General features: G+C 69.9%; 106 protein-coding genes and 1 pseudogene (1 of these 107 running past the window's edge). 57 read left to right on the top strand and 50 right to left on the bottom strand.

The window, feature by feature from the left end:
* From QM782_RS15485 to QM782_RS15465, 5 genes are all read left to right on the top strand, one after another.
* Window positions 1-344 carry the 3' portion of a hypothetical protein gene (locus tag QM782_RS15485; RefSeq protein ID WP_415203798.1) on the top strand. The gene continues 343 nt to the left of window position 1, outside the view, so 344 of the gene's 687 nt are visible here — the last part of the coding sequence; the start codon falls outside the window, past its left edge; its stop codon occupies window positions 342-344.
* A gap of 78 nt (window positions 345-422) precedes the next feature.
* Window positions 423-1,193, top strand: a complete 771-nt coding sequence (locus QM782_RS15480; RefSeq protein WP_415203797.1) for a methyltransferase domain-containing protein — start codon at window positions 423-425, stop codon at window positions 1,191-1,193.
* Between the two features lie 146 nt (window positions 1,194-1,339).
* Window positions 1,340-2,611, top strand: coding sequence for a hypothetical protein (locus QM782_RS15475; protein ID WP_415203796.1), 1,272 nt, complete (start codon window positions 1,340-1,342; stop codon window positions 2,609-2,611).
* 218 nt (window positions 2,612-2,829) lie between these two features.
* A complete protein-coding gene (locus QM782_RS15470; RefSeq protein ID WP_415203795.1) occupies window positions 2,830-3,216 on the top strand; it encodes a HEPN domain-containing protein in 387 nt (128 codons plus the stop codon).
* 56 nt (window positions 3,217-3,272) lie between these two features.
* Window positions 3,273-3,683 (top strand): hypothetical protein, encoded by a 411-nt coding sequence (locus tag QM782_RS15465; RefSeq protein WP_415203794.1) that lies wholly within the window; start codon window positions 3,273-3,275, stop codon window positions 3,681-3,683.
* 314 nt (window positions 3,684-3,997) lie between these two features.
* Here the strand turns inward: QM782_RS15465 and QM782_RS15460 are convergent, their stop codons facing one another.
* Both QM782_RS15460 and QM782_RS15455 read right to left on the bottom strand, forming a co-directional pair.
* Window positions 3,998-4,819, bottom strand: a complete 822-nt coding sequence (locus QM782_RS15460; protein WP_415203793.1) for a DUF938 domain-containing protein — start codon at window positions 4,817-4,819, stop codon at window positions 3,998-4,000.
* Window positions 4,816-5,769 carry a LysR substrate-binding domain-containing protein gene (locus QM782_RS15455; RefSeq protein WP_415203792.1) on the bottom strand — a complete coding sequence of 318 codons (954 nt, stop codon included), beginning with the start codon at window positions 5,767-5,769 and terminating at the stop codon, window positions 4,816-4,818. Before QM782_RS15455 ends, QM782_RS15460 begins: the two co-directional genes overlap by 4 nt.
* 108 nt (window positions 5,770-5,877) lie before the next feature.
* Here QM782_RS15455 and QM782_RS15450 point away from each other — a divergent pair, with 108 nt between their 5' ends.
* The 5 genes from QM782_RS15450 (at window position 5,878) to QM782_RS15430 (ending at window position 9,977) form a co-directional block, all read left to right on the top strand.
* Window positions 5,878-6,966, top strand: coding sequence for a tartrate dehydrogenase (locus QM782_RS15450; protein ID WP_415203791.1), 1,089 nt, complete (start codon window positions 5,878-5,880; stop codon window positions 6,964-6,966).
* Between the two features lie 125 nt (window positions 6,967-7,091).
* Window positions 7,092-8,048 (top strand): tripartite tricarboxylate transporter substrate binding protein, encoded by a 957-nt coding sequence (locus QM782_RS15445; RefSeq protein ID WP_415203790.1) that lies wholly within the window; start codon window positions 7,092-7,094, stop codon window positions 8,046-8,048.
* Between the two features lie 128 nt (window positions 8,049-8,176).
* Window positions 8,177-8,734 carry a cytochrome b gene (locus QM782_RS15440; protein WP_415203789.1) on the top strand — a complete coding sequence of 186 codons (558 nt, stop codon included), beginning with the start codon at window positions 8,177-8,179 and terminating at the stop codon, window positions 8,732-8,734.
* Window positions 8,735-8,754: 20 nt separating this feature from the next.
* The gene (locus QM782_RS15435; protein WP_415203788.1) at window positions 8,755-9,330 is read left to right on the top strand and encodes a YceI family protein; all 576 of its coding nucleotides are present in this window, start codon (window positions 8,755-8,757) and stop codon (window positions 9,328-9,330) included.
* Between the two features lie 71 nt (window positions 9,331-9,401).
* A complete protein-coding gene (locus tag QM782_RS15430; RefSeq protein ID WP_415203787.1) occupies window positions 9,402-9,977 on the top strand; it encodes a YceI family protein in 576 nt (191 codons plus the stop codon).
* A 46-nt stretch (window positions 9,978-10,023) separates the two neighbouring features.
* On the opposite strand, the gene QM782_RS15425 is transcribed toward QM782_RS15430, so the two are convergent.
* The gene (locus QM782_RS15425) at window positions 10,024-10,623 is read right to left on the bottom strand and encodes an isochorismatase family protein (RefSeq protein ID WP_415203786.1); all 600 of its coding nucleotides are present in this window, start codon (window positions 10,621-10,623) and stop codon (window positions 10,024-10,026) included.
* A 31-nt stretch (window positions 10,624-10,654) separates the two neighbouring features.
* Window positions 10,655-11,794, bottom strand: a complete 1,140-nt coding sequence (locus tag QM782_RS15420; protein ID WP_415203785.1) for a PQQ-dependent sugar dehydrogenase — start codon at window positions 11,792-11,794, stop codon at window positions 10,655-10,657.
* 221 nt (window positions 11,795-12,015) lie between these two features.
* Between QM782_RS15420 and QM782_RS15415 the strand changes: the two genes are divergently transcribed.
* Window positions 12,016-12,609: a C40 family peptidase gene (locus QM782_RS15415; protein WP_415203784.1), complete on the top strand. Its 594-nt coding sequence runs from the start codon at window positions 12,016-12,018 to the stop codon at window positions 12,607-12,609.
* Between the two features lie 40 nt (window positions 12,610-12,649).
* Here the strand turns inward: QM782_RS15415 and QM782_RS15410 are convergent, their stop codons facing one another.
* The 17 genes from QM782_RS15410 to QM782_RS15330 form a co-directional block, all read right to left on the bottom strand.
* Complete coding sequence (locus QM782_RS15410) at window positions 12,650-14,101, bottom strand: aldehyde dehydrogenase family protein (RefSeq protein ID WP_415203783.1); 1,452 nt, start codon at window positions 14,099-14,101, stop codon at window positions 12,650-12,652.
* Between the two features lie 26 nt (window positions 14,102-14,127).
* Window positions 14,128-15,126, bottom strand: a complete 999-nt coding sequence (locus QM782_RS15405; RefSeq protein ID WP_415203782.1) for a TRAP transporter substrate-binding protein — start codon at window positions 15,124-15,126, stop codon at window positions 14,128-14,130.
* Between the two features lie 104 nt (window positions 15,127-15,230).
* Window positions 15,231-16,199: a 2-hydroxyacid dehydrogenase gene (locus QM782_RS15400; protein ID WP_415203781.1), complete on the bottom strand. Its 969-nt coding sequence runs from the start codon at window positions 16,197-16,199 to the stop codon at window positions 15,231-15,233.
* Between the two features lie 18 nt (window positions 16,200-16,217).
* On the bottom strand, window positions 16,218-17,945 hold the full coding sequence (locus tag QM782_RS15395; protein ID WP_415203780.1) for an IlvD/Edd family dehydratase: 1,728 nt from the start codon (window positions 17,943-17,945) through the stop codon (window positions 16,218-16,220).
* Entirely contained in the window at window positions 17,942-18,916 is a 975-nt protein-coding gene (locus QM782_RS15390) for a tripartite tricarboxylate transporter substrate binding protein (protein ID WP_415203779.1), read from the bottom strand. The genes QM782_RS15395 and QM782_RS15390 overlap by 4 nt, the downstream gene beginning before the upstream one ends.
* A gap of 91 nt (window positions 18,917-19,007) precedes the next feature.
* On the bottom strand, window positions 19,008-20,033 hold the full coding sequence (locus QM782_RS15385; RefSeq protein ID WP_415203778.1) for an amidohydrolase family protein: 1,026 nt from the start codon (window positions 20,031-20,033) through the stop codon (window positions 19,008-19,010).
* Entirely contained in the window at window positions 20,030-20,932 is a 903-nt protein-coding gene (locus QM782_RS15380; RefSeq protein ID WP_415203777.1) for an amidohydrolase family protein, read from the bottom strand. Before QM782_RS15380 ends, QM782_RS15385 begins: the two co-directional genes overlap by 4 nt.
* Before the next feature lie 5 nt (window positions 20,933-20,937).
* Entirely contained in the window at window positions 20,938-21,921 is a 984-nt protein-coding gene (locus tag QM782_RS15375) for a TRAP transporter substrate-binding protein (RefSeq protein WP_415203776.1), read from the bottom strand.
* 85 nt (window positions 21,922-22,006) lie between these two features.
* Complete coding sequence (locus QM782_RS15370; protein ID WP_415203775.1) at window positions 22,007-22,957, bottom strand: YncE family protein; 951 nt, start codon at window positions 22,955-22,957, stop codon at window positions 22,007-22,009.
* 18 nt (window positions 22,958-22,975) lie between these two features.
* On the bottom strand, window positions 22,976-24,253 hold the full coding sequence (locus QM782_RS15365; RefSeq protein WP_415203774.1) for a TRAP transporter large permease subunit: 1,278 nt from the start codon (window positions 24,251-24,253) through the stop codon (window positions 22,976-22,978).
* 13 nt (window positions 24,254-24,266) lie between these two features.
* The gene (locus tag QM782_RS15360; protein ID WP_415203773.1) at window positions 24,267-24,767 is read right to left on the bottom strand and encodes a TRAP transporter small permease; all 501 of its coding nucleotides are present in this window, start codon (window positions 24,765-24,767) and stop codon (window positions 24,267-24,269) included.
* Window positions 24,768-24,786: 19 nt separating this feature from the next.
* A complete protein-coding gene (locus QM782_RS15355) occupies window positions 24,787-25,770 on the bottom strand; it encodes a TRAP transporter substrate-binding protein (protein WP_415203772.1) in 984 nt (327 codons plus the stop codon).
* 115 nt (window positions 25,771-25,885) lie between these two features.
* Window positions 25,886-26,815 carry a dihydrodipicolinate synthase family protein gene (locus tag QM782_RS15350; RefSeq protein ID WP_415203771.1) on the bottom strand — a complete coding sequence of 310 codons (930 nt, stop codon included), beginning with the start codon at window positions 26,813-26,815 and terminating at the stop codon, window positions 25,886-25,888.
* A gap of 17 nt (window positions 26,816-26,832) precedes the next feature.
* Window positions 26,833-28,005: an L-rhamnonate dehydratase gene (locus tag QM782_RS15345; RefSeq protein ID WP_415203770.1), complete on the bottom strand. Its 1,173-nt coding sequence runs from the start codon at window positions 28,003-28,005 to the stop codon at window positions 26,833-26,835.
* Window positions 28,006-28,037: 32 nt separating this feature from the next.
* The gene (locus QM782_RS15340; RefSeq protein WP_415203769.1) at window positions 28,038-29,039 is read right to left on the bottom strand and encodes a TRAP transporter substrate-binding protein; all 1,002 of its coding nucleotides are present in this window, start codon (window positions 29,037-29,039) and stop codon (window positions 28,038-28,040) included.
* A 26-nt stretch (window positions 29,040-29,065) separates the two neighbouring features.
* Window positions 29,066-30,103 (bottom strand): 4-hydroxythreonine-4-phosphate dehydrogenase PdxA, encoded by a 1,038-nt coding sequence (locus QM782_RS15335; protein ID WP_415203768.1) that lies wholly within the window; start codon window positions 30,101-30,103, stop codon window positions 29,066-29,068.
* A 5-nt stretch (window positions 30,104-30,108) separates the two neighbouring features.
* Window positions 30,109-31,077, bottom strand: a complete 969-nt coding sequence (locus tag QM782_RS15330; protein ID WP_415203767.1) for a Bug family tripartite tricarboxylate transporter substrate binding protein — start codon at window positions 31,075-31,077, stop codon at window positions 30,109-30,111.
* A gap of 105 nt (window positions 31,078-31,182) precedes the next feature.
* On the opposite strand from QM782_RS15330, the gene QM782_RS15325 reads away from it, so the two are divergent.
* Window positions 31,183-32,121, top strand: a complete 939-nt coding sequence (locus QM782_RS15325; protein ID WP_415203766.1) for a LysR family transcriptional regulator — start codon at window positions 31,183-31,185, stop codon at window positions 32,119-32,121.
* Window positions 32,122-32,201: 80 nt separating this feature from the next.
* On the opposite strand, the gene QM782_RS15320 is transcribed toward QM782_RS15325, so the two are convergent.
* From QM782_RS15320 to cysS, 4 genes are read right to left on the bottom strand one after another with little or no spacing between them, the layout of a single operon-like run.
* On the bottom strand, window positions 32,202-32,744 hold the full coding sequence (locus QM782_RS15320; RefSeq protein WP_415203765.1) for a methylated-DNA--[protein]-cysteine S-methyltransferase: 543 nt from the start codon (window positions 32,742-32,744) through the stop codon (window positions 32,202-32,204).
* Between the two features lie 27 nt (window positions 32,745-32,771).
* Entirely contained in the window at window positions 32,772-33,746 is a 975-nt protein-coding gene (locus QM782_RS15315) for an acetyl-CoA carboxylase carboxyltransferase subunit alpha (RefSeq protein ID WP_415203764.1), read from the bottom strand.
* Window positions 33,747-33,765: 19 nt separating this feature from the next.
* Window positions 33,766-34,431 carry a DNA-3-methyladenine glycosylase family protein gene (locus tag QM782_RS15310; protein ID WP_415203763.1) on the bottom strand — a complete coding sequence of 222 codons (666 nt, stop codon included), beginning with the start codon at window positions 34,429-34,431 and terminating at the stop codon, window positions 33,766-33,768.
* Between the two features lie 45 nt (window positions 34,432-34,476).
* The gene (gene cysS, locus QM782_RS15305) at window positions 34,477-35,877 is read right to left on the bottom strand and encodes a cysteine--tRNA ligase (RefSeq protein WP_415203762.1); all 1,401 of its coding nucleotides are present in this window, start codon (window positions 35,875-35,877) and stop codon (window positions 34,477-34,479) included.
* Window positions 35,878-36,057: 180 nt separating this feature from the next.
* Here cysS and QM782_RS15300 point away from each other — a divergent pair, with 180 nt between their 5' ends.
* The 5 genes from QM782_RS15300 (at window position 36,058) to QM782_RS15280 (ending at window position 39,532) form a co-directional block, all read left to right on the top strand.
* Window positions 36,058-36,621 carry a tetratricopeptide repeat protein gene (locus QM782_RS15300; protein WP_415203761.1) on the top strand — a complete coding sequence of 188 codons (564 nt, stop codon included), beginning with the start codon at window positions 36,058-36,060 and terminating at the stop codon, window positions 36,619-36,621.
* A 62-nt stretch (window positions 36,622-36,683) separates the two neighbouring features.
* Window positions 36,684-37,367 carry a peptidylprolyl isomerase gene (locus tag QM782_RS15295; RefSeq protein WP_415203760.1) on the top strand — a complete coding sequence of 228 codons (684 nt, stop codon included), beginning with the start codon at window positions 36,684-36,686 and terminating at the stop codon, window positions 37,365-37,367.
* A 1-nt stretch (window position 37,368) separates the two neighbouring features.
* Window positions 37,369-37,875 (top strand): peptidylprolyl isomerase, encoded by a 507-nt coding sequence (locus tag QM782_RS15290; protein ID WP_415203759.1) that lies wholly within the window; start codon window positions 37,369-37,371, stop codon window positions 37,873-37,875.
* Window positions 37,875-38,687, top strand: coding sequence for a UDP-2,3-diacylglucosamine diphosphatase (locus QM782_RS15285; RefSeq protein ID WP_415203758.1), 813 nt, complete (start codon window positions 37,875-37,877; stop codon window positions 38,685-38,687). Before QM782_RS15290 ends, QM782_RS15285 begins: the two co-directional genes overlap by 1 nt.
* Complete coding sequence (locus tag QM782_RS15280) at window positions 38,684-39,532, top strand: zinc-dependent peptidase (RefSeq protein WP_415203757.1); 849 nt, start codon at window positions 38,684-38,686, stop codon at window positions 39,530-39,532. The genes QM782_RS15285 and QM782_RS15280 overlap by 4 nt, the downstream gene beginning before the upstream one ends.
* Here the strand turns inward: QM782_RS15280 and QM782_RS15275 are convergent.
* Window positions 39,518-40,399 carry a LysR family transcriptional regulator gene (locus tag QM782_RS15275; protein ID WP_415203756.1) on the bottom strand — a complete coding sequence of 294 codons (882 nt, stop codon included), beginning with the start codon at window positions 40,397-40,399 and terminating at the stop codon, window positions 39,518-39,520. The two genes, QM782_RS15280 and QM782_RS15275, sit on opposite strands and share 15 nt — an antisense overlap.
* A 365-nt stretch (window positions 40,400-40,764) precedes the next feature.
* On the opposite strand from QM782_RS15275, the gene QM782_RS15270 reads away from it, so the two are divergent.
* Window positions 40,765-40,992, top strand: a complete 228-nt coding sequence (locus tag QM782_RS15270; protein WP_415203755.1) for a hypothetical protein — start codon at window positions 40,765-40,767, stop codon at window positions 40,990-40,992.
* Here the strand turns inward: QM782_RS15270 and QM782_RS15265 are convergent, their stop codons facing one another.
* Window positions 40,993-42,261, bottom strand: a complete 1,269-nt coding sequence (locus tag QM782_RS15265) for a branched-chain amino acid ABC transporter substrate-binding protein (RefSeq protein WP_415203754.1) — start codon at window positions 42,259-42,261, stop codon at window positions 40,993-40,995.
* Between the two features lie 99 nt (window positions 42,262-42,360).
* On the opposite strand from QM782_RS15265, the gene QM782_RS15260 reads away from it, so the two are divergent.
* On the top strand, window positions 42,361-42,747 hold the full coding sequence (locus QM782_RS15260) for an Hsp20/alpha crystallin family protein (protein WP_415203753.1): 387 nt from the start codon (window positions 42,361-42,363) through the stop codon (window positions 42,745-42,747).
* A 27-nt stretch (window positions 42,748-42,774) separates the two neighbouring features.
* Here the strand turns inward: QM782_RS15260 and tsaD are convergent, their stop codons facing one another.
* The gene (gene tsaD / locus QM782_RS15255) at window positions 42,775-43,806 is read right to left on the bottom strand and encodes a tRNA (adenosine(37)-N6)-threonylcarbamoyltransferase complex transferase subunit TsaD (protein ID WP_415203752.1); all 1,032 of its coding nucleotides are present in this window, start codon (window positions 43,804-43,806) and stop codon (window positions 42,775-42,777) included.
* A gap of 68 nt (window positions 43,807-43,874) precedes the next feature.
* Here tsaD and QM782_RS15250 point away from each other — a divergent pair, with 68 nt between their 5' ends.
* The 9 genes and pseudogenes from QM782_RS15250 (at window position 43,875) to cobA (ending at window position 55,474) form a co-directional block, all read left to right on the top strand.
* A complete protein-coding gene (locus QM782_RS15250) occupies window positions 43,875-45,086 on the top strand; it encodes a nitrate- and nitrite sensing domain-containing protein (protein ID WP_415203751.1) in 1,212 nt (403 codons plus the stop codon).
* Between the two features lie 317 nt (window positions 45,087-45,403).
* Window positions 45,404-46,660 carry a CmpA/NrtA family ABC transporter substrate-binding protein gene (locus QM782_RS15245; protein WP_415203750.1) on the top strand — a complete coding sequence of 419 codons (1,257 nt, stop codon included), beginning with the start codon at window positions 45,404-45,406 and terminating at the stop codon, window positions 46,658-46,660.
* Between the two features lie 11 nt (window positions 46,661-46,671).
* Window positions 46,672-47,595: a nitrate ABC transporter permease gene (ntrB, locus tag QM782_RS15240; protein WP_415203749.1), complete on the top strand. Its 924-nt coding sequence runs from the start codon at window positions 46,672-46,674 to the stop codon at window positions 47,593-47,595.
* The gene (locus QM782_RS15235; RefSeq protein ID WP_415205657.1) at window positions 47,589-48,395 is read left to right on the top strand and encodes an ABC transporter ATP-binding protein; all 807 of its coding nucleotides are present in this window, start codon (window positions 47,589-47,591) and stop codon (window positions 48,393-48,395) included. Before ntrB ends, QM782_RS15235 begins: the two co-directional genes overlap by 7 nt.
* Before the next feature lie 11 nt (window positions 48,396-48,406).
* The gene (locus QM782_RS15230) at window positions 48,407-49,282 is read left to right on the top strand and encodes a GAF domain-containing protein (RefSeq protein ID WP_415203748.1); all 876 of its coding nucleotides are present in this window, start codon (window positions 48,407-48,409) and stop codon (window positions 49,280-49,282) included.
* A gap of 25 nt (window positions 49,283-49,307) precedes the next feature.
* A pseudogene (locus QM782_RS15225) lies at window positions 49,308-50,681 on the top strand (FAD-dependent oxidoreductase); the annotation flags it as partial.
* Window positions 50,682-50,872: 191 nt separating this feature from the next.
* Window positions 50,873-53,677, top strand: coding sequence for a molybdopterin-dependent oxidoreductase (locus QM782_RS15220; RefSeq protein ID WP_415203747.1), 2,805 nt, complete (start codon window positions 50,873-50,875; stop codon window positions 53,675-53,677).
* Between the two features lie 70 nt (window positions 53,678-53,747).
* Entirely contained in the window at window positions 53,748-54,656 is a 909-nt protein-coding gene (gene ybiB / locus QM782_RS15215; RefSeq protein ID WP_415203746.1) for a DNA-binding protein YbiB, read from the top strand.
* Window positions 54,657-54,658: 2 nt separating this feature from the next.
* The gene (cobA, locus tag QM782_RS15210) at window positions 54,659-55,474 is read left to right on the top strand and encodes a uroporphyrinogen-III C-methyltransferase (RefSeq protein WP_415205656.1); all 816 of its coding nucleotides are present in this window, start codon (window positions 54,659-54,661) and stop codon (window positions 55,472-55,474) included.
* 25 nt (window positions 55,475-55,499) lie between these two features.
* On the opposite strand, the gene QM782_RS15205 is transcribed toward cobA, so the two are convergent.
* The 4 genes from QM782_RS15205 to QM782_RS15190 all read right to left on the bottom strand — a co-directional run bounded on the left by QM782_RS15205 (window position 55,500) and on the right by QM782_RS15190 (window position 58,434).
* Window positions 55,500-56,069: a hypothetical protein gene (locus QM782_RS15205; RefSeq protein ID WP_415203745.1), complete on the bottom strand. Its 570-nt coding sequence runs from the start codon at window positions 56,067-56,069 to the stop codon at window positions 55,500-55,502.
* Window positions 56,070-56,201: 132 nt separating this feature from the next.
* A complete protein-coding gene (locus QM782_RS15200) occupies window positions 56,202-57,251 on the bottom strand; it encodes a nucleotidyltransferase family protein (protein WP_415203744.1) in 1,050 nt (349 codons plus the stop codon).
* The gene (locus QM782_RS15195) at window positions 57,248-58,150 is read right to left on the bottom strand and encodes an HprK-related kinase A (RefSeq protein WP_415203743.1); all 903 of its coding nucleotides are present in this window, start codon (window positions 58,148-58,150) and stop codon (window positions 57,248-57,250) included. Before QM782_RS15195 ends, QM782_RS15200 begins: the two co-directional genes overlap by 4 nt.
* On the bottom strand, window positions 58,147-58,434 hold the full coding sequence (locus tag QM782_RS15190; RefSeq protein ID WP_415203742.1) for an HPr-rel-A system PqqD family peptide chaperone: 288 nt from the start codon (window positions 58,432-58,434) through the stop codon (window positions 58,147-58,149). Before QM782_RS15190 ends, QM782_RS15195 begins: the two co-directional genes overlap by 4 nt.
* 21 nt (window positions 58,435-58,455) lie before the next feature.
* Here QM782_RS15190 and QM782_RS15185 point away from each other — a divergent pair, with 21 nt between their 5' ends.
* From QM782_RS15185 to QM782_RS15170, 4 genes are all read left to right on the top strand, one after another.
* Window positions 58,456-59,664, top strand: a complete 1,209-nt coding sequence (locus QM782_RS15185) for an NAD(P)/FAD-dependent oxidoreductase (RefSeq protein ID WP_415203741.1) — start codon at window positions 58,456-58,458, stop codon at window positions 59,662-59,664.
* Between the two features lie 119 nt (window positions 59,665-59,783).
* Window positions 59,784-59,996, top strand: coding sequence for a 30S ribosomal protein S21 (rpsU, locus tag QM782_RS15180; RefSeq protein WP_415203740.1), 213 nt, complete (start codon window positions 59,784-59,786; stop codon window positions 59,994-59,996).
* A gap of 89 nt (window positions 59,997-60,085) precedes the next feature.
* Entirely contained in the window at window positions 60,086-60,550 is a 465-nt protein-coding gene (locus tag QM782_RS15175; protein ID WP_415203739.1) for a GatB/YqeY domain-containing protein, read from the top strand.
* Window positions 60,551-60,633: 83 nt separating this feature from the next.
* Complete coding sequence (locus tag QM782_RS15170; RefSeq protein WP_415203738.1) at window positions 60,634-62,082, top strand: DUF6600 domain-containing protein; 1,449 nt, start codon at window positions 60,634-60,636, stop codon at window positions 62,080-62,082.
* A gap of 6 nt (window positions 62,083-62,088) precedes the next feature.
* Here QM782_RS15170 and pmbA read toward each other — a convergent pair whose 3' ends face one another.
* Window positions 62,089-63,465, bottom strand: coding sequence for a metalloprotease PmbA (pmbA, locus tag QM782_RS15165; protein ID WP_415203737.1), 1,377 nt, complete (start codon window positions 63,463-63,465; stop codon window positions 62,089-62,091).
* A 74-nt stretch (window positions 63,466-63,539) separates the two neighbouring features.
* On the opposite strand from pmbA, the gene yjgA reads away from it, so the two are divergent.
* Window positions 63,540-64,178, top strand: coding sequence for a ribosome biogenesis factor YjgA (gene yjgA / locus QM782_RS15160; RefSeq protein ID WP_415203736.1), 639 nt, complete (start codon window positions 63,540-63,542; stop codon window positions 64,176-64,178).
* Window positions 64,150-64,758 carry a molybdopterin adenylyltransferase gene (gene mog, locus QM782_RS15155; RefSeq protein WP_415203735.1) on the top strand — a complete coding sequence of 203 codons (609 nt, stop codon included), beginning with the start codon at window positions 64,150-64,152 and terminating at the stop codon, window positions 64,756-64,758. The genes yjgA and mog overlap by 29 nt, the downstream gene beginning before the upstream one ends.
* A gap of 18 nt (window positions 64,759-64,776) precedes the next feature.
* Here mog and cysE read toward each other — a convergent pair whose 3' ends face one another.
* The gene (gene cysE / locus QM782_RS15150) at window positions 64,777-65,550 is read right to left on the bottom strand and encodes a serine O-acetyltransferase (RefSeq protein WP_415205655.1); all 774 of its coding nucleotides are present in this window, start codon (window positions 65,548-65,550) and stop codon (window positions 64,777-64,779) included.
* Between the two features lie 12 nt (window positions 65,551-65,562).
* Window positions 65,563-66,303 (bottom strand): RNA methyltransferase, encoded by a 741-nt coding sequence (locus tag QM782_RS15145; RefSeq protein WP_415203734.1) that lies wholly within the window; start codon window positions 66,301-66,303, stop codon window positions 65,563-65,565.
* Window positions 66,304-66,390: 87 nt separating this feature from the next.
* Here QM782_RS15145 and QM782_RS15140 point away from each other — a divergent pair, with 87 nt between their 5' ends.
* Complete coding sequence (locus tag QM782_RS15140; RefSeq protein ID WP_415203733.1) at window positions 66,391-67,335, top strand: inositol monophosphatase family protein; 945 nt, start codon at window positions 66,391-66,393, stop codon at window positions 67,333-67,335.
* Window positions 67,336-67,341: 6 nt separating this feature from the next.
* Here QM782_RS15140 and QM782_RS15135 read toward each other — a convergent pair whose 3' ends face one another.
* The gene (locus tag QM782_RS15135; protein WP_415203732.1) at window positions 67,342-68,658 is read right to left on the bottom strand and encodes a glycerate kinase type-2 family protein; all 1,317 of its coding nucleotides are present in this window, start codon (window positions 68,656-68,658) and stop codon (window positions 67,342-67,344) included.
* A 75-nt stretch (window positions 68,659-68,733) separates the two neighbouring features.
* Between QM782_RS15135 and QM782_RS15130 the strand changes: the two genes are divergently transcribed.
* Window positions 68,734-70,134, top strand: a complete 1,401-nt coding sequence (locus tag QM782_RS15130) for an 8-oxoguanine deaminase (RefSeq protein ID WP_415203731.1) — start codon at window positions 68,734-68,736, stop codon at window positions 70,132-70,134.
* A gap of 18 nt (window positions 70,135-70,152) precedes the next feature.
* Here QM782_RS15130 and QM782_RS15125 read toward each other — a convergent pair whose 3' ends face one another.
* Entirely contained in the window at window positions 70,153-71,358 is a 1,206-nt protein-coding gene (locus QM782_RS15125; RefSeq protein ID WP_415203730.1) for a urate hydroxylase PuuD, read from the bottom strand.
* Between the two features lie 87 nt (window positions 71,359-71,445).
* Here QM782_RS15125 and QM782_RS15120 point away from each other — a divergent pair, with 87 nt between their 5' ends.
* From QM782_RS15120 to ggt, 3 genes are all read left to right on the top strand, one after another.
* Complete coding sequence (locus tag QM782_RS15120) at window positions 71,446-71,946, top strand: hypothetical protein (protein ID WP_415203729.1); 501 nt, start codon at window positions 71,446-71,448, stop codon at window positions 71,944-71,946.
* 75 nt (window positions 71,947-72,021) lie between these two features.
* Window positions 72,022-72,696, top strand: coding sequence for a GntR family transcriptional regulator (locus tag QM782_RS15115; protein WP_415203728.1), 675 nt, complete (start codon window positions 72,022-72,024; stop codon window positions 72,694-72,696).
* An 83-nt stretch (window positions 72,697-72,779) separates the two neighbouring features.
* Complete coding sequence (ggt, locus tag QM782_RS15110; RefSeq protein ID WP_415203727.1) at window positions 72,780-74,597, top strand: gamma-glutamyltransferase; 1,818 nt, start codon at window positions 72,780-72,782, stop codon at window positions 74,595-74,597.
* Between the two features lie 79 nt (window positions 74,598-74,676).
* Here the strand turns inward: ggt and QM782_RS15105 are convergent, their stop codons facing one another.
* Complete coding sequence (locus QM782_RS15105) at window positions 74,677-75,744, bottom strand: LacI family DNA-binding transcriptional regulator (protein WP_415203726.1); 1,068 nt, start codon at window positions 75,742-75,744, stop codon at window positions 74,677-74,679.
* 150 nt (window positions 75,745-75,894) lie between these two features.
* On the opposite strand from QM782_RS15105, the gene QM782_RS15100 reads away from it, so the two are divergent.
* From QM782_RS15100 to QM782_RS15090, 3 genes are read left to right on the top strand one after another with little or no spacing between them, the layout of a single operon-like run.
* Window positions 75,895-76,794 carry a dihydrodipicolinate synthase family protein gene (locus tag QM782_RS15100; RefSeq protein ID WP_415203725.1) on the top strand — a complete coding sequence of 300 codons (900 nt, stop codon included), beginning with the start codon at window positions 75,895-75,897 and terminating at the stop codon, window positions 76,792-76,794.
* A gap of 48 nt (window positions 76,795-76,842) precedes the next feature.
* Window positions 76,843-77,838, top strand: coding sequence for a Bug family tripartite tricarboxylate transporter substrate binding protein (locus QM782_RS15095; RefSeq protein ID WP_415203724.1), 996 nt, complete (start codon window positions 76,843-76,845; stop codon window positions 77,836-77,838).
* A gap of 8 nt (window positions 77,839-77,846) precedes the next feature.
* Window positions 77,847-79,298, top strand: coding sequence for an FAD-binding oxidoreductase (locus QM782_RS15090; RefSeq protein WP_415203723.1), 1,452 nt, complete (start codon window positions 77,847-77,849; stop codon window positions 79,296-79,298).
* 170 nt (window positions 79,299-79,468) lie between these two features.
* Here the strand turns inward: QM782_RS15090 and guaD are convergent, their stop codons facing one another.
* From guaD to xdhC, 6 genes are all read right to left on the bottom strand, one after another.
* Window positions 79,469-80,743 carry a guanine deaminase gene (gene guaD, locus QM782_RS15085; RefSeq protein WP_415203722.1) on the bottom strand — a complete coding sequence of 425 codons (1,275 nt, stop codon included), beginning with the start codon at window positions 80,741-80,743 and terminating at the stop codon, window positions 79,469-79,471.
* Between the two features lie 4 nt (window positions 80,744-80,747).
* The gene (locus QM782_RS15080) at window positions 80,748-82,049 is read right to left on the bottom strand and encodes an NCS2 family permease (protein ID WP_415203721.1); all 1,302 of its coding nucleotides are present in this window, start codon (window positions 82,047-82,049) and stop codon (window positions 80,748-80,750) included.
* Window positions 82,050-82,083: 34 nt separating this feature from the next.
* Complete coding sequence (locus QM782_RS15075) at window positions 82,084-83,073, bottom strand: LysR family transcriptional regulator (protein WP_415203720.1); 990 nt, start codon at window positions 83,071-83,073, stop codon at window positions 82,084-82,086.
* A gap of 9 nt (window positions 83,074-83,082) precedes the next feature.
* A complete protein-coding gene (xdhB, locus tag QM782_RS15070) occupies window positions 83,083-85,512 on the bottom strand; it encodes a xanthine dehydrogenase molybdopterin binding subunit (protein ID WP_415203719.1) in 2,430 nt (809 codons plus the stop codon).
* Between the two features lie 14 nt (window positions 85,513-85,526).
* Window positions 85,527-87,050 carry a xanthine dehydrogenase small subunit gene (gene xdhA / locus QM782_RS15065; protein ID WP_415203718.1) on the bottom strand — a complete coding sequence of 508 codons (1,524 nt, stop codon included), beginning with the start codon at window positions 87,048-87,050 and terminating at the stop codon, window positions 85,527-85,529.
* 152 nt (window positions 87,051-87,202) lie between these two features.
* Entirely contained in the window at window positions 87,203-88,036 is an 834-nt protein-coding gene (xdhC, locus tag QM782_RS15060; protein WP_415203717.1) for a xanthine dehydrogenase accessory protein XdhC, read from the bottom strand.
* Window positions 88,037-88,179: 143 nt separating this feature from the next.
* Between xdhC and QM782_RS15055 the strand changes: the two genes are divergently transcribed.
* The 7 genes from QM782_RS15055 to QM782_RS15025 all read left to right on the top strand — a co-directional run bounded on the left by QM782_RS15055 (window position 88,180) and on the right by QM782_RS15025 (window position 98,059).
* The gene (locus tag QM782_RS15055; RefSeq protein WP_415203716.1) at window positions 88,180-90,480 is read left to right on the top strand and encodes an NADP-dependent malic enzyme; all 2,301 of its coding nucleotides are present in this window, start codon (window positions 88,180-88,182) and stop codon (window positions 90,478-90,480) included.
* Between the two features lie 168 nt (window positions 90,481-90,648).
* The gene (locus QM782_RS15050; RefSeq protein WP_415203715.1) at window positions 90,649-91,683 is read left to right on the top strand and encodes an ABC transporter substrate-binding protein; all 1,035 of its coding nucleotides are present in this window, start codon (window positions 90,649-90,651) and stop codon (window positions 91,681-91,683) included.
* Window positions 91,683-92,522, top strand: a complete 840-nt coding sequence (locus QM782_RS15045; RefSeq protein ID WP_415203714.1) for an ABC transporter ATP-binding protein — start codon at window positions 91,683-91,685, stop codon at window positions 92,520-92,522. The genes QM782_RS15050 and QM782_RS15045 overlap by 1 nt, the downstream gene beginning before the upstream one ends.
* Complete coding sequence (locus QM782_RS15040; protein WP_415203713.1) at window positions 92,519-93,286, top strand: ABC transporter permease; 768 nt, start codon at window positions 92,519-92,521, stop codon at window positions 93,284-93,286. Before QM782_RS15045 ends, QM782_RS15040 begins: the two co-directional genes overlap by 4 nt.
* Window positions 93,287-93,382: 96 nt before the next feature.
* Window positions 93,383-94,480: an alpha/beta hydrolase fold domain-containing protein gene (locus QM782_RS15035; protein ID WP_415203712.1), complete on the top strand. Its 1,098-nt coding sequence runs from the start codon at window positions 93,383-93,385 to the stop codon at window positions 94,478-94,480.
* A gap of 21 nt (window positions 94,481-94,501) precedes the next feature.
* A complete protein-coding gene (locus tag QM782_RS15030) occupies window positions 94,502-95,029 on the top strand; it encodes a nucleoside deaminase (protein WP_415203711.1) in 528 nt (175 codons plus the stop codon).
* A 366-nt stretch (window positions 95,030-95,395) separates the two neighbouring features.
* Window positions 95,396-98,059, top strand: coding sequence for a M6 family metalloprotease domain-containing protein (locus QM782_RS15025; RefSeq protein WP_415203710.1), 2,664 nt, complete (start codon window positions 95,396-95,398; stop codon window positions 98,057-98,059).
* A 103-nt stretch (window positions 98,060-98,162) separates the two neighbouring features.
* Here the strand turns inward: QM782_RS15025 and QM782_RS15020 are convergent, their stop codons facing one another.
* The 3 genes from QM782_RS15020 to QM782_RS15010 are packed head-to-tail and all read right to left on the bottom strand — an operon-like array spanning window position 98,163 to window position 100,785.
* The gene (locus QM782_RS15020; RefSeq protein ID WP_415203709.1) at window positions 98,163-98,549 is read right to left on the bottom strand and encodes a VOC family protein; all 387 of its coding nucleotides are present in this window, start codon (window positions 98,547-98,549) and stop codon (window positions 98,163-98,165) included.
* Window positions 98,550-98,585: 36 nt separating this feature from the next.
* A complete protein-coding gene (locus tag QM782_RS15015; protein WP_415203708.1) occupies window positions 98,586-99,296 on the bottom strand; it encodes a helix-turn-helix transcriptional regulator in 711 nt (236 codons plus the stop codon).
* A gap of 52 nt (window positions 99,297-99,348) precedes the next feature.
* Window positions 99,349-100,785, bottom strand: a complete 1,437-nt coding sequence (locus QM782_RS15010; RefSeq protein WP_415203707.1) for a phospholipase D-like domain-containing protein — start codon at window positions 100,783-100,785, stop codon at window positions 99,349-99,351.
* Window positions 100,786-100,874: 89 nt separating this feature from the next.
* Here QM782_RS15010 and QM782_RS15005 point away from each other — a divergent pair, with 89 nt between their 5' ends.
* The 8 genes from QM782_RS15005 to QM782_RS14970 all read left to right on the top strand — a co-directional run bounded on the left by QM782_RS15005 (window position 100,875) and on the right by QM782_RS14970 (window position 110,335).
* Entirely contained in the window at window positions 100,875-101,195 is a 321-nt protein-coding gene (locus tag QM782_RS15005) for a hypothetical protein (RefSeq protein ID WP_415203706.1), read from the top strand.
* Between the two features lie 119 nt (window positions 101,196-101,314).
* The gene (locus QM782_RS15000; RefSeq protein WP_415203705.1) at window positions 101,315-102,913 is read left to right on the top strand and encodes a glucan biosynthesis protein; all 1,599 of its coding nucleotides are present in this window, start codon (window positions 101,315-101,317) and stop codon (window positions 102,911-102,913) included.
* 148 nt (window positions 102,914-103,061) lie between these two features.
* Entirely contained in the window at window positions 103,062-103,892 is an 831-nt protein-coding gene (locus tag QM782_RS14995) for an urease accessory protein UreD (RefSeq protein ID WP_415203704.1), read from the top strand.
* 85 nt (window positions 103,893-103,977) lie between these two features.
* Window positions 103,978-105,426: a TolC family protein gene (locus QM782_RS14990; RefSeq protein WP_415203703.1), complete on the top strand. Its 1,449-nt coding sequence runs from the start codon at window positions 103,978-103,980 to the stop codon at window positions 105,424-105,426.
* A 4-nt stretch (window positions 105,427-105,430) separates the two neighbouring features.
* Entirely contained in the window at window positions 105,431-106,435 is a 1,005-nt protein-coding gene (locus QM782_RS14985; RefSeq protein ID WP_415203702.1) for an HlyD family secretion protein, read from the top strand.
* A gap of 374 nt (window positions 106,436-106,809) precedes the next feature.
* Window positions 106,810-107,985: an ABC transporter permease gene (locus QM782_RS14980; protein WP_415203701.1), complete on the top strand. Its 1,176-nt coding sequence runs from the start codon at window positions 106,810-106,812 to the stop codon at window positions 107,983-107,985.
* Window positions 107,982-109,118, top strand: coding sequence for an ABC transporter permease (locus QM782_RS14975; RefSeq protein ID WP_415203700.1), 1,137 nt, complete (start codon window positions 107,982-107,984; stop codon window positions 109,116-109,118). The genes QM782_RS14980 and QM782_RS14975 overlap by 4 nt, the downstream gene beginning before the upstream one ends.
* Before the next feature lie 26 nt (window positions 109,119-109,144).
* A complete protein-coding gene (locus tag QM782_RS14970; protein WP_415203699.1) occupies window positions 109,145-110,335 on the top strand; it encodes a GGDEF domain-containing protein in 1,191 nt (396 codons plus the stop codon).
* Between the two features lie 129 nt (window positions 110,336-110,464).
* On the opposite strand, the gene QM782_RS14965 is transcribed toward QM782_RS14970, so the two are convergent.
* The 3 genes from QM782_RS14965 to QM782_RS14955 form a co-directional block, all read right to left on the bottom strand.
* Window positions 110,465-110,962 (bottom strand): hypothetical protein, encoded by a 498-nt coding sequence (locus QM782_RS14965; protein WP_415203698.1) that lies wholly within the window; start codon window positions 110,960-110,962, stop codon window positions 110,465-110,467.
* Window positions 110,963-111,029: 67 nt separating this feature from the next.
* Window positions 111,030-111,425: a hypothetical protein gene (locus tag QM782_RS14960; protein ID WP_415203697.1), complete on the bottom strand. Its 396-nt coding sequence runs from the start codon at window positions 111,423-111,425 to the stop codon at window positions 111,030-111,032.
* A gap of 70 nt (window positions 111,426-111,495) precedes the next feature.
* Window positions 111,496-112,095, bottom strand: a complete 600-nt coding sequence (locus QM782_RS14955; protein ID WP_415203696.1) for a DUF998 domain-containing protein — start codon at window positions 112,093-112,095, stop codon at window positions 111,496-111,498.
* Window positions 112,096-112,223 lie beyond the last annotated feature (128 nt).

Here is a 112,223-nt window from a genome sequence, read left to right as displayed (position 1 = left end):
ATGACTGGCAGTCAGACGCAGGTTCGTTCGAGGCAATTTACGCATACATACAACTCAAAGAAATCTTAGGAATTCGTGGCGGCTGCACTCTAGAGCAAGTAGCACGCGTTCATTCGTTCAAGAAATCAAACAATGACTACTACAATCGGATCATTAGGGAGCTAAAACGACAAGTCTGCCTCTTGTCGCTCAGTGGTAACGGCTTCGGCGGACTCCACCACAACCTTTTCCTTGCCTGCGCCCTGATTTTCAATGCTTCACCGATGTCTCATGGAGACACAGATCAAGAACACCTTGATTACTTTCTTGACTTAATTCGCAAAGGACATATCGGTTTTGAATGAGAGCAATCGCGCATTGGCTAACAATTCATTCAAGCCGACGCCGCTTCGCGGCGCGGCTTAAGTCAGGTGTTAGGCATCATGAGCCACCTCCCTTCGACAGCCGCGGAGTTTTACGACAAGCTTGCGCCGTTCTATCACCTTCTGTATGGGGACTGGGACGGCGCGATTAACAGACAGGGCAAGGCACTTAGGCGGTTGCTTGGCGAATGCGGGGTTTCAGCGGGCGAACCCGTACTCGACGCAGCATGTGGCATAGGGACTCAGACGATTGGCCTCGCCGTGTCCGGGTATGCCGTCACGGCTTCGGACATCTCACAAGGCGCGGTCGAGCGGTTGCGCAGCGAACTGGCGACTCGCGGCATTCCAGCCATTGCACGCGTAGATGATCTTCGAACCTTGAGTCAAACTCAGTCTTGCTCAATGTCTGCAGTGCTGGCCTGCGACAACAGTGTCCCGCACCTGCTTTCGGACGAAGAGATTCAGAACGCTTTCGCGAGTTGCTACCGTTGTTTGCGACCGGGGGGCGTCGCTATTTTCTCCGTACGTGACTATGCAACAATGCCTCGCGTTAACCCGGATGTCCGACCGTATGGTATGCGGTACGAAGCTGGTCATCGGTTCCTGGCCGTTCAGGTCTGGGAATGGGATGGCGATCAGTATGACCTGCGTATCTACTTGACATCCGAGGCACCTGATGGTGCTTGCACAACCCAGGTTCTTCGGAGCCGCTACTACGCCGTACCAATCGACAGGCTGCTTGTGCTCCTGGAGCAAGCCGGTTTCGTCGATGCATATCGCCTTGACGACGTGCTATTTCAACCGGTACTCATCGCGCGACGGACCGTATGAGGCCTAACTTTACGTTGCAACGGACACTTGACCCGTCCACGCGCCCGCCGCCGCGGTCGCGCGGCCGCGTCAAGTGCCGCTGAACTTAGACGTTGGGCATCAATTGAAGCCCGGTGGCAGAATTTTGCGTTCAGTAGGCATCTGATATGAGAACTGGCGGAAGACAGCAGAGTCAGCTTCCACGTCGCCAAAAAGGCAGCAAGACGCTTCGCTACATCGATCCGGTAAAGGTGAAACGCCTTCTCGGTGATGTCTTCCCTGCGGATCTTCTAGCCAAGCTAATTGATGTTGACCTTGTGGCGCTGAATAACGAAGCCGTTATTCGCATGGGTGGCGGGGGCGTAAAGCCAAAGTATCTATCGGACGAATACGAAAGCGTGGTGCTTGGCGTTGTTGATGAAATGGAAAAGTACAATCGCAAGTTGATCGCAAATCCTGAATTGATGAGAGAGCGCTCGTTTTATCCCGCTCCTTTCGACGTAACAATTCGGTGCGGGTCCGAGCAAGACATGCCTCGATTTCACGAAGGATGGAGCACGCAGACCTCTCTGGAATCAACAGTTCATGTCTATAACCTCGGTGAATGCAAGTGCAAAACATGCTACAGACCTCCAGAACAGCATCGGGCCGTCTTGCATCTCTACAAAGCCATATTCAAAGGCCACGTATGGAGGATCTCAGTTCCTATTCAGTACCTCATGAAGGGATTTCCACTGAAACCAAATGGTCACATGGGGTACTACCACAGCTTCGTCGTTCAGCACCCAGATTCCTATTTGCGTGAATGGCAAGCCCAAAGCGGTACTTTCGAGGGAGTCCCGGAGGAGCCACGATACGACTATGTTGGGATTACCTCACGTAGTTGGTTGGTGAGGATGAGGGAGCATTTGCGCGGCATTGAATCCGGCGAAAACAAAACATTCTATAACGCTTGGAGGCATTTCGCTAAGGATGATCGTGTCGATTTCATGTCTGAGCTGATCGTCGCCAACCAATCTTACGACGACATCATGGCGTGGGAGGAAGCCAGAGTGGATGCCGAGACGGAGGCCGGTCGGGCACTCAATATGATCCCCGGTGGTTTCAAAGGAATTCGTGAACTGCACAAGCTTGGTTTCCTTCACAAGGAACGGCCCACGTTGAAAGAGCGCAGAACTGCCATTGAGGCAGCCGAGCGCGCTAATCCTCGGAAGGGGGTGCCCAATCTCCTTCTAGCAGAGTTATGGAAAGACGACAGCTATGCTGCGAAAGTCATTTGCGGAGCTGATGGCCGTCTGTCCGTAGACCAGGTTCGGACGGCTCGTGATCTCAATCGGATGGGGATGCCTGTGGAAAAAATTGCAGAGAAAATCGGCGCCCTCAATGCGCCCCAGGTCCAGAGGCTTCTTGATGGCCAAACGTACTCGCGTATCCACTGAACCCTTTTGCCTTGGAGAAGTTGATGCCCAACAAGGCGCTGCAGTGGACGTTTGACCCGCCGCCGATTTTTGCTACCGAAAAAACCGTCGTCGCCTCAAACGCCACTGAGCTTGGGCGTTGAGCCGCACATGAAGATGACACGTTATTCAGCCCTAGATATTGCGATCTCGCTTGAAAGAGCGGCGAACAGCCTGCTTAGAGCCCCCCTGCCGGCACCTTGCCATCGGAGCAAATTGGACTGATTAGCCATGACTCACTCGGAAGAACTTGCGGAATAGTAATCCTTAGCTCGTTGAGCATTGAGGTGGCATTGAAGTCTCTCCTTGAGAAGCATGGAAAAAAGCCTCCCAAAACTCACGACCACATTCAACTATACGACCTGGTCCCCGCAGACACGCAAGAGATGCTTCAAGACAGGTTTGAGGTTACAGCCATCACGCAAAATCCAATTGGTCCAACTAATATCAGGAGTATTCTAGAGTCCACGCGTCAATCCTTCGAGCATTGGCGATACATTCACGAATCACCTCGCCTTTCAAAGATCGACCTCCTATCTGTATTCATAGCCGCCAAAGTTATTGCAGCCGAATCAGGAAGCGTCTAATTATTAGATTATGGATTCTCCACCTCATAGAGAATAATCTTCGATTGGATTCAGGCATGACAGACGACCGGACAACCAAGGCAATCATATTCGCACTAATTGCCGGATTCATATGGATTCTTTGGATAGGCCACCAGCGATCAGTTGACGCCCGACAAGAATATGAAAGAAATCAGGAAAAAGAACGGTTAGAACGCCTAGCCTGTGATCGCGGCGAGTATTGCAGCAATTTCGAGGCGTGGAGAAGATCATCTGGGAATTATTATCCAGTGAAACTGCCCACAGGAGAATATTATTTCTATGGCAGCAAATGTATAGATAAATGTGAAGGCCATGTGGCCGGTTACGAGTGGGCTATAGCCAACGAAATCATCAGCTATAACAGATGCTCAACCGACAGCCAATCATTCAATGATGGATGCGAAACAGGTGTAATTAGTAATCGAGTTGACCATGGACTTGATTGACGCCGCGGATTATTTTACGGATTCCTGTCGAGCAATAGCTTCATTTGCTCCGCGCGTGCGGCCCAATCGGATAAACAACGGCTTCTATCCGTCGCCCCCACACCACCCACCATGCGGGTCCGCAGTGGGCGGTTCAACAAGTCGGCACGCTCGACGAAGTTTCTCTCTTTCTCTTTGCCGTATAGCCCTGGGCCTTGCACCACAGGTCTTTCACGCTGAGCAAGCCTTGCTCCTTTAACCACGCGTTGGATACCGCCTGCTGGATGACCGGAGTCCTCCAGAGTTCGACACCAAATTGAGTAAGCCCTTGATCTTTATAGAACTGACTTTTCGGCCGCCACTACAGGGAACCTCTCATAACCCTTGATTCGTGATATGCGCCTCGGCGCAATGGCCTCTAATTTAAATAGGCGCTCGTGCAGAGGGCGCGAGCCCGCACCAACACGCAGCGCTTTACCACCAATCTGAACCGCCCCGGGTTCGCCAGGGCGGTTCACCAAACCCCGCGCGAACACCAGCATCAAATTGTTCGCCGGCATCGCCACCCGCTCCACCAGCCGCAGCCCGGCCGCTTCGGCCTCGGCCTCCACGTCCTCCCGCGCCCGCACGCCCCAGGCCGGGTCGCGGCGGCGCAGGTCGGCGTCGAAATCCAGGTTGCCCTGCGCCGTCGGCACGCCCTGCTCCAGGTACGGGCCGTAGGTGATGAGCACGCCGCGCGGCGCGAGGTGGCGCGCCGCGCCGCGCATCAGGCCGCCGCAGACGGCCCAGGGCGCGATGTGCAGCAGGTTGGCGCAGTAGATCGCGTCCAGGCTGGCGGGCGCCAGTTCCGGGCCGGTGACGGGCCAGCGCGGCGCGCTGGCGTCCAGCAGCACCGGCGGCGCCACGTTCGCCACCGCCAACTGCGCGCACCAGGCGGCGATCGAGCCGAAGGCGGCGTCGGTCACGTCGCTCGACTGCCAGTGCCAGCCGGGCAGCGCGGCGGCGAAGAAGGCCACGTGCTGGCCGGTGCCGCTGGCGATCTCCAGCGCCGCGCCGCGCGCCGGCAGCACGCGCTGCAGCACTTCCAGGATGGGTTGCCGGTTGCGTTCGGAGGCCGGGCTGCGCAGCGCCGTGCCGGGCCGGTGGGCGGCGTTCATGCGGCCTCCTTGCCGCGGGCCGGTGCCGCGCCGGCGGCGCCCTGCCGCGCGAACGAGGCGGTCAGGTAGTCCACGAAGGCGCGCACCCGCGCCGTCAGCTGGTGGCGCTGCGGGTACACGGCGTAGATGTCGGCGTCGGGCGTGTCGTACTGGGGCAGCACCCGCACCAGGCGGCCGTTGCGCAGGTGGCGCGCGATGTCCCATTCGGCGCGCATCAGGATGCCGTGGCCGTCGAGCGCCCAGTTGACGGCGATCTCGCCGTCGTTGGTGGCCAGGTTGCCGCGGGTCTTGACGGCCTCGACGGTGGCGTTGCGGCCCTTGCCGCTGGCCAGGCGCCAGACGCCGTAGGCCTCCTCGCCCTGGCGGATGCCGATGCAGTTGTGCCGCGTCAGGTCGTGCGGCACCTTGGGCGTGCCGTGGCGCGCCAGGTAGGCGGGGGCGGCGCACAGCAGCCGCCGGTTGGCGCCGATGTTGCGCGCGACGACGCGGCTGTCCGGCGGCGCGCCGAAGCGCACGCAAACGTCGAACAGGTCTTCGGTCAGCGCCGGCGGGCTGACCGACAGCTGCAGTTGCACCTGCACCGCGGGGTGCTGCCGGATGAAGCGGGAGATCAGCGGCGCCACGTGGCTGCGGCCGAAGCCCAGCGTCGCGTTGACGCGCAGCAGGCCCTGCGGCGTGGCCTTGGCCTGGCCCAGCAGCTCGCCCATGCCGTCGATCTCGGCCAGGATGCGGCGCGCGTGCGCCAGGTACAGCTCGCCCTCGGGCGTCAAGCCCATGCGGCGCGTGGAGCGGCTGACCAGCAGCACGCCCAGCCGCGCCTCCATCTGCGCCAGCCGCTTGCTGACCGCCGGCAGCGTGACGCCCAGCTCGCGCGCGGCGGCCGACAGGCTGGCCGAGCCGGCCAGCGTGGAGAAGAAGCCCAGGTCCGCGGGCTGGATCGCAGTGCCCATGATTGTTGAATCCAGGTGAAGGATGGCTTCACTCTAGCGCCGATCCGACACCGGCACCCGCTCCTACAGTCCGTCCATCCCGCCACCCCCCATCCAGGAGACAGACCCATGAAGACGTACAGGATCGCCACCATTCCCGGCGACGGCATCGGCAAGGAGGTCGTGCCCGCCGGCCGCGAGGTGCTGCAGGCGCTGGCCGATGCCGGCAGCGGCTTTCGCTTCGAGTTCGAGGACTTCGGCTGGGGCGGCGACTGGTTCCGCGCCCACGGCGAGATGATGCCCGCCGACGGGCTGGGCGCGCTGAAGGACAAGGACGCGATCCTGTTCGGCTCCGCGGGCGATCCGCACATCCCGGACCACGTCACGCTGTGGGGCCTGCGGCTGAAGATCTGCCAGGGCTTCGACCAGTACGCCAACGTGCGGCCCACGCGCATCCTGCCGGGCATCGACGCGCCGCTCAAGCGCTGCGGGCCCGAGGACCTGAACTGGGTGATCGTGCGCGAGAACTCCGAGGGCGAGTACTCCGGCGTCGGCGGCCGCGTGCACCAGGGCCACCCGATCGAGGCCGCGACCGACGTGTCGATCATGACCCGCGTGGGCGTGCAGCGCATCCTGCGCTTCGCCTTCCAGTTGGCGCAGAGCCGCCCGCGCAAGCAGCTGACGGTCGTCACCAAGAGCAATGCGCAGCGCCACGCGATGGTGATGTGGGACCAGATCGCCGGCGAGGTGGCGGCCGAGTTCCCGGACGTGGCCTGGGACAAGGAGCTGGTGGACGCGATGACCGCGCGCATGGTCAACAAGCCCGCCACGCTGGACACCATCGTCGCCACCAACCTGCATGCCGACATCCTGTCGGACCTGGCGGCCGCGCTGGCCGGCAGCCTGGGCATCGCGCCGACCGGCAACATCGACCCGGAGCGCCGCTACCCCTCGATGTTCGAGCCCATCCACGGCTCGGCCTTCGACATCATGGGCCAGGGCCTGGCCAACCCGGTCGGCACCTTCTGGTCCGTCGTGATGCTGCTGGAGCACCTGGGCGAGCACGCCGCCGCCCGCCGCGTGATGGCCGCCATCGAGCAGGTCACCGCCGATCCCGGGCTGCACACCCGCGACCTGGGCGGCACGGCCACCACGGCCGAGGTCACCCGGGCCATCTGCGGCCTGCTGGCCGCCGGCGCCGGCCGCAAGGCCGCCTGATCGCCTAGACCGCCCGCGGGGCCGGCCGCCCCGCTGCCTGAAACCGTCGGGGCGCCCACGCCCGCACGCAGCAGCCGCTGGCGGCTGCCGGGCGAACGCGCGCCTGCCATTTCCCGGAGACATGCATGAAGAAGACCCTGACCGCCCTCGCGCTCGTCGCCGCCGCCACGCTGGCCGCCGCGCAGGCCTTTCCCGCCAGGCCGATCACGCTGATCGTGCCCTTCCCGCCCGGCGGCAGCTCGGACGCGCTGGCCCGTGCGCTGACCACGCCGCTGTCGCAGGTGCTGGGCCAGCCCGTGATCGTCGAGAGCCGACCCGGCGCCGGCGCGACCATCGGCGCCGACTTCGTCGCCAAGTCCAGGGCCGACGGCTACACGCTGCTGATGGGCGCGGTGCACCACGCGATCGCCACCAGCGTCTACCGCAAGCTGCCCTACGACTTCGAGAAGAGCTTCGCGCCGGTCACCACCGTGGCCCTGGTGCCCAACGTGGTCACGGTCAATGCCAGCTCGCCGGCCCGCGACGTGCAGGGCCTGATCGCGCTGGCCAAGGCCGCGCCGGACAAGCTGGCCTACGGCTCCAACGGCAACGGCACGGTGCAGCACCTGATCGGCACGCAGTTCGCCACGCAGGCCGGCGTGGCGCTGGTGCACGTGCCCTACAAGGGCAGCGCGCCGCTGACGACCGACCTGCTGGGCGGGCAGATCGACCTGTCGTTCGACACGCTGACGCCGCTGGTGCAGCACATCAGGGCCGGCAAGCTGCGCGCGCTGGCGGTGACGACCGCCAGGCGATCGAGCACGCTGCCGGACGTGCCCACGCTGGCCGAGGCGGGCCTGCCGGGCTTCGACCAGGGCACCTGGTTCGGCATCCTGGCGCCGGCCGGCACGCCGGCGGAGGTCGTCGCGCGGCTCAACGCCGAGATGGTCCGGATCATCCGCTCGCCCGACTTCGGCAAGCGCATGGAGGAGATCGGCGCCGAGACCGTGGGCGACACCCCGGCGCAGATGGCCGCGCGCATCCGCGACGACACGGCCCGTTACGCGCGGCTGGTGAAGGAGGCCCGCGTCGCGGTCGAGTGAATCCGCAGGCCGCGTAGGGATTCATGCGGTTTGAATCCCCAGGACAATTCCACTGAAACTCCGCGCCGCCAGGCGCCCCTAGGATCGGGCCCATCCCAGCACGCAGCCGCCCAGCTGCCCGATCCGACATGCCTGCCTCCCCCGCCCCGCGCTACGGCGCCACCGCCATCACCCTGCACTGGCTGCTGGCGCTGGCGCTGGTGGGCATCTTCGCGGTCGGGCTGTACATGACCGGCCTGCCGTTCTCGCCGCAGCGGCTCAAGCTGTACAACTGGCACAAGTGGGCCGGCGTGGCGATCCTGGCGCTGTCGCTGCTGCGGCTGCTGTGGCGCGCCACGCACCGCCCGCCGGCGCTGCCGGCGCGCATCCTGGCGGCGATGCCGCGCTGGCAGCGCATCGCGCACCACGGCACGCACCACCTGCTGTACCTGCTGTTCCTCGCCGTGCCGCTGCTCGGCTGGGCCTACAGCTCGGCGGCGGGCTTTCCGATCGTGTTCCTCGGCCTGCTGCCGCTGCCGGACTTCGTGCCCGCGGACCCCGCGCTGGCCGAGGCGCTGAAGCCCTGGCATGCCGCCAGCGCCTACGCGCTGGCGGCGCTGGCGGCGCTGCACGTGGCCGCCGCGCTGAAGCACCAGTGGGTGGACCGCGACGGCCTGCTGCTGCGCATGCTGCCGGGGCGGGGCTGATGTTTTCCAAGGGAGTCTTGATGCAGAAGAAGTTTTCGACGGCCTTCGGCGCGGCGCTGCTGGCCACGACCACCGTGCTGGCCCTGCCGGCCGCGGCCCAGCAGAAGCTCGTGCCCGAGCAAAGCGAGATCGCGTTCGTCAGCCGGCAGATGGGCGTGCCCGTGGAGGGCCGGTTCCGCAAGTTCGACGCGCAGGTCGCGTTCGATCCGGCCCGGCCGGCGGCGAGCAAGGTGGCCTTCACGGTGGACATGGGCAGCGTCTCGCTGAGCCCCGAGGCCAACGCCGAGCTGCCCAAGCCGGTGTGGTTCGACGTGCCGAAGTTCCCGCAGGCGACCTTCCAGTCCAGCGCGGTCAAGGCACTGGGCGGCGGCAAGTTCGAGGTCGCCGGCAAGCTGGCGATCAAGGGCGTCCAGCAGGACGTGGTGGTGCCCATGGCGCTGGCGCAGAACGGCGCGAGCACCGTGGCCACCGGCCAGTTCACGATCAAGCGGCTGGCCTTCAAGGTCGGCGAGAACGAATGGGCCGACACCTCGATGGTGGCCGACGACGTGCAGGTCCGGCTCAGGCTCACGCTGGCCGGCGTGCCCAAGCTCTGAGACGCAGTGCGAACCAACCGCTCGCACCTTCCGACGCCTTTCCCTTTTTCAACCCAACCGGAGATTCCTGGATGCAACGTTCCGCCCTGACCGCCCTGGCCGCGGCCCTGCTGGCCGCCGGCAGCGCCCACGCGCAGAGCGCCACCTACGCCATCGATCCCACGCACACCTTCGCGACCTTCGAGATCGACCACTTCGGCGCCGCCGTGAACCGCGGCCGCTTCGAGAAGAAGGAAGGCCGGATCACGCTGGACAAGGCGGCCCGCACCGGCAAGGCGGAGATCACGTTCCAGATCGCGTCGCTCACCACCGGCGTCGCGCCGTTCGACAAGCACCTGCAGAGCGCGGAGATCTTCGACGCGGCGCAGTTCCCGACCGCCACCTTCGTCGGCGACCGGTTCGCCTGGAACGGCGACAAGGTCACCGAGGTGGCCGGCGTGCTGACGATCAAGGGCAAGAGCCAGCCCGTGACCTTCAAGGCCCGGCAGTTCAACTGCTACGAGAGCCCGATGCTCAAGCGCGAGGTCTGCGGCGGCGATTTCGAGGCCACGATCGACCGTTCGGCCTTCGGCGTGGACTACGGGCTGGCCTACGGCTTCCCGAAGAACGTGCGCATCGTGGCGCAGATCGAGGCGGTCAGGCAGTAGCAGGCGGCCCCGCCCCGCAGCACGAAGGGGCCGCGCGGCCCCTTCTTCATTTGATCAGCGCCTGCACCGCCTTGAACTGCGGGTGCTCGGCCGTCTCCAGCCACTCGAACAGCACCATCTCGGTGGTCACGAGCTCGGCGCCGGCGCCGGCCAGGCGGTCGAAGGCGGCGTCGCGGTTGCGCTCGGTGCGCGAGCCGCAGGCGTCGGTCACGACCCAGACCTCCATCTCCTCGCCCAGCAGGTCCAGCGCGGTCTGCAGCAGGCAGACGTGCGCCTCGCAGCCGGCGATGACGATGCTGGGCGGCTCGGGCGCCGCGGCGGGCTTCTGCAAGTGCTTGGGCAGGCTGCGCGCATTGCCGGCCGGCCGCGCCGCGGGCGGGCGCAGCCACTCGGCCAGCCCTTCGGGCACGGCGCTGAAGTGCATCTTGGCCAAGGTGCGCTTGCACAGCGCGCGCAGCGCAGGCAGGTTGGGGCCGAGCCGGGACGGGTTCTGCTCCGTGCCCCAGACCGGCACCTCCAGCAGCTGCGCCGCCTGCGCCAGCCGCAGCGCGTTGGCGGCCACCTCGGCATGGCCGGCGATGGCCGGCATCAGCTTTTCCTGGTAGTCCACCAGCACGAGTTGCGAGGCGGCGGCTTGCAGCAGCATGAGAAACCTTTCGATCGAAGCAAAGCGCCGATTACACCTCAGGCACGAGCCGCAGCAGCCGGCCGTCGCTGGCGTCGGTCAGCAGGTACAACAGCCCGTCGGGGCCCTGGCGCACGTCGCGGATGCGCTCGCCCAGGTCTTCCAGCAGCGGCTGCTCGCGCAGCAGCCGGCCGTCGGGCCCGAACTCCAGCCGGTGCAGCCGGCTGAACTTCAGCGAACCGACGAACAGGCTGCCCTGCCAGGCCGCGCCGTAGCGGCCGCTGGTCAGGAAGGCCATGCCCGAGGGCGCGATCGACGGCACCCAGTAGTGCAGCGGCTGCTCCATGCCGGGCTGCTCGGTGATGCCGTCGCCGACCCTGGTGCCGCTGTAGTTGACGCCGTAGGTGATCACCGGCCAGCCGTAGTTGCGCCCGGGCTGCGGCAGGTTGATCTCGTCGCCGCCGCGCGGGCCGTGCTCGTGCGTCCACAGCCGGCCGTCCGGCGCCAGCGTGGCGCCCTGCAGGTTGCGGTGGCCGTAGCTCCAGATCTCGGGCAGCGCGCCGGCGCGGGCCGCGAAGGGGTTGTCGCGCGGGACCGTGCCGTCCTTGCCGACGCGCACGATCTTGCCGTGGTGGTTGTCCAGCGTCTGCGCGTCGGCGGCGCGCGAGGAGCGCTCGCCCAGCGTCAGGAACAGCGTGCCGTCGGGCTGGCCGCCGACCATGCGTTCGACGATGCGGCAGCCGAAGTGCAGGCTGCTCGCGTACTTGGGCCGCTGGCTGAAGAGCACGCGCAGGTCGGTCAGCCGCGTGCGGTCCTCCGACAGCCGCGCACGCGCCAGCGCCGTGCTGTTGCCGCGGCCGTCCGCCGCGGGCTCGGCGTAGCAGAAGTAGAGGGTGCGGTTGCCGGCGAAGCCGCTGTCCAGCGCCACGTCGAGCAGGCCGCCCTGCCCGCCGGCCGCGATGGCGGGCAGGCCCTCCAGCGGCGGGCCGACGCGGCCGTCGGCCTCGACCACGCGCATGCGGCCCGGCCGCTCGGTGACGAGGAAGCGGCCCTCGGGCAGGAAGGCCAGCCCCCAGGGATGCTGCAGGCCGCGGGCCACGGCCTCGGCCCGCACCGGCACGGGCTGCGCCCAGGCAGCGGACAGCGCCAAGCAGGCGGCGAGGCAGGCGAGACGAAGCAGGGGCAGCGGCATCGGGACTCCTCCGGTGGGCGATCCACGCGATCGCGGTGCGTGGATTATTTGGAGGATTCGCGCACCCCGCGGCGACAACCATGCATGGCCCAAGGCCACCTCCGGCCAGGGAGCCGATCCCATTTGTTACAAAAAACCGCAAGGAGTTGATTCTGGATCAATGACTTACAATCTGCCCTTCACTTGACGCCGCAACAGCGCCGGCGCTACCCTCCCCGCCCATGCCTCGTTGGACCGCCGTCTTCACCCTCGCCTGCTGTTTCGCCGCCTCGGCCCACGCCGCGCCTCCCGCCTCTGCCTCCGTTGACGCCATGCCCGACGACATGGAGCGCGTGCTGGTGGAGCGCGGCCTGATCCGGCAGACCCTGGGCCACATCGGGCAGGTCGGCCAGAGCGTGCGCGAGGGCACTTCCGGGCTGGTGGTCACGGCGCTGGGCTTCCTCGGCGTGCCCTACCGCTTCGGCGGCGAATCGGCCGACAGCGGCTTCGACTGCAGCGGCTTCGTGCGCGCCGTCTACTCGCAGACCGTGGGCCTGGTGCTGCCGCGCCGCGCCGACGAACAGGCCGCCGCCACCGACGAGATCGACAAAAGCGACCTGCAGCCCGGCGACCTGGTGTTCTTCAACACCATGCGCCGCACGTTCAGCCACGTGGGCATCTACGTGGGCGACGGCAAGTTCGTCCACGCCCCCCGCACCGGCGCCAGGGTGCGCGTGGAGAACCTGGACAGCAGCTACTGGCGGCTGCGCTTCAACGGCGCCCGCCGCGTCGAGGCCGGCGCCACGGCGCTGACTGGCCTGCGCGCGCCCCACTGACCCCACGCCGCGCGCTGCGCGGCGCCGGCAGCGTGCTCACTCAGGCCAGCGTATAGGCCGTCTTGACGGTGGTGAAGAACTCCTGGGCGTAGCGGCCCTGCTCGCGCGGGCCGTAGCTGGAGCCCTTGCGCCCGCCGAAGGGCACGTGGTAGTCCACCCCGGCCGTGGGCAGGTTGACCATCACCATGCCGGCCTGCGCATGGCGCTTGAAGTGCGTGGCGTACTTCAGGCTGGTGGTGGCGATGCCCGCGGACAGGCCGAACTCGGTGTCGTTGGCCACGGCCAGCGCCTCCTCGTAGTCCTGCACCCGGATCACGCTGGCCACCGGGCCGAAGATCTCCTCGCGGTTGATGCGCATGGCCGGCGTGGTGTCGGCGAACAGCGCCGGCGCCATGAAATAGCCCTCGTGCCCGCTGCCGGTGTGGCAGGCCACGCGGTCGCCGCCGCTGACCAGCCGCGCGCCCTCGGAGCGGCCGATCTCGACATACGACAGGTCCTGCTCCAGCTGCGCCTGGCTGACCACCGGGCCCATGTCGGTGCCGGCGGCCAGCGCGGCGCCGACCTTGATCGCTGCGATCCGCTGCTTGAGCGCCTCGACGAACGCGGGGTAGATCTTGTCGGTGACGATCAGGCGGCTCGATGCCGTGCAGCGCTGGCCGGTGGAATAGAAGCAGCTCTGCGCGCTCAGTTCGACGGCTTGCGCCAGGTCGGCGTCGTCCAGCACCACCTGCGGGTTCTTGCCGCCCATCTCCAGCTGCACCTTCTTGCCGGCGGCCACGCAGGCCGCCGCGATGCCCCGGCCCACGCCCACCGAGCCGGTGAAGCTGATGGCCGCCACGCCGGGGTGGTGCACCAGCGCGTCGCCGATCACGCGGCCGCGGCCCATCACCAGGTTGAACACTCCGGCCGGGATGCCCGAGCGGTGGATGATGTCCGCCAGCGCCCAGGCGCAGCCGGGCACCAGGTCGGCGGGCTTGAGCACCACGCAGTTGCCGAAGGCCAGGGCCGGGGCGATCTTCCAGGCCGGGATCGCGATCGGGAAGTTCCACGGCGTGATCAGGCCGACCACGCCGATGGGCTCGCGCGTGATCTCCACGCCGATGCCCGGGCGCACCGAGGGCAGCGTCTCGCCGGCCAGGCGCAGGCACTCGCCGGCGAAGAACTTGAAGATCTGGCCGGCGCGGGCGGCCTCGCCGATGGCCTCGGCGCGCACCTTGCCCTCCTCGCGGGCCAGCAGCTCGCCCAGCTCCTCCTTGCGCGCCAGGATCTCCGAGCCGATCCTGTCGAGCGCATCGGAGCGGGCCTGGATGCCCGAGGTGCTCCAGGCCGGGAACGCGGCGGCGGCGGCCGCCACGGCGGCCTCTACGTCGGCGGCATCGCCCTGCGCGTACTCGCCGACCACGTCGGCCAGGTCGCTGGGGTTGAGGTTGGGCGCGTAGGCCTGGCCGGGGGTCCAGTGGCCGGCGATGAGGTTGTCGTGTTTGGATGTCATGGCAATGGGTGGTGAGGTGAAAGGAATCAACGCTTGCGGGCCTGGTCGATGGCGGCGAAGAAATCGTGCACGGTGTCCTCGCCGATGCCCGCCGTGTACTTGGCGATCACCGGCTGCAGCTTCTCGCGCATGCGCGCGCGCTCCTGCAGCGAGACGTCGTTGATCTGCATGCCCAGCCGCGTCAGCTCGCCGCGCAACTGGGCGTTGAGCTCGCGGCTGGTCCGGCGCTCGTAGGCCGTGGCCTCGGCAGCCGCGTCCTGGATGGCCTGGCGGTCGGCCGCGGAGAGCTTGTCCCAGAATTTCTTGGAGACGAGCAAGGTCAGCGCGTCGTAGGCGTGGCCCGTGGTCGAGAGGTACTTCTGCACGTCGTAGAACTTCTGCGCATGGACCACCGTGTACGGGTTCTCCTGCGCATCCACGGCCCGCGACTCCAGCGCCGTGAACAGCTCGGTCACGGGCATGGGCACGGCGTTGGCGCCCAGGCCGCCGAACATGTCGATGTACAGGTTGTTCTGCATGGTGCGGACCTTCAGGCCCGCGATGTCCTCGGCATGCACGATCGGGCGCTTGCTGTTGGTCACGTTGCGAAAGCCGTTCTCCCAGAACGCCAGGCCGACCAGGCCACGCGCGGGCAGCTTGGCCAGCAGCTTCTGGCCGAACGGACCGTCGAGCACGGCATCGGCCTCCTGCTCGCTGGCGAACGAGAACGGCAGGCCGATCACGCCGAAGTCCTTCACCAGGCCGGCCAGCGTGGCGGTGGACGGGGCGGTGAACTCCTGCGTGCCGCCCTGCAGCGCGGCCTGCATCTGCATGTCGCTGCCGAGCTGGCCGGCCGAGTACACGGCCACCTTGATGCGGCCCTGGCTCCTGGCCTCCACCAGTTCGGCGAACTTGCGTGCGCCCAGCGTCTGCGGGTGGCTCTCCGGCAGGCTGGTGCCGAAGCGGGCCTTGATCTGCTGTGCCCCGGCCAGCGCGCTGGCGGCCAGGGTGATGGCCAGCACGGCCAGTTTCCAGGTCTTTCTCATGCGGTCTCCTTACAAGCGGTAGAGAGCGGTGGCGCTGCCGCGCAGCAGGGCCAGGCGCCGGTCGGCGGAAAAAGAGTCGGTGGCGCGGGCGATCCCGGGGGCATTCATGGGCGTGGCTCCTGCGGGGCGGAGAGGGAAGGACGGCATTCAGGCACCGGCGTGGGCAGGGGCCGGCCTGCAAAGTGCGCGGCGAGGTTGGCCAGCGTGAGATCGGCCATGGCCTGGCGCACCTCCAGGCAGGCGCTGCCGATGTGCGGCGTGAGCACCACGTTGTCCATGGCACGCAGCGCGGCGGGAACCTGGGGCTCGTTCTCGAACACGTCGAGCGCGGCGCCCGCGATGGTGCCGGTCTGCAGGGCCTGGATCAGCGCGGCCTCATCGACCACCGAGCCGCGCGCCACGTTGACCAGGCAGCCCTGCGGGCCCAGCGCGGCCAGCACCTGGGCGTCGATGAGCCCGCGCGTGCCCGCGCCGCCAGGCGTGATGGCGACCAGATAGTCGCTTTGCGCCGCCAGCAGCGCGGCGCTGGGCAGGTAGCGGTAGGGCAGGCCGGGCCTGGCGCTGCGCGCGGTGTAGGCGATCTGCATGCCAAAGGCCGCGGCCCGGTGCGCGATGGCCTGGCCGATCTGCCCCATGCCGACCAGGCCCAGGCGCGCGCCCGAGACCTTGCGCCCCAGCGGCAGCGGGCCGGCGGCCCAGTGCCCGGCGCGCACGAAGCGGTCGGCACGCGGCACCTGGTGGGCCCAGGCCAGCATCAGCCCCAGGGCCAGGTCGGCGACGTAGTCGTTGAGCACGCCCGGCGTGTGCGTGACGGCGATGCCGCGCTCGCGCGCGGCGGCCACGTCGATGCCGTCATAGCCCACGCCCATGACGGCAATGGCTTCGAGCGCGGGCAGCTGCCGCATCAGTTCGGCCGAGACCCTGGATTCGCCGGTGGCGGCGATGGCGCGCAGGCGCGGCGCCGCCTGCCGCCAGGCTTCGGTGTCAGCGCGGTGCACGGCGTAGGCCGCGCACAGCGGCTCCAGCAGCAGGGGCCTGACCTCGGGCATGGCGAGCACTTCGATGGGGGACATGGCAAGCCTTCCAGCGGATCAATGCGAATGCCGCGGCACGGCAGCGCCCCGGCAGCCGACCAGGAAGTCGAAATCGCAGCCTTCGTCGGCCTGCAGCACATGCTCGACGTAGAGCTTGCGGTAGCCGCTGGCGTCGGCCGGATCGGCGGTCTGCGCGGCCTGCCAGGCCTGCAGGCGCTCCTGCAGCTCCTCGTCGGCGATGTCCAGGTGCAGCCGCCCTGCGGAGCAGTCGAGCTCGATCCAGTCGCCCTCGCGCACCACGGCCAGCGGGCCGCCGGCGCGGGCCTCGGGCGCCACGTGCAGCACCACGGTGCCATAGGCCGTGCCGCTCATGCGCGCGTCGGAGAGGCGCACCATGTCGGTCACGCCCTGGGCCAGCAGCTTGGGCGGCAGGCCCATGTTGCCGACCTCGGCCATGCCCGGATAGCCGCGCGGGCCGCAGTTCTTGAGCACCAGCACCGAATCGGCCGTGACGTCCAGCCCGGGGTCGGCGATGCGCGCCTTGTAGTCTTCCAGGTGCTCGAACACCACGGCGCGGCCCCGGTGGCGCAGCAGGCCGGGCGTGGCGGCCGAGGGCTTGAGCACCGCGCCGCGCGGCGCCAGGTTGCCGCGCAGGATGCAGATGCCGCCATCGGCCACCAGCGGGGCGGACAGCGGCCGGATCACCTCGTCGTCGAGCATGGGCGCATCCCTGACGTTGTCCCACAGGCTGCGGCCGTTGGCCGTCAGTGCGCCGGGATGGGGCAGCAGGCCGGCCTCGCCCAGGCGCCGCAGCACGGCCGGCAGGCCGCCGGCGTAGTAGAAGTCTTCCATCAAGAAGCGGCCCGAGGGCATCAGGTCCACCAGCGTGGGCGTGCCGCGGCCCAGGCGCGTCCAGTCTTCGAGCGCGAGATCGACGCCGATGCGCCCGGCGATGGCCTTGAGGTGGATCACGGCATTGGTCGAGCCGCCGATGGCTGCGTTGGCGCGGATGGCGTTCTCGAAGGCCTCGCGCGTCAGCAGCCTGGACAGGCGCAGGTCCTCGCGCACCATCTCGACGATGCGCATGCCGGACAGGTGCGCGAGCACGTAGCGGCGCGCATCGACGGCGGGAATCGCCGCGTTGTGCGGCAGGCTCACGCCCAGCGACTCGGCCATGCAGGCCATGGTCGAGGCCGTGCCCATGGTGTTGCAGGTGCCGGCCGAGCGCGACATGCCGGCTTCGGCCGACATGAACTCGTGCAGCGAGATGGTGCCGGCCTTGACCTGCTCGGACAGCTGCCAGACCGCGGTGCCCGAGCCGATGTCGCGGCCCTGGTGCTTGCCGTTGAGCATGGGGCCGCCGGTCACCGCGATGGCCGGCAGGTCGCAGCTGGCCGCGCCCATCAGCAGCGCCGGCGTGGTCTTGTCGCAGCCCACCAGCAGCACCACGCCGTCGATGGGGTTGCCGCGGATGGCCTCCTCCACGTCGATGCTGGCCAGGTTGCGCGTGAACATGGCCGTGGGGCGCAGGTTGGACTCGCCGTTCGAGAACACGGGGAACTCGACCGGAAAACCGCCGGCCTCGAAGACGCCGCGCTTGACGTGATCCGCCAGCTTGCGCAGGTGGGCGTTGCAGGGCGTCAGCTCCGACCAGGTGTTGCAGATGCCGATGATGGGCTTGCCCTGGAATTCATGCTCGGGAATGCCCTGGTTCTTCATCCAGCTGCGGTACATGAAGCCGTTCTTGTCCACGGTGCCGAACCATTCGGCGGAGCGCAGCTTCATTTCTGGATCACCAGCTTGGACAGCACTTTCTTCAGGGACTCGCGGTCGCGCTCGATCGAGGCCTTGAAGGCATCCCCGTCGAGATAGGCCTCGCCCAGGTTGGCCTTCACGAGCGCGTCCTTGAAGGCCGGGTCGGCGGCTGTCTTGCGCGCGGCGTCGCGCAGGCTGTCCACCACGGCGCCCGGCGTGCCCTTGGGCACGGCCAGGCCGCGCCAGACGCCGATGGACAGGTCGATGTTGCGCTCCTTGAGCGTGGGCACGCTGGCGAAGGGCGCGGGCAGGCGCTGGTCGGCCATCACGGCCAGCGTGCGCAGTTTGCCGTTCTGCACGTGCGCCATGACTTCGCCGGGACTCACGGTGATGGCCTCGACGTGTCCGCCCAGCAGGCTCTGGATGGCCGGCGCGGCGCCCTGGAACGGCACGTGGTTGAGCTGCGTGCCGGTGCGGTCCTCGAACGCGGCGGCGGCCACGTGCCAGATGTCGCCCACCCCGCCGTTCCCGACCTGCATGGCGCCGGGGCGCTTCCTGGCGTCGGCGATGAATTCCTCGACCGTCTTCCAGGGCGCGTCGGCGCGCACCGTGATGGCCGAAGGGTCGTAGTTGAGCTGCGCGACAGGGGTGAAGTCGTCGCTGGTGAGCTTCATCAGGCCCAGCGCGGGCAGGATCACCAGGTTGACGCTGACCACGCCCACCTTGTAGCCGTCGGGCTTGGCGTTGGCGGCATCCGCGAAGCCGATGGCGCTGGAGGCGCCGGGCTTGTTGATGACGATGAAGGGCTGCGCGAAGTACTTGCGCGCCGTGTCGGCGAAGGAGCGCGCCATCACGTCGGTGCCGCCGCCCGCCGTGGCGGCCACCACCAGTTCGACCGCGCGGTTGGGGTAGTCGGCCGCCGAGGCCGAGGCGGCGGCCAGCGACAGGGCGGCCAGGGCGAAGGTGCGCCGGGCGCAGGCGGGGATGCGGAAGGGGGTCATGTCGTCTCCTGTCGAAGGTGTCGGCGTCTTTGGCCGTGGTGCAGAAACCGTTGGCCTGCTGAAGCTTTTCTCGCGCATGCGCACGTGCTCCTCACAGGCGGTACACGCCGGCGGCGTTGTCGCAGAACAGGGCCAGGCGCTGGTCGGCGGGCAGGGCCGCGGTGATCTGCTTGAAGCCCGCGAAGATGTCGTCCAGGCTGGCCACCAGCGCGTCGACCGGGTGGTTGCTGGCGAACATGCAGCGCTGCCAGCCGAAGATGCGGATCGCATCGTTGACGACCGGCGCCTGCAGCGCGGGCGTCCAGCGCCGGCCGGCCACGCCCAGGCCCGAGATCTTGAGGAATACGTTGGGCGCGCGCGCCAGCGTTTCCATGGCGCCGCGCCAGGCGGCCAGCGAGGCGTCGTCGCGCTCGGCCGGCAGGCCGGTGTGGTTGACGACGATGCGGGTGCGCGGGAAGTCGCGCGCCAGCTCGGCCGCCTCGCCGAAATGCCACCAGGGCGCCTGCAGCTCGAACATCAGGCCCGCCGCCTCCAGCCGCGCGTAGCCGGCGCGCCAGCGCGCGCAGCGCATCGAGCCGGGTTCCGCGTAGCCGGCGTGGTGCTCGGCGCGCGGCAGGCTGCGCGGCTTGTGGCGCACGCTGCGCACCAGCGGCAGCCGGGCGTAGGCGGCCAGCTGTTCGTCCAGCACCTCGCCGCGGTCCAGCCAGGCCTGCGCCGCAAGCGCATGGGGCTTGCCGGTCTCCCGGGCCAGCGCCTGCACCCAGTGCGCCTCGCCGGTCGGGTCGCGCGGGTCCCACTCGCCTTCCATCAGCACGTGGCGCAGCACGCGGTGCGCGCCTTGCGTGGCCTGGTAGTCGGCGGGCAGGAAGTTGCGGCAGATGGCGCTGTAGTCGCCGTAGCGGAACGGGATCAGCGGCCGCTGCTGCAGCCACGGGTGCGGGTTGCGTTCCACGTCCCAGAAGTGGTGGTGCGCGTCGACGATGGGCAGCAGGCGATCGTCCTGCGTGGCCAGGAATTCGGCGCGCGCCGCCTGCAGGTCGCCGCCGGTGTCCATGGGCGCACCCTCGTCCGGACGGGCTGCCGTGCGAGCGCCTTCGGGCGGCCGGGCAGCGCTCATGGCGCGATGCGGTAGAAGCGCAGCGCGTTGTCGGCCAGCACGGCGCGCTGCTGTTCGGGCGCGAGGTGGGCCGTCATCCGCAGCATGGCGGCCACCAGTTCGCGGTAGCCGATGCGCAGCCCGGCCACGGGGAAGTTGCTGGCGAACATGCAGCGCTGCCAGCCGAAGATGGCCAGGGTCTCGCGCACGATGACGGCGTTGTCGGCCTCGTTCCAGGGCTGGTCGCGCAGGCCGAACTCGGACAGCTTCACGTGCACGTTGGGCTCGCGCGCCAGCCGCTCCATGCCGGCCCGCCAGCGCGCCAGGCCCTCGGGGCTGCGGTCCCAGGCGAAGCCGTGGTGGTTCAGCACGATGGCGAGCCTGGGGAACATGGCCGCGACCTCGGCGGCTTCCGCCAGGTGCCAGGCGGGCACGCGCAGGTCCCAGCTCAGGCCCAACTCGGGCAGCAGGGCCAGGCCGCGCAGCCAGCACTCGTCCTGCATGGTGCCGGGCTCGCCGTGCACCGACTGGCCGGGCGCGGACGCGGTGACGGGCTTGCTGCGGATGCCACGCACCAGCGGATAACGCAGGTGCTCGCGCAGCCGCTCCTCGGTCTCGGGCCGGTCGAGCCAGGCATGGGCCACCACGGCGTTGGGAAAGCCGTGCTGCGCATGCTGCGCGTGCAGCCACGCGGTCTCGGCCACCTGCTCGCCGCGGTCGCGCTCGGCCTCCACGTGCACGGTGGCGACCACGTTGCAGCCCTCGCTGGCCGCGCGGTAGTGCGCGGGCAGGAAGTCCTGGCACAGCGCGCGGTAGTCGCCGAGGAAGAACTTCCCGGCGTCGTACTCCTGCTGCAGCCAGGGGTAGCGGCCCTGCGAGAGATCCCACAGGTGGTGGTGGGCGTCGACGATGGGCAGCATGCCGCTCACCTGGTCTGCTGGATCGCGTCGATCAGTTGCGGGCCGTACTTCTCGACGAACATCTGCTTGATGGGCTCGGCCACCAGCTTGCGGAAGGGTTCGAGGTCGATGTTCTCTTCCACCTGCATGCCGTTGGCACGCAGGAAGGCGATGTCGGCGGCCTCGTTCTTCTTGATCAGGTCGCGCTGGTAGGCGCCCGCGGCCAGGGCGGCGTCGACCAGGGCCTGCTGCTGCTCGGGCTTGAGGCCGTCGAACTTCTTCTTGTTCATCACCACGGGCATGGCGGTGTAGGCATGGCGCGTGAGCGACATGTACTTCTGCACCTCGTAGAACTTGTTGTTGCGCACGATGTTGACGGGGTTCTCCTGCCCGTCCACGGCCTTGCTCTCCAGCGCGCCGAACACCTCGGCCAGCGGCATGGGCGTGGGCGCGGCGCCCATCAGCTGGAACGCCTTGATGTGCGCCGGGTTGGGCGTGGTGCGGACCTTCAGGCCCTTCACGTCGTCCGGCGTGCGCACCGGGTGCTTGGAGTTGGTCAGGCTGCGGAAGCCCACCTCCCAATAGGCCAGCCCCTTCATGCCGTGGGTGCCCAGCTCGTCCAGCAGGCCGCGGCCGATCGGGCCGTCGAGCACCTTGTAGGCCTGCTCGGTGCTGGTGAACATGTAGGGCAGGTCCAGCACGTTCAGGCGGCCGACCATGCCGGTGTAGTACGGCGTGCCCGACGTGGTGAGGTCGATGGTGCCGCCGCGCACGCCGGCGATGGCGGTGTTGTCGTTGCCCAGCGTGCTGGAGCCGTAGACCTGCACCTCGATCGCGCCGTTGGTGCGGGTCTTGACCTGCTTGGCGAACTCCAGCGCCGCCAGGTGCTGCGTCTCGGCCTCGGCGCCGGAGTGCGCCAGGCGCAGCTTGATCTGGGCCAGCGCGGGCTGGGCCAGCAGCATGGCCGCGCCGGCGGCCAGCAGGGTCTTGACGAACAGCTGTCTTTTCATCGCCGGGCCGCCCCGAGATGAAAAGCGCCCCTCCTGGGGAGCAGCGGCTGCACGCGGTGCGCAAGCGTGGGGGCAATTTTTCATGTCAGTCTCCTTGGTGAATCCACAGGTAGGACGAGTCGGGTTCGCGCAGCGTGGCGATCTCCTGCTCGAAGGCGAAGGTGTCGAGGTTCAGGCGCCGCACCTTCTCGTCCTGGAACGAGATGTAGGCGGCCCGCGCCTGGGGATGGAACGACAGCGCCAGCGGGTTGGCCGGCAGTTCCACGCAGCGCTGCTCCACCAGGTCCAGGCCGAAGATGGACAGGCTCTGCTCGCCCGAGTTGGTGGTGAGCAGGCGGTCCTGGCCGTCGGCATGCCGGTAGCGGTAGACGCGGTTCGGGTCGCGCCGCGTCTTGCCCGAGGCCACCACCGCCATGCGCTCCGTGTCGATGGCGACCAGGGTGTCGTCGCCGCGGTTGGCCACGTACAGCAGCGACTCGTCGGCCGACAGCACGTTGCCTTCGGGCACCGGGCCGGGCAGCACGGCGACGGGCGCGAACGTGGGATCGTTGGGCTTGATCTTGGTGACGGTGTTGGACAGCAGGTTCAGCGCGTAGGCCGTCTCGGCATCGCGCGTCAGCGCGAACAGGTGCGTCTTGTAGCCGCCCGAGGGCACGGCCAGGTCGGGCACCTGGCGCGCCAGCGGGTCGGAAAAGCGCAGCAGCACGTTGTGGCCTTCGGACATGGCGAACAGCCGCCCCTGGCCGTCCACCGCCAGGCCGTGCGGGCGGTAGAACGGCCACAGGTTCAGCGTCTTGACGTGCTCGCGGCGCTCGAGGTCGATCACGAACACCGAGTGCCCGCCCGGGTCGCCGAGGTGGCTGGCGGTCTCGATGCCGTAGTGGCCGACGTAGGCGAGCTTGCGCACCGGATCGACGACGAACTCGTGCGGGAAGTTGGGCACCACGATGTGCTTTTCGGCACGGCCGCTGGCGGCGTCGTAGAAGCTGAAGGTGTGGGCGCATTTCTGCACCAGCAGCAGGGTTTCACGGGACATGGGAGGCACTCTTTCTGACTAGCGGAACCAGCTGGCTGGCACGGTGATGAGCTGCGGGAACAGCACGAACAGGAACATCAGGATGGTCTGTGCCAGCAGGAACGGCCAGACGCCCTTGATCACGTCGTCGAGCTTGAGCTTGGCCACGCCGGCCACCACGTTCAGCACCGTGCCGACCGGCGGCGTGAGCAGGCCGATGGCGTTGCACATGATGAACATGACGCCGAAGTAGATCGGGTCGATGCCCGCCTGCTTGACCACCGGCATCAGGATCGGCGTGAGGATCAGCACCGTGGGCATCAGGTCCAGCGCCGTGCCCACCACGAACACCAGCACCATGATCATGGCCATCAGCAGGGTCTTGTTGTCCAGGAAGGGCTCGAGCAGCGCCGTGGTCTGCGTCGGGATGTCGGCGATGGTGATGAGCCATGCCGACACCAGCGCGGCGGCGACGAGGAACATGATCGAGCTCGAGGTCTTGGCCGCCAGCAGCACGAGTTGCGGGATGTCGCGCAGCTTGAGTTCGCGGTACACGAACAGGCCGGCCGCCAGCGCGTAGACCACCGCCACCACCGCCGCCTCGGTCGGCGTGAACACGCCGAACTTCATGCCGCCGATGATGACGAAGGGCAGCACCAGCGCCCAGACGCCGTCGAACAGGGCGCGGCCCAGCTCGCGGGCGCTGAACTTGCGGCCGGAGGTGATGTCTTCCTTCTTCGCGCACAGCCACCAGGTGAAGACCAGCGCCATCGCCATCATGATCCCGGGGAAGATGCCGGCCATGAACAGCTTGGTGATCGACAGCTGCGCCGCCACGCCGAACACCACGATGGGGATCGACGGCGGCACCACCGGCGCGATGATCCCGCCCGCGGCGATCAGGCCCGACGCGCGCGGCACGTTGTAGCCGGCCTTGCGCATCATCGGGATGAGCAGCGCCGCCACGGCCGCCGTGTCGGCCACGGCCGAGCCGGAGATGCTGGCCACGATCAGGCAGGCCAGGATGGCGACGTAGCCCAGGCCGCCCCGCACGTGGCCGACCAGCGCCTCGGCCACCGAGACGATGCGCCGCGACAGGCCACCGGCATTCATCAGCTCGCCGGCGAGCATGAAGAAGGGCACGGCCATCAGCGGATAGTTGTTCACGCCTTCTAGCAGGTTCTGCGCGAGGATCTGCGTGTCGAAGGTGTCGAGGTGGATCATCAGCGCCACGCCGCAGACCAGCAGCGAGAACGCGATGGGGACGCCGAGCGCCATGGCGCCGAGCAGCGCGACGAGGAAGATCGCAATGGTCATGGTGCGTCGCTCCCTATTCGCCCGCGCTGACGTTGTGGGCCACGAGCTCGTCGGCCGGCATGCGGCCCGTCACCTGGCGCCACAGCGAATGCAGGAGCACGAGCGACATGCCCACGCTGCAGACCAGCAGGCTGATGAAGATCAGGCCCAGCGGCACGCCGGTGACCGGCGCGGCGTTGTCCATGCCGATCACCACCTGCTCCCAGGTGCCGTGCGCCAGCAGCACGCAGCAGGCCAGGGTGATGGCATCGGCCAGGAAGCGGCAGATGCGCTGGCCGGTCTCGCCCAGGCGGTCGATCAGGCTGGTCATGCCCAGGTGGCCGTTGTCCTTCATCACCACCAGCGCGCCGATCAGCGTCACCCACATGAAGAGGAAGCGCGAGACTTCCTCGGAGAACACGATGCCGTCATTGAAGAAATAGCGCAGCACGACGTTGGCGAACACCAGCAGCACCATGGTGCTGAGCATGACGATCAGCAGCCATTCGGCGGCGCGCGTGACCAGGTTTTTCATGGCCTGACTCCTTGGGGGTTCACTTGACCGCGTCCACGGCGACCAGCAGCTCGGGGCCGTTCTTGGCGACGAACGCCTGGCGCAGCGGCTCGCCGACGATCGCGCGGAACGGCGCGGGGTCGAAGGTCTCGACCACGGCCATGCCGTGCTTGCGCAGCTCGGCGATGATCCCGGCCTCGTTCTTCTGGTTGGCCTGGCGCTGGAACAGCTTGGCGTCCTGGGCGGCGCTCAGCAGGGCCTGCTGCTGCTCGGGCTTGAGCGCGTCGAACTTCTTCTTGTTCATCACCACCGGCATGGCGGTGAACGCGTGGCGGCTCATGGTCAGGTGCTTCTGCACTTCGTAGAACTTGGCCGCGTAGGTGATGTCCACGGGGTGTTCCTGCGCATCGACCGCGCCCGATTCCAGCGCGCCGTACAGCTCGCCCAACGGCATCGGAACCGGGTTGGAGCCCAGCAGCTTCCAGGCCTGGATGTGCATGGGGTTGGGCGTGGTGCGGATCTTCAGGCCCTTCACGTCCTCGGGCTTGTGCACCGCGCGGTTCTTGGTGGTGATGGAGCGAAAGCCCACCTCCCAGTACGCGAGCTGCCTGAGGTTGTGCGACTCCAGTTCCTTCGCCAGGCGCTGGCCCACCTCGCCGTCCACCGTGGCATAGGCGTGGGCGGGATCCCGGAACAGGAACGGGATGTCCAGCACGTCGAGCTTGGAGGTGAGGCCCGAGAAGTTGCCGCTGCCGGCCATCATGATGTCGATGGTGCCGCCGCGCACGGCGCCCAGCACGGTGGAGTCGTTGCCCAGCTGGCTGCCGGGGTAGACCGCCACCTCCAGCGTGCCCTTGCTGCGCTCTTTCACGAGCTTGGCGAACTCCAGCGCCGCGAGGTGCTGCGACGCGGTTTCGGGGCCGGCGTGGGCGAAGCGCAGCTTGGTGGCTTGTGCCTGGGCGAGCGCGCTGGCACCGAGGGCCAGGGCTGCCAGGGCGAATTTGACGAACGTGTTGCGCTGCATGTGTGTCTCCGGAATCTGTAGTGGTTGTGGGATGTGGGAAATGGTTGCCGGCGCTCTGGCAGGGAAGGAACGGAGCGCGCCGGGAACTCCTGGTCTGGATCGCTTCGCCGGTGTCTTACCGCCCCCAGCGCAGCACCAGCGGATCGAGCCGGCGCGCGATGTCGATCAACTCGCGGCGCGTCTCCGGACGCATGGCGGGCCAGGGCGCGCGCGGCGCCTCGCAGGCGATCACGCCGCCCTCCTTCATCAGCGTCTTGGCGGCCAGGAAGCCGGCCTGCCGGTTCTCGTGGTTGATCAGCGGCAGCCAGCGCTGGTAGCGGGCGAAGGCCTCGTCCTTGTCGCCCGCGCGGTGCGCCTCGATGATGGGACGGATGCCGTCGGCGAAGCCGCCGCCGGTCATCGCGCCGGTCGCCCCCGCCTCCAGGTCGGCCAGCAGCGTGATGGCTTCCTCGCCGTCCCACGGGCCTTCGATGGCTTCGCCGCCCAGCGCGATCAGGTCGCGCAGTTTGTTGGCGGCGCCCGCCGTTTCCATCTTGAAGTAGCTGACCTGCTCGACCTCCTTGGCCATCCGGGCCAGGAAGGCGGGCGACAGCGGCGTGCCGGCGGCCGGCGCGTCCTGCACCATGATCGGGATGTCGATCGCGTCCGAGACGCCCTGGTAGAAGGCCTGGACCTGCGCCTCGCCGAAGCGGAAGGTCGCGCCGTGGTAGGGCGGCATGACCATGACCATGGCCGCGCCCATGTCCTGCGCGCGGCGGCTGCGCGCGGCGCAGACGGCGGTGCTGGTGTGGGTGGTGGTCACGATCACCGGCACGCGGCCGGCCACGTGCTCCAGCGCCAGGCGGGTCAGGATCTCGCGCTCCTCGTCCGCGAGCAGGAACTGCTCCGAGAAGTTGGCGAGCAGGCACAGGCCGTCGACGCCCGAATCGATCATGAAGTCCAGGCAGCGCTTCTGGCTGGCGAGGTCGAGCGTGCCGTCCTCGTGGAACGTGGTCGGCACCACCGGGAAGATCCCGCGGAAGCGGGGATTGGACAAGCCGTGCATGGGTGCTGCTCCGCCGCTCATTCGATGATGTCGAACTGGTCCAGGAACTCGGTCTTGAGCGTCAGGCCCAGGCCGGGCTTGTCGTCGTCGAGCTGCAGGAAGCCGCGCTCGGCCACCGGCTCGCCGTCGAAGATGTAATAGAACAGCTCGTTGCCGACCTCGACGTCGAACATCGGGAAGTACTCGGCCATCGGCGAGGCCAGCGTGCTCATGGTCAGGTGGTAGTTGTGCATCTGGCCGGCGTGCGGGATCACCGGCACGCTGTAGGCTTCGCACAACGCGTTGATCTTGTGCGCCGCGGTGATGCCGCCCACGCGGTTGGTGTCGTACTGCACCACGCTCACGGCCTTGCGTTCGAGCAGCTGCTTGAAGCCGTACAGGCTGAACTCGTGCTCGCCGCCGGAGATCGGGATGGTGGTGAAGGCGTTCAGCTCGGCGTAGCCGTCGATGTCGTCGGCGATCACCGGCTCCTCGACCCAGCGCGGCTGGAACTTTTCCAGCTTGGGCAGCATGCGCTTGGCGTACTCCACGTTCCAGCCCATGTAGCACTCCAGCATCAGGTCGCAGTCGTAGCCGATGACCTCGCGCACCGCCTCCACGGCCATGAGGTTCTGCTTGACGCCTTCGGTGCCGTGCGCCGGGCCGTAGCCGAAGCGCGACTTGAACATCGTGAAGCCCTGGTCGAGAAACTTCTGCGCCTCCTCCTGCATCTCCTTCAGGTCCGTGCGGTAGAGCTTGGAGTAGTAGCAGGGGATCTTCTCCTTGGTACGCCCGCCCAGCAGCTTGAACACCGGCTTGTTGACGCTCTTGCCGAGGATGTCCCAGATCGCCAGGTCGACCGCCGAGATCGCGGCCATGGTCACGCCCTTGCGGCCCCAGGCGTGCGTGGAGCGGTACATGCGCTGCCACAGGTATTCGTAGTCCCACGGGTCCTGGCCGATCACCAGCGGCGCCAGGTACTCGTCGATGATGGCCTTGGCGATCTTCGGCGCCAGCGCCACGTTGCCCAGGCCGACGATGCCGTCGTCGGTCTCGATCTCCACCACGGTCCACGAATGGAAGCGGAAGGTGCTCATGGTCTCGGTCTTGGAATAGACGAGGTCCATGGCGTTGGAGCAGAAGTTGCCCTGGGGCGGAACGGTCTTGCCCTTCCACTGGAATACGCGGGCGCGGACGGATTTGATCTTCATGATGCGGTCTCCTGGAAAGTCGGGTATGGGAGTTACTTGGCGGCACGCAGCCGGGCCAGCTCCTGCTGGGCCTGGGCCACGAGTTCGGGGCCGATCTCGGCGGTGTAGCGGTCGGTGACGGGCTTGAGCTTGTCGCGCATCTTCTGCACCTCGGCGGGTGCGAGCGGCGTGACGGTCATGCCTTCCTTCTTGAGCTTGTCGGTCAGCTCGGCCGTCATGCGGCGGCTCAGGCTGCGCTGCCAGTCGCGCGCCTCGACGCAGCTGGCGCGCAGCGCCTCGCGCTCGGGCGCGGCGAGCTTGTCCCAGGTGTTCCGGGCGAACAGCACGACGTACGGCGCGTAGGCGTGGTTGGTCAGCGTGACGTACTTCTGGACCTCGTAGAACTTGTTGGAATGGATGATGGCGATCGGGTTTTCCTCGGCGTCGATCGCGTGGCTCTCCATGGCGGTGTAGAGCTCGGTGAAGGGCATGGGAATCGCATTCGTGCCCAGCGCCTTGAACGCGTCGATGTAGACCGGGTTCTGCATGACGCGCAGCTTCAGCCCCGACATGTCGGCCAGGGACTTGACCTCGCGCTTGCTGTTGGTGACCTGGCGGAAGCCGTTTTCCCAATAGCACAGGCCGACCATGCCCTTGGGCTGGGCCAGCTCCAGCAGCCGGGTGCCGACCGGGCCGTCGAGCAGCGCATCGGCCTCCTTGTCGCTCTGCAGCAGGAACGGCAGGTCGAACAGCAGGTATTCCTTGATCAGCGTGGCCACCGGCGCGGTGGAGGTGATGACCAGGTCCTGCACGCCGCCGCGCACGGCGGCGACCATCTGCGCCTCGGAGCCGAGCTGCGTGGCCGCGTAGACCTTCATGCCCAGCTTGCCGCCGGATTTCTGCTCGAGGATCTTTGCGAACTGCAGCGCGCCCTGGCCCAGCGGATGCTCCTCGGCGATGCCGTGGCCCAGGCGCAGCGTCCTGGTCTGCGCCAGTGCGCCGGTGGCGAGGCAGGCAGCAGCCATCGCCGCCGCAACGATGCGGGCGAGTTTCATGGTGTGTCTCCTGGTGTCGGGTGGCGTCAGGCGGCCGCGCGGTGGGCGGCCCCCATCCGGCAGGCGATCAAGAAGGCCTGCCAGGTGGCTTCGACATTGGCCCGGCCCTGCCCCGCGATGTCGTAGGCGGTGCCGTGGGCCGGCGTGGTGATCGGGATCGGCAGCCCGCCCTGCACCGTGACGCCGCGCGAGAAGCCCAGCAGCTTGATCGCGATCTGGCCCTGGTCGTGGTACATGGTCACGATCGCCTGGTACTCGCCGGCCTGGGCCTTGAGGAAGATGGTGTCGGCCGGGAACGGGCCGTGGAACGGTGCCTCGGTCGGCCACTGGCGCGCCTGCAGCGCGCGCACCGTGGGCTCGATGACCTCCACCTCCTCGCGCCCGCACAGACCGCCGTCGCCGCCGTGCGGATTGAACGCCGCGACCGCGACCTTGGGCTGCGCGACGCCGTTGGCCAGCAGCGAGCGGTAGATCAGCTCCGCCGCCTGCGTGATGCGCTCGGCCGTGATGTAGCCGGCGGCATCCTTGGTCGGCACGTGCGAGGAGATGCGCGAGGTCCACAGGTCGCCCAGCGTGTTGAACTCGCAGAAGTAGCCGGTCACGCCCAGGTAGGAGGCGAAGTGGTGCAGCTCGTCCTCGTGCTGCATGCCGCCCAGCTTCATGGCCTGCTTGTTCAGCGGCGCGAAGCAGATCGCATCGACGTGGCCGGCCAGCGTGGCGTCCATGCACTGGTCGAGCACCTTCAGCACCGAGCGCCCGCCGGCGGGTTCGGCCTTGCCCCGGTGGACGGCGGCCGGATCGATGCTGTCGACCGCGAGGAAGGCGGGCCGCGTGGTGTCGGCGCGGCCGCGCACCTCGGCCAGCGCCTGCACCGGCGCGGTGGGTACCTGCAGGCCGGCGATGCGCTGGCCCTCCTCCCACAGCCAGCGGTCGCCGACCAGCACGACGTTGGCGCGGGCACAGGCTTCGGGCTTGGACAGCAGCTTGGCGATCAGTTCGGCGCCGATGCCGGCGGGGTCGCCGAGGGTGACGGCGACGACGGGAAGGTTCTGGGTGGCGTTCATGGGGCTCACTCGATCCGGATGTTGTTCTTCTTGATGATGTCGCCGAAGCGCTTGTATTCGGCCGCATGCATCTGCGCGAACTGGGCCTGCGTCATGGGCGTGATCTCGGCGCCGATGGCGTCCAGGCGCGTCCTGGTCTCCGGCATCGCCAGCACCTGGTTGACCGCATCGTGCACCTTGTCCTGCACCGCCTTGGGCGTGCTGGCCGGCATGTAGATGCCGTACCAGGCGCTCATCTCCACGCCGGGCATGCCGGCCTCCTGCATCGTCGGCACATTGGGCAGCTGCGGGTTGCGCTTGGCAGCCGTCACCGCCAGCGCGCGCACCTTGCCGTTCTTGATCTGGCCGATGACCGAAGGCAGGGTGTCGAAGCTCAGCTGCACCTGGCCGCCGATCAGGTCGACCAGCGCGGGGCCGCTGCCCTTGTAGGGCACGTGGGTGATGTCGACCTTGGCCACGTCCTTGAACATCTCGGCGGCGATGTGCTGCGTGCTGCCAGCGCCGCTGGTGGCGTAGTTGAGCTTGCCCGGCTCCTGCTTGGCCAGCGCGACGAGCTGCGACACGTTCTCGGCGGGCACGCCGTTGCTGACCACCAGCACATTGGGCACGGCGCCGACGAACACGACCGGCACCAGGTCGCGGTTGCTGTCGTAGCCGAGCTTGATCAGGTGCGGCGCGATCGCATGCGCCGTGGACACGCCCATCACCATGGTGTGGCCGTCGGTGGACTTGGCGGTGGCGTCGGCGGCCAGCGTGTTGGACACGCCGGGCCTGTTCTCCACCACCACGGGCTGCTGGAGCATCGGGCCGAGCCGGTCGGCCACGGCGCGGGCCATGGCGTCGGTACCGCCGCCGGGGGCCGAGCCGACCAGGATCCGCACCGCCCGCGTGGGCCATTCATCGGCCTGCGCGCCGCCGGCGGCCAGCAGGCCCAGCAAGGCGGCGCCCAGCGCCGCTTTCAACTTCCATCGCATCTCGTCTCCTCTTTCGGTCCCGATGTGGGTGGCGGGATCGTAGGAACCCGATTGATGCCCGTAAACTGAAAGTAATTGATGCAATGATTACCCAGGGTGATCAGCATGGGCTCCATCGACCGACAAGACAACACACCCCAACTGCTGAACCGCCTGCGCATGCGCCAGATGGCGCTGATGCTGGCCATCGACGAGCGGCGCACGCTGCGCGCCGCCGCCGAGCAGCTCGGGCTGACGCAGCCGGCGGCGACCAAGATGCTGCACGAGCTGGAGCATGCGCTGGGCATGCCCCTGTTCGACCGGGCCGGACGCAACCTCGTGCTCAACGCGGCCGGCGAATGCGTCACGGCGTACTTCCGCAGCATCCGCGGCAGCGTGGAGTCGATGAACCGCGAGCTGTCCGAGCTGCGCCTGGGCAGCGCCGGCAAGCTCGCGGTGGGCAGCATCATGGCCGCGTCGCCGGGCCGGCTCACGCAGGCGCTGCTGGCCCTGAAGCAGGCGCTGCCGCTGCTCGCGATCGAGATCGCCGTGGACACCAGCGACCGCCTGCTGGCCCAGCTGAACGAGGGCGTGCTCGAGGTCGTGGTCGGGCGGCTGGCCGGCAACGCCGCGACCCAATGCGTGTTCCAGCAGCTGGAAGAGGAGCCGCTGTCCATCGTGGTCGCCAGCGACCATCCGCTCGTCGGCCGGCGCCAGGTGGCGTTCGACGCGCTGCTCGACTACCCGTGGGTCCTGCAGCCACCGGGCAGCCCGATGCGCGACGTGGTCGAACGCGAGTTCCGCGAGCACCACCGCGCCCTGCCGCGCGGGCTGATCGAGACCGGATCGTTCCTGACCAGCATCAACCTGGTGCGCCGTTCGCAGCTCGTGTCCGTCGTGCCGGAGGCCGTCGCGCGCTCGCCGGGCCAGCGCAGCGTGCTGCACGTCGTGCCCTATCGCCTGCGCCACCGGCTGGAAGCCTACGGCAGCCTGGTGCGCAGGGACCGGCCACTCAGCAAGCCGGCGCAGCAGTTCCTGTCATTGCTGCACGCGGGATCTGCCTGACACCGCGTGCCACGGTTAAGCCCGGCCTGCGGCGCCGCACTCGCCCGTCGCGCAAACGCACGGCCGGCGGCAGCACGGAATCAGCTGTCGAACAACCCCGGCTCGCCGAAGCTCGCACGCTCGATCAGCAGCATGCGCAGCTTGGTGTCCACGCCGCCGGGCGCCGAGAAGCCGCCCGAGCGCGCACCGGCCGCGAGGATGCGGTGGCAGGGCACGATGGGCGCGAACGGGTTGGCGCCCAGCGCCTGGCCGACCGCGCGCGCGGCACCGGGCTCGCCGATGTCGGCGGCCAGCTCGCCGTAGGTGATCGTGCGGCCCGGCGGGATCGCGCGGGCGCGCGCGTAGACACGCTGGTGGAACGGCGCGATGCCCGCCATGTCGAGCACGATGTCCTGCAGGTCGTCGCGCACGCCGGCGAGCAGCGCGCCCGTGCGTTCGGCTGCGGCACGCACCGCGGCCGGCGGCGGCGCGGGCTCGGCACCGGGCAGGCGCTGGCGCAGCCGCGCCAGCAGGCGCGCATCGTTCAGGTCCGGCAGTTGCACGGAGGCGATGCCGCGCGCGGACCAGCCGATGCCGATGCGTCCGATCGCGGTGTCGAACAGGTACAGCCCGGTGGCAGCCATCGCGATGCGCGCCCGGGCCGCCGGCCGCTATTTCTCGGCCTTGGTGTCGTTGAAGCGGCCGTAGCTCTGCAGCCGCTCGTAGCGCCGGTCCAGCAGCTCGCGCACCTTCAGGTCGCTGACCTGGCGGTAGGCGTCGTTCAGGCCGCGCTTGAGGAAGGCCGCCATCTGCTTGTGGTCGCGGTGCGCGCCGCCCACCGGTTCGTTGACGATCTTGTCGATCAGGCCCAGGGCCTTCAGGCGATGCGCGGTGATGCCCAGCGCGTCGGCCGCGTCCTGCGCCTTGTCGGCGGTCTTCCAGAGGATGGAGGCGCAGCCCTCGGGGCTGATGACCGAGTAGATCGAGTACTGCAGCATCAGCACCTGGTCGGCCACGGCGATCGCCAGCGCGCCGCCGGAACCGCCCTCGCCGATGATGGTCGTGATGATCGGTACCTCGAGCTGCGCCATCTCGTAGATGTTGCGGCCGATCGCCTCGGACTGGCCGCGCTCCTCGGCGTCGATGCCGGGGTAGGCGCCGGGCGTGTCGACGAAGGTGAACACCGGCAGCCTGAACTTCTCGGCCGTCTTCATCAGCCGCAGCGCCTTGCGGTAGCCCTCGGGCTTGGTCATGCCGAAGTTGCGCGCGGCGCGCTCCTTGGTGTCGCGGCCCTTCTGGTGGCCCAGCACCATGCAGGCATGGCCGTTGAAGCGGGCCAGGCCGCCGACGATGGACAGGTCGTCGGCGAAATGCCGGTCGCCGTGCAGCTCGACGAAGTCCGTGAAGATCTCGTTCACGTAGTCCAGCGTGTAGGGCCGCTCGGCGTGGCGCGCGATCTTGGTGATCTGCCACGGCGTCAGCACGCTGTAGATGTCCTTGGTCAGCTGCAGGCTCTTCTTGCCGAGCTGGCCGATTTCTTCGGAGATGTCGACCGCGGATTCGGTCTGGACGTAGCGCAGCTCTTCGATCTTGGCTTCGAGGTCCGCGATGGGTTGCTCGAAGTCGAGGAAGGTTCGTTTGGCCAAGATGGCGCTCCTTCTGTATTCAGTAGCCGACCGGCAGCGGGTCGAGCGACCGCCAAATATACCAAGTGGCCACGCTGCAGAACGGCGCCCAGGCGGCCGCGACCTCGCGCAGGTCGCTGCGACTGACGGGGTCGCCGGAGAAGTAGTTCTGGCTCACGCCGTTCACCAGTCCGACGTCGTCCAGCGGCAGCACGTTCGGCCGCATCAGGTGGAAGATCAGGAACATCTCGGCGGTCCAGCGGCCGATGCCGCGGATCGCGACCAGCTCGGCGATGATGGCCTCGTCGTCCATCGCGTGCCAGTCGCGCACGTGCAGCGCACCGGACTCGAAATGCAGCGCCAGGTCGACCAGGTACTCGACCTTGCGCGCCGACAGGCCGGCCGCGCGCATGTCGTCGACCTTGAGCTTGAGCACGCTGTCCGGCGTCATCGCGCTCGGCAGCAGTGCGAAGCGGTCCCACACGGACTGCGCGGCCTTGACCGAGATCTGCTGGCCCACGATGCTGCGCGCCAGCGTGACGAAGGCGTCGCCGCGCGTCTCCAGGCAGGCATCGCCGAACTGCGGGATCAGCCGCTTCATGACGCGGTCCTTGCGCACGAGGTGGCGGCACGCGTCCTGCCAGTAGTGCGGCGTGTAGACCTGCACCACCGGCATGCTCACGGTCTTGCGTGCCCTAGCCGCCATGGGAATCCCCCGCCGCGCCGTGGCGCGGCGCCGGCAACGCGTGGATCACTGCGCAGCCTCCCAGGTCGTGCCGGCCGGCGTGTCCTTCAGCACCACGCCCTGCTCCAGCAGGGCCTGGCGGATGCGGTCGGCCTCGGCGAAGTCCTTCGCGGCCTTGGCAGCGGCGCGCGCGGCAATCCGCTCGGCGATGGCATCCGGAGCCAGCGCGGCACCCGCGCCGGCATCGGCGGCCGGCCGCCAGCGCTTGAAGGCCAGCGGATCGCCCTGCAGCAGGCCCAGCGTACCGGCCAGCGCCTTCAGCAGGCCGGCCGTCTGCGCCGACTGCGTGCGGTTGACCTCGGCCGCGAGGTCGAACAGCACGGCCACCGCCTCGGGGGTGCCGAAGTCCTCGTCCATCGCGGCCTTGAAGCGGGCGGCCTGCGGCTGCGCCCAGTCGATCGCCACGTCGGCCGGCGCGACCGCCTCCAGCGCGGTGTACAGGCGGCGCAGCGCGGCGCGGGCGTCGTCCAAGTGCACGTCGCTGTAGTTCAGCGGGCTGCGGTAGTGCGTACGCACGATGAAGAAGCGCAGCGTCTCGGCGTCGTACTTCTGCAGGACTTCGCGGACCGTGAAGAAGTTGCCCAGGGACTTGGACATCTTCTCGTTGTCGATGTTCACGAAGCCGTTGTGCATCCAGAAGCGCGCCAGCGGCACGCCGTTGGCGCCTTCGCTCTGCGCGATCTCGTTCTCGTGGTGCGGGAACTGCAGGTCGGCGCCGCCGCCGTGGATGTCGAAGGTGTCGCCCAGCAGCGCGCAGCTCATCGCCGAGCACTCGATGTGCCAGCCCGGGCGGCCCGGGCCGTAGTCGCTGGCCCAGCGGGTGTCGGCCGGCTCCTCGGGCTTGGCGGATTTCCACAGCACGAAATCGAGCGGGTCGTCCTTGCCGTCCTGCACCGCCACGCGCTCGCCGGCGTGCAGCTCGTCGAGCGACTTGCCGGACAGCTTGCCGTAGCCGGGGAACTTGCGCACCGCGTAGTTCACGTCGCCGCCCGCGGCGCGGTAGGCCAGGCCCTTGGCCTCGAGCTTGCGCACGATGTCCAGCATCTGCGGCACGTAGTCGGTGGCCCGCGGGTCGTGCGTGGGGCGCTCGATGCCCAGCGCGTCGAAGTCGCGGTACATCTCGGCGATCATGCGGTCCGTCAGCGCGCGCACGGTCTCGCCGTTCTGCACGGCGCGGCGGATGATCTTGTCCTCGATGTCGGTGATGTTGCGCACGAACACCACCTCGTAGCCCGACGCACGCAGCCAGCGCCGCACCACGTCGAAGGCCACGTTGGCGCGCGCGTGCCCCACATGGCACAGGTCGTAGACCGTGATGCCGCAGACGTACATGCGCACACGGCCCGGCTCGATCGGGGAAAAGTCGTCCAACGCACGCGTCAGCGTGTTGTAGATGCGCAAGCTCATGGAATTCGGGAATAGGCAGGATCGTTCGTCACCATCCTGAACGATGCGGCCGTTGCAGGCCAGTCGACCATCGATCGCGAGGGCGGCGCGGCAGCGGAACTGCAGACCCCCTCGGCTAGAATCGGCGGCATTCTATAGCCGCAGGCGCAGGCTGTCTGCATGGTTCCCGCAAGAGGTTTTATGAAGCGAACGCTGTACCGGATCCTGCCCCTGGCACGCCTGCTGGCCCTGGCCGGCGCGGTGCTGGCCGGCGCGGGCGCGCTGGCCCAGGTCGATCCGTACGGCGAGGTGAACCGGCTGGTCCGCGCCGGCAAGCTGCCCGAAGCGCAGGGCAAGGCCGACCAGTACCTGGCCGACAAGCCGCACGATCCGCAGATGCGCTTTCTCGTCAGCACGATCCAGTCGGCCTCCGGCAAGCCCGAGGCCGCCATCGAGACGCTGACGGCGCTGACGCAGGAATTCCCGGAACTGCCCGAGCCCTACAACAACCTGGCCGTGCTCTACGCGGGCCAGAGCCAGTACGAGAAGGCGCGCGCAGCGCTGGAGATGGCGGTGCGGCTGAACCCGAACTACGCCACGGCCTATGAGAATCTGGGCGACGTCTATGCCAAGCTCGCCAGCCAGGCCTATGGCCGGTCGCTGCAGATCGAAGCCGGCAACACGCAAGCCGAGCAGAAGATCTCGGCGCTCAACAGCATGCTGGCGCCGCGCGCAGGCGCGGGCCGGCAGGCCCCCGGCAAGTAGCACGGCAGGCTCCGGCGCTCGCCGGCCGCCCGCCTCCGCCTCCCATCGACCTTTCGCTCACGATGACTGTCCATCGCATCGCGGTGTCGCGCCGCACCCTCGTCCTGGCCACCACGCTGGCCTGTGCGCCACTGCTGCACGCCGCGCAGCCGCCGCGCGTGCTGTTCAAGACCAGCGCCGGCGACTTCACGATCGAGGTGTATCCGGACGCGGCGCCCAAGACCGTCGCCAACTTCCTGCAGTACGTGCGCGACGGCCACTACGACGGGACGCTGTTCCACCGCGTGATCCCGACCTTCATGGTCCAGGGCGGCGGCTACGATGCCAATTACAAAGAGAAGCCCACGCGCGCGCCGGTCGAGCACGAAGGCCGCGCGGCGCTGGCGAAGCACGGCCTGCGCAACGTGGTCGGCACGGTGGCGATGGCGCGCACCAACGACCCGGATTCGGCCACCTCGCAGTTCTTCATCAACGTCGCCGACAACCCGTTCCTGGACCCGGTGCCCATCCCCGACGGCGACCCCGTGCCGCAGTTCGACTACCAGGGCCACAGCTACCGCAACGTGCCCCGCGCGCAACTGCTGGCCACGCCTCAGCTGTACGGCTACACCGTGTTCGGCAAGGTCGTCGCCGGAATGGACGTGGTACAAAAGATCAAGGCGGGCCCCACCGGCGCCGGCGGGCCGTTCCGCACCGACGTGCCTCGCACGCCCATCCTCATCCAATCCGCAACCCTGGTGAAATGACATGACCCAACCCAAAGTCGAACTGCACATCGCCAAGCTCGGCGTCATCACGCTGGAACTCGATGCCGAGAAGGCGCCCAAGTCCACCGAGAACTTCCTCGCCTACGTGAAGAAGGGCCACTACGACAACACCATCTTCCACCGCGTGATCCCGGGCTTCATGGTCCAGGGCGGCGGCTTCGAGCCGGGCATGAAGCAAAAGGGCACGGACGCGCCGATCGCCAACGAAGCCAACAACGGCCTGAAGAACGCGCAGTACACGATCGCGATGGCGCGCACGAACGACCCGCACTCGGCCACCGCCCAGTTCTTCATCAACGTGGTCGACAACGCCTTCCTGAACCACACGGCGCCTTCGGCCCAGGGCTGGGGCTACACCGTGTTCGGCAAAGTCGTCGACGGCGCCGACGTGGTGGACAAGATCAAGGGCGTCAAGACCGGCCGCAAGGGCTTCCACGACGACGTGCCGGTGGAAGACGTCGTGATCGAGAAGGCCGTCGCGCTCTGATGTCCCCAGCGCCGGCCCTGCCCGAGTTCGCCGAACTGGCGGCGCCGCCCGGCTGGCGCGCGGTCGACCTGCTGTCGGACGTGCATCTGCGCCCCGAGGAGCCGGCCACCTTCGCCGCCTGGGAACAGGCCGTCACCCACAGCGACGCCGATGCGCTGTTCATCCTGGGCGACCTGTTCGAGGTCTGGGTCGGCGACGACGCGCTGGACCCGGCCGTCGGGGACGACAGCCCGCTCGGCCAGTTCGAACGGCGCTGCGCCGAGGTGCTGCGCGGCGCAACAGCCCGGCGGCCCGTGTACTTCATGCATGGCAACCGCGACTTCCTGTTCGGACCGCGGGGCCTGCAGGCCACCGGCATGCAGTTGCTGCACGACCCCACGGTGCTGCTGTTCGCCGGCACGCGCTGGCTGCTGACCCATGGCGATGCGTTGTGCCTGGACGACGTGGCCTACCAGCAGTTCCGGCGCCAGGTGCACGACCCGGCCTGGCAGCGGGCATCTCTCCAGCATCCACTGGCGCTACGGCGCCAGATGGCGCGGCAGATCCGCCAGGCCAGCGAACAGCGCAAGGACCAGGGCCTGGGCTACGCGGACGTCGACGCGCAGGCCGCCCGCGCCTGGCTGCAGGCCGCCGGCAGCGCCACGCTGATCCACGGCCATACCCACATGCCGGCCGAGCACGACCTGGGCGACGGCATGCGGCGCCTCGTCATGACGGACTGGGAAGCCGAGGCACGGCCGCCGCGGCTGGAGATCCTGCGGCTGAGCACTGCGGCAGGACCGCAGCGCATTTCCGTTCCCGCTGTGGCATGAGCTCGGGCTGGCGGCGCCTGCTCCGCTGGGGCTCGGCGCCGCGCCCGGTCCCTGATGCGCTCTGGGAGGCCACGCTCGCCGACTACGGTTTTCTGCGCGAACTGACCGCGACCGAGCAACGGCGCCTGCGCGAGCTCACCGGCAGTTTCCTCGACGAGAAGGAATTCCACGGCGCCGGCGGACTGCAGATCACGGACGCGATGGCCGTGGCGATCGCGGCCCAGGCCTGCCTGCCGTTGCTGCATCTGACGACCCGGCCCGACGGCCGGCCGCTGGGCCGCGGTTCCTCACCCCTGGTCTGGTACCGGGATTTCGTCGGCATCGTGGTGCAGCCGGACGAAGTCGTCGCCCGGCGCGAAGTCATGGACGATGCCGGTGTGGTCCACGCCTACGACGAGATCCTGAGCGGCGAGGCGATGGAACGGGGCCCCGTCATGCTGAGCTGGCGAGCCGTGGCATCCGCCGGCGAAAGCGCAGGCGTCGGGTACAACGTCGTGGTCCACGAATTCGCCCACAAGCTGGACATGGCGGACGGCGCACCCGATGGCTGCCCGCCCCTGCCCGTGGGCTTCATGGGCACCACCGATGCGCGCGACGCGCGTACGCGCTGGATGCGCACCTGGCAGGACGCCCATGCCGCGTTCTGCGACCAGGTGGTCATCGCCGAACGCTTCGGCGGCGCCATGCCCTGGCTCGATGCCTACGGCACCCACAGCCTGGAAGAATTCTTCGCCGTGGCCTGCGAAGCCTATTTCGTGAACCGCCGCCGGTTCAGCGCCGAATGGCCGGCACTGCTGCCGCTGCTCGACGCCTTCTTTCAGCCGGACCGGTCACTGGCTCCATAGCGGCGTCGGGCCGAGCCGCGCCGCCAGGAAATCCAGCAAGGTCCTGAGGCTGGCCGGCTGGTGGCGGCGCGAAATATAGAACGCGTAGACACCGAGTGCGTCGGCCTGCCATTCCGGCAGGACACCGACGAGTTCCCCGCGGCGGATCAACGGCGCCACCACATAGTTGGGCAGCACGGCCAGCCCCCCGCCGGCGCGCACGGCCTCGACCAGACTCATGGTGTCGTTGGCGCTGAAATTCCCGGCCACCTGGACCAGCCGTTCCTCGCCCTGGCGCGAAAAGCTCCATTGGCTCTTCTCGACACGGGAATAGGACAGGCAGTTGCGCTGGGCAAGATCCTCGGGCGTCTTGGGTGCGCCGTTGCGCTCCAGATAGGACGGTGCGCAGCACAGAATGGACCGGCAACTGCTCAGCTTCCTGGCGATCAGCGCGGGATCCAGTTCGTTGGTCATCCGGATCGCCACATCGATGCGCTCCTCGACCAGGTTCAGGTTCAGATCGCTCAGCACCAGATCGACCCGGGTGCGCGGGTACTTGGCCAGGTAATCGACGAGGATGGACGAGAGATAGGTCTGGCCGAAAGCGGGATTGCACAGCACGCGGATCTGGCCATGCGGCTCGGTATCGCGCTGCCCGACCACCTGTTCCACATCGTTCACGAGTTCGAGCAACTGGCGGCTGCGCACGACACAGGCTTCGCCAGCCTCGGTCAGCGACAGCCGGCGCGTCGAGCGTTGCAACAAACGTGCACCCAACCAGCGTTCGAGTTCGCCGATATGCCGGGTCACCATCGCCCGGGACATGCCCAGCGTGTTGGCCGCTGCAGTGAAACTGCCGCGCGTCACCACCTCACTGAACACTCGCATTGCGGAAATTCGGTCCATCGCCCACCTGTTGGAAACAAATCGCTCGTCAGTTAGCGAAGATCGATTCGCTAACAGAGCAAGCAAATCTTAAGAGGGGAGCCCAAAATCAGTACACAAAAAAATCACATATATAAATGGATACATCCAACACACTGAAAACATCGATCAATCATCATTGTCAATTGTATGCAATGAGTCTTGGTGCGCGAATTCTGTGAATCAATTCACATCGATCATGCGGATGGAGCGAGGCGCGCACGGTGCATATGCAAGAAACACGGAAAGCTTGGCGAACCACGAAGCGTCGCCGTCAACGTTCCGCTCACCGCGCCCGTTGGCCCCGGCAAGATTCACAGGAGTCCCACATGTACCGATCCGCCCTCGCCGCAACTTTCCTGGCCCTGGCCGCGCTGGCAACTGCCACCCCCGCCCTCGCCGCGGCCGACACGACGACCAAGAAGAAGGCCGCGGCGGCACCGAAGTTCATTCCCAGCAGCTCGCAAGAGAGCCCCCGGGAACGCGAGCGCCGCCTGCTGCGCGAATGCAAGGGCCGGCCGAACGCCGGCGCCTGCGCCGGCTACGCAAGCTACTAGCTAGGGGCGCGCCATCCGGCAGCTGCTGGGCATCTCCGCCTGCGCGGCCGTGACCTGCCGGATCACCCGGAAGCCGTAGCCCGAGCCCTCCACATCGAAGCGCACACCGGGCGCACCCTGCCGGTCCATGACGCCGACGACCAGCGGCTGCTGGAACTGGTGGTCGCTCGCGCGCATGCGGCCCTGCTGCCCGTACAGCGTGACGTCCGCCCGCTCCAGCGCCTGCGCCACCGGCACGGCTTCCACGCGGGCGGCCGTCTCGACGGCCTGCGCCAGCGCCTCGACCATCAACTGCATGCGCATGTGCACGTAGTCGTCGGCCGGCTTGGGATAGCGCGTACGGAAGGCCTGGTAGAACGTCTCGCTCTGCGTCCCGGGCAGGTTGGGCAGCCAGTCGGCCACCGCGACCACCTTGCCGATGCCAGCGTCACCGATCGCCGCCGGCGCACCCAGCGCATTGCCGTAGAACGTGTAGAACTTGCCGTCGAAACCCGCTTCGCGCGCCGCCTTGACCAGTAGCGTGAGATCGTTGCCCCAGTTGCCGGTGATGACCGCACTGGCGCCGCTGGCCTTGATCTTGGCCGCATAAGGCAGGAAATCCTTGATCCGCCCCATGGGATGCAGTTCGTCGCCGGCGATCGACACGTCGGGCCGCTGCGCCTGCAGCTGGCGGCGCGCCTCGCGCAGCACGGCCCGGCCGAAGCTGTAATCCTGGCCCAGCAGGTAGACGCTGCGCACGCCCGCATCCTCGCGCAGCACCTGCATCAACGCGGCCATGCGCATGTCCGCATGCGCATCGAAGCGGAAGTGCCAGAAGCTGCACAGCTCGTTGGTCAGGATGGGATCGACGGCCGAGTAGTTCAGGTACAGCGCGCGACGCTCGGGCACGCGCTCGTTGTGCTTGTTCAGCGCATCCAGCAGCGCCGCCGCGATCGCGGAACTGTTGCCCTGGGTCACGAAGCGCACGCCATCGTCGATGGCCGAGCGCAGCGCGCTCAAGGCCTCCTCGGTCTGCCCCTTGCTGTCGTAGCGCACGATCTCCAGCGGCCGCGCGCCCCCCGGCAGGCGCACGCCGCCGCGCGCATTGACACGCTCGGCGGCCCAGACCAGGTTGCGGAACACTGCCTCGCCGGTGTTGGCGAACGGGCCGCTCAAGGTCTCGATCATCGCCACGCGGATCGGCGCCGCCTGCGCCAGGGCCCGCCCGAAGGCGCCAGCAGATAGCGCCGCGGCGGCCGTTTTCAAGACCCTTCTACGCACCGGCTCCATCAAAAAAACCTCTTGAAAATCAAAGCGCTGCACGCAGATTGGAGGCATGCGGCGCTCATGGTGAGAGCCGCGCAGTGTATCGACAGAAGGAAGTCCGCCATGTTCTTTGCCCCCGTCCTGCGCCAGGCCAACTACGGCCCTGCCCTGCGTTCGATCGACCGCAGCTTCGAGCGCTTCGTCAACGACCTCGCCTACGTGCGCGCCAGCGGCACCAAGGGCCACAGCTTCAGCCAGGACGACAGCGCCTGGACGCTGTCCATCGACGTCCCCGGCGTCGCCAAGGACCAGCTGACCATCGGCATCGAAGGCGCCGTGGTGCGCATCGAGAGCACCGACGCGTCCGCGCGCAAGGTCAAGGCCGCCTACGAGTTGCCGCAGGAGATCGACGCCGCCGCGAGCAGCGCCACGCTGGAGAACGGCGTGCTGACGCTCAAGCTGGCCAAGAAGCAGCCGGTCAGCAACGTCACGCCGCTGGCGATCCAGTAACTCGCGCGCCGCACCCGCTCGGCGCCCTCACGGCGAGGCGTCGAGCGGCCAGCGCGGCCGCACGTCGAACGCATAGCGCCGTTCGGCCTGCTGCACGCCGGCCTGGATGCGCATGGCCGCCGCCATCGCGATCATGGCGCCGTTGTCCGTGCACAGTTCCAGCTCCGGGTAGTGCACCCGCACCCCTCTTCGCGCGCAGGCAGCGTCGAGCTGCGCACGCAGCGCCCGGTTGGCACCCACGCCGCCGGCCACCACCAGCCGCCGTAGGCCGCTCTGTTCGAGCGCCGCGAGCGACTTGCGCACCAGCACCTCCACGATGGCCGCCTGGGTCGCGGCCGCCAGGTCCGCGGCGCGTGCCGGTAGCTGTTCGCCGAGTTTTTTCGCCTGCGTCAGCACAGCGGTCTTCAGGCCGGCGAACGAGAAGTCGAGATCGCCGCTGTGCAGCAGCGGCCGCGGCAGCGTGAAGGCCTTGGCATCGCCCTGCTCGGCCAGCCGCGCCAGCGCCGGCCCGCCGGGATAGCCCAGGCCCAGCAGCTTGGCCGACTTGTCGAAGGCCTCGCCGGCCGCGTCGTCGATGGTCTCGCCCAGCATGGCGTAGCGGCCCACGCCGTCCACCCGCATCAGCTGGGTATGGCCGCCCGACACCAGCAGCACCACGAACGGGAATGCGGGCGGGTCGGCCCCCATGAAGGGCGACAGCAGATGCCCTTCCAGGTGATGCACCCCCAGCACCGGCCGCTCCAGCGCGGCGGCCAGCGCGCAGGCCACGCCGGCGCCGACCAGCAGCGCACCGGCGAGGCCGGGACCGCGCGTGTAGGCGACCACGTCGACCGCGCCCAGCGTGCGCCCGGCCTGGGCCAGCACCGCCTCAGTCAACGGCAGCACGCGGCGGATATGGTCGCGGCTGGCCAGCTCCGGCACCACGCCCCCGTAGTCCGCATGCATGCGGACCTGGCTGTGCAGCGCATGCGCGAGCAGGCGCGGCAGCGCGCCGCCGGCCCACTCCACCAGGGCCACGCCGGTTTCATCGCAGGAAGATTCGAATCCCAGAACGAGCATGGGTGCCAGTGTATGCAGTGCGCGGCGCCACGCGGCACGCTTGTTGCTGGATGCCCTGTGCCCCGACGATGAAATCCGATCTCCATTTCCTCATTGCCGCACGCGAATGCGAGATCGGCGAACTCGAGCAGCTCGCGCTGGGTGGCGAGCTGGTCCGGCTGATCGCGCGCCTGGTGCACGCGCTGCAGCGCGAGCGCGGCCTGACCAACATGTTCCTGGGCTCGCACGGCACCCGCTTCGCCGAGCAGCGCGCCAGCCAATGCCTGCAGTGCGATGCGGCGGCGCAGGCGCTGCGCGCGCATTTCGACGCGATGGACACCTCGGCGGTCCATCCGGTGCGCAACGGCGCGCGCCTGTTCAGCCGCATCGCCGGCGTGCTGCATGGGCTGGACGCGCTGCCCGCGCTGCGGCGCGACGCCGCTGCCCAGGCCATCGACGTACCGGCGGCCAACGCTGCCTTCGTCCGGCTGATCGCCGGCCTGCTGCAGGTCGTGTTCGAAGCGGCCGACAGCGCCACCGACCCGGACGTCTCGCGCGCGCTGGTGGCCTTGTTCAACCTGATGCAGGGCAAGGAGTTCGCCGGCCAGGAGCGCGCCTTCGGCGGTGCCTGCTTCGCCCAGGGGCACATGGACGCGGGCCGGCAGCAGCAGTGGCTCGACCTGATCGAGTCGCAGGAGCGCTGCTTCCGCATCGCGCTCGACTTCGCCGGGCCGGCCGTGCAGGCCACCTGGCAAGCCGCCGCCGGGGCCCGCACGCAGGCCGAGCTGGAGCGGCTGCGCCGCATCGGCTGCGCGCTGCGCGCCGACGGGCAACTCGACCCGGAGCTGGCCCTGGTCTGGTTCGAGTGCTGCAGCCAGCGCATCGATGCGCTGCGCGAAGTCGAGGAACTGCTGGCCGGCGAACTGCTGCGCCTGTGCGCCGCGCGGATCGACACGGCCAGGGCCGAACTGCGCGACCACGAGGCGATCCGCGACGCGCTGGTCCGCGCCGCCGGCACGCCGTCGGCGAACCCGCCCTACGGCCCGCAGCTGGAGCGCTCGATCATGGCGCTGGTGCAGGAACAGTCGCGCCGGCTGCAGCAGATGGCCGACGAACTGGAAACGGTGCGCGCATCGCTGAACGAGCGCAAGATCATCGAGCGCGCCAAAGGCCTGCTGATGGCCTCGCGCAAGCTCAGCGAGGCCGACGCCCACAAGATGATGCGCCGGACCGCGATGAACCAGAACCGCAAGCTGCTGGACGTCGCCCAGTCGATGCTGGCGCTGTCGGACTACCTCTGACCGGACCGTTCCGGCCAGCGGCCGGAAGCTTGCTGCATCGCACAATTCTTGTGCCCGTGCACCACGATCGCTCCCGCAGCAGCGCCCATGGGCCGGCGTGCAGGGCGCCACCCCCTCGATCCGCCGCCGATCCGGGCACGACGGCTGGCATGGGACCTGCATGGAGCTGTCCGCGAGCAGAGCCAACGGCGGCTCCTGTTCCCCGGCTTCCAGCCCCATGGACAACGGCGTCCATCCCTCGTCTGCGCAGGTGCGCGGGTGCGGGATGGACGCCGTTTCGTTTTCCGCCCCGCTTGTCGATCCCAGGAGTTCGCCCCATGACCCTTCCAGCCTCCCCTCGCCCCGCGCCGGCGCGCCGGGACTTCCTCCGCCGGGCCGGCGCCGCCGGCGCGACGGCGCTGCTCGGCGACCTGGCCGCGCGCGGCGCCTGGGCCGCCGGCTCGGACGCGCCCGAGCGCAAGGAGGTCAGGATCGGCTTCATCCCGCTGACCGACTGCGCCAGCGTGGTCATGGCTTCGGTGCTGGGCATCGACCAGAAGTACGGCGTCAAGATCATCCCCAGCAAGGAGGCCAGCTGGCCCGCGGTGCGCGACAAGCTGCTCAACGGCGAGAACCAGTTCAGCCACATCCTGTACGGCCAGTTGCTCGGCCTGCACGTGGGCATCGGCGGCAACAAGACCGCCATGGCCAGCCTGATGACGCTGAACCGCAACGGCCAGGCCATCACGCTGTCGAAGAAGCTGGCCGACCGAGGCGCCACCGACGGCGCGACGCTGGCCAAACTCATGGCCACGGAGAAGCGCGAATACACCTTCGCGCAGACCTTTCCGACCGGCACGCACGCGATGTGGCTGTACTACTGGCTGGCAGCCCACGGCGTGCACCCGCTGCAGGGCGCCAAGATCATCACCGTGCCGCCGCCGCAGATGGTGGCCAACATGCGCGTGGGCAACATGGACGGCTTCTGCGTCGGCGAACCCTGGGGCCAGCGCGCCATCATGGACGGCGTCGGCATCACCGCCACCACCACGCAGGCGATCTGGAAGAACCATCCCGAGAAGGTGCTGGGCACCACCGCCGCCTTCGCCGCCGCCAACCCGAACACCTGCCGCGCCGTCGCGGCCGCGATCCTGGAAGCCGGCCGCTGGATCGACGCCTCGCTGTCCAACAAGCAGAAGATGGCCGAGACCATCGCCGCGCGCTCGTACGTGAACACCGACAAGGCCGCCATCGTCGACCGCATCCTGGGCCGCTACGACAACGGCCTGGGCAAGAGCTGGGACGACCCCGACCACATGAAGTTCTACGACGAGGGCCAGGCCACCTACCCCTACCTGTCCGACGCGATGTGGTTCCTGACGCAGCACAAGCGCTGGGGCCTGCTGAACGCGCACCCTGACTACCTGGGCGTGGCGCGCGAGGTCAACCGCATCGACCTGTACAGGCAGGCCGCGGCAGCCTCGAAGACACCGCTGCCCTCCAGCAACCTGCGCAGCAGCAAGCTGGTCGACGGCGTGGTCTGGGACGGCAAGGATCCGGCCAGGTACGCCGACGGCTTCGCCATCAAGGCCTGAGGAGAACGACCATGGTATCTGCCGTCTTCCATGGCCCGCTGGAGGCCGCCACCGCGGCCCGCGCGGCCGCCGAGCCCAGCCGCGACCTGACCGCGCCCGCCAGCGCCGCGGCCGTGCCGGCCCCGCCCGCCGCCACCCGCAGGCGCGCCATCGACTGGCGCGGCCTGTGGCTGCGCGTGCTGCCGCCGGTGCTGGGCATGGGCTTTCTGGTGCTGGTCTGGGAATTGGTGGCGCACTTCAGCGGCAACAGCTTCCCGCGCCCGCTGGAGACCTGGCAGCAGGCGGTCGAGGTCTTCAGCGACCCGTTCTACCGCACCGGCCCGAACGACCAGGGCGTGGGCTGGAACGTGCTGGCCTCGCTGCAGCGCGTGGGCCTGGGCTTCGGCCTGGCGGCGCTGGTCGGCATTCCGTTGGGCTTCCTGATCGGGCGCTTCGCCTTCCTGTCGCGCATGTTCAACCCGCTGATCAGCCTGCTGCGCCCGGTCTCGCCGCTGGCCTGGCTGCCGATCGGCCTGCTGATCTTCAAGGGCGCCAACCCAGCCGCGATCTGGACCATCTTCATCTGCTCGATCTGGCCCATGGTCATCAACACCGCCGTCGGCGTGCAACGTGTGCCGCAGGACTACATGAACGTGGCGCGCGTGCTGAACCTGTCCGAATGGAAGATCGCCACCAAGATCCTGCTGCCGGCCGTGCTGCCCTACATGCTGACCGGCGTGCGCCTGGCCGTCGGCACGGCCTGGCTGGTGATCGTGGCGGCCGAGATGCTGACCGGCGGCGTGGGCATCGGCTTCTGGGTCTGGGACGAGTGGAACAACCTGAACGTCAAGAACATCCTCATCGCCATCTTCGTGATCGGCATCGTCGGGCTGCTGCTCGAACTCGCGCTGGTCAAGCTGGCCTCGGCCTTCACCTTCGAGGAGGTCCAATCGTGAACGATCCGAAGTACATCGACATCCAGGGCGTCGAGCAGCGCTTCAAGACCGCGCGCGGCCCGTTCACCGCGCTGCGCGACATCCGCCTGACGGTGGCCAAGGGCGAGTTCGTCGCGCTGATCGGCCACTCGGGCTGCGGCAAGTCCACGCTGCTGAACCTGATCGCCGGCCTGACCCGCCCGACCCAGGGCGTGCTGCTGTGCGCGGACAAGGAGATCGCCGGCCCCGGCCCGGAGCGCGCCGTGGTGTTCCAGAACCATTCGCTGCTGCCCTGGCTGACCTGCTTCGAGAACATCCACCTGGGCGTGGAGCGGGTGTTCGGCGACCGCGAGACCAGAAGCCAGCTGCGCCAGCGCACCGACGCCGCGCTGGCCCTGGTCGGCCTGGCGCATGCCGCCCACAAGCGGCCCGGCGAGATCTCCGGCGGCATGAAGCAGCGCGTGGGCATCGCGCGTGCGCTGGCCATGGAACCCAAGGTGCTGCTGATGGACGAGCCCTTCGGCGCGCTGGACGCGCTGACGCGCGCCAAGCTGCAGGACGAGCTGCTGGCCATCGTGCAGAAGACCCGCAGCACCGTGGTCATGGTCACGCACGACGTCGACGAGGCCGTGCTGCTGTCCGACAAGATCGTGATGATGACCAACGGCCCGGCCGCCACCATCGGCGAGGTGCTGACGGTGAACCTGCCGCGCCCGCGCCGGCGCGTGGAACTGGCCGAGGACCGCCACTACGTGATGTACCGCAAGGCGGTGATCGACTTCCTCTACACGCGGCAGGCCCACGTCGAGAAGGCCGCCTGAAGGAAACGGCCATGCAGAAGAACACCTTCATCCGCGCGATCGAGTACTGGCGGCCCAGCGCCGACGGCACGCTGCTCGAGTTCGGCGGCGGGCTGTTCGGCGGTGCCACGTGCCTGCAGGCCGCCACCGAGCAGCTGTGCTTCGGCCGCGGCGAGGGCCTGCCCGGCCAGGCCTGGGAACAGGGCCGCCCGATCGTGCTCAAGGACCTGGAGCACTCCTACTTCCGGCGCGGCGCGGCGGCACGCGCCGAGGGCCTGAGCTGCGGCATCGCGCTGCCGGTGTTCGCCGGCGCGCAGCTGCGCGCCGTGGCCGTGCTGTTCTGCGGCGACGACGCGGCCCATGCCGGCGCCATCGAACTGTGGGCCAACCGGCCCGGGGACTCGGCCGACCTGACGCTGGTCGACGGCTACTACGGCACCACCGGCGACACCTTCGAATTCATCTCGCGCGCCACCGCGTTCCGCCGCGGCACCGGCCTGCCCGGCCTGGCCTGGCAGGCGCAGCGCCCGGTGTTCCTGCCCGACCTGGGCAAGGGCTCGGGCTTTCTGCGCGCCGACAGCGCGGTCAAGGTCGGCATCAACCGCGGCTTCGCGATGCCGGCCTCGTCCACCGACGGCGCGGACTACGTCGTGGCCTTCCTGTCGGCGCTGGACACGCCGATCGCGCGCGGCGTGGCGGTCTGGGAAGCCGCCGCGGCCGGCCCGCAGTGCCGCTTCGCGTTCTCCGAAGCCGAGGGCGTGCGCGACGCCGCGGCGCCCACGCTGCTTGCCGACGCCTGCGTGGCCGAGGCGCTGCGCACCGGCCAACCCGGCGTGGCCGGCAACGCCATCGCGCTGCCGGTCGCCCCGCAGGGGCACCTGACCTCGGTCCTGCACCTGGTCTTCTAGACCCCTCACCGCAGCGGAGAACCCCATGCAGAAGAGAAAACTGGTCCTGGTGGGCAACGGCATGGCCGGCGTGCGCGGGGTGGAAGAACTGATCAAGCTGGCGCCCGAGCTGTACGAGATCACGGTGTTCGGCACCGAGCCGCACCCCAACTACAACCGCATCCTGCTGTCGCCGGTGCTGGCCGGCGAGCAGACCGTCGAGCAGATCGTGCTGAACAGCTGGGAGTGGTATGCGGAGCACGGGATCACGCTGCACGCCGGCTGCACCGTCACGGCGGTCGACCGCGTGCGGCGCGTCGTGCACGCCGAGCGGCCGGACGGGACGGTGGTCGAGGCCGGCTACGACCGGCTGCTGCTGGCCACCGGGTCCAACCCCTTCATCCTGCCGGTGCCCGGCAAGGGCCTGCGGGGCGTGGTCGCCTACCGCGACATCGCCGACACCAACGCGATGATCGAGGCCGCCAGAACGCACCGGCACGCGGTCGTCATCGGCGGCGGCCTGCTCGGCCTGGAAGCGGCCAACGGCCTGGTGCTGCGCGGCATGGACGTGACCGTGGTGCACGTGAACGCCTGGCTGCTGGAGCGCCAGCTGGACGACGTGGCCGCCGGCATGCTGCGCAAGTCGCTGGAGCAGCGCGGCCTGCGCTTCCTGCTGAACACCCAGACGCAGGAACTGGTCGGCGATGCGCAGGGGCGCGTGCAGCGCGTGCGCTTCAAGGACGGCAGCGAAGTGCCCGCCGACCTCGTCGTGATGGCCGTGGGCATCCGCCCCAACATCGCGCTGGCGCAGCAGATGCGCCTGCACTGCGAACGCGCCGTCGTGGTCAACGACACCATGCAGACCGTGACCGACCCGCGCATCTACGCCGTCGGCGAATGCGCGCAGCACCGCGGCATCGCCTACGGCCTGGTGGCGCCGCTGTTCGAGCAGGGCAAGGTCGCGGCCAACCACCTGGCGCAGTTCGGCATCGGCCGCTACCAGGGCTCGCAGACCTCCACCAAGCTCAAGGTCACCGGCATCGACCTGTTCTCCGCCGGCGACTTCATGGGCGGCGGCGGCGCCGAGGAGATCGTCATGAGCGATCCGTTCGGCGGCGTCTACAAGAAGCTGGTGATCCGCGACGACAAGCTGGTCGGCGCCTGCCTGTACGGCGACACCGTGGACGGCAGCTGGTACTTCCGGCTGCTGCGCGAGGGCCGCAGCATCGCCGGCATCCGCGACCAGTTGATGTTCGGCGAGTCCAACATCGGCCACGCCGAGCACACCGAGCACACCGAGCACACCGAGCACGATAGCGCCGCCGCCGCGGCCGACGACGCCGAGGTCCGCGGCTGCAACGGCGTGTCCAAGAGCACCGGCTGCACGGCGATCCAGGACAAGGGCCTGTTCACGCTGGACCTGATCAGCACCTGGCCCCGGGAAGCCAGGGACGCCCCGCAGAACCGCTGCATCACCGCGCTGAACGCCGTGCAGACCGCGGCACGCTCCACCGGCCCCTGCTGCGATGCCGCCGCCGACACGGCGGATCGCGGTGCGGGCATCGGAGACACCGCCGCAGGGGCCAGGCCTTCCCAGGCGCGGCATCCGGCATGAGCGACGCACCGCGCGAGACACGCTCCACCTGCCCCTACTGCGGCGTGGGCTGCGGCGTGATCATCGAGACCCAGGGCGCGCAGATCACCGGCGTGCGCGGCGACCCCGAGCACCCGGCCAACTTCGGCCGGCTGTGCACCAAGGGCTCCACGCTGCACCTGACGGCCAGCGCCGAGGTCACGCGCCAGGCGCGGCTGCTGCAGCCGATGCGGCGGCCGACGCGCGGCGCAGCGGCCGAAGCCGTCGCCTGGGACGATGCGCTGGACTTCGCCGCCGACCGCTTCGCGCAGGTCATCGGCGAGCACGGGCCGGACGCGGTCGGCTTCTACCTGTCCGGCCAGCTGCTGACCGAGGACTACTACGTCTTCAACAAGCTGGCCAAGGGCCTGGTCGGCACCAACAACCTGGACACCAACTCGCGCCTGTGCATGAGCAGCGCCGTGGCCGGCTACAAGCAGACGCTGGGGGCCGACGCGCCGCCGGCCTGCTACGAGGACTTCGGCCACGCCGACTGCCTGTTCATCGCCGGCAGCAACACGGCCTGGGCCCATCCGATCCTGTTCCGCCGCATCGAGGACGCCAAGCGCGCCAACCCGGCCCTGCGGATCGTCGTCGTCGACCCGCGCCGTACCGACACCTGCGAGATCGCCGACCTGCACCTGGCGCTGGCGCCCGGCACCGACGTGATGCTGTTCCACGGCATGCTGCACCTGATGCTGCGGCAGGGCTGGACGCGGCCGGACTACATCGCCGCCCACACCGCGGGCTTCGAGGCGCTGAAGGCCGTGGTGCGCGACTGCACGCCGGACCAGGTGGCCCGGGTCTGCGGCATCGCGCCGGACGACCTGCTGCAGGCCGCCCGGCTGTTCGCGACCTCCGGCGCCACGCTGAGCCTGTACTGCATGGGGCTGAACCAGTCGTCCAGCGGCACGGCCAAGAACGCGGCGCTGATCAACCTGCACCTCGCGACCGCGCAGATCGGACGGCCGGGCGCCGGCCCGTTCTCGCTGACCGGCCAGCCCAACGCGATGGGCGGGCGCGAGGTCGGCGGCCTGTCCAACCTGCTGCCGGCACATCGCGACCTGGCCAACCCCGACCACCGCGCCGAGGTCGCCGCGTTCTGGGGCGTGGACCACATCCCCGCGGTCCCCGGCAAGAGCGCGATCGAGATGTTCCAGGCCGCCGCCGACGGCGAGATCCGCGCACTGTGGATCGCCTGCACCAACCCGGCCCAGTCCATGCCCGACCAGGCCACGGTGCGCCGCGCGCTGGAACGCGCCGAATGCGTCGTGGTACAGGAGGCGTTCGCCGGCACCGCCACCTGCGCGTTCGCCGACCTGCTGCTGCCGGCCACCAGCTGGGGCGAGAAGGAAGGCACCGTCACCAACAGCGAGCGCCGCATCTCGCGCGTGCGCGCCGCCGTGCCGCCGCCCGGGCAGGCGCACCACGACTGGGCCATCGCGGTCGGCTTCGCACGCCGGCTGGCGGCGCGGCTGGGCCACGGCGCGGCGCTGTTCCCGTACCAGACGCCGGAGGCGGTGTGGAACGAGCACCGGGCCAGCACGCGCGGCCGCGACCTGGACATCACCGGCATGGACTACGCGATGCTCGAACGCACGCCGCTGCAATGGCCGTTGCGCCCGGGCCAGGCCACCGGCGCCGCCCGGCTGTACACCGACGGCGTCTTCGCCACCGGCGACGGCCGGGCCCGCTTCGCCGCCACGTCGTACCAAGCGGTGGCCGAGCCGCGCGACGCGCGCTACCCGTTCTCGCTGAACACCGGCCGCCTGCGCGACCAGTGGCATGGCATGAGCCGCACCGGCACGCTGGGGCGCCTGTTCGGCCACGTGCCCGAGCCGGTGGTGCAGATGCACCCGCAGGACATGGCGCGCCACGGCCTGCAGGACGGCGACCTCGTACAGCTGCGCTCGCGCCGCGGCGGCATCGTCGTGCCGGTCGCCGCGAGTACCGACCTGGGCCTGTCGCAGGTCTTCATGGCCATGCACTGGGGTCCCGAATACCTGGGCGGGCGCGGCCACGACGGAACGCCGCTGGCCGGCGTGAACGCGCTGACGACGCCGGCGCACTGCCCGGTCTCCAAACAGCCCGAGCTCAAGCACACGCCGGTGCGGATCGAGAAGGCGGAACTGCCCTGGGCGCTGCTGGCCATGGCCTGGCTGCCGCAGGACCGCGTGCTCGCCGTGCGGGCGCAGCTGCGCGCGCTGGCCGACGCCCTGCCGTTCGCGAGTTGCGTGCCGTTCGGCGCGGCCGGCGCGCCGGCCGCGGACGGCCGGTCCGGCCAGCGCAGCGGGGTGCTGTTGCGCGCCGCGGCCACGCAGGCGCCCGATGCCGCGCTGCTGGCGCAGGTCGAGCAACTGCTCGGCCTGACCGGTGCCGACACGCTGCGCTATGCCGACGCGCACCGCGGCCACCGACGCGCCGTGCGCCTGCGCCGCGACGGCGCGCTGGCGCACGTCGAAGCCGTGCTGCTGGCCGGCGACACGCGCGCCGAGCAATGGCTCCGCACCCTGCTGCAGGACCAGCTCCCGGCGCAGGACTACGGCCGCCAGCTGCTCGCGCTGCAGGCGCAGCCGCCGGCCGGTGTCGCAGCGCGCGGCAAGCTCGTGTGCAACTGCTTCGGCGTCGCCGAAGCCGCGATCGCGCAGCATCTGGCGCACAGCGAAGGCAGCGAGGACGAGCGCCTGGCCGCTCTGCAGCAGGCGCTGCAATGCGGCACCAACTGCGGCTCCTGCATCCCCGAACTCAGGCGCATGGTGCGCGCCGCCGCGCTGCCGGCATGACCCTCCTCGGCGCCACGGCATAAGCGACCTCGCGGATCGGCATAAGCACTGCAAGACAATCGCCGGACCCATGGGAATTGCGCACTACATCAAGGAAATCGGCCGCGGCGCGCGCGGCGCCAAGCCGCTGGCCCGCGAACAGGCGGCCGACCTGTTCGGCCAGGTGCTGGACGGCCAGGTCACCGACCTGGAGATCGGCGCCTTTTGCCTGGCCATGCGCGTGAAGGGCGAGACCACGCCGGAGATGGCCGGCTTCCTCGACGCCACGCACGCGCGGCTGGCACGGCTGCCGGCCAGCGAGCGGCCCGTCGTCGTGCTGCCGAGCTACAACGGCGCGCGCAAGCTGCCGGTGCTGACGCCGCTGCTGGCGCTGCTGCTGGCGCGTGAAGGGCTACCGGTACTGGTGCACGGCCACGCCACCGAACCGAGCCGCGTGCCGGCCAGCGACGTGCTGGCGCTGCTGGGCGTGGCGCCACTGGCAGCGCCACGCCGCATCGCCTGCGGCGAGGTCGCCGTGCTGCCTACCGCCCGGCTGCACGCCGGCCTGGCCCGCCTGCTGGACGTGCGCCGCGTGGTCGGCCTGCGCAATGCCGGCCACAGCGTCGTCAAGCTGATGCAGCCGGTGGACGGGCCGGCCGTGGTCGTCGGCAGCTACACGCATCCGGCCTTCGCGACGGTGATGGCCGAGCTGTTCGAACTGCTGGACATGACGGCCCTGCTGTCGCGCGGGCTGGAAGGCGAGGTCGTGAGCGACCCGCGCCGCACGCCGCAGCTCGACGGCTTCGTCCGCGGCGCCCATCGCGTGCTGCAGGCGCAGGCCCCCGGCACGCTGGCCGAGGTGCCGGGCCTGCCCGCAGCCATCGACGCCGCCAGCACGGCCGACTACACGCGCCGCGTGCTGGCCGGCGAACTGCCGGTACCGCCCGCCATCGGCGCGCAGGTGGCCGCCATCCTGCAATTGAGTACGACCCACGCATGAACATGAACGACAACACCCCTTCCCCCCGCGGCAGCTGCACCCTGGTCGGCGCAGGCCCCGGCGACCCCGAACTGCTGACCATCAAGGCCGTCAAGGCCATCCGGGCCGCCACCGTGCTGCTGGTCGACGACCTGGTCCACGACGACGTGCTGGCCTGGGCCCGGCCCGACGCGCGCATCGTGCACGTCGGCAAGCGCGGCGGCTGCAAGAGCACGCCGCAGGCCTTCATCGAGAAGCTGATGATCGCGGCCGTGCGCGAAGGCGAGCAGGTCGTGCGGCTCAAGGGCGGCGATCCGTTCATCTTCGGGCGTGGCGGCGAGGAGGTGGAACACCTGCGCGCGGCCGGCATCGACTGCCAGGTCGTCAACGGCATCACCGCCGGGCTGGCGGCCGTGACCGCGCTGGGCGTGCCGCTGACGCATCGCGACCATGCGCACGGCGTGGTGTTCATGACCGGCCATGCCAAGCCGGGCCACCAGCCCACCGATTGGCCGCTGGTGGGCGCCAGCGTCCGGACGCTGGGCCTGACGCTCGTGGTCTACATGGGCATCGGCCGCGTCGCCGACTTGCAGCAAGGATTGCTGCAGAGCCTGCCAGCCACGACGCCTGTGGCGGTCGTCAAGAACGCCAGCCTGGCGCATCAACAGCATTGCGTGACGACGCTGGCCGCGTTGCAGCACGCCATCGTGCGCAACGAACTGGGCAGCCCGGCCGTCATCGTCGTCGGGGATGTCGTTCGCGGCGTGCAATGCCTGTCATCGGCTTCATCATCGCCGCTTGAAGAAATTGCCCAAAAAAAAGCCCTCAACATGCGTTGAGGGCTTTTGCTGCATCTAGACGCCGTCAGGCATTTACCCCGCCTGCCAGCAGCATCAGATAGGTCTCGACCTGCGGCTTGTTCCAACTCTTGCCATTGCGCTCGAAACTCGCGCGCTGGCCAGCAACCACGGAGAACAGTTCTTCCACATCTGCCGCCGAGACGTGATAGTCTGGATATCTGCTTGCATTCAGATAAACGACCATGGTCAGTACGACCATATCTTTGCCAGCAGATCCATACGAAACACCATCCGCGGCCCAGAGAATCTGGTGAATCGTCGCGCCGACAGACGATCCATTCGAAGACTCGAACTTCACGCCAAACCATTCCGGCGCCGATTCGGCTGCTTTGGGGCCGTTGGCGACATATTCTTGCTGCCAATCGGCCAAGGACATGAAACCACTGCTGCAGTTCGTATCACCCGTGGCTTTGCCAGGAGATGTGTTACCCGACATCACACCCGAGATGGTGCAGCCGTAGGTCGCCCCCAGCGCGTTCTTCGTGCTGATCGACGCCAGCACCGTCGGAACGGCGAATGCCCCTTTCGCGAGGCGCCTGCGTCCAGGGGACCGGGGTGCTTCTGAATCATTCATGCTTGTTGCTTCCAGGAGAGGGATCGATGATGAAATAAGCAAATTCGGCGCCAGCCCACTGTTTCCTTATGGATCAAGAGGCTAGACATCCGTATGGCCAGGCTCGAACACCACTTGTCAAGTCCACCGACACTAGGCGACAGCCTCCTGACGGCTGCGCACCGCCTGGTGCAGGAGGTGCGGCACCAGCAGCCGCACGGGCATGCGCAGCCAGTGACTGCGGACATAGAGCAGCCCCTCGGCGCTGCCGGTCAGCGGGCCCGCCATGGTGTGGTGCGCAGAGCGGATCGCTTCCAGAAACAGCTGCTCCATCCAGCGCCGCCTGCGCAGGGCGGCACCGGATGGAAATGGCGTATCGAATACGCGCCCCGCGCACGAAACCGCGTACGTCAGGGGAATTTCCAGATTCAGAATCCGTGCGCGCTGCACCAGCGCATCCGCCGTTCCTTCTTCCAAGTAGGCGCGCAAAAGCAGATCGAGATCGCTCAAATCCCGCAGGCCATGCCGCCATTCTCCTTCATGGAACAGATGGCAGGCGGAATGCAGTATTTGGTCCGCGAGTGACGGAACATGCATATTCCGGAACCCGGCGATCGGCACCCGTGCGTCAAAAATCGGCGCCGGATCGACTCTGATACGCGCCGTCTCCGGAAGAATGTTGTGGTGGACGTCCAGCGTCGTCTCACGGCGATAATGCACCAGCGGCGGTATTTCGTGCATCCACTTCCTGTAGTAGCGCTGGTCATATTCGCTCGTCTTCGCGCTGACCCAGCCGCTCACGTGCAGGGCATCTTCGACCGCAGCGAGCCCGGATCTCGGAACGAGGATGTCGATATCCGAGAACGTGCGGCCGAGTGCGGCTGCGCCTTGGGCCAGCACGTAGGCCGCGCCCTTCAGCAGCAGCACGGGATGGTCGATGGCTGCCAGCGCATGCGCCATGCGGTCGACCTCCCATCGCACCGCACCGTGCTGCTTGCGGACGATGCTGTCCATCGCCGTGAGGTGACGGTGGACCGGCGGCGGCACGTCGATGCCCGCTTGCCGGATCACGGCACCCAAGCGCCCCAGCAACTGGCTGGACCGCGCCTGCCGAAGCACCAGATCCCAGTCCGCGAGGCTGAACGTGGCCATCACCGAGGGCTGCCGCAAGGCCCGGATCAGCGGCGCGTCGAGCCACGTCATCGCGTCAATCCATCGAACGTGGCGATGGCGTCCGCAAGCCGCGAATAGCGGAAGTCATAGCACTCGCACCGGTCGATCAGGTCTGCCATCAGGTCGAAGCCCAGGCTGCCCAACACTTCGTAGTTGAACGCATGGCCCGCCGCCTGCATGAAGGCCTTGGCCTTGTCGCAGCGCACCAGTTCCGCATCGCTGCCCTCCTTCCATTGCGGGTGGACGATGAATGCGGGCATCGCCGTCACGTCGACCCCCATGACGCTGGCGGTCGGAGGCTTCAGATGGGCCACCGTCCCTTTGTGGGTATCCCGTGCCATGTCGCCCAGCACCGCCTCGGCAGAAAAGCCGCGCACGATGTCGATCGACCGGTTCTTCAAGCTGACGGGCCGGGCCAGCGGCACCAGTCTGCCCGTGCTCCTGTCGATCAGCGCCATCTCGTCCGACAGCAGCCGGTAGCCGCTGAGCGCCAATGCAGCGGTCAGCGTGCTCTTGCCGGCGCCGGGGTGGCCAGGCAGGACGATCGCCTGGCCGTTGCGCTCCAGCACCGCAGCATGCAGCAGCAGGTAGTGGTGCGCATGCGCGGCAATGCACCAGTTCAGCCCCCATTCCAGCAAGGGGTAGGCATGGTCCAGCGCCAAGGGCTTGAACGGCTCGAAGCCATCGAACCGGAAGGTCACCTGCGGCCGCCAGTACCGCCGCAGCCCCCCCACGCGATCGACACGGATGCTGAAATCGCAGAACCCCTGGTCGTCGAACACTTCGAAGTCGGCGTACAGCCGCCTCAGGCCGCGCAGCACCCCCTCCGTTCTGGAGGCGATCCGACACCGGAAAGGGCCGGTCGCGAGAATCAATCCTTCTTCGAGCGCAGTCTGCAGCGACGCCTCGGGCAGATCCTTCAGCCTCATGCCAGCCGGTGCACGATGCCCAGCCTGTGCATCGACGTCAGGGAGGTGTGCACATCGTCGATGTGCAGATCGATGCCCTCGGACAAGGCTGCGGCGGTCCACGCCTCGCCCTGCATCAGGCATTGCAGCATCGATCCGACCAGGCCCGGGACGCGGTGCGTATCTCCGGCAGCGCCGTGGTAGACGATGCATTCGTCCTCCCAGAAGCGCAGCTTCAACTGCGCGTCGGCGTCGATCTGCCATCGCACATCGGCGTCGGGCTGTAGGGTCGGGTCATGTGTCACGGCGCCGAGGATACTCGCGATATGCAAACATTCGACGCCGTCGTCGTCGGCGCCGGCGCTGCCGGATTGTTCTGCGCCAGCGTGGCAGGCCAGCGCGGCGTCCGGGTTCTGCTGCTGGACCACAGCGCCAAGGTGGCGGAGAAGATCCGCATTTCCGGCGGCGGCCGCTGCAATTTCACCAACCGGGATATCGACCCGCGCGCGCCGCAGCAGCACTTCGTCGGAGACAACCCGCAGTTCTGCCGCTCCGCGCTCGCCCGCTACACGCCGCCGCAGTTCCTCGCGCTGCTGCAGCGCCACGGCATCGCCTGGCACGAGAAACACAAGGGGCAGCTGTTCTGCGACGGATCGTCCCAGCAGATCATCGACATGCTGCTGCTGGAGTGCGCAGAAGGACACGTCCAGCACTGGCAGCCCTGCGCCGTCCACGAGATCACCCACGATGCCGGTGGCTACCGGCTCGCGACCGACCGCGGCCTGGTGCGCGCCCCACGCCTGGTCATCGCCACGGGAGGGCTGTCCATTCCGCAGATCGGCGCCAGCGACTACGGCTACCGCATCGCCCGCCAGTTCGGCCTGCGCGTGGTGCCCCCGCGCCCGGCGCTGGTTCCGCTGACCCTGGGTGGCGACGCGTGGAAACCGTATGCGGGACTGGCCGGTCTGGCCCTGCCGGTCGCGGTGGCGACGGGCTCCGGAAAGGCGCGGATCCAGTTCCATGAGGATCTGCTGTTCACCCACCGGGGCCTGTCCGGCCCTGCCGGGCTCCAGATCTCCAGCTACTGGCGGGAGGGGATGCCGCTCGTCGTCGACCTCGCGCCCGACGTCGCGCTGGCCACGGCACTGGCGGCCGCCAAGCACAGGTCGCTCAAGCGTGTCGCCAACGAACTGGCGCAGTGGCTGCCGGCACGCCTGGCCGAGGCCTGGACGGCGCAGGCGCCCCAACTGCAGCGCCCGATCAACGAAGTGCCGGACAAGGCCCTCGCCCAACTGGCGGACCGCCTGGCACGCTGGGAAATCACGCCCACCGGCACCGAGGGCTACCGCAAGGCCGAGGTCACGGCCGGCGGCGTGGACACGCGCGGCCTCTCCTCGCAGACCATGGAATCCAGGCAGCCGGGCCTGTACTTCATCGGCGAGGTGGTGGACGTGACCGGCTGGCTGGGCGGCTACAACTTCCAGTGGGCCTGGTCCAGCGCCTACTGTTGTGCACAAGCGCTGGCAGCCCGATAAAACAGGCTACAATATTTGGCTAACTCTGGCCTTCCCTCAGCGGGCCCGCAACAGATCAGTTGAGGACTCCCGGCCCGGGGCGCGATCTTGCCCGGCCACATCAGTCAACGTACCGCTACATGACCACCATTCGCGTTAAAGAAAACGAGCCGTTCGACGTGGCCCTGCGCCGCTTCAAGCGCACCATCGAGAAACTGGGCCTGCTGACCGACCTGCGCGCCCGCGAGTTCTACGAGAAGCCCACCGCCGAGCGCAAGCGCAAGAAGGCCGCCGCGATCAAGCGCCACTACAAGCGCGTGCGCAGCATGCAGCTGCCCAAGAAACTGTACTGAGCGCCGCAACCCGGCACCTGCCAGTTTCCAAGGCCCGCCCTGGTGCATCCAGCGCGGGCTTTTTCCATTCACAGGACGCACGAACCACCATGGAACCCACCACCTCCCCGCTCAAGGACCGCATCTCCCAGGACATGAAGGAGGCCATGCGCGCCAAGGAAACCGAGCGCCTGGCCACGATCCGCCTGCTGCTGGCCGCGCTGAAGCAAAAGGAAGTGGACGAGCGCATCGCGCTGGACGACGCCGCCGTGGTCGCCATCGTCGACAAGCTGATCAAGCAGCGCAAGGATTCGATCGCCGCCTTCCAGCAGGCCGGCCGCCAGGACCTGGCCGACAAGGAAGCCGCCGAAATGCAGGTGCTGCAGGCCTACCTGCCCGCGCGCATGGATGCCGAAGCCGTGCTGGCCGCCGTGCGCGCGCTGGTCGAGCAGCTGGGTGCCAAGGGACCGGGCGACATGGGCCGCGTGATGGCCGCCGCCAAGGCGCAGTTCGCCGGCAAGGCCGAGATGGGCCAGGTTTCGGCGGCGGTCAAGCAGGCGCTGGCCGGCGGCTGAACAGCTGCTTACAGCTGTTTGCACGGCTGCGGCGCACCGGCGGCGACCCTCGCGCGTTCCACACGGCACAAGGAGATTCCCCCATGGCTGCTGCAACGATCTGGAAGCGCACGGCGCTGGCCGCCCTGTTCGCCGTGCAGGCGCTCGCGGCCTGGGCCCAGGACCCGCCGGGCCGGATCGCCCGGCTGTCGGCGGCCGCGCACGGCGTGGAATGGGCCGCGCCGCAGCAGGCCTGGCAGGCGGCCGACCCGAACTGGCCGCTGGCCCGGGGCGACCGGCTGCGCGTGTCGCCCGGCAGCCGCGCCGAGCTGCATGCAGGCGCCCATGCATTGCGGCTGCAGGGGCCGGCCGAACTCGAGTTCACGGCCCTGGACGCGGACGAGCTGCGGCTGACGCTGCGGCAGGGCAGCCTGAACCTGCAGGTGCGTGAACGCGCGCCCGGCGAGCGCATCGAGGTCGATACCCAGAATCTGGCCCTGCTGGTCGAATCGCCCGGCGAGTTCCGCGTCGACGTCGATGCCGCCGGCGGCACGACCCGCGTGCTGGCGTACGCCGGCAGCGCCCAGCTGTTCGGCGAGAACGGCGAATCGGCCATGCTGCCCCCGGCCCGCCAGGCGCGCTATGCCGGCCGCGACCTCGCCGCCGTCGACCAGCGCGGCGCCGGCCCGCGCGACGGCCTGGACCAGTGGGCCGCCGACCGGCGCCTGGCGGAGGACCGTTCCGTCAGCGCCCAGTACCTCTCGCGCGAGACCATCGGCTACCAGGAACTCGACGCCTACGGCGAATGGGCCAGCGACGCGCAGTACGGCGCCGTCTGGTACCCGCGCGTCGCCAGCGCGGACTGGGCGCCGTACCGCCACGGCCAGTGGCGCTGGATCGCGCCCTGGGGCTGGACCTGGATGGAGGACGCGCGCTGGGGCTTCGCGCCCTTCCACTACGGCCGCTGGGTGCAGATCGGCCCGCGCTGGGCCTGGGCGCCCGGCCCGCGGACCTCGCGGCCCAGCTTCGCCCCCCGGCCGCCACCCGGTTTCGCCGGGCCGCCGCCGGGCGGAGCCATGCGCCCCGGCGGGCCGCCGCCCTTCCACGGCACCTCACGCGAACGCCCGCCGCCGCCAGGCCTGGGGTTGCCGCCGCCGTCGCCCGGCCTGGTCTCGAACGTGGAAGAGCAGCAGCGCCGCATGCGCTGGCAGCGGGAACAACAGCAGCGTGAGGAACAGCGCCGCCAGCAACAGGTGCAGGACGACCTGAATCGCCGCCACGAGCAGATCCGCCGGGACCAGCTGCAGCGCGAGTCCTTCATGCGCCAGCACCAGCGCACGCTGCAGGAGCAGCAGCCGGACCCGATGTGGCGGCAGCGGCAGCAGATGGACCGGCCGCCGCCCGGCCCGCCGGACCCGCAGCGCCAGCACGAGCGCTTCATGCGCGAGCAGCAGCGTGCACAACGCGAGCTGCAGCGCCCGCCGATGCAGCAGCCGCTGCCGCGCGACAACGCGCAGCCGGACCGCCGCCCGCCCTGGCGGCGCGAGCCCTGAGGCGCGTCAGGAGCCGGCGACCTTCATGCGCTCGACCAGCACCGAGCCCACCGTCTTGGCACCGTAGTTGTAGGCATCGGCACCGATCGCGGCGATGCCGCGGAACATCTCCTGCAGGTTGCCGGCGATCGTGATCTCCTCGACCGGGAAGGCGATCTCGCCGTTCTCGACCCAGAAGCCGCTGGCGCCGCGCGAGTAGTCGCCGGTCACGTAGTTCACGCCGTGGCCCATCAGCTCGATCACGAACAGGCCGCGGCCCAGCTTGCGCAGCATGGCGGGCAGGTCGTCGCCCGGCTGGGTCAGGCGCGAGCGCAGTTCCAGGTTGTGCGAACCGCCGGCATTACCGGTGGTGCGCATGCCCAGCTTGCGCGCCGAATACGTGGACAGGAAATAGCCCTGCACGCGGCCGTCCTCGACCACCTTGCGCGGCGCCACGCGCACGCCCTCCTCGTCGAACGGCAAGCTGCCCTTGCCGCGCGGGACGAAGGGATCTTCCAGCAGTTCGATGTGCTCCGGGAACACCGGCTTGCCCAGCGCATCGACCAGGAAGCTGCTGCGCCGGTACAGCGCGCCGCCGCTGACGGCCTGCACGAAGGCGCCCAGCAGGCCGGCCGCCAGCGGCGACTCGAACAGCACCGGGCATTCGGTGGTGGGGATCTTGCGGGCGTTCAGCCGCGACAGCGCACGCTCGGCCGCATAGCGGCCCACGGCCTGCGGCGAGGCCAGCTCGTCGGCGCAGCGCATCGAGCTGTACCAGGCGTCGCGCTGCATGCGCTCGCCCCGGCCCGCGATCGGCGCGACCGAGATCGAATGCCGCGAACTCGCGTAGCCGCCGCGGAAACCCGAGCTGTGGCCCGCGAAGAAGTGCGACTGCTGGGCCGAGACGCCGGCGCCCTCGCTGTTGGTGATGCGCTTGTCGGTCGCGAACGCGGCGGCCTCGCACTGCAGCGCCAGCTCGGCCGCGCCTTCGGAATCGATGGCCCAGGGGTGGAACAGGTCCAGGTCGCGCTGCTCGGTGGCCATGTCCCCGGGGTCGGGCAGGCCGGCCGCCGGGTCTTCGGCGGTGAAGCGCGCGATGTCGTAGGCGGCCTGCACGGTCTGGCGGATCGCCGCGGACGAGAAGTCGGAGGTGCTGGCATTGCCGCGGCGCTTGCCGACGTAGACCGTCACGCCCAGCGACTTGTCGCGGTTGCGCTCGACCGTCTCCAGCGCGCCCTTGCGCACCGAGACCGACAGGCCGCAGCCCTCGGAGGCCTCGGCGCCCGCGTCCGTCGCGCCGATCGTCTTCGCGTGGCGGAGGGCCTGTTCGACCAGGTCTTCGAAGAAGGCGCGGCTGTAGGAGAAGCCGCTGTCTGCGCGCTGGGCGCTCGGGGTGTCGTTCATGGCGGCGGCTATGATACTTGGCACACCTCCGGTGCATGGGCCGCCTCGACAAGCCCTTCGATCCCCACCATCCAATGTCCCGTAAACCCAAGAAAGGCTACTTCGTGCGCGGCCAGTTCGTGGCCGAAGGCAGCGAGCTCGACCTGCAGCTCAAGGCCGAAAGCAAGGGCGCCGAAGGCACCAGCCGCACCGACCAGAAGCGCGAGAGCGAGGCGCTGCAGGCGCTCGGCGAAGCCCTGCTGGAACTGCGCGCCGACCGGCTGGAACGCCTGGCGCTGCCCGACAAGCTGGCCGAGGCGCTGGCCGAACTGCGCCGCATCACGGACTTCGAAGGCCGGCGCCGCCAGCTGCAGTTCGTCGGCAAGCTGATGCGCCGGCTCGAGGACGAGACCGTGGCGCAGATCCGCCAGGCGCTGGACGAGCAGCGCGCCGGCCCGGCGCACGAGGTCGCGCTGCTGCACGAAGCCGAGCAATGGCGCACCGCGCTGCTGGACGACGAGGCCGCGCTCGGCCGCTGGCTGGAGCGGTTCCCGGCCACCGACGCCCAGCAGCTGCGCGCGCTGGTGCGCCAGGCCCGCAAGGACCGCGCGCCCGAGAAGCCCGGGCAGGCCCCGCGCCACGGCCGCGCCTACCGCGAGATCTTCCAGCTGCTGCGCACGCAACTGAACCAACACGAGGACGAGGATGAGCAGCCCCACGGCGACGACGCTTGAGACCGCCCGGGTCGGCCTGGTCTCCATCAGCGACCGCGCCGCGGCCGGCGTCTACACGGACCAGGGCCTGCCCGCGCTGCGCCACTGGCTCGGGCGCGCGCTGAAGAACCCGCTGCACTTCGACGAACGCCTGATCCCCGACGAGCAGGCCGGCATCAGCGCCACGCTGGTCCAGCTGGTCGAGGCCGGCTGCCACCTGGTGCTGACCACCGGCGGCACCGGCCCGGCGCCGCGCGACGTGACGCCCGAGGCCACGCTGGCGGTGGCCGACCGGGAGCTGCCGGGCTTCGGCGAGCAGATGCGCCAGATCGGCCTCGCCTTCGTGCCCACGGCCATCCTGTCGCGCCAGGTCGCGGTGGTGCGCGGGCGCTGCCTGATCATCAACCTGCCGGGCCAGCCCAAGTCGATCCAGGAGACGCTGGAAGGCCTGAAGGACGCGCAGGGCATGCCACGGGTGCCCGGCATCTTCGCGGCCGTGCCGTACTGCATCGACCTGATCGGCGGCCCCTGGCTGGAAACGCACGAGGCGGTCTGCGCGGCGTTCCGCCCCAAGTCCGCGCGCCGCCCCGCGCCCGCCTGAGCGCCCGGGCGAGTTGCCCTACTTGCCGACCAGCTGCGACAGCTTCTCGGCCTCGAAGCACTGGCTGCGCGCGGCCTCCGCCGGCACGCAGTCGCCTTCGCGCCGGGCCGCCAGCTTCTCGATCGCCTGCCACAGCAACGCGATCTGCTGGTCCTGCGCGGCGGCGCTGTCGATCAGGCCGCGCATGGCCTGGCCCATCGGATCGTCCTCGCGCGTGACGCCGTAGGCCGAGAAGCGCGGCGCCGACATGGCGGCATCGCCGCTGGCCTCGTCGGCCTTGGGCAGGATGATGCGCGCCGGAATGCCCACGGCCGTCGCGCCGGCCGGCACCGGCTTGATGACGACGGCGTTGGCGCCGATCTTCGCGCCGTCGCCCACGGTGAAGCCGCCCAGCACCTTGGCGCCGGCGCTGACCACCACGTCGCGGCCCAGCGTGGGATGGCGCTTGGCGCCCTTGTACAGGGACGTGCCGCCCAGCGTGACGCCCTGGTAGATGGTGCAGCCGTCGCCGATCTCCGCCGTCTCGCCGACGACCACGCCCATGGCATGGTCGAAGAACACGCGCTCGCCGATCCGCGCGCCGGGATGGATCTCGATGCCGGTCAGCCAGCGCGAGAACAGCGAGATCATGCGGCCCGGCCACTTGAGCCCGTGCGTCCAGCACCAGTGCGCCGGGCGGTGCAGCATCACCGCGTGCAGGCCCTGGTAGCAGGTCAGCACCTCCCACGCGGTGCGTGCGGCGGGGTCGCGCTCCAGGATGCAGCGGATGTCGTTGCGCAGGCGGGAGAACAGCATCGGGGAAGTCTAGCCTTTCGCCTTCGCCGCCGTTTGCAGCACGGCTTTGGCGATGCCGCGCAGGATGTGGATCTCCTCCTCGGCCGGCTGCGCACGGTTGACCAGCTGGTTCAGCCGCGGCATCAGCTTCTTCGGCGCGGCCAGGTCCAGGTAGTCCAGCGCCACCAGCGCCTCGCGCCAGTGCTGCAGCATGCCGGCCACCTGGCGCGCATCGGCCGGCCGGGCCGCTGGCACGGCCGGCGCCACGGCATGGCCGCCCAGCGCCATGCGCCATTCGTAGGCCAGCACCTGGATCGCCGCCGCCAGGTTCAGCGAGCCGAAGGCCGGGTTGGTCGGGATGCTCAGCGCCACGTGGCAGCGGTAGACGTCCTCGTTGGCCATGCCGAAGCGCTCGGAGCCGAACAGGAAGGCCACGCCGGCCGGCCGTGCCCCGGCTCCGGCGGCGACCAGGGATGCCAGGTGCTCGCGCGGCGCGCGCGTGGGCGGGCCGAAGTCGCGCGGCGTCATCGCCGTGGCGCACAGGTGGTCCATGCCGTCCAGCGCCTCGTCCAGCGTGTCGACGATGCGCGCGTTCTCCAGCACGTCCAGCGCACCGCTGGCGCGCTGGACGGTTTCCTGCCGGCGCAGCACGTTGGGCCAGCGCGGCGCCACCAGCACCAGGTCGTCGAAGCCCATGACCTTCATCGCGCGCGCGGCGGCGCCCACGTTGCCGGCATGGCTGGTGCGGATCAGGACGAATCGGGTGCGCATGGCGTCGAACGGGGCCCTCGGTAGAATCCCGCGATTCTCGCCGGCCTGATCGCAGGCCGCCCCGCCCTCCTGCTCCTCCCACAATCCATGTCGTTCAACCTGCACCCCATGCTCAACGTGGCCGTCAAGGCCGCCCGCGCCGCCGGCGCCATCATCAACCGCGCCGCGCTGGACGTCGAAGCCGTGCGCGTGTCGCAGAAGCAGGTGAACGACTTCGTGACCGAGATCGACCAGGCCAGCGAGGCCGCGATCATCGAGACGCTGCTGACGGCCTACCCCGGCCACGGCATCTGGGCCGAGGAATCGGGCAAGGCGCACGGCGCCCAGGATTCGGACCACGTCTGGATCATCGACCCGCTGGACGGCACCACCAACTTCATCCACGGCTTCCCGTACTACTGCGTCAGCATCGCGCTGGCGGTCAAGGGCCGGGTGGAGCACGGCGTGGTCTACGACCCCACGCGCAACGACCTGTTCACCGCCACGCGCGGCCGCGGCGCCTACCTGAACGACCGCCGCATCCGCGTCTCGCGCCGCACGCGGCTGGGCGAATGCCTGGTCTCCACCGGCTTTCCGTTCCGCCCCGGCGACAACTTCAAGGAATACCTGTCCATGATGGGCGACGTGATGCAGCGCACGGCCGGCGTGCGCCGCCCCGGCGCCGCCGCGCTGGACCTGGCCTACGTCGCCGCCGGCTACAGCGACGGCTTCTTCGAGAAGGGCCTCTCCCCCTGGGACGTGGCGGCCGGCTCGCTGCTGGTGACCGAGGCCGGCGGCCTGATCGGCAACCTCTCCGGCGAGGCCGATTTCCTGGAGCAGCGCGAATGCCTGGCCGGCAACCCGCGCATCTACGGCCTGCTGGTCGGCCTGCTGGGCAAGTACAGCAAGTTCGCCCCGGCCGGCGAGAAGGCGGCCGTGCGGCAGAAGCTGTCGCTGGGCGGCGGCGACGGCGGCGAGGCGATCGATGCGCCGGACGCCGGCGCCGCGGGTGCCGACGGCGACGGTGGGAACGGCGGCGGCGACGGCGACTGACGCGCGCTACAGCACCAGCAGCGCGCGGAAGTCGTTGACGTTGGTGTTGGTCGGCCCGGTGACGACCAGGCCGCCCAGCGGCTGGAAGTAGCCGTAGGCGTCGTTGCGGTCCAGGTAGGACGCGATCTTCATGCCCTGGGCCTCGGCGCGTGCCAGCGTGTCGGGGCCGACGTAGGCGCCGGCGTTGTCCTCCACGCCGTCGATGCCGTCGGTGTCCGCCGCCAGCCCGTGCACGCCGGCCTGCCCCTGCAACGCCAGCGCCAGGCCCAGGCAGAACTCGCCGGCCCGTCCGCCGCGCCCGCGCGGCGTGCCGGGCGGCTGCGGCCGCACCGTGACCGTGGTCTCGCCGCCGGACAGGATCACGCAAGGCCGCGCGAACGGCTGGCCGCGCAATGCCACCGCGCGCGCCAGCGCCGCGTGCACCTTGCCGACCTCGCGCGATTCGCCCTCGATCTCGTCGGACAGGATGTGGGCCGCGATGCCCGCCGCGCGCGCGGCCTCGGCCGCCGCTTCCAGCGACTGCTGCGGCGTGGCGATCATGCGCAGTTCGTGGCCCTCGAACAGCGCGTCGCCGGGCTTGGGCGTCTCCAGCTGCCCGCCCTGCAGCAGCGCCAGCACCGGCCCGGGCACCTCGATTTGGTAGCGCGCGAGGATCGCCAGCGCGTCGGCGCAGCTGCTGGCGTCCGGCACCGTCGGGCCGCTGGCGATGATGGACGGGTCGTCGCCCGGCACGTCGCTGATCGTCAGCGTGACCACGCGCGCCGGCCCGCAGGCCGCCGCCAGCCGGCCGCCCTTGATGCGCGAGAGGTGTTTGCGCACGCAGTTCATCTCGGCGATGCTGGCGCCGCTTTCCAGCAGCGCCTTGTTGATGCGCTGCTTGTCCGCCAGCGCCAGGCCCTCGGCCGGCAGCGTCAGCAGCGCCGAGCCGCCGCCGGAGATCAGGCACAGCACCAGGTCGTCCGCGGTCAGCCCCTCGGTCAGCGCCAGCATGCGCTGCGCGGCGGCCAGGCCGGCCGCATCCGGCACCGGGTGCGCGGCCTCGACCAGCTCGATGCGCTGCGGCAGTCCCGCGGGCCGCGGCGGAACGTGGTGATAACGCGTGACCACCAGGCCGGACAGCGGCGCCTCGGCCGGCCACAGCGCTTCCAGCGCCTGCGCCATCGCGCCGCCGGCCTTGCCGGCGCCCAGCACCAGCGTGCGGCCGCGCGGCGGCTCGGGCAGCGCGGCGCCCATGCTGTGCAGCGGCAGCGCGCGCCGGACGGCGACCTGGTAGAGGTGTTCGAGGAAGCCTCGGGGATCTTCGTTAGGATGGGGTGCGGTCATGCCAATGTCTCCGGAAGCCGCATTCTGACGCGGCGGCGATGCACCGTCCCCGCCCGCGCGCCACGAAGGACCGACATGCCCCAGCCGACCCTGCTGATCCGCGACGCCCGCTGCATCGCTACGATGGATGACGCGCACCCCGAATGGCGCGACGCCTCGCTGCTGGTGCGCGGCCACGCGATCGAGGCCATCGGCCCCGCCGACGCGCTGCCGCGGCAGGCCGACGAGGTCATCGACGCGCGCGGCATGCTGGTGGTGCCGGGCCTGGTCAACACGCACCACCACATGTTCCAGAGCCTCACGCGCGCGCTCCCCGGCGTGCAGGACGCCGAGCTGTTCTCCTGGCTGCGCGGGCTCTATCCGGTCTGGGCCGGGCTGACGCCGGAGATGGTGTTCGTCTCCACGCAGCTGGCCATGGCCGAGCTGCTGCTGTCGGGCTGCACCACCAGCAGCGACCATCTCTACATCTACCCCAACGGCGTGCGGCTGGACGACAGCATCGCCGCCGCCCGGCAGATCGGCATGCGCTTCGTCGCCACGCGCGGCGCCATGAGCGTGGGCGCCTCGCAGGGCGGGCTGCCGCCGGACAGCGTGGTCGAGCGCGAGGAGGCGATCCTGCGCGACACCGAGCGCGTGATCCAGGCCTTCCACGACCCGGCGCCGGGCGCCATGGTGCAGGTGGCGGTGGCGCCGTGCTCGCCGTTCAGCGTGAGCCGGGAGCTGATGCGCGCCTCGGCCGCGCTGGCGCGCCGGCACGGCGTGCGCCTGCACACCCACCTGGCCGAGAACGACCACGACATCGCCTACAGCCGCGAGAAGTTCGGCTGCACGCCGGCCGAATACGCGCAGGACCTGGGCTGGCTGGGCGAGGACGTCTGGCACGCCCACTGCGTCAAGCTCGACGCGCCCGGCATCGCGCTGTTCGCGGCCACGCGCACCGGCGTCGCGCACTGCCCGTGCAGCAACATGCGGCTGGCCTCGGGCATCGCGCCGGTGCGGCGCATGCTGGACGCCGGCGTGCCGGTCGGCCTGGGCGTGGACGGCTCGGCCAGCAACGACGGCGCGCACCTGGTGAACGAGGCACGCCAGGCCCTGCTGCTGGCGCGCGTGGGCCGCAGCCTGGAACCCTTCGGCTGCGACCACGGCCCGGCCGAGATGACCGCGCGCGACGCGCTGGCGCTGGCCACGCGCGGCGGCGCCCGGGTGCTGGGCCGCACCGACATCGGCCGGCTGGCGCCGGGCCTGTGCGCGGACCTCGCGCTGTTCGACCTCGGCACGCTGGCCATGGCCGGCGGCGCCGTGCACGACCCGGTCGCCGCGCTGCTGCTGTGCGCCAGCCCCCAGGCGGCCTGGACCATCGTGAACGGCCGCGTGGTGGTGCGCGAAGGCCACCTGGCGACCGTGGACGCCGGGCCGCTGGTGGAGCGCCACAACCGGCTGGCGCGCCAGCTGGCCGAAGCCGCGCGCGGCGCCTGAACCGCCGCGGCCACGGCGCTACCGCGTCGGGGCGCCTTCCTGGAACCAGCGGCCGATCAGCGCGCGGTCGGCCTCGGTCATGCCCGTCGCATTGCCCATCGGCATGATCTTCGTGACGACCACCTGCTGGTAGATGTTCTGCGCGTGCTGGGCCACGCCTTCGGCGCTGTCCAGGCGCACGCTCTTCATCTGCACCAGCGCACCGTGGCAGGTGTAGCAATGCTGCTCGAACAGCTTGCGGACCTCGCCGAAGGCCACCGGCGCCGCGGCCGGCCCGGCGGCCGCCGGCGCGGCCGGCTCGGGCTTGAGCCAGCCGACGACCGCGGCCAGCAGCGCCACGCCGAACAGCGCGTACGGCCAGGGATGGCCGGCCTGCCCCAGCTTCCAGCGGTGCCGCACTACGAAGAACTGCCGGATCAGCGCGCCGCCCAGCATGATCAACACCAGCACCAGCCAGTTCTGCGGGTGCGTGTAGGTGAAGCTGTAGTGCCCGCTCAGCATCGCGAACAGCACCGGCAGCGTGAAGTAGGTGTTGTGCACGCTGCGCTGCTTGCCGCGCTGGCCGTGCACCGGATCGACCGGCTGCCCCGCGCGCAGCGCCGCCACGTTCTTGCGCTGGCCCGGAATGATCCAGAAGAACACGTTGGCGCTCATGGTGGTGGCCAGCATCGCGCCCATCAGCAGGAACGCCGCGCGCCCGGCGAACCAGTGGCAGGCCAGCCACGCGGCGAAGCAAGCGAACAGGAAGACCAGAGCGCCGACGATGGCGTCGCCGTTCTTGCGCCGGCCGAACAGCTGGCAGATCGCGTCGTAGACCATCCAGAACACGACCAGGAAGGCCAGCGCCACGCCGATCGCCGCGCCGGGCGACCAGGCCATCTTGTTCTTGTCGATCAGGTAGGTGCTGGCGTTCCACAGATAGGACACCGAGAACAGCGCGAAGCCGCTGAGCCAGGTCGAATAGCTCTCCCAGTACGACCAGTGCAGGTGCTCGGGCAGCTTCCGGGGCGACACCAGGTACTTCTGCATGTGGTAGAAGCCGCCGCCGTGCACGGCCCACTGCTCGCCGCCCACGCCCTTGTCCCGCGCCTCCCGGTCGCCCGGCGGCTCCAGGCTGCTGTCCAGCATCACGAAGTAGAACGACGCGCCGATCCAGGCGATCGCCGTGATGACGTGCAGCCAGCGCAGCAGCAGGTTGGCCCAATCCAGGTAGTAGCTTTCCATCGTGTGTATTCCAGAAGGTCACCGGTCGACGCAATAAGCATGCCGCCGGGACGCCGGCCCGGACCGGGTTGGTTAGACTGCGCGCCCATGCCCCTGCCCACCTCCTGGCGCCGCCTGTGGACCGGCGCCGCCGCGGCCCTGCTGGCCGCCTGCGCGCCGCTGAAGCCCTCGTCCCCGCCGCCCGCCGCGCCGCCGGGCGCACCGGACCGCGCCGCGCCAGCGGCGGGACGCGCGGCCGCGCCGCGCCCGTCGGCCGCCGGCACCGCCCGTGAATACCGCCGGGACGCCGCCACCCATCTGTACGCGCTGAACGCCACGCGCATCTACCCCGGCAAGCTGCCGCCCATGCTGTACGCCGTGGCCGTGCTGGAGGTCGACCTCGACCGCGACGGCGGCATCCGCCGCCTGAACTGGCTGCGTGCGCCGCGCCACGCCCCCGAGGTCGTGCGCGAGATCGAGCGCACCGTGCGCGAGGCCGCGCCGTTCCCGAAAGCGGTGCGCCTGGGCGCCGTGCGCTACGTGGACACCTGGCTGTGGGACCGCAGCGGCCGGTTCCAACTGGATACGCTGAGCGAGGGCCAGCTGTAGCGTCCGCAAGATCCACCGTCCACGGCCGCTGGATCAGCGCTGTATACGAACCGGGATGCAGCTATGATCCGCGCCATGGACCACACCGGAACCAACACCACCACCATCGTCGATGCGCTGACCAAAGCGATCGTGGAGCACCGGCTGCATCCCGGCACCAAGCTGGCCGAGCAGAAGCTGGCCGACCACTTCGGCGTCTCGCGCACGCTGGTGCGCCAGGCCCTGTTCCAGCTGTCGCAGAACCGGCTGATCCGGCTGGAGCCGGCGCGCGGCGCCTTCGTGGCCGCGCCCTCGGTCGCCGAGGCGCGCCAGGTCTTCGCCGTGCGCCGCATGCTGGAGGCGGAGATGACCCGCGCCTTCGTGCGCGAGGCCACGCCCGCGCGCATCAAGGCCCTGCGCGAGCACCTGGCCCGCCAGAAAGCCGCGCTCAAGGAGCACAAGGACGCCGCCCAGCGCATCGAACTGGCCAGCGACTTCCACCTGCAGATGGCCCGGCTGCTCGACAACGACGTGCTGGTGCAGATGATGGTCGAGCTGCTGTCGCGCTGCTCGCTGATCACGCTGATGTACCAGCAGGACAACGTCCCCGAGCCAGCCGACGACGAGCACGAGGCCCTGCTCGACGCCATCGCCGAGCGGCAGGAAGAGCGCGCGGTGCAGCTGATGGAGCAGCACCTGCTCAAGCTCGAAGGCGCGCTGACCTTCGACCGCAAGATCCCGAGCAACGACATCTCGATGGCGCTGGCCTGAGCGCCGGCAGCTCCTGCGTTCACGCCTACACTGGCGCCCGCCGGCCCGCGCGTGTCCGGCGCATTCCACAACGAAGGAGCACCATGCCGATCCGCCCGAGCCTCCTGGCCGCCAGCTTGGCGCTGGCCCTGGCCAGCCTGACCGCCTGCCAGACCCCCCCGCCCACCGAAGCCGCCGCGGCGCCCGTGGCGGTCACGCCGGTCGCCACGCCGGCCGTCGCGCCCTTCGTGCCGTCCGCGGCGCAGGCCGCTGCCGCCGCCTACGACTTCGACATGGACGTGTTCCACCCGGTGGTGGCGCGCAACGGCATGGTCGCGACCGAGCAGGAACTGGCCACGAAGATCGGCCTGGACGTGCTGAAGGCCGGCGGCAACGCGGTGGACGCCGCCGTGGCCGTGGGCTTCGCGCTGGCCGTGGCGCTGCCGAACGCCGGCAACATCGGCGGCGGCGGCTTCATGGTCGTGCACGACGCCAAGAGCGGCAAGAACGTGGCGCTGGACTTCCGCGAGGTCGCGCCGCAGGGCGCCTCGCGCGACATGTACCTGGACGCCAAGGGCAACGTGGTGGACGGCAAGTCGCTCTACACCCACTACGCCGTCGGCGTGCCCGGCACCGTGGCCGGCATGGCGCACGCGCTCAAGGCCTGGGGAACGATGCCGCTGTCGCGCGTGGTCGCGCCGGCCGCCGCGCTGGCCGACAAGGGCTTCCCGGTCAGCGAGACGCTGGCCAAGATCCTGGAGCAGGAACAGAAGAACATGGGCAAGTGGCCCGCCACGCGCGCGATCTTCTGGAAGAACGGCGCGCCGCTGAAGACCGGCGACCTGCTGGTGCAGAAGGACCTGGCGCGCTCGCTGCGGCTGATTGGCCAGCAGGGCCCCAAGGTCTTCTACGAAGGCGAGATCGCGCGCAGGATCGCGGCCGAGACGGCGCCGCACGCCGGCGCCGTCACGCTGCAGGACCTGCGCGACTACAAGGTCGCGCTGCGCGAGCCCACGGTGGGCACCTACCGCGGCTACCAGATCGCCACCATGCCGCCGCCCTCCTCCGGCGGCCCGCACCTGGTGCAGATCCTGAACATGCTGGAGCAGTGGCCGCTGTCGCAATGGGGCGCGGGCAGCGCCAACACCATCCACTACATGGCCGAGGCCAGCAAGCTCGCCTACGCCGACCGCTCCGAGTACCTGGGCGACCCGGACTTCGTGAAGGTGCCCGAGAAGGGCCTGACCTCCAAGAAGTACGCCGCCCAGCTCGCCGCCACGATCGACCCGAACAAGGCGCGCGCGGCCGCCGGCATCAAGCCCGGCCAGCCGCAGCCCTATGAGAGCGACCAGACCACGCACTACTCGGTCGTGGACAAGGCCGGCAACGCGGTCGCCGTGACCTACACGCTGAACACCAACTTCGGCAGCGGCATCGTGGCCGCCGGCACCGGCATCGTGCTGAACAACGAGATGGACGACTTCTCGGCCAAGCCGGGCGTGGCCAACGCCTACGGCCTGGTCGGCGGCGACGCCAACGCCGTGGCCGCGAAGAAGCGCCCGCTGTCCTCGATGACGCCGACCATGGTGCTCAAGGACGGCAAGCCCGTGCTGGTCACCGGCAGCCCCGGCGGCGCGCGCATCATCACCACCGTGCTGCAGACCGTGGTCAACACCATCGACTTCGGCATGAACCCGGCCGAGGCCGCCGCCGCGCCGCGCGTGCACCACCAGTGGACGCCGGACGAGCTGCGCGTCGAGAAGGGCCTGTCGCCGGACACGCTCGGCATCCTGCGCCAGCGCGGCCACAACATCGCGCTGAAGGCCTCGATGGGCCGCACCCAGACCATCCAGATCCGCGACGGCATGCTGTACGGCGCCTCCGATCCGCGCAATCCGGACGGCAGGACGCTGGGGTACTGATCGGACCGCACCCGCCAGAGCCACCTGCCCAGGTGGCTTTTTCTTGTGGCCGAGACGGCGCCATTTCCTATGCTCGATCTCAAGCGCTGTCTCGGCGCACTAGGGTGAAGCCGATATCACGTGTCCGCACCGCCGGCTGATGCCCTTCGGCGCGGTCCATGATCCACCGGGCGGCCTGCTCGCCAATGGCCGTGCCATCGATACGGATGGTGGTCAGTGCGGGCGCGAGGTCGCGCGCGAAGCCGAGGTCGCCGAAACCGACCACGGCCACATCGTCCGGCACGCGCAGCCCGCGTTCCCGTGCTTCTGTCACGACACCCCAGGCGGCCAGATCGGTGCTGCAGAAAACGGCGTCGGTCCCAGGATGGGCATCCAGCAGTCGGACGGCCGCTGCCCGAGCCGCGCCGAGCGTAACGGGCGCTGCCGCCTGCTCGACTGGCAGTGACGCCGCGTCGCCATCCAGTAGCCCCAGCACGGCCAGTCTTTCGGCGTAGGTTCGGCGGCGCTGGCCGGCGCGCGGGTCATCACCAGTTACCAGGCTTGGTCGCCGCCGGCCCAGGCCGGCAATGAAGTCAGCGACCTGCGCCCCCACAGCGCCGTGCGAAAAGCCGATCAGCATGTCCACGGGCTCCGACGTGAGATCCCAGGTTTCGACAACTGGAATACCGGTAGCCTTCAGCCGGGCACGGGCCATAGGAGACTGCACGATGCGTGTCAGCACGATCCCATCGGGCCGGCGGCTGATCAGGTTTTCCAGCAACTGGACTTCATCAGCGTCGTTGTATCCGCTCTCGCCAAGCATCAACTGGTAGCCGCGCTGACCCAGTGTCTGGCTCAGTGACTGAAGGGTTTCCAGGAATACCGGTCCGCCGATCGTGGGCACCAGCGCCGCCACCAGCCGGCTGCGGCCCGAGGCTAGGGCGCCCGCCAGCCGATCAGGCACATATCCCGCCTCCGCGATCGCATGGCGTACCCGGGCAAGCGTCGCCGGCGGTACCGATTCGGGCGTATTGAGAACACGCGAAACCGTCTGGGCTGAAACCTCGGCCAGCCGCGCCACATCGGCCAGGGTGACGCGACCGGTACCGCGTCGCCGGCGTCGCGTCGCCAGCGGGATCTCGACGGAAGGCTCAGAGGGATAGGACATGCGCAGATCGGAAAAGCCATCACGATAACCGCTCGCGATCGCACGCCGCCCCAAACGACAGCACCAGGGTTTCCACCTATCACATCCATATCTGTTAGCGCTAAAAATTAGCGCTAACAGATATTTTCAATCCTGCTCTGAAAGGCTGTCGTGCTCACCAATACCCAAGGCGTCTACATCGTCACCCAGACTCCATTTCAAGCCGATGGCGGGTTGGATCTGCCCAGCATCGACACGCTGGTGGACTTCTACGCGCGCCACGGCGCCGATGGGTTCACCGTGCTGGGCGTTGCCGGCGAAGCGGCCAAGCTGACACCGGACGAAGCAATGGCTGTGGCGCGCCGTTTCATCGGGCGCGCGAACGGCAAGCCCGTCATCGTCGGTGTGAGCAATCCCAGCGTAGCGCAGCTCGGCGAGCTGACGGCCCGTGTCATGGACGCTGGCGCCTCCGGAGTCATGATCGCGCCACCGTCCGGCCTAAAAACGGAGGAAGAGCTGTTCAGCTACTTCGCGGGGGTGTTCGCGCGGATCGGCAACGTGCCGACAGTACTGCAGGACTTCCCTTTCTCCACGGGCGTGTGGATGTCCGTGGCTTCCATCGCCCGGCTGGTGCAAGAGTTCCCGCAGATTCAGGTACTCAAAGAGGAAGACCTGCCGAGTATCACCAAGGTTACGCGGCTGCGCGAAGCCCTGCCGCGACGCATCGCCATCCTGACAGGCAACAACGCGATGTTTCTACCACTGGAGATGGGTCGCGGCATCGACGGGCCAATGGCTGGCTTCTCGCATCCGGAAATGCTGTCTCAGGTGTACCGCCTGCATCGTGAAGGCAAAGTGGAAGAAGCCCATGCCGTCTTCGACACCTACCTGCCGCTACTCAGCTACGAGAACCAGAGCCAATGGGGCGTAGCGGTGCGCAAGGAAGTGCTGCGGCGGCGCAGCGCCATCGCCTGCGCCGCCATGCGCCAGCCGGGCCCGCGCCTGACAGCCACTGATCTGAGTGAAGTGGATCTGCTGCTGCTGCAACTGCAGCGGCGCCTGCACGGCTGAGCCGGAACCTTGCCCTTTCCGCTCACGACACCCTCAAGGAGACTATTCATGTTGCGTTTCACTTCTCGCCGCTCCCTGCTTCTGCGCAGCGCCCTGGGCGCAGGTTTTGTCCTGACCGGCCTGATGGGCCAGCCGATGGCCTGGGCACAGGCCCCCTGGCCTGACCGGCCCATTCGCCTGGTCGTCCCGTTCGCTGCTGGAGGCAACACCGACATCGTCGCACGCCTGATCGCACCGGACCTGGCCAAGCTGCTGGGCCAACCCGTGCTCGTGGACAACAAACCCGGCGCAGGTGGCAACCTGGCTGCCGATGCGGTGGCCAAGGCTGCACCCGATGGATACACCCTGCTGATGGGCACGGTGGGCACGCAGGCCATCAACCCCAGCATCTACCGCAAGATCTCTTTCGGGCTGGAGGACTTTGCCCCGATCACGTTGATCGCTTCGGTGCCCAACGTGCTGGTGGTCAACGAGAAGAACCCTGCCCGCACCGTCTCGGAACTGGTCGCCAACGGCAGAGAACACCCCCTGACCTTCGCTTCCTCGGGCGCGGGCTCGTCCATTCATCTATCTGGCGAACTGTTCAAGTCCATAACCAAACTGGACATGACACACGTGCCCTATCGCGGCAGTGCGCTGGCTTTGACCGACCTGATGGGCAGACAGTTCGACTTGATCTTCGACAACCTACCGACCTCGCTGCCGCACATCCAGAGCGGCAAGCTGCGCGCACTGGCCGTCACCAGCGCCATGCGGACCATGCAATTGCCCGACGTGCCCACCATGATCGAGTCGGGCTTCCCCAACTTCGAACTGGGATCCTGGTTCGGCGTGCTCGCGCCAGCCGGCACACCGCAGCCGATCATCGACAAAGTCGATGCCGGTATCCAGCGGATCGCCAACCAGCCAGCCTTCGAGAAGCGACTGGTGGAACTCGGGGCGCAACGCCTGATCAAGGGCCCGGCGGACTTCCAAGCCTTCATCGTCTCTGAACACAGGAAGTGGGGTGCCGTGGTCAAAGCCTCGGGTGCCTCACTCGACTGAGCATCGCCATGGACAACCCGCTTGATCTCGGCAGCCTGCGAGCCGCCTTCTCCGGCCGCCTGCTGGACAACACCGACGACATGGCGCCCTTCCTGACCGACTACCGAGGACGCTTCACAGGCCGCGCACTGGCAGTCGTGCTACCGGACAGCGCGACAGACGTAGCGGCCGTGGTGCGCTGGTGCGCAACCCACCGCATGGCCGTCGTACCTCAGGGCGGGAATACCGGCCTGGTCGGTGGTGGCGTGCCCAACGAAACCGGACAGAGCGTATTGCTGTCGCTGCAGCGCATGCAACGCGTGCTGGAGATCGATCCGCTCAACAACACGCTGACCGTACAAGCCGGATGCATCCTGGCCAACGTCCAGGAAGCAGCACGCAAAGCGAACCGGCTGTTCCCTCTGAGCCTCGGTGCAGAGGGCAGTTGCACCATCGGAGGCAACCTGGCCACGAACGCCGGGGGCATCCAGGTGCTGCGTTACGGCAACGCACGCGATTTGTGTCTAGGCCTGGAGGTGGTGACAGCCGACGGACACATCTGGAACGGCCTACGCAGCCTGCGCAAAGACAACACGGGCTACGACCTCAAGCAATTCTTCATTGGCTCGGAGGGGACGCTAGGCATCATCACGGCCGCAACGCTCAAGCTGTACCCACAGCCGGCGGCCCAGATGACGGCCTTCGCCGCGGTACCCACGGCGTTCGCTGCGCTCAAGCTCTTCGAATTGGCACAGCGCCGTTTGGCCGCGACGCTCACGGCCTTTGAACTGCTGGACGCGGAATGCGTAGACGTGATCGAGCGCAACTCGCCATGCCGCAAACCGCTACAGGTCGATTCGCCTTTCTACGTACTGCTGGAAAGCAGTGATCCGACGAGCGCTGAACGCGCCACCGAAAACTTCCAGGCGTTGATGGAAGAAGCGATGGAAACCGGCATCGTCAGCGATGCGGCAGTCGCCACCTCGCTGAGCCAATCCGACAGCTTCTGGGCACTGCGCCACCACGTGGCGGAGGCCCAGGCGCGCGAGGGCGAGAATCTCAAACATGACATCTCGCTACCGATCTCGCGCATCCCGCAGTTCATCGAGGAAGCGCGCGCCGCGATCACGGCCAAGGATCCGAGCCTACGCATTATTTCTTTCGGACACATGGGAGATGGCAACCTGCACTACAACATCTCACCGCGCCGTGGTGCGGACGCGGCGGAGTATGCGAGCTTCCGCGCTGGAGAAAAGAAGCTGTCGGCGCTCGTCTACGAAGTCGTGTCATGCCTGAACGGATCGATCTCGGCGGAGCATGGTATCGGTGCCCTCAAGATGAGTGACAACGCCCGCTACAAGACAGCGCTCGAACTGCGGCTGATGGCCGACATCAAGCGCGCCCTGGATCCGCAGGGCGTCTTCAATCCTGGGCGTCTATTCCCGGTCGAACAGCCAGCAAACAACGCGACGCGAAGCTGACACGGGTATCGGCAGACACCTGAACCGCCCCACCACCGACAGCATGCGGAGTCCGGATTGCCGGCCCGGCCGCAGAGCGAATGCAGCCACACCACCGGACAGTGGCACCTGTGTGTGGCAATCGAACGCGGCCGACCACGAAGATGCGCAACGTCTGCTGCCAATACTCATCAGGCGACGACCACCCGCTCCACCACCCGCTCGTCGCCCAGCACGATCAGCGCGAACAGCAGCTCCTCCAGGTTCTGCACCCGCGCCGCCTTGCGCGCCAGCAGCGGCGTGGCCTCGGGGTTCAGCACCACGAAGTCGGCCTCGCTGCCCGGATGCAGGCTGCCGATCACGCCTTCCAGGCCCAGCGCCTGCGCGGCGCCGCCGGTGTGGCGCCACCACAGCTCCGAGGGCGACAGGCTGAGCCCGGGCTTGGTCTGGCCCTCGCGGCCGACGTAGTAGGCCGCCAGCATGGTGTGGAACGGGCTGAAGCTGGTGCCGCCGCCCACGTCGCTGGCCAGGCCGTGGCGCATGGCCTGGCGCTGGGCGCCGTCGAAGTCGAAGAAGCCGCTGCCCAGGAACAGGTTGCTCGTCGGGCTGACGGCCGCGGCCGTCTTCGTGTCGTGCATCAGCGCGCGGTCGGCGTCGTCGAAATGGATGCAGTGCGCATAGACCGCGCGCTCGCGCATCAGCCCGAAGCCGCCGTAGACGTCCAGGTACGAGCGCGCCTGCGGAAACAGCTCTCGCGCCCAGCGCACCTCGTCCCTGTTCTCGGCCACGTGCGAGTGGATCCAGGTGTCGGGGTACTTGGCGGCCAGCTCGCCGGCGCCGCGCAACTGCGCGTCGGTGCTGGTCGGCGCGAAGCGCGGCGTGATCGCGTAGCCCAGGCGGCCCTGGCCGTGCCAGCGGCCGATCAGCGCCTCGGTGTCGGCCAGGCTCTGCTCGGTCGCGTCGCGCACGCCGTCGGGCGAGTGCCGGTCCTGCAGCACCTTGCCGCCGATCATGCGCAGGCCGCGCTTGCGCGCCTCGCCGAAGAAGGCATCGACCGAGGCCGGGTGCGAGGTGCAGAAGGTCAGCGCCGTGGTCACGCCGTGGCGCTGCAGCTCGTCGAAGAAGAAGGTCGCGACCTCGGACGCGTGGGCCGGCTCGGCGAAGCGCGCCTCGGCCGGGAAGGTGTAGTTCTCCAGCCAGGGCAGCAGGCCATCGGCCGGCGCGCCGATGATGTCGGTCTGCGGGAAATGCAGGTGCATGTCGATGAAGCCCGGCGCGATCAGGCGGCCGGGCCAGTGCGTGACGGCCGCCTGCGGATGGCGGGCCGCCACCGCGCGGAACGGCCCGGCGTCCAGCACGCGCTGCACGCCGGCGGCGTCGGGGCCGGCGACCAGCAGGCCGTCCTCGTCGAACAGCGGTCGGCCCTCGGGCGTGAAGCGCAGCAGGCTTGCGCGGTAGGCGTTCATGGCGTCAATGGCCTCCGATGTAGATGAACTTGAACAGGAACACGCCGCCGATGATCCAGACCATCCAGTGCACCTCCTTCGCCTTGCCGGTGAACAGCTTGAGCGCCGCGTAGGCGATGAAGCCGAACGCCAGGCCGTTGGCGATCGAGTAGGTGAAGGGCATGGTCAGCGCGGTCACGGCGGCGGGGATGACTTCGGTCGTGTCGTCCCAGTCCAGCTCGGTCAGGTCGCGCAGCATCAGGCAGGCCACGAAGAATAGCGCGGGCGCGGTGGCATAGGCCGGCACCACGCCGGCCAGCGGCGCGATGAACAGGCAGGCCAGGAACAGCACGGCCACGGTCAGCGCGGTCAGCCCGGTGCGGCCGCCGGCCTGCACGCCGGCGGCGCTCTCCACGTAGGCGGTGGTGCTGGAGGTGCCGAGCAGCGCGCCGGCGAAGATGGCGCCACTGTCGGCCAGCAGCGACCGGTTCAGCCGGTCCATCTTGCCCGGCACCAGCAGGCCGGCGCGCTTGGCCACGCCCATCAGCGTGCCGGTGGCGTCGAACAGCTCGACCAGGAAGAACACCAGGATCACGTTCAGGATGCCCCCGGTCAGCGCGGCCTTCACGTCCAGCTGCAGGAAGGTCGGCGCGATCGAGGGCGGCGCCGAGAAGATGCCGCGGAACTCGTTGCCGGCGAAGAAGAACGAGGCGATGGTCACCGCCACGATGCCGATCAGGATCGCGCCGGGCACCTTCAGCTTGTCCAGCACCGCGATCAGCACGAAGCCCAGCACGGCCAGCACCACCGGCGGCGTGTGCAGATCGCCCAGCGTCACGAAGGTCGCCGGCGAGGCCGCCACGATGCCGGCGCTCTTGAGCGCGATCAGCGCCAGGAACAGGCCGATGCCCACCGTGATCGCGTAGCGCAGCGAATGCGGGATGCCGCGGATGATCAGCCCGCGCAGCCCGAACAGCGTCACCGCCAGGAACAGGCAGCCCGAGACGAACACCGCGCCCAGCGCGGCCTGCCAGGTGAAGCCCATCTTCAGCACCACCACGTAGGCGAAGTAGGCGTTCAGCCCCATGCCGGGCGCCAGCGCGATCGGGTAGTTGGCGTACAGGCCCATGATGGTGGTGCCCAGCGCCGCGATCAGGCAGGTGGCCACGAACACCGCGTCCTTGGGCATGCCGGCGTCGCCCAGGATCGAGGGGTTCACGAAGATGATGTAGGCCATCGTCAGGAAGGTGGTCAGGCCGGCCACCAGTTCGGTGCGCACGGTGGTGCCGTGTTCCTGCAGCTTGAACACGCGTTCGGTCCAGTTCATGGGGTCTCCGTTGGTCTGTCGTTGGGGGTTGGAATCAGGGGGCGGCCGGCGGGCGCAGCGTGGCGGCGACGCCTTTCGTGCGTTCGCGCAGCCAGCGCGCGGCGCTGGACGCGTGCGTGCGCGCATGCCAGAGCTGGTAGTACAGCAGGCGCGGCAGCGGCGCCGGGCAGTCGAGCACGGCCAGCGGCAGCCGGGCCGCGGCGCGCTCGCAGTACTGGCGGCCGGTGGTCAGCACCAGCAGGCTGCCGGCCACCATGTCCGGGATCAGCCCGAAGTGCGCGCAGCGCGCCGCGATGGCGCGCTGGTGGCCCAGCTGGTCGAGCATCTGCTCGATGATGCCGCGCGCGCCCGGGTGCGTGGGCATGGGCGCGATGTGCTCGGCCGCCAGCCATTCGGCCAGGTCCCAGCCGCGGCGCACGGCCGGGTGGCTGCGGCTGACCAGGCAGGCCACCTCGTCGCCGAACAGGCGCGCCATGTGCAGGTCCTCGGGCGGCTCCAGCCAGTTGCCGATCACCAGGTCCACCTCGCCCTGGGCGAGCTGGGCGCGGTAGTCGGCCTCGCGCGAGAGCGCATGGATCTCGATGCGCGCCAGCGGCGCCTGGCGCTTGACCTCGGCCACCAGCCGCGGCAGGAACAGCGGGTCCAGGTAGTCGCTGGCGGCGATGCGGAAGGTGGCGGTGGAGGTCTGCGGGTCGAAGCTGCGTGCCTCGGTGAACAGCATCTCGGCCGCGCGCAGGATGCTGGCGGCCGGCTCGACCATGCGCAGCGCCGCGTCGGTCGGCACCATGCGCCCGCCGCTGCGCACCAGCAGCGGATCGCCGGAGAGTTCGCGCAGGCGCTTGAGCGCGCTGGAGACCGCCGGCTGGTGCATGGCCAGCCGGACCGCCGCGCGCGAGACGCTGCGCTCGGTCAGCACCGTGTGCAGCACGCGGATCAGGTGCAGGTCGATGCGGTCGAACAGCGCCTGCTCGCCCTGCGCGACAGCCCGGGCCGGGCCGGCGGCCTGCGGCGCGACGGCGCGCATCACACGTTCTCAGTCCGGCTGCACGGCGGCCAGCGCGCGCAGGATGGCTTCGCTGGTCGCCGGGGCCGCGAGCGGCGGATCGACGCGGTGCCCGCCCGCGGCCGACACTGCGTCGCGGATCGCGAAGAACACCGAGAACGGCAGCAGCAGCGGCGGCTCGCCGACGGCCTTGCTGCGGTGGATCGAGTCCTCCACGTTCTGGCGGTCGAACAGCCGCACGTTGAACACCGGCGGGCAGTCGTTGGCGGTCGGGATCTTGTAGGTGCTGGGCGCGTGCGTCGTCAGCCGGCCGGTCTCGGGGTGCCAGACCAGTTCCTCCATGGTCAGCCAGCCCATGCCCTGGATGAAGGCGCCCTCGACCTGGCCGATGTCCACGGCCGGGTTCAGCGACTTGCCGACGTCGTGCAGCACGTCGGCGCGCAGCAGCTTCCACTCGCCGGTCAGCGTGTCCACGACGACCTCGCTGACGGCCGCGCCGTAGGCGAAGTAGTAGAACGGCCGGCCGGTCATCGTGTCCTTGTCCCAGGACAGGCCGGGCGTGGCGTAGAAGCCGTCGGACCACAGCTGCACGCGGTCCAGGTAGGCCTCGCCGACGACCACGTCGAAGCCCAGCTCGCGGCCGCCCACCAGCACCTTGTCGTTGGCGAAGCGCACGTCCGCGGCCGCGCCGCCGTGGCGCGCGGCGGCGCAGGCGGCCAGCCGCTCGCGGATCTGGCGCGCCGCGTCCTGCGCGGCCTTGCCGTTCAGGTCGGCGCCGGTGGAGGCGGCCGTGGCCGAGGTGTTGGCGACCTTGGTGGTGTCGGTGGCCGTTACGCGCACGCGCTCGAACGCCACGCCCAGCTCGTGCGCCACCACCTGGGCCACCTTGGTGTTCAGGCCCTGGCCCATCTCGGTGCCGCCGTGGTTCACCAGGATCGAGCCGTCGGTGTAGACGTGCACCAGCGCGCCGGCCTGGTTGAAGTGTTTGACGTTGAAGCTGATGCCGAACTTCAGCGGCGTCAGCGCCAGGCCGCGCTTGAGCACCGGGCTGGCGGCGTTGAAGGCGGCGGCGGCGGCGCGGCGCGCCTGGTAGTCGCTGCTGGCCTCCAGCTCGTCCACCAGCTCGGCGACGATGTTGTCCTGCACGGTCTGGCGGTAGGGCGTCACGTTGCGCTCGCCGATGCCGTAGAAGTTCGCGCGGCGCACGGCCAGCGGGTCGCGGCCCAGGCGGCGCGCGATGCTGTCCAGGATGTACTCGATCGCGATCGCGCCCTGCGGGCCGCCGAAGCCGCGGAAGGCGGTGTTGCTCTGCGTGTTCGTCCGGCCGCAGTAGCCGTGCATGGCGACCTCGGGCAGCCAGTAGGCGTTGTCGAAGTGGCACAGCGCGCGCGTCATCACCGGCGCCGACAGGTCGGCCGAATGCCCGGCGCGCGAGACCATGCTGACCGTGGCGCCGAGGATGCGGCCGTCCCCGTCGTGGCCGATGTCGTATTCGTACCAGAAGCAGTGGCGCCGGCCGGTGACCATGAAGTCGTCGTCACGGTCCAGCCGCAGCTTGACCGGGCGCCTGAGCAGCGTGGCCGCCACGGCCGCCACGCAGGCGAACAGCCCGGACTGCGACTCCTTGCCGCCGAAGCCGCCGCCCATGCGCCGGCATTCCACCTGCACCGCGTGCGCCGGCAGGTGCAGCGCATGCGCGACCAGGTGTTGCATCTCGCTCGGGTGCTGGGTCGAGCAGTGCACGTGCACGGCGCCGCCTTCCTTCGGCAGCGCGTAGCTGATCTGACCTTCCAGGTAGAACTGCTCCTGGCCGCCGACGTCCAGGCTGCCGGTCAGGCGGTGCGGCGCGGCGGCGATCGCGGCGCGGATGCCGGCCTCGTCCAGCCCGCTGCTGCTGCGCACCAGGTGCATCGGCGGCACCACGTAGCGGCCCTGGGCATGGGCCTCGCGCGGCGTCAGCACCGGCTTGGCCGGCTCCACGCGCAGCACCTGCTTGGCCAGCGCGGCGGCGCGGCGCGCCTGCTCGCGCGTGGCGGCGACCACGGCGAACACCGGCTGGCCCAGGTAGCGGATCTCGCCGTCGCACAGGATCGGGTCGTCGTGGACGATGGAACCGCAGTCGTTCGCGCCCGGGATGTCCGCGGCCGTCAGCACGCGCACCACGCCGGGCATGGCGCGCACCGCCTCCAGGTCGATGCCCAGCAGCCGGCCGGCCGCCACCGGCGACAGGCCCAGCGCGCAGTGCAGCGTGCCGGCCAGTTCGGGCAGGTCGTCGATGTAGGTGGCGCCGCCGGCCACGTGCAGCGCGGCCGATTCGTGCGGGCGGCTGATGCCCACGCGCGCGCCGGCCTCGTGGGCGCGCGCCTCGGCCGCCGGGTCCAGGCGCAGCGCGGTGTTGGCGCGGTAGTCGGCAAAGGGCTGCGCGGGCTGCAGCAGGTGCTCGGGGACGGGCTTGTTCATGGTGCGCTCCTTGGTCAGGCCGCCGCGTGCGGCATCACGCTGAACACGTTGGTAGCGCTGGCCGGCAGCGGATCGCCGGCGCGCGTCTCCAGCCACAGCCGCTGCAGCAGGTTCTGCGCGACCTGCAGCCGGTAGGCCGCGCTGGCGCGCATGTCGGACAGCGGCTTGAAATCCTGCGCCAGCGCCTGCCGGGCGGCGCGCACGGTGTCCTCGGTCCAGGGCCGGCCGGCGATCGCGGCCTCGGCCTGGGCGGCGCGCCGGACGGTGGCAGCCATGCCGCCGTAGGCCAGGCGCACGCTCCGCACGGTGCCGCCGTCCAGCTCGATCGCGAAGCCGGCGCACAGGGCCGAGATGTCGCAGTCGAAGCGCTTGCTGATCTTGTAGCCGCGCACCTGGCGCGCGAAGGCCGCCAGCGGCACGGCCAGGCCCTGCACGAATTCGCCGGGCTCCAGCGCGTTCTTCATGTAGTCCAGGTAGAAGTCCGTCAGCGGCAGGCGGCGCACGCGGGCGCCCTGGCGCAGCTCGACCTGCGCGTCCAGCGCCATCAGGATCGGCGGGGCGTCGCCGATCGGCGAGCCGTTGGCCACGTTGCCGCCCATGGTGCCGGCGTGGCGGATCGGCGGCGAGGCGAAGCGCAGCCACACCTCCGCCAGGGCCGGCGCGCGCTGCGCCAGGGCGCGCCAGGCGTCCTCCAGGCTGGCGCCGGCGCCGATGCACAGCTCGCCGCCGCGTTCCTCGATGCGCTTGAGCTCGGCCACGCCGCCCAGGTAGATCAGCTCGCCCACGTCGCGGAACTGCTTGTTGACCCACAGCCCGATGTCGGTCGACCCGGCCAGCAGCCGGGCCTGCGGCCTGGCCAGCCGCAGCGCGGCGAGCTCGTCCAGCGTGGCCGGGGCGTGGAAGTGGTCGGTCCGCGTGCCCTCGCGCGTGGCCAGCGGGGCGGCGTAGTGCAGGCCGGCGGGCCGGCGCAGGCCGTGCAGCGCGGCGGCCACGGCGGCGCGGTCCAGCCGCACGGCCGGCAGCTCGAACATGTGCTGGCCGGCATCGAGGATGGGCCGGTAGCCGGTGCAGCGGCACAGGTTGCCAGACAGGCCGTCGGCCAGCTGCTGGCGCGTGGGCCGGGTGCCGGCCGCCTGGTGCTGCTCGTAGCACTGCCACAGCGACATCACGAAGCCCGGCGTGCAGAAGCCGCACTGCGAGCCGTGGCAGTCCACCATGGCCTGCTGCACCGGGTGCAACGCGGCGCCGGCGCACTGCTCCTGCAGATCCTCGACCGTGAACAGCGCCTTGCCGTCCAGCGTGGGCAGGAACTGGATGCAGGCGTTGCGGCTTTCCAGCCGCAGCGCGCCCTGCCCGTCCAGCTCGCCCAGCACCACGGTGCAGGCGCCGCAGTCGCCCTCGTTGCAGCCTTCCTTGGTGCCGGTGCAGCGCGCATCCTCGCGCAGCCAGTCCAGCACCGAGCGCGTGGTCTGCGGTCCCTGGACCTGCACGATCTCGCCGCGGTGGTAGAAGCGGATGGGCTGGGTGTCGTCGTTCATGGGCTGCGTCATCGTGGGAATGCGGACCTCGTGCGGCCCGGGGGTGGATCGTCACGGTTCCCGCCGGCCGCGGCATACCGGCACCACCATAGTGCATATGCGCGAAGCCGTATGCGAGCCCCGGGTAAACCCGGAAGGCAATGCAGCAATGGCTATGCCAGCGGCGGCGCCTGCAGCAGCAGCTGCGCGGCCACCGCCACGGCGATGACCGCCGGCTCCTTGCCGGTGATGCCCGGCACGCCGATCGGGCAGGTGATGCGCGCCAGTTCTTCCTCGGCGAAGCCGCGCGCCAGCAGCCGGTGGCGGAAGGTGGCCCACTTGGTCTTGCTGCCGATCAGGCCCACGTAGGGCAGGTCGCCGCGCGCGCGCAGGCGCTGCAGGCAGGCGACCACGATGTCCAGGTCCTCAGCGTGGCTGAAGCTCATGATCAGCACGCGCGCGCCGGCCGGCAGCGCGGGGACGGCGGCCTGCACCGGCTCGCTGTGCTCGGCCTGCACCTGGGCCGGCAGGCCGTCGGGGAACACGCCGTCGCGGCTGTCGATCCAGTGCACGGCGTAGGGCAGCGTGGCCAGCAGCCGCACGATGGCCGCGCCCACGTGGCCGCCGCCGAACAGCGCGACCGGCGCCAGGTCGGCCGTCAGCGCGCGGCGCAGCGCCGGCGCGTCGGCCGCGGCGATGCGGCGGTAGCGCAGGAACACCACGCCGCCGCAGCACTGCCCCAGGCTCGGCCCCAGCGGATAGCGCAGCACGGCGTCGTGCGCCGGCGCGCCGGGCTGCCCGTCCAGCAGCGCGCGCGCCGCCGCGATGGCCTGGAACTCCAGCTGCCCGCCGCCGATGGTGGCCGTGGTGCCGCCGCGCCAGACCGCCATCCAGGCGCCGGCCTCGCGCGGCGCCGAGCCCTGGGTGGAGGCCACCTGCACCAGCACGCCGTCCTCCCGCGCCAGGCGGTCCAGGCATTCGTCGAGCAGCGGCTGCGGCAGGGGCATGGCGGGCATTGTCCGCGCCCGCGCGGCGCCGCCCTATCACGCCAGGCGTATACGGACAACTGGTAATCCCCTATGCCGCCGGGCCGGGACGCGCGCCGGCATGGAGTAGTCTCCGCTCCGCGAATTTCTTTCGAGGAGCCTACGTGAGCAAAGAACTGTCCCCGGCCGAACAGGCCCTGCGCGATGCTGCGCGCGAATACCACTGCACGCCGACCAAGGGCAAGGTTTCCGTCACCCCCACCAAGCCGCTGATGAACCAGCGCGACCTCTCGCTGGCCTACTCGCCCGGGGTCGCCTACCCCTGTCTGGACATCCAGGCCGACCCGTCCAAGGCCGCCGAATACACCTCGCGCGGCAACCTGGTCGGCGTGGTCACCAACGGCACGGCCGTGCTGGGCCTGGGCGACATCGGCCCGCTGGCCTCCAAGCCGGTCATGGAGGGCAAGGGCTGCCTGTTCAAGAAGTTCGCCGGCGTCGACGTGTTCGACATCGAGCTGGCCGAGCGCGACCCGGACAAGATCGTCGACATCGTCGCCGCGCTGGAACCCACGCTGGGCGGCGTGAACCTGGAGGACATCAAGGCGCCCGAGTGCTTCTACATCGAGAAGAAGCTGCGCGAGCGCATGAACATCCCGGTGTTCCACGACGACCAGCACGGCACGGCCATCATCTCGGCCGCCGCGCTGATCAACGGCCTGGAGCTGGTCGGCAAGGACATCGGCAAGGTCAAGATCGCCGTCTCCGGCGCCGGCGCCGCCGCCATCGCCTGCCTGGACGTGATGGTCGGCCTGGGCGTCAAGCGCGAGAACGTCTACGCGGTCGACTCCAAGGGCGTGATCTACCAGGGCCGCCCCGGCGGCCTGGACGCCTCCAAGGAGAAGTACGCGCAGGACACCTCGGCCCGCACCCTGGCCGACGTGGTCCAGGGCGCCGACGTGTTCCTGGGCTGCTCGGCCGCCGGCGTGCTGACGCAGGACATGGTCAAGACCATGGCCGACAAGCCCATCATCCTGGCGCTGGCCAACCCCGAGCCCGAGATCCGCCCCGAGCTGGCCAAGGCCGTGCGACCGGACTGCATCATCGCCACCGGCCGGTCGGACTACCCGAACCAGGTCAACAACGTGCTGTGCTTCCCGTACATCTTCCGCGGCGCGCTGGACTGCGGCGCGAGCAAGATCACCGAGGAGATGAAGCTGGCCTGCGTGCGCGAGATCGCCGAGCTGGCCAAGGCCGACATCAGCGAGGAAGTGGCCAACGCCTACGCCGGCAAGCAGCTGTCCTTCGGACCCGACTACATCATCCCCACGCCGTTCGACTCGCGGCTGATCCTGCGCATCGCGCCGGCCGTGGCCAAGGCCGCCGCCGACTCCGGCGTGGCCACGCGCCCGATCGAGGACCTGGAGGCCTACGCCCAGCACCTCACGCGCTTCGTCTACCACACCGGCATGTTCATGCGGCCGGTGTTCTCGGCCGCCAAGCGGGCCGTCCACAAGCGCGTGGCCTACGCCGAGGGCGAGGACGAGCGCGTGCTGCGCGCGGCCCAGCTGGCCGTCGACGAAGGCCTGGCCCGGCCGATCCTGATCGGCCGGCCCGACATCATCGAGATGCGCGTCAAGAAGGCCGGCCTGCACCTGAAGCTGGGCACCGACGCCGAGATCGTGGACCCCGAGAACGACTCGCGCTTCCGCCAGTACTGGGAGGCCTACCACGGCCTGATGGGCCGCCGCGGCGTCACGCCGGAGGCCGCCAAGGCCATGCTGCGCCGCTCCAACACCACGATCGCCGCGCTGATGGTGCACCTGGGCGACGCCGACGCGATGCTGTGCGGCCTGGTCGGCCGCTTCGACAGCCACCTGAAGATCCTGTACCAGCTGCTGGGCACGCAGCACGCCGGCGGCCCGGGCTTCGCGACCGTCAACGCGCTGACGCTGGACAAGTACACGCTGTTCGTGGCCGACACCAACGTGCACGAGGACCCCACGGCCGAGCAGCTGGCCCGCATCGCGATGATGGCGGCCGAGGAGGTGCGCCGCTTCGGCCTGCCGCCCAAGGTGGCCTTCCTGTCGCACTCCAACTTCGGCAGCTCCGACCGCGCCTCGGCGCGCAAGATGCGCGCCGCGCGCGACCTGTTCATGCAGATGGCGCCCGACGTGGAATGCGAGGGCGAGATGCACGGCGACGCCGCACTGTCCGAGAGCGTGCGCCGCAACGCGCTGCCCGACAGCCGCCTGAGCGGCGAGGCCAACCTGCTGATCTGCCCGAACCTGGACGCCGCCAACATCCTGTTCAACGTGCTGAAGATGACCGGCGCCAACGGCGTGACCGTCGGCCCGATCCTGCTCGGCTCGTCCAAGCCCGCCCACGTGCTGACGCCGTCCGCCACCGTGCGCCGCGTCATCAACATGACGGCGCTGGCCGTGGCCGACGCGAACACCACCAAGTAGGCCCCGCCTGCACCACCGCGGCGCACCGCCGGTGCGGCCGCGCCCCGCGACGCCCCGCCCTGGGACTCCATGGCGGGGCGTCGCACATCCGGGGGGCCCGAACGCGCACCAGCGCAGTGCAGGCATCCAACTTGCATGGAAGGAGGGACTTTCCACTTCGAGCCACCGATGAACAAGCGCCACCTGCTCCAGTCTCTCCTCGCCGCATCGACCCTCGCCTTCGGCCTGCCGGCCCTGGCGCAATCCACGCCGATCAAGTTCCAGCTCGACTGGCGCTTCGAGGGCCCCGCCGCGCTGTTCCTGCAGCCGGCCGCCAAGGGCTACTTCAAGGCCGCGGGGCTGGACGTGACGATCGACGCCGGCAACGGCTCGGGCGGCACCGTCACCCGCGTGGCCTCGGGCGCCTACGACATGGGCTTCGCCGACCTGGCCGCGCTGATGGAGTTCCAGGCCAACAACCCCGACGTGCCGAACAAGCCCGTGGCCGTGATGATGGTCTACAACGACACGCCGGCCTCGGTCATGGCGCTGAAGAAGAGCGGCATCGCCAAGCCCGCCGACCTGTCCGGCAAGAAGCTGGGCGCGCCGGTGTTCGACGCCGGCCGCCGCGCCTTCCCGATCTTCGCCAAGGCCAACGGCATCGCCAACGTGCAATGGACCGCCATGGACCCGCCGCTGCGCGAGACCATGCTGATGCGCGGCGACATCGACGCCATCACCGGCTTCACCTTCACCTCGCTGCTGAACCTGGAGGCGCGCGGCGCCAAGACCGCCGACGTGGTGGTGCTGCCCTACCCGCAGTACGGCGTGAAGCTGTACGGCAACGTGGTCATCGCCTCGCCCCGGCTGATCAAGGAGAACCCGGCCGCGATCAAGGCCTTCCTGACGGCCTTCGCCAAGGGCGCCAGGGAGGTCATGGCCAACCCCGCCGCCGCCATCGAGTACGTGAAGGCGCGCGACGGCATCATCAACGTGCCGCTGGAGACGCGCCGCCTGCAGCTGGCCATCGAGACCGTGGTCGCCAGCCCCAACGCGCGCGCCGAGGGCTTCGGCCAGGTCGATCCGGCGCGGCTGTCGCTGATGGCCTCGCAGGTCTCCGACGCGTTCGGCACCAAGACGCGCGTGGACCCGGCGGCCGTCTGGAACGGCAGCTTCCTGCCGTCCAAGGCCGAGCTGGACGTGCTGCCGCCGGCGAAGAAGTGATGGCGCCGCCCGAAACGCCGTTCGTCGACTTCCGCGACGTCTGGCTGGCCTACAACGAACAGCTGCTGCGCGAGAACCACTTCGCGGTCGAGGCCATCGACCTGAAGGTGAAGAAGGGCGAGTTCATCGCCATCGTCGGGCCCTCGGGCTGCGGCAAGTCGACCTTCATGAAGCTCACGACCGGGCTGCGCATGCCCTCGATCGGCCGCATCCTGATCGACGGCCAGCCCGTGACCGGGCCGCTGAAGATCTCCGGCATGGCGTTCCAGGCGCCCTCGCTGCTGCCCTGGCGCACCACGGTGGACAACGTGCTGCTGCCGCTGGAGATCGTCGAGCCCTACCGCTCCACCTTCAAGCAAAAGCGCAAGGAGTACGAGCAGCGCGCCCGCAAGCTGCTGCAGAAGGTCGGCCTGGCGGGCTACGAGGACAAGTTCCCCTGGCAACTGTCCGGCGGCATGCAGCAGCGCGCCAGCATCTGCCGCGCGCTGATCCACGAGCCCAAGATGCTGCTGCTGGACGAGCCCTTCGGCGCGCTGGACGCGTTCACGCGCGAGGAGCTGTGGTGCATCCTGCGCGACCTGTGGACCGAGCAGCAGTTCAACGTGATCCTGGTCACGCACGACCTGCGCGAGTCGGTGTTCCTGGCCGACACCGTCTACGTGATGAGCAAGAGCCCGGGCCGCTTCGTCGTCAAGCGCGAGATCGAGCTGCCGCGCCCGCGCGAGCTGGAACTCACCTACACCAAGGAATTCACCGACATCGTGCTGGAGCTGCGCGGCCACATCGGCGCCATGCGCAGCGGCGCCGCCCGGCCGGCCGAGAACGCCCTACCCCAATGAACAAGAAGCACATCGAACTGTGGTCGCCCTGGCTGCTGCTGGCGGCCGTGATCCTGCTGTGGCAGATCGTCTGCGCCGGCTTCGGCGTCTCGGAATTCATCTTCCCCAGCCCGTCGCGGATCTGGGAACAGTTCTGGGAGTTCAAGGGCATCATCGCCGGCCACGCCTGGCGCACCTTCTGGGTCACGATGGCCGGCTTCGCGCTGGCCATCGTCGTCGGCGTGCTGCTGGGCTTCGTGATCGGCAGCTCGCGCCTGGCCTACGCCGCGGTCTATCCGCTGATGACGGCCTTCAACGCGCTGCCCAAGGCGGCCTTCGTGCCCATCCTCGTGGTCTGGTTCGGCATCGGCGTCGGGCCGGCGATCCTGACGGCCTTCCTGATCAGTTTCTTCCCGATCATGGTCAACATCGCCACCGGCCTGGCGACGCTGGAACCCGAGCTGGAGGACGTGCTGCGCGTGCTCGGCGCCAAGCGCTGGGACGTGCTGATGAAGGTCGGCCTGCCGCGCTCGCTGCCGTACTTCTACGGCTCGCTGAAGGTGGCGATCACGCTGGCCTTCGTCGGCACCACGGTGTCGGAGATGACGGCCGCCAACGAGGGCATCGGCTACCTGCTGATCTCGGCCGGCTCGGCCATGCAGATGGGCCTGGCCTTCGCCGGCCTGCTGACCGTGGGCGTGATGGCCATGCTGATGTACGAGCTGTTCAGCTTCGTCGAGAAGCACACCACGGCCTGGGCCCACCGCGGCTCGCAGGGCGGGTGACGCCTGTTCGCAGGCCCCGGAGGGCCTTCGGGTTTGATCGGATCGTCCACCACCGGCACCGGGTGCGAACATCGCCGCCCACTCTGGAGACCGACGATGCATCTGACAACCCGGCTCGTCGCGGCATGGATCGCCGCTGCAGCCCTCGGCGGCTGCGCCCAGCAGCCTGCCGGCTATGCCGAGAAGGCCGCCGCCCAGGCGGCCGCCAACGCCCAGCCCGGCCCGCGCCGCTCTCCGGCGCAGGTGAGCCCGCCGCCCACGGCCGAGGTGAGCCCGCAGATGCAGGCCCTGATCGCGGCGCCCTACCCGCCGCACTTCAACGCCGCGCCGGCCAGCGCGGCGGAGTGGAAGGAACTGGTCGAGCGCCGCGCCGCGCCCGTCATCGCCGCGATCCCGGCGCTGAAGGAGAAGCTGGGCGTCGACGTGCAGCCGACGCGCATCGCCGGCGTCAACGCCTTCGTCGTCACGCCGCGCACCATCGCGCCCGGCAACGAGCGGCGGCTGCTGATGCACGTGCACGGCGGGGGCTACGTCTTCGGCCCGCGCGAAGCGGCGCTGCCCGAAGCGCTGCTGCTGGCCGGCATCGGCGGCTACAAGGTGGTCTCGGTCGACTACCGCATGCCGCCCGACTTCCCCTATCCCGCGGCGATGGACGACGCCATGGCCGTATGGAAGGAGCTGGTGCGCACGCATCCGCCGCGCAGCATGGCCGTGTTCGGCACCTCCACCGGGGGCGCCATGACGCTGGCCCTGGTGCTGCGGGCCAAGGCCGAGGGCGTGCCGCTGCCCGGCGCCATCGCACCCGGCACGCCGTGGTCGGACATCGCCAAGGTCGGCGACACCTACCAGACGGCCGAATGGATCGACAACATCCTGGTCACCTGGGACGGCTGGCTGGGCCGCGCCGCGCTGCTCTATGCCAACGGCCGTGACCTGAAGGACCCGCAGCTGTCGCCCATCTACGGCGATTTCTCCGGCTTCCCGCCCGCCATCCTGACCAGCGGCACGCGCGACCTGTTCCTCTCGAACACGGTGCGCACGCACCGCAAGCTGCGCCGCGCAGGCGTGGTGGCCGACCTCAACGTGTACGAAGGGCAGTCGCACGCCCAGTACGGCAGCAACCCCGATGCCCCGGAAACGCGCGAAGCCTTCACGGACATCGCACGCTTCTTCGACCGACACCTGGCCCGCTGACGGCACCCGCCCTCCCTGCCCATGACCACTCCTGAGCCCATGCCCCTGGACGCGCAGCAATGCGCCCGCCACCTGCGCCGCGCCGACGCGGTGGCGCGCCGCGCCATGGCCATGGGCCGCCATCCGTTCGGCGCGCTGCTGCTGGCGCCGGACGGCGAGACCGTGCTGGCCGAGCAGGGCAACATCGACACGGTCAACCACGCCGAGTCCACGCTGGCGCGGCACGCGGCGGCCAACTACCCCGGCGACTACCTCGCGCGGTGCACGCTGGTCACCACCTTCGAGCCCTGCGCGATGTGCGCCGGCACCATCTACTGGGCCGGCATCGGCCGCGTGCTCTACGGCGCCGAGGAGACCGCGCTGCTGGCGTTGACCGGCGACCACCCCGAGAACCCGACGCTCGCCCTGCCCTGCCGCGAGGTGTTCGCGCGCGGCCAGCGCACGGTCGAGGTGCTGGGGCCGGTGGACGAGGTCGCCGCCGAGATGGTGGCCACGCACGCGGGCTTCTGGCAGGGCCACCGGACGCCGCCGCGTCGTTCAGGCGCCTGATCCGGCGGCGAGCACCGCTCGCGCGCCTCACGAACCGCGGCCTTCGATCGCGGCTGGCGGGTGCACGCCGGCTGCGCCGCGTCCACCACATCGCCGCTCCCAATGCCGACGCCACTGCGGCGCAGGCCGCGGAACATCTCGCGCCCGACCTGCCCATCGGTGGCACCGCCTCCCGGCCGTGACTTTGGTCAGCGGATGGGCCTCCTCCGGGGGGCTCTCCCCAATCCAAGGGACGCCCGCGGGACGCGGCGAGCCCACACTCCGCTCCCGCCTGCCACCTCCGCCCGGCCCCAGGTGCGCAGGCAAGCGCCGCCCCGATCTCCTTCGACCGGCGTCGATCACGGCCGGCTTCACAGGAGCGCAACCATGGCACAAGCCTATTTCGGCACGCCGTTCACCTTCACCCAGCCCGACGGCACCGACGTCCGGCTCATGGGCTGGGGCAACCAGTTCGACGCCGTCTTCGAAACCCCCGACGGCCATACCGTCGCGCTGGACCCGGCGACGGGCTTCTACCACTACGCCGAGCTGTCGAACGACAAGTCGCAGCTGCTGCCGACCGGCCCGCGCGTCGCCGGCGCGTCCGCGCCGGCGACGGGCCCCAAGCACCTGCGCACCACGCGCCAGGCCTCGCAGCTGCGCGCCCGCGCCGCGCACGCGGCCGACGGCGTCCAGCGGCGCTGGGAAATCCGGCGCGCGCAGCGCCGCGCGGCCATGGCCGCTTCGGCCGGCGCACGCGCCGCGACGCCGCCACCGGCGGCGGTGCCCAGCGGCGACGTCACCGGCCTGTGCATCCTCGTCGAGTTCCCCGACGTGTCGGGCACGATCACGCGCCAGGAGGTCGACGATTTCTGCAACCAGGCCGGCTACACCGGCTTCGGCAACCACGGCTCGGTGTTCGACTACTTCGCCAAGGTGTCGGCGGACCGCCTGCACTACCGCAACGTGGTCACCGCGTACTACACGGCCAAGAACGATCGCGACTACTACACCGACCCCAAGATCTCGTCCCGCCAGCGCGCGCGCGAACTGGTCGTCGAGGCGCTGACGGACCTGAAGGACAACGGCTTCGACTTCAGCGGCCTGACGGCCGACGCGTGGGGATTCGTCTACGCGCTCAACGTCTTCTACGCCGGCGCGTGCGTCAACAAATGGTCGCAAGGCCTGTGGCCGCATTCGTCGGCGCTGACGTCGGCGTTCCAGGCCACGCCGACGAAGCAGCTCCACGACTACCAGATCACCAACATGGGCCAGGAGCTGACGCTGCGCACCTTCTGCCACGAGAACGGGCACATGGTGTGCGACTTCCCCGACCTGTACGACACCGGCAACGAATCCGCAGGCGTCGGCAACTACTGCCTGATGTGCAACGGCGGCCCCGACAAGAACCCGGTCGAGGTCAACGCCTACCTGAAGAACGCAGCCGGATGGACGACGAGCCTGACGACCTTGCAGCCGTCGACCACCTACACGCTGCCGGCCGGCAGCAACGACTTTCTGATCCACCGGCGCAGCGCGACCGAATACTTCATCCTCGAGAACCGACAGCGCAGCGGCCGCGACGCCGGCCTACCCGACGCGGGACTCGCGATCTGGCACGTCGACGAGGCCGGCAGCAACAACGACGAGCAGATGACCGCGGCGCAGCACTACGAGCTGTCGCTCGAGCAGGCCGATGGGAAGTTCGACCTCGAGCACGGCGCCAACAGCGGCGACACCGGCGACCTGTTCGACGCCGCAACGGTGTCGCCGCGCTTCGGCGCCGCCACGGTCCCGGACTCGCGCTGGTGGGACGGCAGCGACTCGGCCCTGGAGATCACGTCGGTCTCGGCCTCGGCGCCGATGGTCACCGTGTCCACGGGCAAGGGCTCGGCGTTCGTGGTGAACGACTTCGGCTACGTCGCCGGAGGCTGGCGGACCGACATGCATCCGCGCTACATGGCCGACACCACGGGTGACGGACGCGCCGACATCGTCGGCTTCGGCAACGGCGGCGTGTACGTCTCGCGCGCCAACGCCGACGGCACCTACGGCGCGCCCCGGCTCATGGTCGCCAACTTCGGCTACGCCGCGGGCGGCTGGCGCGTCGACCTGCACCCGCGCTGCATGGCCGACACCACGGGCGATGGCCGGGCCGACATCGTCGGCTTCGGCAGCGGCGGCGTCTACGTCGCGCGCGCCGGCCAGGACGGCGCCTTCGCCGACCCGCAACTGGTGGTGGCGGACTTCGGCTACGCCAGCGGCTGGCGCGTCGACCGGCATCCGCGCGTGATGGCCGACACCACGGGCGACGGGCGCGCCGACATCGTCGGCTTCGGCAACGACGGCGTCTACGTCGCGCGCGCCGGCCAGGACGGCGCCTTCACCGCGCCGCAACGCGTGGTGGCGGACTTCGGCTACGCCAGCGGCTGGCGCGTCGACCGGCATCCGCGTGTCATGGCCGACATCACCGGCGACAGGCGCGCCGGCATCGTCGGCTTCGGCAACGGCGGCGTGTACGTCGCGCGCGCCAACGCCGACGGCACCTTCGGCCCGATGCAGTTCGTCCTGGCGAACTTCGGCTACGGCGCCGACGCCGGCGGCTGGCGCGTCGACCGGCATCCGCGTGTCATGGCCGACATCACCGGCGACGGCTGCATGGACATCGTCGGCTTCGGCAACGACGGGGTGTACGTCGCCCGCGCCAACGGCAGCGGCGGCTTCCATCCGATGCAGTTCGTCCTGGCGAACTTCGGTTACGGCGCCGCCGCCGGCGGCTGGCGCGTCGACCGGCATCCACGCTTGCTCGCCGACACCACGGGGAACGGTCGCGCCGACATCGTCGGCTTCGGCGACACCGGGGTGTACGTCGCCCTCGCCAACGGCAGCGGCGGCTTCGACGCGCCGCAACTCGTGCTCGCGAACTACGGCTACAACGCCGGTGGATGGCGGGTCGAGATGCACCCGCGCTTCGCCGTCGACACCACGGGCGACAAGCGCGCCGACCTCGTCGGCTTCGGCAACGACGGGGTGTACATCTTCCGGTGGTGAGGGGCGGGACGGCGGCACGCGGCTGCCGCCGCCGGCGGTGGTGAATGCCGGCCGGCTCGCCGCCACGCGGCCCCGGCGCCGCGGCCCGGCGCCCGTGTCGCGGTCAGGCCGCGTCCGGCTGGCCCAGCGCGTAGACGCGCAGCCGGTGCCCGTCCGGGTCCTGCGCGAGGAAGGCGTAGCCGAAATCCAGCCGCACCGGCGGCTGCACGATGCGCACGCCCTGCGCCTGCCAGGCCGCGTGCGCGGCCTCGACGTCGGCATCGGCCGCCACGCGGAATCCCAGTTCCGCGGCGCCGGCCCCGGCGGCGGGCGGCGGCGCCGGCTCCACGGTGTGGCGCGACCACAGCCCCAGCATCAGGCCGGAGCGCAGCGCGAACAGCGCGAACGTGGGGCTGGCCTCGACCGGCGCGGCGTCCAGCAGCGCGGCGTAGAAGCGCGCGCTGGCGGCCGGATCGTCGACGTACAGCAGGGTGTAGCTGGGGTGTTCCATGCAGGGCTCCCGGAAGTGGATGGTGGAGTGCCCATGCTAGGAACGGCCGCTGTCAGATCCTGTCAGCAGCGTGCGCTGGCGCGCCCGCCATTCCCGCAGCAGCGCCAGCCGGTGGCGCGGCATGCGCTCGGGCAGCACCTGCAGCGCGGCGATGCGGTCGGCGCGGAAATGCCGCAGGTCCTGCCGCAGCTCGCACCAGGCCAGCACGATGCGCACGCGCTCGAAGTAGCCGATGCCGAACGGCCAGACCACGCGGCGCGAAGCCGCGCCGGCCGCGTCGCGGTAGTCGATCGCCAGCTTGCGGCCGTCGCGGATCGCGCCGCGCACCTGCGCCAGGTCCACCCCGCCGGGCTCGGCCGCACCGCCGGGGCCGATCAGCAGCGTGGTCGCCTCCAGCTCGCGCCGCAGCCCGTCCGGCAGCACGGCGGCGATGCGGGCCATGGACTCGCGCGCGGCGGCGGCCAGCGTGTCGTCGCCGCGCGCGGCCACCCAGCGCATGCCCAGCACCAGCGCCTCGACCTCCTCGGCCGTGAACATCAGCGGCGGCAGCAGGTAGCCCGGCGCCAGCACGTAGCCGACGCCGGCCTCGCCGCGGATGCCGGCGCCCTGCTGCTGCAGCGTGGCGATGTCGCGGTACAGCGTGCGCAGGCTCACGCCCAGCGCGTCCGCCAGCGCCTGGCCGGCGACCGGGCGCCGGTGGCGCCGCAGTTCCTGCAGCAGCGCGAGCAGCCGGGCGGCGCGGGCCATGGGAGTGTCGGAAGGTGACCGGAGCGGCGGGCGCGGGGATGCGTGCGCCGGTTCAGAGCAGATGGTCGATCGGCAGGTGCGACAGCAGCCGCACCGCCAGCCGGCGGCCCCAGCCGGCGCCCGGCTCGCGCGCCACCAGCGTGCCGTCGGGCAATTGCCAGCGCAGCCGGCGCCGCCCGGCCAGCGACAGCCGGTAGGTGCGCTCGGGCAGGTCCTGCGCGAACTGGCGGGCCAGCTCCTGCGCCATCGCCGGGCTGTCGATCAGCACGCCCAGCTCGGTGTTCAGCCGCGCCGAGCGCGGGTCGAAGTTGAACGAGCCCACGAACACGCGCTCGCCGTCCACCGCGAAGGTCTTGGCGTGCAGGCTGGTGCCCGAGCTGCGGCCCAGCCGGCGGCCGCGCGGCAGGCCGTGCGCCTCCGGCAGCGCCCAGTCCCGCCGCATCTCCAGCAGCTGCACGCCCGCGCGCAGCAGCCAGCGGCGCCAGCGCGCATAGCCGGCGTGCACGGCGGCCACGTCGGTGGATTCCAGCGCGTTCGTCAGCACCGCCACCTGCACGCCGCTGCGCGCCAGCGCGGCCAGCTGCCGGGCGCCGCGGCGCAGCGGCACGAAGTACGGCGACACCAGGTACAGCGAGCGGCGCGGCGCCTGCAGCAGCTGCTGCATGCGGTTCCACAGCAGGTCGGCCTCGGCCACGCGGCCCAGCACCTTCAGCGGCGCGTCGCTGACCAGCGCCACGGGCGTCCATTCCAGCGGCGCGCGGCGCGCCAGCAGCTCCGTCATGAACGGCGAGCGCGACACCGCCTCGAGGTAGCTGTGCGCCGCGGCCGCCGGCGGCGGCTCCAGCGGCTGCGGCGCGGCGTGCACCGCCTCGCGCAGCGGCACGGCCGGTGCACTGTCCCAGTAGCGCTCGAAGTCCGCCGCCACGTCCTGCGCGGCCGGGCCGGCCAGCAGCACGTCCAGGTCCATGAACAGCGTGTCCACGGGCGCGCCGAAATACTCGTCGCCCACGTTGCGCCCGCCCAGCACGGCGACCTGGCCGTCGGCGGTGAAGGACTTGTTGTGCATGCGCCGGTTCAGCCGACCGAACTCGGTCAGGAAGCCGAGCCAGCGCCAGCGCCGGTGGCGGAACGGGTTGAACAGCCGCACCTCGATGCGGGGGTGCGCGTCCAGCGCGGCCAGCACGCCGTCCAGCCCGGCCGTGCCGTTGTCGTCCAGCAGCAGCCGCACCCGCACGCCGCGGTCGGCCGCGCGCTGCAGGGCCTGCGTCAGCAGCCGGCCCGAGAGGTCGTTGCGCCAGATGTAGTACTGCACGTCCAGCGTGCGCTCGGCCGCGTCGGCCAGCTGCATGCGCACGGCGAACGCGTCGCGCCCGTGCGGCAGCGCCAGCACGCCGGAGCAGCCCGGGTGCGCGCGCGCCAGCGGCTGCACGGCGCGGGCGATGGCGGTGTCGGTCGGATGGTCGCGGGCGGCGGTCGGACGGTCGGGCATGTTTCGGCCGATTCTGCCTGCACGTTCCGGCCGCCGGCAGACAAACCGTGTATGGAAGCTGACAGCAAAGTTACAGAAAAAGGCGAGACATGCGCCGCATCCGCCGCCACAATCGCGCGCACACCTTCGTGGAGGAAGCCATGTCGCTGGAGTATCTCGCCCGGCTCGAGAACGCGCACTTCCCGCTGCTGGTCCGCAAGGCCAGCGATGTCGACCAGGTGCGTGTGCTCAAGGCCGCGGAATGCATCACTGCCTCCGTGCCCCAAGGCCTGTTGAACATGCCGTTCGAAGACGTGGGCGAAGCCGTGGTGTTCGGCCTGACCGAACGCGGCGAGCGCGTGCTGCGCGCGGCCGGCCCGCCGCCGGAGCCGCCGCTGCAGCGCGGCCGGCGCCCGGCCGACGACTTCTGACCCCGCGCCGACGCGCACGGCCGCCGTACCGTCCCGCCGGGAAGCCACCAAGCCCCTGGCCCGGCTGCGGGCACTGCCTGCCGCCGCCGGCGCGGCGGGGCTCTGGTTAAATCGCGGCCATGTTGCACCGCAGAACCCTCCTGACCGCCGGCGGCACGGCCGCCGCGCTGGCGGCCCTGGGCTGGTCCGAGCAGGCGCTGGCGCAGGCCGGCCTGAAGCTCGGCCCGGCCGCGCCGTTCTCGTTCGACGCCCTCGTCGCGCGCGCCCGCGCACTGGCCGCCCGGCCTTACGCGCCGCCGCCGCCGCTGCCGCGCGAGGTGCTCGAGCGCATCGACTACGAGGCCCACGGCAAGCTCAAGTACAAGACCGACTTCGCGCTGTTCAAGGACGGGCCGGGCCCGTTCCCGGTGACCTTCTTCCACCTGGGCCGCTTCTTCCAGACGCCGGTGCACATGCACGTGCTGGACGCGGCCGGCGGCGCGGGCCAGGCGGCGCGCGCGCGCGAGATCCTGTACGACCCGGCGTACTTCGAGATGCCGGCCGACAGCCCGGCGCGCGCGCTGCCGCCGGGCGCCGGCTTCGCCGGCTTCCGCTTCCAGGAAAGCCGGCTCGGCGACCAGGCCAAGCTGCCCTGGCAGGGCAACGACTGGGTGGCGTTCCTCGGCGCCTCGTACTTCCGCGCGATCGGCGAGCTGTACCAGTACGGCCTGTCCGCGCGCGGCGTGGCGCTGGACGCGGCCGTGCACGGCAAGCCGGAGGAGTTCCCGGCGTTCACGCAGGTCTGGTTCGAGCCACCGGCCGACGGCAGCGACACCGTGGTCGTCTACGCGCTGCTGGAAGGCCCCAGCATCGCCGGCGCCTACCGCTTCGCGATGCAGCGCGCCAAGGCCGTGGTCATGGACATCGAGTGCCAGCTGTTCCTGCGGCAGGACGTGGCGCGCCTGGGCCTGGTGCCGCTGACCTCCATGTACTGGTATTCGGACAAGCTCAAGCCCTCGGGCATCGACTGGCGGCCGGAGGTGCACGATTCCGACGGCCTGGCGCTGTGGACCGGCGGCGGCGAGCGCATCTGGCGCCCGCTGAACAACCCGGGCGCCACCGTCGTCTCGGCCTTCGCGGACAAGTCGCCCAAGGGCTTCGGCCTGATGCAGCGCGACCGCGACTTCGACCACTACCTGGACGGCGTCTACTACGACCGCCGGCCCAGCCTGTGGGTGGAGCCGCTGTCGGACTTCGGCGAGGGCGCGGTGCAGTTGGTGGAAATCCCGACCGACGACGAGATCCACGACAACATCGGCGCGTTCTGGGTGCCCGCGGCGCCGGCCAGGGCCGGCAGCAGCCACAGCCTGCGCTACCGGCTGCACTGGGTCGCGGACGAGCCCTTCCCCTCGCCGCTGGCGCGCTGCGTGGCCACGCGGCTGGGCCGCGGCGGCCAGCCCGGGCAGCCGCGGCCGCAGGGCGTCACCAAGTTCATGGTGGAGTTCCTGGGCGGACCGCTGGCCGGCCTGCCGTTCGGCGTGAAGCCCGAGGCGGTGCTGAGCGCGCCGCGCGGCCGCTTCTCCTACGTGTTCACCGAGGCCGTGCCGAACGGCGTGGCCGGCCACTGGCGCGCGCAGTTCGACTACACGCCCGACGGGCCGGGCCCGGTGGACCTGCGGCTGTTCCTGCGCAACGGCGGCGAGACCTTGTCCGAGACCTGGCTGTACCAGTTGCCGTGACCCGTCCTCCCCGCGCTCCCTTTCCACTGCGCGAAGGGGAACACCGCCAGTGGCCTGGCACCGCCGGTTCCGCGGCGGTCGCCGGCACGGCCCGCCCCGTGGCCATCGGTGCGGTGGATACGGCCGTGCAGCGCCCGGTGGCGGCCTGATGGGCTGGCACGCCAGCCTGGCGCTGGACTACCGGCTGGAGGACGGGCGCAGCGTGGCGCGGCACCGGCACGACGGGCCGCTGCGCATCCTGCAGAGCCTGTATCCCGAGGGCGGCGCGGTCTGCCACAACGTGCTGGTGCACCCGCCCGGCGGGCTGGTCGGCGGCGACGTGCTGGACATCGCCGTCGACGCCGGCCCCGGTGCGCACGGCCTGGTCACGACACCCGGCGCGGCGCGCTTCTACCGCAGCGCCGGCGCGGCCGCGGTGCAGCGCACCCGGCTGGCGCTGGCCGGCGGCGCGCGGCTGGAATGGCTGCCGGCCGAGGCGATCTGCTACGACCAGTGCCGCGCCGAGAACCAGCTGGCGCTGCAGCTCGCGCCCGGCGCCGAGCTGATCGGCTGGGACGTCACGGCCCTGGGCCTGCCGCATGCCGGCAAGCCGTTCGTCCAGGGCACGCTGCGCCAGTGCCTGGAGCTGCCCGGCGTGTGGCTGGAGCAGGCCTGCATCGACGCCGGCGACCGCCTGCTGCTGGACGGCCCGCTGGGCCTGGCCGGCCGGCGCTGCCTGGCCACGCTGTTCTTCGCCTGCGGCGACAAGCTGCCGCGCGCGCGCCGCGAAGCGGTGCTGGAATCCGCGCGCGCGGTGATCGACGCGCACGAGCTGCGCGCCACGGCCGGCGCCACCAGCCCGCATGCGCAGGTCGTGCTGGTGCGCGCGCTGGCGCCGGTGGTCGAGCCGGCGATGGCGCTGCTGCAGCAGGTGCGCGCGGCCTGGCGCGGCGCCTGCTGGGGCCTGGCCGCCACGCGCCCGCGCATCTGGGCGATGTGAGAAACCGGCCCGCCGCGCGGCGCGGGCGGCCGCAGCGCAGGACCGAGGCGCTATGCTCGCGCGAGCCTTCGCACGCCCGACCGCCATGCCCGACCTGCCGCCGAGCCGCCTACGCCCTTCCCGCCCCGCCGTCCGGCCCGCGCTGGCGGCCGTGCTGGCCGCCCTGGCCCTGCTCGCGCCGGCCGCGCGGGCCCAGGGCGCCGGCGCCGTGCCGCTCAGCTACGCGGCCGCGCGCGCCGGCATGCTGGAGCGCTCGGACCGCCTGGCCGCCGCGCGCGCCGGCGTGGAGGCCGGCGAGCTGCAGTCGCGCGGCCTGGCCGGCCTGGGCGGCCCGTCCATCAGCATCTCCGGCGCGGCCTACGCCTACGGCCTGCACCTGCAGCCCGACCTGTCGGGCCTGAGCGAAGGGCTGGGCCAGATCGCGCTGCCGGGCCTGGGCGCACTGCTGCCGGTGCCGCTGCCGCAGCTGCCCCAGCTGGTGTCCGACGACCTGCTGCACCGGCACGACCAGCGCGCCTCGGCCTCGGTCTCGGCGGTCTGGCCGCTGTACCTGGGCGGCGCGACCGACGCGGCGCGCGGCATCGTCGCCGGCCAGACCCAGGAGGCGCGCGCCGATGCCGAGCAGGCCACCGCCGAGTCCGACACGCTGCTGGCGCAGCGCTACTTCGGCGCCCAGCTGGCGCAGCGCGCGGCCGACCTGCGCGCGCAGGCCGAGCGCACCATCGCCCAGCACGACGCCGCCGCGCAGAAGATGCTGGACGCCGGCGTGATCTCGCGCGTCGAGCGGCTGCAGGCCCAGGCCGCCTACGAGGACGCCAGGCGCCAGGCCGCCAAGGCGCGCGACGACGCCGAGCTGGCCGCCACGGCGCTGGCGCGCACGGTGCACGCGCCCGGGCCGGTGGCGCCGGACACGCCGCTGTTCGTGCTCGCCGAGCCGATCGAGCCGCTGGGCTACTTCCTTGACGCCGCGATGACGCGCCACCCCGGCCTGGCCAAGGTGGCGGCCAAGAAGCAGCAGGCCGAGCAGCTGCACGCCGGGCAGGAGGCGCTGCGCCGCCCGCAGGTGTTCGCCTTCGGCACGCGCCAGCTGCGCGGCAGCGACGCGAACTGGGTCGCCGGCATCGGTGCGCGCTGGACCCTGCTCGACGCCCTGGACCGCAACGCGCTGGCCGCCGCCTCGCTGAAGAAGATCGAGCAGGCCGAGCGCAGCGACGCCCAGGCGCGCAGCGACATCGCGCTGCTGGTCGAGCGCAACTGGCGCGCGGTGGAGAACGCGCGCCGCCAGGTGCTGGCCATGGCGCCGGCCGAGGCGCTGGCGCGCGAGGTGCTGCGCCTGCGCACCGCCGGCCTGCGCGAGGGCACCAGCACCACACTGGACCTGATCGACGCCGAGACCCGGCTGGCCCAGGTGCTGACCGAGCGCGCCCAGGCCGCCAACGACTACGTGCAGGCCCTGGCCCAGCTGCTGCAGAGCGCCGGGCTGGGCGAGCGCCTGCCCGACTACATCGCCCGTTCCGACATCCGGCTGGAATGAACCCATGCGCAACGAGACGCCCTCCTCCCCCCGCCGCCGCGGCGGCGCCGTCCTCCCCCTCGCCATCGGCGTGGCGGTGCTGGCCCTGGTCGGCTGGGGCCTGTGGCAGGCCAGCCGGCCGGTGCCGGTGCCGATCCAGGGCCAGATGGAGGCGCGCGAGACCGACGTGGCCGCCAAGATCCCCGGCCGCGTGGCCGAGGTGCTGGTGCGCGAGGGCGACCGGATCGAGGCCGGCGGGCTGATCCTGCGGCTGGACGCACCCGAGGTGCAGGCCAAGCTGGCCCAGGCCACGGCCGCCCAGCAGGCCGCCCAGGCCGTGGCGCGCAAGGCCGAGCAGGGCGCGCGCCCGCAGGAGATCGAGATGGCCCGCATGCAGTGGCAGCGCGCCGAGACCGCGGCCGAGCTGGCGCGCAGCTCTTGGCGCCGCGTGGACAACCTGGCGCGCGAGGGCCTGGTGGCCGCGCAGAAGCGCGACGAGGCCGAGGCCAACTGGAAGGCCTCACGCGACGCCGCCATCGCCGCCCGCGCGCAGTACGACCTGGCGCGCCAGGGCGCCCGCGCCGAGGACCGGGCCGCCGCCGACGCGCAGGCGCGCCAGGTCGCCGGCCTGGTGGCCGAGGTCGAGGCCGCCCACGCCGAGGCCGAACTGCGCAGCCCGGTGGCCGGCGAGGTGGCCAAGGTGCTGGCCCGCGCCGGCGAGCTGGTGCCGCAGGGCGTGGCCGCCGTCACCGTGGTCGACCTGTCCGACCAGTGGGTCGTGCTGAACGTGCGCGAGGACGCGCTGGCGCGCTTCGCCGTCGGCAGCGAGTTCGACGCGCGCCTGCCCGCGCTGGCCGACGCCGGCCGCGCCCGCTTCAAGGTCCGCTACAGCGCGCCGCTGCCGGACTTCGCGACCTGGCGCGCCACGCGCGGCGGCGCCGGCTTCGACGTGCGCACCTTCGAGGTCCACGCGCACCCGCTGCAGCCGATCGCCGGCGCGCGCCCCGGCATGAGCGTGCTGGTGGACTGAAGTGGACCACCCCGGTGTTCGCGCCGCGCGCTGTGCCCGCCCCCTCCAGGGAGCGGCGCCTGCAGTCCGGCCAAGCCGGCCCGCGGCGCCCGCTGGCATGGCCTGCTCCGCGGCTGGTCGAACCGCTGCCTGCGGCCCGGTTTCATGCGCTGCGGGTGGCGCGCCAGCGCCGTGAAGAACTGAAATGAAACCACCCCGTTTGGACTTCTCACTGCGTGTAGAAGTCCCATCCCCCTCAAGGGGCGCACCCGGCGGCCTGGCAGAGCCAGTTCCGCGGGTGCACTTGCATGGCCTGCTCCGCGGCCTTGTGAACCTTTGCCTGCAAGCCGGTTTCATGCCTTGCGGGTGGCGCGCCGGCGCCATGGAAAACTGAGATGCCCGGTTTCAGCAGCAGCCTGCGCCGCGAGGCCGGCCGCCTGGCGGGCCAGCCCTGGGAGCTGGCCATGGTCAGCTGGGTGCCGGCGCTGGCCGTAGCGCTGCTGTGGTGGATCTTCTCGGCCGGGCTGCCGACGCAGCTGCCGATCGGCGTGCTCGACGAGGACCATTCCGCGCTGTCGCGCCAGTTGGTGCGCTGGCTGGACGCCACGCCCGGCCTGCGCGTGGCCGAGCGCTACGCCGACGCGGCCGAGATGCAGGCGGCGCTGCGCGCCGGCCGCGTGCAGGCCGCCGTGGCGCTGCCGCGCGGCCTGGCGCGCGAGGTCAAGCAGGGCCGCACCGGCCAGGCCGTGCTGCTGGACAACGCCCAGTTCGGCACCCACTCCAGCCTGATCCAGCGCGACGTGCGCACCGTCGTGGGCACGCTGTCGGCGGGCATCGAACTGGGCGTGCGCAACAAGCGCGGCCAGTCGCCCGCCGCCGCGCGCGCCGCGCAGGAGCCGCTGCGCGCCAGCATGGTGGCGCTGTTCAACACCGCCACCGACTACGAGCGCTTCCTCGGCGCGGCGCTGATCCCGGCCGCGCTGCACATCCTGGCCATGACGGCCGGCGCCTGGGCCGTGGGCCGCGAGCTGCGCGACCGCAGCCTGGGCGGCTGGCTGGGCGCGCGGCCGACCGTGGCCGAAGCGCTGGCGGCGCTGGCCGGCAAGCTGGCCGCGGCCTGGGCGCCGCTGGCGGCCGTGGGCCTGCTGGGGCTGCTGTGGATCACCGCCGGGCGCGGCTGGCGGCCGGCCGGCTCGCTCGGCTGGACGCTGGCGGCGCTCGCCATCTTCCTGGCGCTGTCGGTGGCCATGGGCGCGTTCTGCGCGGCGGCCACGCGCTCGCTGCGCACGGCGCTGTCGGCCACGGGCTTCATCACCGCGCCGGCCTTCGCGTTCGGCGGCATGGGTTTCCCGCTGCTGGCCATGCCGCCGCTGGCGCGGCTGTGGGCGCTGGCCCTGCCCTACACCCACTACGCGCGCGTGCAGACCGAGCAGCTGCTGATGGGCGCGCCGCTGCCGCTATCGCTGGCCGCGCCGCTGTGGATGCTGCTGGCCACGGCCGCGCTGCTGGCGGCCAGCGCCTGGCTGCTGCGCCGCGCGGCGGGCGAGCCGGCCACCTGGGGCAAGCGGTGAGCCGCTTCGCCCAGGCCTGGCGCCAGACCCTCGCCGCCGTGCTGGGCGACGCGGGCGTGCTGCTGATCCTGCTGGTGGCGCCCGTCCTGTACGGCTTCTTCTACCCCTGGCCCTACGGCACCGAGGTCGTCACCCGCGTGCCGGTGGCCGTCGTCGACCAGGACCGCACCGGTCTGTCGCGCCAGATCGTGCGCTTCGCGCAGGCCAGCCCGCGCATGGAGGTGCGCTTCGTCACCGGCGACCTGCAGCAGGCCCGCATGGCGCTGTGGCGCGGCGAGATCGAGGGCTACGCGCTGCTGCCGGCCGACCTCAAGCGCGACGTGGTGCGCGGCGCGCCGGCCGTGGTGCCGATCGAGGGCAACGGCGCCTACGCGCTGCTGAACAAGGCCGTCTCCTACGGCTTCGCCGAGGCCGTGGGCACGGTGTCGGCCGGCGTGGAAATCCGCAAGCTGCAGGCCGCCGGCCAGGGCGCCGCCCAGGCCATGGCCAGCCGCAACCCGCTGGACCTGCAGATGGTCCACCTGTTCAACCCCACCGAGGGCTACGGCAGCTACGTGGTGCCGGCCGTGGCCCTGCTGATCCTGCAGCAGACGCTGCTGATGGGCGCCGCCATGCTGGCCGGCACCTGGGCCGAGGCCGGCACGCTGCGCGCCCGCCCCGCCGCCTGGCTGGGCCGGCTGGCCGCGCTGAGCGGCTGCGGGCTGCTGACCGGCGCCTTCTTCTTCGGCTGGGTGTTCTGGCTGCAGGACTACCCGCGCGGCGGCAACCCGGCCGGCGCGCTGGTGCTGCTGCTGTGCTACGTGCCCACGGTCTGCGCGCTGGGCCTGCTGCTGGGCTGCTGGCTGCGCGACCGCGAGCGCGCGCTGCAGGTGCTGCTGTTCACCGCGCTGCCGATGGCGTTCCTGTCCGGCTTCTCGTGGCCGGCGCAGGCGCTGCCCGCGCCGCTGCAGGCGCTGGCGCAACTGCTGCCGAGCACCAGCGCGATCCAGGCCGCGCTGCGGCTGAACCAGATGGGCGCGCCGCTCGCCGACGTGGCCGGCTGGCTGCTGACGCTGGCCGTGCTGGGGCTGGTGCTGACCGGCGGCCTGCTGTGGGCCGGGCGGGAGCGCGCCGCGCGAGCCCGGGTGCGCTGACCACCCCGCCGCCGCCGGCCTCCTCCATGCAATTCGTGCTCGACGTCCCCACCATGCTGCTGATGACGGCGGCGGCGTCCCTCGCCATGGCGGGAGCCATGGCGACCGTGCGGCCGAAGCGCCGCGAAGGCATCGGCCTGTGGGCGCTGGGGCTGGTGCTGCACGCCGCCACCTACGTGCTGTACACGCTGCGCGGCACCGCGCCCGGCTGGGCCAGCATCGTGCTCGCCAACGGCCTGCTGTCCGCCACCTTCGCGCTGGTGCTCGCGGCCGTGCACCAGTTCCAGGAACGGCTGCTGCCCTGGGCCCGCATGCTGCTGCCGGTGCTGGCCACGACGCTGCTGTTCGCCGTGTTCATCGACGACTACCGCGCGCGCCTCATGGTGATGGGCGTGCTGGCGCCGCTGCAGCTGGGCATGGCGCTGTGGTCGCTGTGGCGGCCGCACCGGCCCGCCCAGTGGCGCAGCGCGGCCCTGCTCTCCGCCGGGCTGGCGCTGCAGGTCGGGCTGCTCGCGATGCGCGGCATGCTGGCCGCCACCCACGCCATCCCGGCCGAAGGGCTGATGCGCGGCGGCCTTCTGCAGTCCTTCACCTTCATGGCCACGTTCGTCGTGATCATCCTGTCGTCGCTGGGCTTCATCCTGATGGCCAAGGACCGCGCCGACGCGGCCAACCGCTACCTGGCCACCCACGACGGGCTCACCGGCGTGGCCAACCGCCGCGCGCTGCTCCTCGCGCTGGAGCGCGACGTGGCGCGCACCGTGCGCACCGGCAAGCCGTATGCGCTGCTGATGCTGGACATCGACCACTTCAAGGCCATCAACGACAGCCACGGCCACGGCGCGGGCGACGCCGTGCTGCGCCACGTCGCCGCCGTGCTGCAGGCGCGGCTGCGGGCGCAGGACATGCTGGGCCGCTACGGCGGCGAGGAATTCCTGGTGCTGCTGCCCGACACGCCGCTGCGCGGCGCCGCCCGGCTGGCCGAGACGCTGCGCGAAGCCGTGGAACAGGCGCCCTGCGCCTACGGCGGCCGCAGCCTCGCCGTCACGGCGAGCATCGGCGCCAGCAGCATGCACATGGCACCCGGCGACAGCGTGGACCCGCTGGTCCAGGCAGCCGACCTGGCCCTCTACGCCGCCAAGGCCGCGGGCCGCAACCGCGTCGAATGCGCCACCCCGCAGCGCGGCCCCGGGCCGAAAGCCGCCGCGGCGGGATGACCGGGGGTCCACGCCTTCGCCCTACGGGCTGGATGGCGATGGAAGCGCCGCTTCAGCGGCGGGCGCCGATGGCATGGAGCCCGGCCGCACCGCACAGTGGCGTCGGCTCGAAGGAATCACCGGGCCTCGTCATGCCTGTGAAGATCCATTATCAGCAAGGCGATGCTTGCGAGCCGGCTGCCGTGGGCGCTGCTTTTCAGAAACCGACTGGATGATGGTCGTGAGTTCAGGCGCCTCGCGGAAGGCTTGCTCCACAGGCGCCATCGCCTCCGCAATCAGCCGCATGACCGGCGCGCTCGACAGTTGCTCCGGCACCATCTTGGCAATGCCCCGGATGTGCTTTCCTTTACCTTGCAGGAGCGAATCCGGGTCCGACAACGCGTTCCCCTTGGCAAAGAACAGCGTGACCCAGCCAGGATAAGCCGCCAGCGACAAAACGGCCTCGGACGAGCGACCCGAAGGCCCGAAGGCAAATACCAAGGCGTTGTAGTTGTCGTAGACCAGCTCGAAGCCGCGCGGAAAGAAACTCCTGATCTTTGCGCGACAGGCACGAATAGAGGCTGCCATTTCCGGCGTGTACCTGGCAATGAACTCCGCTATCTGGCGTTCTGGATCAGTTCGCTGCATGGCGTCCGACAAAAGAATCACGCTGCACTGTGGCGCCGCGTCGACTTGAATGAATTCCCGGCTTCGCCTAGGAGAAGAGCACCGTGAACAGGACCAGCCCCGTCAACAGATACAGTTCGATCTTGTCGATTTTCTGCACCGAAGACAGATCCGCAGGGGCCGATCCGATTCCGCGCGAAGCAAGCCACTGCCTGCATTTCCGACAGTAATGCACCGTGCAGATCACCCAAGGAATCCCGAAGAAAAGGAACATGACTCCCACCCCCGACCAATCATCCTTCTTGGCGAAGGGCAACTTGCCACATAAAGCGCAACGGACAGCCAATACAGGACGACATTCCATTCTTATTTCCCAGGCCTCTTCGCCAGCGCCGATCGGCAATTTGCCGACTACTTCATTTCCCCAATACGCGATACGGAATGCGGACATCCCTGGGTCGCAAGCTGCAAGCAACAGGCGCATTGCAATCGCAGGAGTTCCTGGCGCGCAGTCTAACGAGGCCCAGCCCAAGGCGCCCCACTGCAATGTTGCGTCAGGCAATGCGGGCAGCGATGCCCATGCGAACGCTTGCCAGCAGGAACCAAAGCATGGTGGAGAAAAGGAAGGCACGCTCGAAAGCGCCGAATGCACGCTTGAGTTTCGGCAGCATGGTCACGACGACGCCCGTCAACGACACCATCGCCAGCCACCGGACGGACGCCAGCCCTGCCGCCAGCCACGCAGGCGCGCCATGCGCGAGCGCAGCCGTGGCATTGGCGATGGCCGTGTAGGCAGCCGCGAAGCTGGCGATTGCGAAAACAAGATGCAGTTTCCCGGATCGCGTCGACTCGCCAGGCTGGTCCGTCGGCACCCACAGCACCAGGACGCGGGAAACCACCAGCACCACCATGGCAATCGGCACCACCGCGGGCAATTGCGTCGATCGATCGCTGGCGAATTGCGCCAGCAGCAGCAACGCACCCGCAGTGCCGATATAGCCATACATGTTGAAGACGCCGCGCCAGGCGCCAAGCGCATGGTTGCTGACAGGATCGCTGGCCCAATGCACACCGCGATCCTGCCCGTGCAGACAAGCCAGCATGACGATCGCAACGGCGTAGAGCACTGCGGAGCCGATTGAAAGCATGAGCATGATGTGTCACTTGCCTCGTGTGCCTGACGTCCGAAGTCAACGGTCGGCGCAGCCATTCCGCCGCATCATCTGATTAGATCGCACGAGGCCTCCGGCGGCAGAAGAGCCACGCTGCAATCCCCCCCACC

Origin of the sequence: Pseudorhodoferax sp. (assembly GCF_047601025.1) — a bacterium.
In the GTDB taxonomy this organism is placed as follows: Bacteria; Pseudomonadota; Gammaproteobacteria; order Burkholderiales; family Burkholderiaceae_C; genus Pseudorhodoferax.
This window is presented reverse-complemented; position numbering and strand designations above follow the sequence as displayed.

Coding starts and splice junctions, on each gene's coding strand:
- QM782_RS15480 (WP_415203797.1), top strand. CDS start 423: ATGAGCCACCTCCCTTCGACAGCCGCGGAGTTTTACGACAAGCTTGCG.
- QM782_RS15475 (WP_415203796.1), top strand. CDS start 1,340: ATGAGAACTGGCGGAAGACAGCAGAGTCAGCTTCCACGTCGCCAAAAA.
- QM782_RS15465 (WP_415203794.1), top strand. CDS start 3,273: ATGACAGACGACCGGACAACCAAGGCAATCATATTCGCACTAATTGCC.
- QM782_RS15460 (WP_415203793.1), bottom strand. CDS start 4,819: ATGAACGCCGCCCACCGGCCCGGCACGGCGCTGCGCAGCCCGGCCTCC.
- QM782_RS15455 (WP_415203792.1), bottom strand. CDS start 5,769: ATGGGCACTGCGATCCAGCCCGCGGACCTGGGCTTCTTCTCCACGCTG.
- QM782_RS15450 (WP_415203791.1), top strand. CDS start 5,878: ATGAAGACGTACAGGATCGCCACCATTCCCGGCGACGGCATCGGCAAG.
- QM782_RS15445 (WP_415203790.1), top strand. CDS start 7,092: ATGAAGAAGACCCTGACCGCCCTCGCGCTCGTCGCCGCCGCCACGCTG.
- QM782_RS15440 (WP_415203789.1), top strand. CDS start 8,177: ATGCCTGCCTCCCCCGCCCCGCGCTACGGCGCCACCGCCATCACCCTG.
- QM782_RS15435 (WP_415203788.1), top strand. CDS start 8,755: ATGCAGAAGAAGTTTTCGACGGCCTTCGGCGCGGCGCTGCTGGCCACG.
- QM782_RS15430 (WP_415203787.1), top strand. CDS start 9,402: ATGCAACGTTCCGCCCTGACCGCCCTGGCCGCGGCCCTGCTGGCCGCC.
- QM782_RS15425 (WP_415203786.1), bottom strand. CDS start 10,623: ATGCTGCTGCAAGCCGCCGCCTCGCAACTCGTGCTGGTGGACTACCAG.
- QM782_RS15420 (WP_415203785.1), bottom strand. CDS start 11,794: ATGCCGCTGCCCCTGCTTCGTCTCGCCTGCCTCGCCGCCTGCTTGGCG.
- QM782_RS15415 (WP_415203784.1), top strand. CDS start 12,016: ATGCCTCGTTGGACCGCCGTCTTCACCCTCGCCTGCTGTTTCGCCGCC.
- QM782_RS15410 (WP_415203783.1), bottom strand. CDS start 14,101: ATGACATCCAAACACGACAACCTCATCGCCGGCCACTGGACCCCCGGC.
- QM782_RS15405 (WP_415203782.1), bottom strand. CDS start 15,126: ATGAGAAAGACCTGGAAACTGGCCGTGCTGGCCATCACCCTGGCCGCC.
- QM782_RS15400 (WP_415203781.1), bottom strand. CDS start 16,199: ATGTCCCCCATCGAAGTGCTCGCCATGCCCGAGGTCAGGCCCCTGCTG.
- QM782_RS15395 (WP_415203780.1), bottom strand. CDS start 17,945: ATGAAGCTGCGCTCCGCCGAATGGTTCGGCACCGTGGACAAGAACGGC.
- QM782_RS15390 (WP_415203779.1), bottom strand. CDS start 18,916: ATGACCCCCTTCCGCATCCCCGCCTGCGCCCGGCGCACCTTCGCCCTG.
- QM782_RS15385 (WP_415203778.1), bottom strand. CDS start 20,033: ATGAGCGCTGCCCGGCCGCCCGAAGGCGCTCGCACGGCAGCCCGTCCG.
- QM782_RS15380 (WP_415203777.1), bottom strand. CDS start 20,932: ATGCTGCCCATCGTCGACGCCCACCACCACCTGTGGGATCTCTCGCAG.
- QM782_RS15375 (WP_415203776.1), bottom strand. CDS start 21,921: ATGAAAAGACAGCTGTTCGTCAAGACCCTGCTGGCCGCCGGCGCGGCC.
- QM782_RS15370 (WP_415203775.1), bottom strand. CDS start 22,957: ATGTCCCGTGAAACCCTGCTGCTGGTGCAGAAATGCGCCCACACCTTC.
- QM782_RS15365 (WP_415203774.1), bottom strand. CDS start 24,253: ATGACCATTGCGATCTTCCTCGTCGCGCTGCTCGGCGCCATGGCGCTC.
- QM782_RS15360 (WP_415203773.1), bottom strand. CDS start 24,767: ATGAAAAACCTGGTCACGCGCGCCGCCGAATGGCTGCTGATCGTCATG.
- QM782_RS15355 (WP_415203772.1), bottom strand. CDS start 25,770: ATGCAGCGCAACACGTTCGTCAAATTCGCCCTGGCAGCCCTGGCCCTC.
- QM782_RS15350 (WP_415203771.1), bottom strand. CDS start 26,815: ATGCACGGCTTGTCCAATCCCCGCTTCCGCGGGATCTTCCCGGTGGTG.
- QM782_RS15345 (WP_415203770.1), bottom strand. CDS start 28,005: ATGAAGATCAAATCCGTCCGCGCCCGCGTATTCCAGTGGAAGGGCAAG.
- QM782_RS15340 (WP_415203769.1), bottom strand. CDS start 29,039: ATGAAACTCGCCCGCATCGTTGCGGCGGCGATGGCTGCTGCCTGCCTC.
- QM782_RS15335 (WP_415203768.1), bottom strand. CDS start 30,103: ATGAACGCCACCCAGAACCTTCCCGTCGTCGCCGTCACCCTCGGCGAC.
- QM782_RS15330 (WP_415203767.1), bottom strand. CDS start 31,077: ATGCGATGGAAGTTGAAAGCGGCGCTGGGCGCCGCCTTGCTGGGCCTG.
- QM782_RS15325 (WP_415203766.1), top strand. CDS start 31,183: ATGGGCTCCATCGACCGACAAGACAACACACCCCAACTGCTGAACCGC.
- QM782_RS15320 (WP_415203765.1), bottom strand. CDS start 32,744: ATGGCTGCCACCGGGCTGTACCTGTTCGACACCGCGATCGGACGCATC.
- QM782_RS15310 (WP_415203763.1), bottom strand. CDS start 34,431: ATGGCGGCTAGGGCACGCAAGACCGTGAGCATGCCGGTGGTGCAGGTC.
- cysS (WP_415203762.1), bottom strand. CDS start 35,877: ATGAGCTTGCGCATCTACAACACGCTGACGCGTGCGTTGGACGACTTT.
- QM782_RS15300 (WP_415203761.1), top strand. CDS start 36,058: ATGAAGCGAACGCTGTACCGGATCCTGCCCCTGGCACGCCTGCTGGCC.
- QM782_RS15295 (WP_415203760.1), top strand. CDS start 36,684: ATGACTGTCCATCGCATCGCGGTGTCGCGCCGCACCCTCGTCCTGGCC.
- QM782_RS15290 (WP_415203759.1), top strand. CDS start 37,369: ATGACCCAACCCAAAGTCGAACTGCACATCGCCAAGCTCGGCGTCATC.
- QM782_RS15285 (WP_415203758.1), top strand. CDS start 37,875: ATGTCCCCAGCGCCGGCCCTGCCCGAGTTCGCCGAACTGGCGGCGCCG.
- QM782_RS15280 (WP_415203757.1), top strand. CDS start 38,684: ATGAGCTCGGGCTGGCGGCGCCTGCTCCGCTGGGGCTCGGCGCCGCGC.
- QM782_RS15275 (WP_415203756.1), bottom strand. CDS start 40,399: ATGCGAGTGTTCAGTGAGGTGGTGACGCGCGGCAGTTTCACTGCAGCG.
- QM782_RS15270 (WP_415203755.1), top strand. CDS start 40,765: ATGTACCGATCCGCCCTCGCCGCAACTTTCCTGGCCCTGGCCGCGCTG.
- QM782_RS15265 (WP_415203754.1), bottom strand. CDS start 42,261: ATGGAGCCGGTGCGTAGAAGGGTCTTGAAAACGGCCGCCGCGGCGCTA.
- QM782_RS15260 (WP_415203753.1), top strand. CDS start 42,361: ATGTTCTTTGCCCCCGTCCTGCGCCAGGCCAACTACGGCCCTGCCCTG.
- tsaD (WP_415203752.1), bottom strand. CDS start 43,806: ATGCTCGTTCTGGGATTCGAATCTTCCTGCGATGAAACCGGCGTGGCC.
- QM782_RS15250 (WP_415203751.1), top strand. CDS start 43,875: ATGAAATCCGATCTCCATTTCCTCATTGCCGCACGCGAATGCGAGATC.
- QM782_RS15245 (WP_415203750.1), top strand. CDS start 45,404: ATGACCCTTCCAGCCTCCCCTCGCCCCGCGCCGGCGCGCCGGGACTTC.
- ntrB (WP_415203749.1), top strand. CDS start 46,672: ATGGTATCTGCCGTCTTCCATGGCCCGCTGGAGGCCGCCACCGCGGCC.
- QM782_RS15230 (WP_415203748.1), top strand. CDS start 48,407: ATGCAGAAGAACACCTTCATCCGCGCGATCGAGTACTGGCGGCCCAGC.
- QM782_RS15220 (WP_415203747.1), top strand. CDS start 50,873: ATGAGCGACGCACCGCGCGAGACACGCTCCACCTGCCCCTACTGCGGC.
- ybiB (WP_415203746.1), top strand. CDS start 53,748: ATGGGAATTGCGCACTACATCAAGGAAATCGGCCGCGGCGCGCGCGGC.
- cobA (WP_415205656.1), top strand. CDS start 54,659: ATGAACGACAACACCCCTTCCCCCCGCGGCAGCTGCACCCTGGTCGGC.
- QM782_RS15205 (WP_415203745.1), bottom strand. CDS start 56,069: ATGAATGATTCAGAAGCACCCCGGTCCCCTGGACGCAGGCGCCTCGCG.
- QM782_RS15200 (WP_415203744.1), bottom strand. CDS start 57,251: ATGACGTGGCTCGACGCGCCGCTGATCCGGGCCTTGCGGCAGCCCTCG.
- QM782_RS15195 (WP_415203743.1), bottom strand. CDS start 58,150: ATGAGGCTGAAGGATCTGCCCGAGGCGTCGCTGCAGACTGCGCTCGAA.
- QM782_RS15185 (WP_415203741.1), top strand. CDS start 58,456: ATGCAAACATTCGACGCCGTCGTCGTCGGCGCCGGCGCTGCCGGATTG.
- rpsU (WP_415203740.1), top strand. CDS start 59,784: ATGACCACCATTCGCGTTAAAGAAAACGAGCCGTTCGACGTGGCCCTG.
- QM782_RS15175 (WP_415203739.1), top strand. CDS start 60,086: ATGGAACCCACCACCTCCCCGCTCAAGGACCGCATCTCCCAGGACATG.
- QM782_RS15170 (WP_415203738.1), top strand. CDS start 60,634: ATGGCTGCTGCAACGATCTGGAAGCGCACGGCGCTGGCCGCCCTGTTC.
- pmbA (WP_415203737.1), bottom strand. CDS start 63,465: ATGAACGACACCCCGAGCGCCCAGCGCGCAGACAGCGGCTTCTCCTAC.
- yjgA (WP_415203736.1), top strand. CDS start 63,540: ATGTCCCGTAAACCCAAGAAAGGCTACTTCGTGCGCGGCCAGTTCGTG.
- mog (WP_415203735.1), top strand. CDS start 64,150: ATGAGCAGCCCCACGGCGACGACGCTTGAGACCGCCCGGGTCGGCCTG.
- QM782_RS15145 (WP_415203734.1), bottom strand. CDS start 66,303: ATGCGCACCCGATTCGTCCTGATCCGCACCAGCCATGCCGGCAACGTG.
- QM782_RS15140 (WP_415203733.1), top strand. CDS start 66,391: ATGTCGTTCAACCTGCACCCCATGCTCAACGTGGCCGTCAAGGCCGCC.
- QM782_RS15135 (WP_415203732.1), bottom strand. CDS start 68,658: ATGACCGCACCCCATCCTAACGAAGATCCCCGAGGCTTCCTCGAACAC.
- QM782_RS15130 (WP_415203731.1), top strand. CDS start 68,734: ATGCCCCAGCCGACCCTGCTGATCCGCGACGCCCGCTGCATCGCTACG.
- QM782_RS15125 (WP_415203730.1), bottom strand. CDS start 71,358: ATGGAAAGCTACTACCTGGATTGGGCCAACCTGCTGCTGCGCTGGCTG.
- QM782_RS15120 (WP_415203729.1), top strand. CDS start 71,446: ATGCCCCTGCCCACCTCCTGGCGCCGCCTGTGGACCGGCGCCGCCGCG.
- QM782_RS15115 (WP_415203728.1), top strand. CDS start 72,022: ATGGACCACACCGGAACCAACACCACCACCATCGTCGATGCGCTGACC.
- ggt (WP_415203727.1), top strand. CDS start 72,780: ATGCCGATCCGCCCGAGCCTCCTGGCCGCCAGCTTGGCGCTGGCCCTG.
- QM782_RS15105 (WP_415203726.1), bottom strand. CDS start 75,744: ATGTCCTATCCCTCTGAGCCTTCCGTCGAGATCCCGCTGGCGACGCGA.
- QM782_RS15095 (WP_415203724.1), top strand. CDS start 76,843: ATGTTGCGTTTCACTTCTCGCCGCTCCCTGCTTCTGCGCAGCGCCCTG.
- QM782_RS15090 (WP_415203723.1), top strand. CDS start 77,847: ATGGACAACCCGCTTGATCTCGGCAGCCTGCGAGCCGCCTTCTCCGGC.
- guaD (WP_415203722.1), bottom strand. CDS start 80,743: ATGAACGCCTACCGCGCAAGCCTGCTGCGCTTCACGCCCGAGGGCCGA.
- QM782_RS15080 (WP_415203721.1), bottom strand. CDS start 82,049: ATGAACTGGACCGAACGCGTGTTCAAGCTGCAGGAACACGGCACCACC.
- QM782_RS15075 (WP_415203720.1), bottom strand. CDS start 83,073: ATGCGCGCCGTCGCGCCGCAGGCCGCCGGCCCGGCCCGGGCTGTCGCG.
- xdhB (WP_415203719.1), bottom strand. CDS start 85,512: ATGAACAAGCCCGTCCCCGAGCACCTGCTGCAGCCCGCGCAGCCCTTT.
- xdhA (WP_415203718.1), bottom strand. CDS start 87,050: ATGAACGACGACACCCAGCCCATCCGCTTCTACCACCGCGGCGAGATC.
- xdhC (WP_415203717.1), bottom strand. CDS start 88,036: ATGCCCCTGCCGCAGCCGCTGCTCGACGAATGCCTGGACCGCCTGGCG.
- QM782_RS15050 (WP_415203715.1), top strand. CDS start 90,649: ATGAACAAGCGCCACCTGCTCCAGTCTCTCCTCGCCGCATCGACCCTC.
- QM782_RS15045 (WP_415203714.1), top strand. CDS start 91,683: ATGGCGCCGCCCGAAACGCCGTTCGTCGACTTCCGCGACGTCTGGCTG.
- QM782_RS15040 (WP_415203713.1), top strand. CDS start 92,519: ATGAACAAGAAGCACATCGAACTGTGGTCGCCCTGGCTGCTGCTGGCG.
- QM782_RS15035 (WP_415203712.1), top strand. CDS start 93,383: ATGCATCTGACAACCCGGCTCGTCGCGGCATGGATCGCCGCTGCAGCC.
- QM782_RS15030 (WP_415203711.1), top strand. CDS start 94,502: ATGACCACTCCTGAGCCCATGCCCCTGGACGCGCAGCAATGCGCCCGC.
- QM782_RS15025 (WP_415203710.1), top strand. CDS start 95,396: ATGGCACAAGCCTATTTCGGCACGCCGTTCACCTTCACCCAGCCCGAC.
- QM782_RS15020 (WP_415203709.1), bottom strand. CDS start 98,549: ATGGAACACCCCAGCTACACCCTGCTGTACGTCGACGATCCGGCCGCC.
- QM782_RS15015 (WP_415203708.1), bottom strand. CDS start 99,296: ATGGCCCGCGCCGCCCGGCTGCTCGCGCTGCTGCAGGAACTGCGGCGC.
- QM782_RS15010 (WP_415203707.1), bottom strand. CDS start 100,785: ATGCCCGACCGTCCGACCGCCGCCCGCGACCATCCGACCGACACCGCC.
- QM782_RS15005 (WP_415203706.1), top strand. CDS start 100,875: ATGCGCCGCATCCGCCGCCACAATCGCGCGCACACCTTCGTGGAGGAA.
- QM782_RS15000 (WP_415203705.1), top strand. CDS start 101,315: ATGTTGCACCGCAGAACCCTCCTGACCGCCGGCGGCACGGCCGCCGCG.
- QM782_RS14995 (WP_415203704.1), top strand. CDS start 103,062: ATGGGCTGGCACGCCAGCCTGGCGCTGGACTACCGGCTGGAGGACGGG.
- QM782_RS14990 (WP_415203703.1), top strand. CDS start 103,978: ATGCCCGACCTGCCGCCGAGCCGCCTACGCCCTTCCCGCCCCGCCGTC.
- QM782_RS14985 (WP_415203702.1), top strand. CDS start 105,431: ATGCGCAACGAGACGCCCTCCTCCCCCCGCCGCCGCGGCGGCGCCGTC.
- QM782_RS14980 (WP_415203701.1), top strand. CDS start 106,810: ATGCCCGGTTTCAGCAGCAGCCTGCGCCGCGAGGCCGGCCGCCTGGCG.
- QM782_RS14970 (WP_415203699.1), top strand. CDS start 109,145: ATGCAATTCGTGCTCGACGTCCCCACCATGCTGCTGATGACGGCGGCG.
- QM782_RS14965 (WP_415203698.1), bottom strand. CDS start 110,962: ATGCAGCGAACTGATCCAGAACGCCAGATAGCGGAGTTCATTGCCAGG.
- QM782_RS14960 (WP_415203697.1), bottom strand. CDS start 111,425: ATGCGCCTGTTGCTTGCAGCTTGCGACCCAGGGATGTCCGCATTCCGT.
- QM782_RS14955 (WP_415203696.1), bottom strand. CDS start 112,095: ATGCTCATGCTTTCAATCGGCTCCGCAGTGCTCTACGCCGTTGCGATC.